The sequence below is a fragment of the Bradyrhizobium sp. WBAH42 genome, from assembly GCF_024585265.1.
Lineage (GTDB): Bacteria > Pseudomonadota > Alphaproteobacteria > Rhizobiales > Xanthobacteraceae > Bradyrhizobium.
The window spans coordinates 5,661,874-5,773,802 of sequence record NZ_CP036533.1 but is presented as its reverse complement, the minus strand read 5'-3'; the positions used below and the strand labels follow the sequence as shown (position 1 = coordinate 5,773,802).

The following is a 111,929-nucleotide window of genomic DNA, read 5'->3' as shown; positions in this document are numbered from 1 at the left end:
CTGCCGCTGGAATTCTTCGCGCGGGTGATCTGGCAGGAGAGCCGCTTCCAGGCCGATGCGGTCGGGCCCATGACGCGCAGCGGCGATCATGCGCGAGGGATCGCGCAGTTCATGCCGGGCACCGCCAGCGAGCGCGGGCTGCTCGATCCCTTCAATCCGGTGCAGGCCTTGCCGAAGTCGGCCGAATTCCTCAAAGAGCTGCGCAACCAGTTTGGCAATCTCGGCCTTGCCGCGGCCGCCTACAATGCCGGCCCCCGGCGCGTACAGGAATGGCTCGCCGGCACCGGGCCGATGCCGGAGCAGACCCGCAACTACGTCTATGCGATCACCGGCACCAGCGTCGATGCCTGGGCCAAGGCGGGGAGCACCGGCAAGGGGCCGCCGAGCTCGCCGCCGACGAGCTGCCGTGACCTGATGGCGTTGCTCAAGCGTGCTCCCAACCCGTTCGTCGCCGAGCTCGAGCAGCATGTCGAGCTTGCCGCGGCAAAGATCTGGGGCGTCCAGCTCGCGGCCGGCTTCGACCGCAACAAGGCGCTGGCGATGTATTCCCGAGCCGTCACGAAACTGAGCACCGTGATCGGCGAGCGTGATCCGAGCCTGCTAAGCTCGGTGATGCGCAGCCGCGGCACACGCGCGTTCTACCAGGTCCGCGTCGGCGCGGACACGCGCGCCGAGGCCGATGATCTGTGCAACCGCATCCGCAAGGCGGGCGGCGCCTGCTTCGTGCTGAAGAACAGGGGTGTGGCGGGGTAGGATCAGCTGTCATTCCGGGGCGCGACGAAGTCGCGAACCCGGAATCCATCGTGCAGCGATTTCTGTGGCCTGATGGATCCCGGGTTCGCGCCAAGTGGCGCGCCCCGGAATGACGACGGTGGGTCTGGGCCTCGCGCATGCCAGCCCCGCCGCGCCCTTCCTTGACGCGCGCCGCTGTCTCGCCCGTTATGCAGCCACGATTCCTCACCAGCCAAAGCTCCCGTGGCGCTTCCTCCGCTCGATTCACCACAATGGCAAAGTCCCTGGCGCGCCTTCGCTTGGGGACTGCGCTCGATCACGCAGACGATCCTCACCATCGTGCTGTTCGTGACCTATCTCGGCATCGGTGCGCTCGCCCACGACACCCATTTCAGCCTGCTCTGGGCGCTGTGCTCGACGCTGTTCGTCTGGGCAGGTCCGGCGCAGATCATCCTGATCACCACGCTCGGCTCGGGCGCCACCATCATCCAGTCGGCGATCGCGGTGACCGTCAGCGCCATCCGCCTGTTTCCGATGGTGGTCTCGGTACTGCCGCTGATGCGCACACCGAAGACCAAGCGGCGCGAGCTGATTTTCGCCGCGCATCTTACCGCAGTGACGCTGTGGGTCGAATGCCACCGCTTCCTGCCGCAGGTGCCGCGCGAACGGCGGATCGCCTTCGTCCACGGGCTCGGCTGCGGGCTCGTCTCGGTGTGCCTCGTCGCCAACACAGTCGGCTATTTCCTCGCCGCCAACCTGACGCAGACCCTTGGCGCGGCGATCCTGCTGCTGACGCCGCTGTCGTTCCTGTTCTCGACGGCACGCAACAGCCGCGAGGTTGCCGACGTCGTCGCGCTCGTGCTGGGCATCGTGCTCTATCCGCTGGCGGCGAAGATGAACTCCGGTCTCGATATCCTCGTCAGCGGCGTGGTCGCCGGGACGATCGCTTATGGCGTGCATTGGTGGCGGGAGGTGCGCGCATGAGCTTTGCGCAAGCGATCGGCGACTGGCACGCGCTGGCGGTGCTGTTCATTGCCGGGGTCGTTCCCAACCAGATCTGGCGCATGCTGGGCCTGTGGTTCGGCGGCGGCATCGACGAGGGCTCAGAGCTGCTGGTCTGGGTGAGGGCGGTCGCCACCGCGATCCTGGCCGGCGTCATCGCCCAGATCGTGGTCCAGCCACCGGGCGCGCTGGCCAGCGTGCCCGATGTGCTGCGCTATGGCGCGGTCGGCGCCGGGCTCGTCGCCTTCCTGCTGACCCGCCGTTCGATCTTCGCGGGCGTGGTCACGGGCGAAGTCTTCATGCTGGCCGGCAAGTGGTGGTTGGGCTAAAACCGCCGGCGAACAGCCAGGGAACAGGAAAATGGTTCGCGAACAGGAGCTCCGCGAGGGCGAGGTCGCCATCGAGCTGCCGCCGACGCAAGATGCCGGTCTCGTCTTCATCGGTCGTATCCGCACGCCCTGGTCATCCCGGCTGGAGACGCCGCGGCAGGGACGTCAGGACGGCCCGATCTGCCGCCTCGAGATCTTCGAGCCCTTCGTGCCGGCGATCAAAGGAGTCGACTTCTACAGCAATCTCGAAGTGCTCTACTGGCTCGACCGGTCGCGCCGCGACATCATCCTGCAGAGCCCGAAGAACAACGAGAAGACCCGCGGCACCTTCTCGCTGCGCTCGCCAGTGCGGCCCAACCCGATCGGCACATCGATCGTGAAGCTGGTCGGCATCGAGGGCAATGCCATCCTGGTGCGTGGCCTCGACTGCATCGACAACACGCCGCTGATCGACATCAAGCCCGACCGCTGCGAGTTCACGCCGCTGGCCGCGCCGCAGAAGGGCGATTTTGAGACGGAGTGAGGTCTCTCCGCCGTCATTGCGAGGAGCTCTTGCGACGAAGCAATCCAGACTGTTTCTGCGGAGGCGGTCTGGATTGCTTCGCTTCGCTCGCAATGACGAGTGGAGAGACCTAGCCCGCCTTCAACGCCGCCATCAGCTTCGCCGCCTGCTCTTGCAGCACCTTGTCGTCCTCCTTGCGGCTCGCCGGCGGCAGCATGGCGACGCCGTCGTGGCGCGGCATCACGTGCATGTGCAGGTGAAACACCACCTGTCCGCCCGCAGGCTCGTTGAATTGCTGCACGGTGATGCCGTCGGCGTCAAACGCCTTCATTGCGGCGGCTGCGATCTTGTGCGCGCCGCGGGCGACATGGGCGTAATCGTCGGGCTTGATATCGAGGATGTTGCGGGCAGGGGCCTTGGGGATCACCAGCGTGTGACCGGGCACGCGCGGCATGATGTCGAGGAAGGCGAAGACGTGCTCGTCCTCGTACACTTTGTAGCAGGGCAGCTCGCCGCGCAGGATTTTTGCGAAGATGTTGTTGCTGTCGTAGGCGGTCATGGCGGCGGCTCCTCGAACGATTTGCGCTTACTGTCACCAGCAATTGCGAGGCGTCAAGGCGCCTCGTCAGCCCCTTTGCGGAACGGGCCGAGCTCGGCGAGCTCTCGTCCCGCTTCCGCAACATAGGCGCGCTCGCGCTTGAGGTAATCGTCGATGGCGCGGCGCAGGCCGGGATCGGCGATAAAGTGAGCGGAATGGGTGGTGCGCGGCAGGTAGCCGCGCGCGATCTTGTGCTCGCCCTGCGCGCCGGCCTCGACGTGCTTGAGGCCGCGTTTGATCGCGAAATCGATCGCCTGGTAGTAGCAGACCTCGAAATGCAGGAAGGGGTGATGCTCGACCGCGCCCCAGTTGCGGCCGAACAGCGTGTCCGAGCCGATGAAGTTGATCGCGCCCGCAATCCAGCGATTGTTGCGGCGGGCCATCACCAGCAGCACGTCCTCGCTCATGGTCTCGCCGATCAGCGAGAAGAACTCGCGCGTCAGATACGGCCGCCCCCATTTGCGCGAGCCGGTCTCCATGTAGAATGTGAAGAAGGCGTCCCACGCATCCTCGGTGATGTCCTTGCCGGTGAGCCAATGGATCGTGATCCCGGACGCCAGCGCATCGCGCCGCTCGCGCTTGATCGATTTGCGGTGGCGTGAGTTCAGCGTCGCCAGGAAGTCGTCGAAGCTTGCAAAGCCCTCATTGTGCCAGTGGAACTGCTGGTCGGTGCGCTGGAGAAAGCCGTGCTCGGCGAGCAGCTTCCATTCTGACTCCCGCGCGAAGGTGACGTGGACGGAGGAGGCCTTGCTGACGCCGCACAGCGCTATGAGGCCACTCGCCAGCGCCTCGGTGATGCGCTCGCGATCGACGCCGTCGCGCACCAGCAGCCGCGGTCCGGTCGCCGGCGTGAAGGGAACCGAGACCTGGAGCTTCGGGTAATACCGCCCGCCGGCGCGCTCATAGGCATCCGCCCAGCCGCGGTCGAACACGTATTCGCCCTGGCTGTGCGATTTGAGATAGCAGGGCACGATTCCGGCAACGCGGCCATCGAGCTTGGCGACCAGATGCCGCGGCGCCCAGCCGGTGCGGATCGTGGCCGAACCCGATTTCTCGGCCGCGGAGAGAAAGGCGTGGGAGACGAACGGGTTATAGGCGGGTCTTGAGAGGCCGAGGGAATCGCCTGGAAGGACGGATGAGGTTCCCGCGCCAGCCCCATTGCACAATCCGCCGGGATTGGCGCAGGCGTCCCAATCCTCCGGTGACACGTCGCCAATCGAAGGTACGGCCTCGAGCGTGATTTCCGATGATGCCATCGTGCCCAAGATCGTGCATTGCAGCAGCGACTTCAAGGGGTGGGGAAGGCTCGCCCTCGTGCCCCGGACGAAGCGCAGCGCTTCTTCAGCGATGCGCTGCAGAGTCGGGGCCCAAGTTGCACCGGATTCCTGGAGAGATGGGTCCCGGCTCTGCGCAGCAACGCTGATGCGTTGCTGCTTGTCCGGGACACGGGCAAGCCCTACGGCACGAACCCCTCGAAGATCATCTGGTCCGCATAGCGCCCGACCCGCGTCCGCTGCTCCGCCGTGCGGACGGTCCAGCCGAGCAGGGCGCAGCCGAACAGGTTGCGGGCGATCCAGGGGGCGGGGGCCGGGAGGTGGTCGACCTTGAAGGCAACGAAATGCGGCTGGGTCTGGAAGCCATGGCGCAGGTACAGCATGCTGTCGCGCTGCTCTTGGGTGAGCTTGGCCCAGTACTCGTCCTCATAGCTCCGCTGCGCGACGATGCCGCGGGGGCGAGAGGGGAGCAATTCACGTAGCGCCAGAACCTGGTCGGGATCGAAGGACATGCCGACGGCGGGGCCATCATAGGACGCCAGCACCTCGGCCATCCGCTTCACCAGCTTGCGGTCGCCGCCGAAATGGCTCTTCACCTCGATCACCAGGGGCACACGTCCGGCGACCAGGGCGCAGAGGTCTGCGAGCGACATCATCCGCTCATCGGTGTCCTTGAACCTGACGGCCTTGAGCTCGGCCGCGGTCTTTGCGACCACATCGCCGGTGGCCTCGGTGAGCCGGCCCAGGGCATGGTCGTGATGGACCATGGCCTCGCCGTCGGCCGAGAGCTGGATATCGACCTCGATCGCGAAATTGCCTGATATCGCGGCCTGCACCGCGCCCGGCATGTTCTCGACGATGCCGCGCGAAATGTCGTGCAGGCCGCGATGGGCGACCGGCCGGGCTGTCAGCCAATCCGGAGCGCGCATTTGGCGTCAGGCGACCTCGAACACGCCTTCGACCTCGACCGCCGCATCCGCGGGCAGCGAGGCGACGCCGACGGTGGTACGGGCGTGGCGGCCCTTGTCGCCGAAGGCGGCGACCATCAGGTCGGAGGCACCATTCAGCACCTTGGGCCCGTCCAGGAAATCCGGGGCCGAGTTGATGAAGCCGCCGAGCCGCACCACGCGTACGACCTTGTCGAGATCGCCGAGCGCCGCCTTGACCTGGGCCAGCAGGTTGACCGCGCAGCCGCGCGCGGCTGCGGCGCCGTCCTCGATCGAGACGCCGGCGCCCAGCTTGCCCTTGGCAATCAGCTTGCCGGCGGGGTCGAAGCAGACCTGGCCGGAGACGAACAGGAGGTTGCCAGTGCGCACGAAGGGCACGTAATTGGCGACGGGGGTGGGGGCCTCGTGCAGCTTGATGCCCTGCTCCGCCAGTTTCTGCTCGACCGTGCCCGCCATGTCCGACCTCGTTGTCCAAAAATCCTTCGCTCCGGCGCGACTGCCGGCCGGGCGCGCCCTGTTTCGCCCATCGTGCCGCCACATGCAAGCAACCGGAGGGGCTGCATTTTGTTGAGGCAGGCCAGCAGGTTCAACGTGAGGGGCAAACTTTTAGTGAAACGGCCTCAGTTGCGGCGCAATGGAACGGTCATTAAAATGTCGAATCTGCGCTTTCCTCAGGGAACAGACATGGTGCACCTTTTCCGGACTTCGCTCGGTGTGATGGCGCTCGCCGCAGCCAGTGTCGGCCTTGGCGGCGGGGCTCAAGCCGCCAACGGTCCGTTTCTCGCGCATCAGGCGCTCTATGACCTCAGCCTGGTCAAATCGCGCAGCAATTCGGTGAACAGCGCCCGCGGCCGGATCCTCTACAATTTCACGGGGAACGCCTGCGAGGGCTATACCTCGGAATTCCGCCAGGTCTCCGAGCTCGACAGCGGCGAGGGCAAGGTCACGCTCAGCGACCTCCGCTCCAATTCGTGGGAGGACGCCTCCGGCAAGAGCTACCGTTTCAAGATCGAGACGCGCATGAACCAGACGGATGCCGGCCGGGTCGACGGCTCAGCCGAGCGCGACGGCGACCACATCAACGTCAAGCTGAAGCTGCCGGCGCCGAAGACGTTCACGCTCGACGGCAAGATCGTGTTCCCGACCGAGCAGATCCAGCGCATCATCGCCGCCGCCAAGGACGGCAAGTCGTTGCTCGAGCTCTCGGTCTATGACGGCTCCGATGACGGCCAGAAGGTCTACAACACGCTGACCGTGATCGGTCAGCCGATCCCCGCCGACCGCGCCACCTCGTCCGATCCGTCGACCGCGGACGAGCACATGAAGTCGCTGAAGCGCTGGCCGGTTACCGTCAGCTATTTCGACCGCGAGGCCCAGCAGAAGGAAGGCGAGCAGACCCCGGTCTACGCGATGGCGTTCGAGCTCTACGAGAACGGCGTCTCGCGCCAGCTCGTGCTCGACTACAATGATTTCGTCATCTCCGGCGCGATGGGCAAGTTCGACGTCAAGGACAGCAAGCCCTGCAATTGAGGGCTTCTCCGTCATTGCGAGCGTAGCGAAGCAATCCAGAATCCCTCCGCGGAAGCAGTCTGGATTGCTTCGTCGCAAGAGCTCCTCGCAATGACGGGGCTAGCTCTCGTCATACTCTCCAGCTACGCTCCTTCCCAACCACAAACTCGGGGAGACAGCCCATGCCCAAGCTCGACCATCTCCGCCCCAGCGGCCTGCATCACAATCCCGCTTATTCCCACGTCGTCACCGCCTCGGGCGCTCGGACCATCTACATCTCCGGGCAGGTCTCCACCGACGAGGAGGGGCGGATCGTCGGCGAGGGCGATATCGCCGCGCAGACCACGCAGGTGATGCAGAATCTTGGGCACGCGCTGAAGGCGGCCGGTGCGAGCTATTCCAACATCGTGAAAATCACGACCTTCGTCGTGAACTACAAGCCGGAGCTGCGCCCCATCATCGGCAAGGCCCGCTCGGCTTTCTTCGAAGGCATGGAGCCGCCGGCCTCGACGCTGGTCGGTGTCACCGCACTCGCCGCGCCGGAATGGCTGATCGAGATCGAGGCGGTGGCGGTCGCCGACTGAGGAGACCTCGCAGGGTAGATTGAGCCTTGCGAGGCGGTTTCGAAGAAAGGAAAGGCCATGTCGCGAGGGCTTCGCATCGGAGAGGTCGCCGGCCGAACGGGCCGCAGCATTCACACCATCCGTTGGTATGAGGCTCAGGGCCTGATCCCCGGCGTCGTCAGGGACCGCGGCGGCCGGCGCGTCTACAGCGATTTTCACGTCGGTTGGCTAGATCTGATGGAACGCCTGCGCGGCACCGGCATGTCGGTCAAGCAGATGCGCGAATATGCGGCGCTTGCGAAACGAGGCGAAGCAGCGCTGACCGAGCGTCACGCGCTGCTCGCAGCGCACCAGCAGCGGGTGCAGGACAACATCCACCGCTGGTCGCAGGCTTTGGCACTCATCGAAGCCAAGGTCGAATTCTATGAGGAGTGGATCGCCAGCGGGGAGAGACCCGCCGTGTCGCCGCATGGACGCCTCAAGGCCGCGCCGGCCTCATTGGTTGCCGGGCGGCCTTAGCACCCGCTCGACCAATGCGGTGTCCATGTATTCGGTCAACTCGCGCAGTTTCCCGTCCGCCATGCGAATGACGAAGCAGTAGGTGTTGGCGTAGAGCTCGCCGGCAAGCGTCGTTGCATTGCCCCGGCACTCGGCGACGACGTAATCGCCTTCGGCGATGATGCGGGATAGCGTGAGGCTGTTGGGGGCAGTGAATTGTCCGCTGAGAGGCTTCATCAGCCGTTCCAGCACGTCGGCCTTGCCGACATAGTCGCCGGACCAGGCCGTCGAGCCGGTGATGCGCCAGACGAAATCATCGGCCATCGCGGCGATGAACGGGCCGGGGTCGCGACGTGCGCGCGCATCCATGATGTCCTGAATGAGCGCCTTGTTGTCGATCACTGTCATAGGCTGTCTCCTTGAATCGAGGCCAGCCATCTCTCTACAGGCTAGAGCATGCTCTAGATCAAGCGCAATCAGCCCTGTTGCGGCTTGAACCTGTCAAGCAGGAGAGCCATCGCCTCATCGGCCTTGTCGACAGGCACAAAGAGATGATCGTGGTGAAAAGCCGACACGGCATTCACGCTAATGCCGGCTTGGGCCAGACGTGCCGTGATGGCTGCCAGAAAGCCCACCGCATCGAGGGCGGAATGAACCGTCAAGGTGATGAGGCGCGAGGGATATTCATGGCGTAGCCCGGCACGTTCGGCCTCCTCCTGTAGCACCACCAGCGTGGTCCCTTCGCGTTCGCGGAACGTCAGGATAGGGCTGATGGTGGCCGGAATGCTCGCGCTCGGCGCAAGCGTGCAAAACGCGAAGATGCCGTCCAGGATCTCCGGCTTCATGTTACTCAGCAGCGCATCGAGATCGCGTTCGCCTGTCACCGTGCCAGCTCCCGAACCGGTAAGATCGGTTGAGCCCCTGCGAAGCTATCGGCGCCAGCGGTTGTTGAAGCGATGGTCAACATACCTTTGTATATCTCCTCCAATCCTTCTCATGCGCTGACCTTACACTGGTACAATTGAGCGACGGCGGGAGATTCTTACAATTTGAGTCCACTCGGGTCACTGCGAAGAGGCTCAAATGAACGTCGTCATTCGAAAGCTCAACGGCTTGTGGCACCTAATCGTCGGGTCTTGTCAGATCCGAACGCCGTTCCTGGAAACTCAGGACCGGCAATTGGTCGTTCAATATGCCAGGCGTGCCTATCCGGGTGCACGAATCTTCGAACGCGACTGAGTTGAGCAGGAATAGATCACTCCTGCGCCTTCTCCGGGCCCTCATAGGCGATGCCGCGGATCACCGCGGCGCTGCCGAACTTCTTGCGCAGGCTGTCCACCGCGCGTTCGGCGTGGGCGGCGCGGCGGTCGAGCATGTCGGTGTCGTCGATCGCCGAGCCCTCGCGCAGCGCGCTGACGCCGGCGCCCATCAGGCGAAAGGCGGTGCCGTCGATTTCCTTGGCCAGCATCTCCCGGCAGATCGAGAAGATCTTCGCCGCGAGCTGCGTCGGGGCGGCGATCGACTGCGAGCGCGTGCGCTGGCGGAAATCGGCGGTCTTCAGCTTCAGCGTCACGGTCGAGCCGGCGAGCTCGCTGCTCTTCAGGCGCGTCGACGTCTTTTCGCAGAGCCGCCACAGGATTCTTTCCAGCGTCGCGAAATCGCGGATGTCGGTCTCGAACGTGGTCTCGCTGGAAATCGTCTTGGCGCCGCGGTCGGGCTCGACGCGGCGGTCGTCGATGCCGCGCGCGAGTCGCCACAGCCGGCGGCCGTCGCTCGGAAACTGCCGCATCATCTCGATCTCGTCGGCTTTCTGCAGGTCGGCGATGATGCGAAAGCCGCGCTGCACCAGACGCTCCTGCGTGGCGGGGCCGACGCCGAAGATGAAGCCGACCGGCTTTTCCGCCAGCATCGCGCGCGCTTCCTCCTGATCGAGCGCGGCAAAGCCTCTGGGCTTGTCGAGGTCGGAGGCGATCTTGGCCAGGAACTTGTTGCAGGACAGGCCGACCGAGACAGTGATGCCGATGTCGCGCTCGACGTCACGGGCAAAGCGCGCCAGCACCTTGGCCGGGATCATGCCGTGCACACGCTCGGTGCCGGAGAGATCGAGGAAGGCCTCGTCAATCGAGAGCGGCTCGATCAGCGGCGTCAGCGCCTGCATGGCCTGGCGGACCTCGCGGCCGACCCGGACATATTTCGCCATGTCGGGGCGGATCACGGTCGCATGCGGGCAGGCCTCCAAAGCCTTGAACATCGGCATCGCCGAGCGAACACCATAGGTGCGCGCGATGTAACAGGCGGCCGACACCACGCCGCGCTTGCCGCCGCCGATGATGACGGGCTTGTCGGCGATCTCAGGGTTGTCCCGCTTCTCGACCGTTGCGTAGAAGGCGTCGCAGTCGATATGGGCGATGGTCAGGCTGGCGAGCGCGCGGTGGCGAACGAGGCGAGGGGAACCGCAGGCCGAGCAGCGCCGCACGCCCAAGTTCTGTACGCCCATGCCGAGGCCGGCCAGACAATCCCGGCAGAAGCAGCGGGGCCCGGCCGCCTCAGGGGTGGTCACGGCACGTCGCGCTCCCAGGAGGGGTCGCCGAGCGCATCGCCGAGGACCTGCCGCGCTGCGGCAACATTGGTCGGATGCAGTTCCGCGGCCTCGGCAAAGGCCTTCACCGTGGCATCGTCCCGCATCACGAAATCGAGCACGCTGAGGAGGAAATTCGGGTCCGCGGCGGCATTGCGCAGGGTCTCCGGACCGACCCCCGTCTCGGCCAGGAACAGGCCCAGCCGCTCAGGCTCGCCCGCGACGAAGGACAGGGCCTGAATCGCAACGATTTCAGCGACTTCGCGGGGGTTGTGAACAGGCTTTTTCACGGGGACGGTTTGCCTTTCCGTTAACTTTCGGTCTCTAATTTGGAATCATCATGCCCGAGTCTCGTCCTCAAGTCTTCCGGCCCCGACAAGCAACTGGAAACCACATCGCAGAAAGTGGGCCGTCGGGTTTAACGAAACTCAAGCGAATCTGCGGCTAGTTTGAATCCAGTTTTCGAAACGCCGGGAAGCGGCGTCTGAGGCGTCACATGGACCGGTCCTTCGGACCAATCAGGAGGGCGGGATGGCTAAGACCGTCCTGATCGTGGAAGACAACGAGCTCAACATGAAGCTCTTCCGCGACCTGTTGGAGGCGCACGGATACCAGACCTCCGGCACCAGCAACGGCTACGAGGCGCTCGACCTCGTGCGCAAGATGCGGCCCGACCTCGTGCTGATGGACATCCAGCTGCCGCAGGTCTCGGGCCTCGAGGTGACGCGCTGGATCAAGGACGATCCGGAATTGCGTGCCATTCCCGTCGTCGCGGTCACGGCGTTCGCGATGAAGGGCGACGAAGAGCGCATCCGCGAGGGCGGCTGCGAAGCCTATTTGTCCAAGCCGATCTCGGTCGGCAAATTCATTGAGACGGTCCGGCGTTTTATCGGATAGGAAGTGAGTTCACAGTGTCCGCGCGTATCCTGGTCGTCGATGACGTCCCTGCCAACGTCAAGCTGCTCGAAGCCCGCCTGTCCGCCGAATATTTCGACGTGATGACCGCCGCGAATGGCGCCGAGGCGCTCGCGATCTCAAGGCGTGCCGAATGCGACATCATCCTGCTCGACGTGATGATGCCCGACATGGACGGCTTCGAGGTCTGCCGCCGCCTCAAGACCGATCCGGCCACGCACCACATTCCTGTCGTGATGGTCACCGCGCTCGACAGCCCCGCCGACCGCAATCGTGGGCTCGAGGCCGGGGCCGATGACTTCCTGACCAAACCCGTCTCCGATGTCGTGCTGATCGCGCGGGTGCGTTCGCTGACGCGGCTGAAGATGATGACCGATGAGCTGCGCATGCGCGCCATCACCTCGCTCGAGATCGGCATGCAGGCGCCCGAGCGCAGTGCGATCGCCGACACCGGCAAGGGTGGCCGCATCCTCCTGGTCGACGACCGCCAGTCCTCCTACGAGCGGCTGGCGACGATCCTCGCCGCCGAGCACACCATCGACGTCGAGCCGAACCCGACGGAGGCGCTGTTCCACGCCGCCGAGGGCAATTACGACCTCCTGATCGTCTCGCTCGACCTCAACAATTTCGACGGCCTGCGCCTGTGCAGCCAGGCGCGCTCGCTGGAGCGCACGCGCCATGTGCCGATCCTGGCGATCGCCGACCCCGAGAACTCGACGCGGCTGCTGCGCGGCCTCGAGATCGGCGTCAACGACTACCTGCTGCGTCCGATCGACAAGACCGAGCTGCTGGCGCGCGCCCGCACCCAGATCCGCCGCCGCCGCTACACCGACCATCTGCGCGACAACGTGCAGAACTCGATCGAGATGGCGATCACCGACGCGCTCACCGGCCTGCACAATCGCCGCTACATGGAGAGCCATCTGGCGACGCTCGCCGAGCAGGCCGCGACCCGCGGCAAGCCGCTGGCGCTGATGATCCTGGACATCGACTACTTCAAGTCGATCAATGACAATTACGGCCACGACGCCGGCGACGACGTGCTGCGCGAGTTCGCGGTGCGCGTGCGCAAATCGATCCGCGGCATTGATCTCGCCTGCCGCTACGGCGGCGAGGAATTCGTCATCGTGATGCCGGAGACCGATCTTCACGTCGCCGGCATGGTCGCCGAGCGCCTGCGCCGCTCGATCGCGGGCGAGCCGTTCGCGATTCACAAGGGGGCGAAGCGCATCGAGGTCACGATCTCGATCGGCCTCACCACGCTGGAGCACAAGGGCGAGGCGGTTGCCGACGTCCTCAAGCGCGCCGACACCGCGCTCTACCGCGCCAAGCACGACGGCCGCAATCGCGTGGTGTCGCAGGCGGCGTGAGGGCCGCCCGCACAAAGTTGCGAAAACAACCCCATGCACAGTAGCCGGCGGTAGTCGGATCAATGGGTTATGCGGGGTGGCGAGATGGCTCGCGCCGGCAGCGGCGTCGTTTGACCCGTCGGGCAAAACAGGAGCATATGGTAGGGTCGCGGCGGCCCTCGAAACTCCGCTGTCATTCCCTGCGAAGGCGGGGAATCCAGTACGCCGCGGCCTCTCGGTTCAATCACAACCGCCTCTGGAATACTGGATCACCCGCCTTCGCGGTTGATGACACCTGACGATACGACGACAGCGGCTATTTCGCGCGCTTGCGTCTCTTCTGCGCATCACCACCCACATCCACGCCCGCATTCCGTAGCAGCACCGTCGCCGCTTCCTTCGCGGCCCTTGCCATCGCCGGATCGTCGCGCACCAAGTCCTGCGCGATGGAGCCGTCGACCAGCAGCACGAGCTGCGTTGCGAGCGCCTCCGCATCGGCAACGCCGAGCTCGGTCAGGCGGTCGCGAAACCAGAGGCGGCGGCTTTCCTTGAAGGCGATCGCGATCTTCTTCACGGCGCGGTCGGCGGGGCCGAGCTCGGCGACCGCGTTGACGAACGGGCAGCCGCGAAAGTCCTTGGCCGCAAAGCGCCGCTCGAGCGAATCGAAGGTGGCGAGGATCTGCTCGGCGGGCGGCTTGTCGGAAGGGCGTGCGCTGACGAAGCGGCGCTCGAGATAGGCCGCGATCAGCGCGTCCTTGGACGGGAAGTGGTTGTAGAGCGTGCGCTTGGAGATGCCGACCTCGGCCGCGATGGTGTCGACGCCGATGGCGCGAATGCCTTGCAGATAGAACAGCTTGTCGGCGGTCTGAAGGATCCGCTCTTTCATCGTCTGTGGGGCAGGCGGGGGAGCCATGCGGAGCTAAGCATCCTGTTCGCTTGACAGCAGCGGATATCTATAGCCTAAGTACACAGGTCTGTGTACCAAAAAACATCGGCAAAAGCAGACGACGGCACCCGTGCCGCGCCCAAAAGGGAGAAGAAGAATGCCCCTGCTGCAAGTCCTGCGCCCGACCTTGCCGATCCTGATCGGCGCCTCGATTATGCTGACGCTGAGCATGGGGCTGCGGCAGTCGCTCGGCATCTTCATGCAGCCGCTGACGCACGACATCCACATTTCGATCTCGGATTTCACGCTGGCGCTGGCCGTGCAGAACCTCGCCTGGGGCTTCCTGCAGCCGCCCGCCGGCGCTCTCACCGTGCGCTACGGCTTTCGCCCGATCATGATCGCCGGCGCACTGATGTACATCGCGGGCCTCGCGCTGATGGCGACGGCGAACGGGCTTCTCAGCATCATGATCGGCGCCGGCGTGCTGATCGGGACCTCGCTGGCCTGCACGGCGGCCGCGATCGCGATGTCGGTGGCGGCGCGCGCGGTGCCCGAAACGGTGCGCTCGACGGTGCTCGGCATCGTCTCCGGCGCGGGCTCGCTCGGTGCGCTGTTGTCGGCGCCGATCGGCCAGATGCTCAACGAGGGCTTTGGCTGGCGCATCGGGCTTGCCGGCTTCGTCATCATGTCGGTGCTGATGATCCCGGCGGCCTGGTATGCCGGGCGCGTCGACAAGATCCCGCTGCCCAAGCCCGCCGCCGACGACATCGACGATGCCACGGCCGCGACGGCTGCGAGGACCGCGTTCGGCAATGCGTCCTTCGTGGTAATGACCTGCGCCTATCTCGTCTGCGGCATGCAGCTCGTGTTCCTCACCACGCACCTGCCGTCGTACCTTGCAATCTGCGGCCTCGATCCGATGCTGAGCGCGCAGACGCTCGGCATGATCGGCGGCTTCAACGTGCTGGGCTCGCTGTTCTTCGGCTGGGCCGGCCAGCGCTGGAACAAGCTGGCGCTCTTGGGCGGGATCTACATCCTGCGCTCGCTGGCGCTCGCCTGGTACTTCATGCTGCCGGCAACATCGTTCTCCACGCTGCTGTTCGGCGCGATCATGGGCTTCCTGTGGATGGGCGTCGGCCCGCTGGTCGCAGGCGCGGTCGCCGAGATGTTCGGCCTACGCTGGCAGGCGATGATCCAGGGCCTCGCCTTCATGAGCCACCAGATCGGCAGCTTCCTCGGCGCCTACGGAGGAGGGCTGCTCTACGACGCACTCGGCTCCTACACCATGGCCTGGCGCATCGGCGTCGCGCTCGGCCTTGCCGGCGGCATCGTGCAGGTCGCATTCGCGCTGATCCGCCCATCGCAGCCGCCAGCGCCGGTGTTGCGGACGGCCTAGCAGGGGCAACTGGTCGCTTTCGTCAGCTTGGGAGCTTACCGCGGACGCCGCGCTGTTTAGCCGTCATGGGTCGATTGTAGACCAGCGCAGACTACAACTCCGTTCAAGCCGGGCAGAGACGGCTTGCCGCCTCCGATCATGGCCAACTGCCGTAGACAAGCAGGACCTGAGATGGACATCGGCAGGAGAGGAGAGCCCGGCGGATCGGCGGCGGCTCCTCACGGGCCTTGTGAGCCCAATAGGGGTCAGGGTCGCACCATTGTCGGCAAGGACAAGCGGATCCGCTGTGAGAAATCGGCTGCGCCATCGGCCGCTTGTGCGGCTTCGTTGATCAAGGACCCCCGCCTCAATTCATCAAACGGCAGCGTCGCATCTATCCGGCCGGAGTGGTAGAGATAGCTATCGATCAGTCCGTTGAACAGATGTCGAATGTCGAAGCGCCCCCGTCGGCCCGCCGCATTTGCATAGCGCACGATGTTGATCGTACAGCTGTTGGTCAACAGATGGTAGAACTCCGGCCGATCGGCTAGCTCGTTGATGCGCGTCAAATAGATCATCAGCAGCCGGCGCGCGTCGTCAACCGATGTATTGAGGCGATACAGGTACACCGGCTCGTGGCGATGGTTGGTGCGCACGCCCACAACATCACGCTCTTCACCGACCACGTAGATGAGCTCGAATTGCTTGAACAGGGAGGCGACGGGCGCAAAGCCCTCGCCGACCTCAGGACGCGTCTCGATGGAGATGGCCAGTGGTGGCGCATTGTCGAAGACAAAACTCACAAACGTGTGCCCGACTAGCCCCTCGGTGAAATAGGAAACGTAGAAATCGAGGGCCATCAAGTGCGACAGCGACAGCTCGCGCTCCTCGTAGCGCACCGTGAAGTCGCTTCGACTTCGGTAGTCGAAGTTACGGACACCGGTCAGGCGCACGCGGTCGCCGTCGATGACCGCCCGCGGCATCACCGCGACTTCCGGTCGCCAATGCCGATCGTGTGATGGAGGGATTGAGATCCACCATGCGACGACACCGAAAAACATGACGAGGAAGAGAGCGGACATGCGCGGTTGGCGCGAACGCCAGAGCGCCCAAATCGCAAAGCCCGCAAACGCTCCGGCCGCAATCGTACGCAGCCAGGACCAAGGCAAGTTCGAGTAGTAGATGGCCAGTACGGCCCATGTGACGAGCAGGACCCGAATGAGAAGGCCAATCGGCTTTCTCGGCCACATGACCAACATTGATACGAATTTGCGCACTGAAGTCACTTGGCTGCTCCTGCCGTGAAGCTGCGGCCATGCCCTTCGACAGCTGCGTTGTGTCAGATCACCTGTCGTTTCATTGTGAGCGGCTACACGCTACAGTAGCTCTTCGCTAACGAGAAGCGATGGCCTCGTTTTTACAGCGCGAAGGCTGCGCGACATCACCTTCGTAGCGCGCGGGTTGCTGCCGATGTCCGTCGGTTCGACTCTTTCTGGGCCTGCGCCACTGGAAGGATGCGGGCTGGGTGATGCTGCTGTCCGGCGCATTCGGAATTCTCCCTGGCCTCGCCATGCTCGCGGGATTCCCGATGACAGGTCCTTTGCTCGGATTTGTGCTCGGCGTCGATCTGATCTCTCGCGGCATAGCCTGGCTGGCTATGCGTGGCGGCCGGCGGCGAGAACGGCATTACGGAACGAATCGATAAATAGTGAATGGGGAGTGCGCTGATGGCGATCGCAGTTGAAAGACCAATCCTCCTGATCAAGAAGTTCGCGGGTATGCTTCTCCTGCTTTTCGGTTTGCTATTCACGGCGCTCGGCTTGAGTAACGAGTCCAGCGGATTCACCGCGATCGGTGTTGCCTTCCTTGTTGCCGGCGCGATCTTTCTGGCGCTCAAGATCATCAGGCGCAACCAGGGCGGTCCGCTCTGACCGAGGTCGCAAGATCGTCGCTGCGAGAGCCATGCACAGCATCGTAATCGCAAAGGTCCGGCAACCGAACGCAGCTGACACGCAACGAGAAGGGCCGTGCGCAGTGATGACAGGAACTCTGTTGAATGCGTTGTACAGCGCGCGGCGGATCCGACCGTCGATGAGCGTAACATTTCGTTCGCTGTCGATCGCGGTGGTGCTCTCGGCCGGGCCCGGTGGAGCGGGCCTGGCGCAGCAAGCGCTTCAGACAGGTGGCGCGGCCACGCTCTTTCAGAACGTCCGCATCTTCGATGGCAAGAGCGCCACGCTATCTGCCTCCTCCAACGTCTTGGTGCGCGGCAACAAGATAGAATCAATCTCGCTACAGCCGATAGCGGTGGATAGCCAGGCGGAGATTCGCATTATCGAAGGCGGCGGACGCACATTGATGCCCGGCCTCATCGACAACCATTGGCATGCGATGCTGATCCGAGTCACGCCGGCACAGTCGCTCGGCGACGTCGGCTACGTCAATCTTGTCGCTGGCGACGAGGCCACGCACACTCTGATGCGCGGTTTTACTAGCGTTCGAGATGTGGGCGGGCCGGTGTTCGGGCTCAAAAGCGCCATCGACGAAGGTATCATCAAGGGTCCGCGCATTTATCCGTCCGGCGCGGTCATTACTGTCACGAGTGGGCATGGGGACTTCCGCCAGCTTACCGATCTGCCGCGGACGATCGGCGGCATGCTCACCCGCATGGAGCAGACCGGCGGGGCAATGGTTGCGGACAGTCCCGACGAGGTCCGCGTCCGTGTCCGCGAACAGCTCATGCAAGGCGCCTCCCAAGTCAAGTTGACGGCTGGCGGCGGAGTGTCGTCGCCTTTCAGTCCAATCGACGTGACCACGTTCACCGAACCCGAAATACGCGCGGCCGTCGAAGCGGCTGAGAACTGGGGCACGTACGTCGCTGCGCATGCCTTTACGGCTGCTGCAATTCGGGGAGCCATTGCGGCTGGGGTGAAGTGTATCGAACACGGCTTCCTGATGGACGACGCAACAGCGAAGCTGATGGCAGAGAAGGGTGTTTGGCTGAGTATGCAGCCTCTCCCCGAGGATTTGAGGCTGGGCTTTCCTGTAGGCTCCATCCAGCGAGCCAAGGCGGATGAGGTCTGGCCCGGCATAGCCAGATCCTACGAGTTGGCGAGGAAGTACAAGATCAAGACGGCGTGGGGCACCGACGTCCTGTTCTCTGCAGCGCTCGCGCGCCAACAGGGGGCCATCCTGGCCTCACTCGCTCGCTGGTACACGCCCGCCGAAGCGCTGACCATGGCGACATCGACGAATGCCGAACTGCTGGCGCTATCGGGCAAGCGGAATCCTTATCCCGGCAAACTTGGCGTCGTGGAACAGGGCGCACTCGCGGATTTGCTGCTCGTCGACGGAAATCCCCTGGACAATATCGGCCTTCTTGCCGACCCCGCCAACAATTTCAAGATCATCATGAAAGATGGAATTATCTACAAAGATACGCTTGCCCGTTAGCAGCAACGTCATCGCCCTTTCGATCGACCAGGTCGCGATCGATCCCAAGGCGAGTACCAACCCGTGCCGGGCAATTCCGCTTGTGGCCCCGAAGGCGAGGAGAGGTTCGGGAAGCCGCATAGGGCTGCTGTAGCAGGTAGAGCGGACGCTAGGGCTTGCGGTCGAGCCGCAATCGCTGCGCCTTCATTCGCTTGATCTCTCGACTGAGATCTTCACTCTTCTCGTCGCGCCGTTCGCTGCTCGATTTGGGCTGATCGTCCTGGCGCAGCTTTTCGAGAGCTTTCTCGACCGAGAGCTTGTCCGTTCCGGCCATAACCGACCTCGCTTTGCGTCCATGCCAGTCGATGAGGATAGGAGGGAATCTGCTGCGGGCAGATCCAATTGCCGCATGTGTCGTACTGACGCGCGATGCGCGAAGACACGGCTGAAGCGCTGCGGCTGCTTCAAACGCGTCTTGCCCGAACACGTCCATCCCTGAGATTTTCTGAAAGGCTGGACCGCTCAGACCGGGGAGTCTTGATCTAGCTCAATGGTATCGCTCCCGGTAGACGACCATGCCGACCGGGCGCTGCGCTGGTTCCGATCGAGCCAGGCCCTGATCGCCCAACCCGGCGTCCAATGACGGTGTGAAGTCATGTGCCGAACGACTCACGATCTCGGCGTCGACTCGGCAGGCGGTCGTTAGTGGGCTGCCTAATTTCGCGTTTGGGTCGTGCCAGGCTGTGGTCAGCCTTCTCAGATTGAAAATGGGCTTGAGTTGCAGAGTGTTAGCCAGTTCATAATCCTAATCGCGCCGGCCAGCTTAAGCTTTTCGAGACAACCGCTCGGGAGGCAACGATGACACCCGGCTGGCTCATTTTCCCTGCGACTATCGCCTGTGTCTGCTTCCTGGCCATTGTGAGTTTGATCATGCTTGGCGCTTGGTAGGCGGCTGACGAAGAGAATCTTGAAAGAGCGCGCTCTGAAGATTCGCCCACAGACCGACGCGAACTCATGTCGGTCGGAATTCGATCGGGTGCGGCCATGGATTGCGCGAATTGCGGCGGAGTCAACCCGGAGGGAACGAAGGTCTGCGGCGATTGCGGCGCGCCGCTGTTCGTTCGCTGCCCTGCGTGCGGGGGCGACAATCCGACGGGCAAGAACTTCTGTGGCGACTGCGGTGCCGCGCTCACGCCGACCGTATCGCCGCAAGTGACGACAGGGGCCGGCGCATCGACGTCCATCGTGGCACCGGTCGCGGAGCGCGCAGGCTTGTTAGCCGCACCAAGTCCTTCCGCCGAGCGTCGTCAGCTCACAGTGATGTTCTGCGATCTCGTCGGCTCGACGGCACTGGCGACAAAGCTCGACCCGGAAGATCTACGGGACATCATTGCTGAGTACCGCGATAGCGTAGCGGCGGTCGTCCGCAAGTACGGTGGCACCGTCAGCCGTTACATCGGCGATGGCATGCTCATCCTATTCGGTCATCCTTCAGCGCATGAGGACGATGCCGAACGCGCAGTGCGCGCTGCGCTTGAGATCGCCGCGACCAGGCACGCGCCGGGAGCCCCACCCGAGCTCGAGCTGCGGGTTCGCCTTGGGCTCGCGACTGGCCTCGTCGTCGTAGGTGACCTTATCGGCAGCGAAGCGGCGGAGGCGCAGGCAGTCCTTGGCGAGACGCCGAACCTTGCCGCTCGACTGCAAGCGCTCGCCGAACCGGATGGGGTCGTCATCGCTGAGGACACGCGGCGGCTCATCGGCGGGCTCTTTGACTACGAGAATCTCGGCGCCGTGACGCTGAAGGGTTTCGCCGCACCGGTGCAAGCCTGGCGGGTGCTTCATGAGGGAACAGCGGAAAGCCGCTTCGAGGCGTTGCACCCTTCGGTCCTCGCCCCGCTGGTTGGGCGTGAGGAAGAACTCGCGCGGTTGGAGCGGAGCTGGAGCCATGCGCGGGCGGGCACCGGTCAAGTCATGCTGCTCGTCGGCGAGGCGGGGATCGGCAAGTCGCGCCTCGTTGCGGCTCTTCAGGAGCGTATCCAGCGGGAGCCGCACACCTGCTTGCGCTACTTCTGCTCGCCTCATCATCAGGAAAGCGCGCTTTACCCCTTCACCGCACAACTCCAGCGGGCGGCAGGCTTCGATCGTGAGGACACACCGATGACCAAGCTCGACAAACTTCGAGCGCTCCTATCGCCTGCATTGCCGCCCGACGAGGACGTGGCGATCCTGGCCGAGTTGCTGTCGATCCCGAACGATAATCTATACTTGCCGGTTACGAGTACGCCGCAACAAAAGAAGGAGAGAAGCTTCGCCGCTCTGGTTCGCCAGCTTGAAGCTCTCGCGCAAAAATGTCCAATCATGATCGTGTTCGAGGACATGCAATGGATCGATCCAAGCTCGCGCGAGCTGCTGGACCGAACCGTCGATCGCGTAGCAAGCCTACCGATTTTGGTCTTGATCACCTACCGCCCCGAGTTCCAGTTGGTATGGACCGGAAAGCCGCATGTCAGCTTGCTCGTGCTGAACCGGCTTGACCAGAAAGCGGGCGCTGCGCTGATCCGGAGCGTGGCAGGTGGCCAGACGCTGCCGACCGAAATCGTCAATGAAATTGCCGAACGAACGGATGGCGTGCCGCTGTTCGTTGAGGAGTTGACCAAAGCGGTGCTCGAAACGAGCCCCGAGGGTATCGCGCGAGCGATCTCCTTCGCGCCGCTGCCCGGACTTGCCGTACCGGCCACGCTACATGCTTCGTTGATGGCGCGGCTCGACCGGATTGGTCCGATCGCCAAGGAGGTGGCACAAATCGGCGCGGCTATCGGCCGCGAGTTCTCCTACGATCTGCTGGCCTCGGTCGCACAGCGGTGCGACAACGAGTTGCGGGCGGCGCTCGACCGGCTGATCAACACCGGCCTCGTGTTTGGGAGTGTCGAGCCGCCCGACGCCAATTTCTTGTTCAAACATGCACTGGTCCAGGATGCGGCATACGGCACAATGTTGCGCGGCCAACGCCGCGAGCTGCACGCGCGGATCGCTGGCGCACTGGAGGAGAAGCTTGCCAGGGGCATCCAAGAGCAGCCGGAAATCCTCGCCCACCACTGCGGACATGCGGGCCTGGCCGAAAAGGCGGTTTCCTATTGGCAGGAGGCTGGTGAGCGTTCAAAGGCTCGATCGGCAATGACAGAAGCAATCGCGCAGATGCGAAAGGCGCTCGATCTGCTATCCCAACTGCCGGATACTCCCGCGCGCCAGCGCACCGAAACTGACCTTCAACTCGCGCTCGGCGGTGCACTGATCGCCGCGAAGGGCCACGCGGCCGAAGAGACCGGCAGGGCCTACGCCCGGGCGCGTTGCCTCTGCGAGGCACTCAACGACACGCCGAACCTGCTCAAGGCACTCTGGGGCGAGTTCGTGCATTATCACGTCCGTGGTGAAACGGACCGATCGCATCGCATCGCCGAGAATCTGCTCGATTTGGCCGGACGACAGAACGATGCGGCCATTCTTGTCGCCGGTCATCGGGCAGTGGGCGATAGCTGGCTTCATCGCGGACAATTGGCCTTGGCGCGCAGCCATCTCGAGCGGGGGCTCGCACTTTACGATCCGGCGCAGCAGCGCTCTCTTACGGCCCTGTTCGCAGAAAACGCCCGCGTGGCGATGCTTTCGTTCCTCTCGCTGACATGTGGCCTTCTTGGCTTCGCCGATCAGGCGCGCGTGCAGAGCAGTGACGCCCTGGCAGAGGCCCGCGATTCGTCGCACCCGATCAGCCTCGCATTCGCGCTGAGCGTTGCCTGCCGATTGCATTTCGTGCTCGAAGACGCGGGCATGGTTGGGCAACGGGCGGACGAGCTGGTTGCGCTCACCACCGAGCAGCGCTTTGCCTTCTTCCTCGCGATGGGGACGGCATATCGCGGCTGGACGCTGGCCGAAGCCGGCGACCCCGAGGCCGGGGTGGACTTGCTGCGGCGCGGCATCGAGGGATTCCAGGCGTCCGGCGCAGCGTGGACTCTTCCGTTCTACCTTGCGCAGCTCGCAGCAGCCGAGGCAAAGGCAGCACGATTTGAAACCGGGCTCGGCCAACTCTCCGACGCCTTGGCACTCACCCAGAAATCGGGGGTGCGGTGGTTCGAGGCCGAGCTGCATCGGCGCCGAGGCGAGTTGATGCTGAGGGCTCGGCCAGGCGCCGAGGCCGATGCGGAGACCGAGTTTCGCCACGCCATTGCGATTGCTCACCAGCAGGAGGCGAAACTCTGGGAACTTCGCTCCGCCGTCAGTCTCGCCCGGCTCTGGCGTGATCAGGACAGGGGTGATGAAGCACGCGGTCTTCTCGCGCCGGTCTACGGTTGGTTCGACGAGGGCTTCGATACCCGCGACTTGAAGGAAAGCAAGGCGCTGCTGGAAGAACTCTGAGTGTGACACGTGGAACTTATCGTCAGCGCGCTCCATTGGAGCTCCGAAGCGCTCTCGGGTTTGGCGACTCCCTGTGCTGCCGACGAGGAAGGCAAACGCCGGAATGTTCAACGGCAATACGGCTGTCCACGGCAGGAGCCGTGAGGTTTCGTGCCGTTCACCCACGCCTTCGGCAATACCACCAGGGATGACCGGCTAAAGATCACGACCGGTGCATCGTCACTCGGTAGCACGCCTCGGCAGCCGTAGCGCCATTGGCCGGCCGTGCCGGGCGAGGTCTTGCCAATAAGGGCGACGGCATTCAAGCCCTGAGGGTCGGCCATCGCGAGAGCTTGCCCTGGCCTCCGCATCCCTTCCGAACCCGGATCAGGTACTCGACCGCAACCACTGCGAAAAGACCCGAATGGTCCGCGCGCGCGGATGGCTTGGCCTGCTGACCACATAGAAGCCATAGCCGGGCAGGCTCAACGAGAATGCCTTCACGAGCGTGCCGGTGGCGAGGTCGTGCGCCACGAGCACATCACTGAAGATCCCGACGCCCTGTCCGCTGATCACCGCCTCGATGGCGTGCAGTTCTTCCCGGAAACTCAAATGCTGCAGGTCCTTGTATGGAGGCACCTCGCCCCACCTGCGCTGGGCCGCACCGAGCCATCTCTGCCACGTCGGTGGCTCGCGATCGGCCGGCGACCAATAGGAGTGGATCAGAACATGCTTTGCGAGGTCGACTGGTCTCTTCAGGCGTCCCGTTGAAAGCAAATCCGGACTGCAGACCGGCCAGAACGTATCGCTGAAGAGCTCATCGACGATCCCGTCTGTCGGCGGTACGCGGCTGGTCGCATAGCGAATGGCAACGTCACTATCTCCGGCCTGCAGATCGAGCACCGTGTCAGTGCCGATCACTTCCAGCGGCACGTCGGGATGCAACTTCCGCCACAGGGGCAGGCGGGGCACGAGCCAGCGGCTGGCGAAGGCATTGGTCGTCGTCACCCGGAGCGGCTGCTGGTCACCTTCCTCCTTGACGGACGCAATGGCAGCGGCAAACGCCTCGAGCCCGCCGCGAATGGCCGGAAACAGCCGCGCGCCGGACTCGGTCAACGAAAGCGGACGTGGTCTGCGCCGGAACAAGGCGCGGCCGCAATACTGCTCGAGCAAGCCGATCTGGTGGCTGATCGCGGTTGGCGTGACGCCGAGTTCTGCCGCGGCTTTCTTGAAGCTCAGATGACGGGCGGCAGCTTCGAAAGCGCGGAGCTCGATCAGGGGAGGCAGCTTGTGCATGCGCGGTCAGTCTAGGTGAAATCAGTTCATCGTCACCTGAATTCTTCGGATTTGCTCTGAGACAGCCCAGGATCGAGGATATGGCGGGTCAAGCTGAGGAGCCCATGTCATGTCCATCGCATCTGTTGCCAGCGCTGCCGCCGAACTTAGCGCCTCCTTCGGAGGAGAACTGCTCAAGCCAGCAGACGAGGGCTACGACGAGGCGCGCAAGGTCCACAACGGGCTGGTCGACAAACGGCCAGCATTGATTGCCAGGTGCCGCAGTGCGGCCGATGTCGTGGACGCGGTGACACTTGCGACCAAGCTCGGCCTCGAGGTCGCGGTTCGCGGCGGCGGCCACAATGTGGCGGGGCGCGCAACCATCGACGGCGGGATCATGATCGACCTCTCACCCATGAAGGGGGTTCGGGTCGACGCCATCGGCAAGACCGTATGGGCGCAGGGCGGGGTCACCTGGGGCGAGCTCAATCGAGAAACGCAGCTTCACGGACTTGCGGTGACCGGCGGCGTGGTCTCGACCACCGGCATCGCGGGCCTGACGCTGGGCGGAGGGCTGGGCTGGCTGATGGGCAAGTACGGCCTCGCATTGGACAATCTGCGGGCTGTCGAACTCGTCACGGCCGATGGCAAGGTTCTGCGGGCCAGCAAGCAAGAGCAGCCCGATCTGTTTTGGGCCGTGCGCGGCGGCGGCGGAAACTTCGGGATTGCCACCAGCCTCGAATACGACCTCCATAAGGTAGGGCCGGTCATCACCGGCGGCCCGATCGTCCACCCAATCGAGCGCTCCCGCGACGTGCTGGAATTTTTCCGGACCAGCACGCGATCGCTCACGGACGAGCACATGCTGTTCGCATCCCTGACCCATGCGCCGGACGGGTCCGGCAGGGAGGTCGCGGCCCTGGTCACCAGCCACTGCGGTGAAGTTGCCGAGGCCGAACGAGCGATACAGCCGCTGAAACAGTTCGGAACTCCGATTCTGGATGCAGTCGGACCGATGACCTATTGCGAGCTCAACCGGATGCTCGACGCCAACTATCCGAAAGGCGCCTTCAACTATTGGAAGTCGAACTTCCTCGTGGAGCTGAGCGATGGTGCGATTGCGACGATGATCGAATGTTTCGCCCGCTGCCCGACTCCCATGGGGCAGCTGCTGCTCGAGCATATCCACGGTGCCGCGGCCCGCGTGGATGCCGGGGATACGGCATTCGTGCATCGGCAGGAGGGCTACAATTTCCTGATCCTCGCGCAATGGACGCAGGCCAGCGATACCAGCCGCTGCATCTCGTGGGCACGCGCAACCTATGAAAAGATGCGGCCCTTCTTTGCGTCCGGACGCTATGTCAATTATCTCGATGATGACGAGACAGGCGATCCCGTTGCCGCTGCCTATGGGCGGAATTACCGCCGCCTGCAGCAGATCAAAGCGAAATACGACCCTACGAACTTCTTCCGGATGAACCAGAACATCCGGCCGCTCGCTTGATTGCCGGCTGACGATTCCTCGCTCTCGTCAGGATGTGAGTAGAAACCAAGCCGCGACCTGATCCAAAGTGGGTGGGGCGAGCAGATGCCCGGGAGGGACTTGAGAATGGCGGTCGTGTGCAGGCCCGCTCGCATCGACGACTTGAAGCAGGCCGATGACCTCGTCGTCGCCAGCATCAACGAGCTCACTGAACGGCGGGGGTTCGGGAAGATGGCATCCTCTCGCCCGCCGAATTTTCAGGCCTTCTCGCTGGCGGATGATCCCGAAGGCTTATGGGTGGCCGATGACGACGGAGAGATTGTCGGCTTCGCGTGGAGTTGGGTCTGTGGCGAGCTTTGGTTCTTGGCTCAATTGTTCGTCGCGCCTGATCGTCAGAGCGATGGCATTGGCAATCAACTCATCAACAAGGCGTTCGCGCATGCAGACATGCGCGGAGCACCCGTCAAGGCACTGATCACCTTCACCTTCAACAACGTATCTCAAGGCCTCTACATCCGCCATGGACTGTTCCCGCGCTTTCCGATCTACATGGTCAGCGTCCCTCGCGACCGCCTGGCGCCACGATTGGCTGCGCCGCGGCTCCGTCTTGAATCTCTCATGGCCGACGCAATCGCATACGACGAGCTGGCGGCGATCGATGTCAGTGCTGTCGGCGTTTCCAGGGAGAAGCATCATCGATTTCTCCTGGGCGACAGCACGATTCGCGGATTCACCATCCACGCCGGCAATGAGTGCGTCGGGTATGTCTATATTTCGGGTGGACACATTGGTCCGCTTGCAGTCCGCAGGCCAGATCTCGTTGACGCCGCTTTTGCCACTGCGTTGTCGTTCGCGGCCCAGACCGATTGTCCAACCATTTCGGCCTTTGTGCCGGGCGCGAGCGAGCCAGCGCTCAAGGCGGCGAGCGACCACGGCATGCGTCTGACGTTCCCGATGCTGCTGATGTCGAACAGACCGTTCGGAGATTGGGGCAGCTACCTCCCGCGCAATCCGGGTTTCATGTAGAGGATTCAACCGAGAAGGCTGGCGTCGCGGGGCAGGCAGGAAGCCACGGAATGATGACTGGATCGGCGCTCGTTCCGGGCCGGGTCATGCTCTAGCCTTATCGGGACCGCGGGCTGCGCTCTGGATGGAGCGGCCGTTGCGCATAAGGGTTATCCATGCACATGGCCGAAAGGCCTGCGGCGCTCGCTCTACACTCGTCCCATGAACGATACTGGCAGGAAATCCAGGTGACGCCGCCCCATTCCCATCTCTGCATGCATACCGGATAGTTGCCGCCGAACCGCTGTGCTGCGGCTGGACTGGGCGCGGACATGGTGCTCAAGACCAAGAGGAGACAGGCAAGCGCGCGCATCATGATCAGCGCGGCCGGGGCGGAGGCGGCTGCTTGAACCTCACGCGCGGGTTCACGTCGCAATAGGTGTTCCATCGCCCGGACGCCGACGCCAGGCATTGTTCTCGCGTCGAATACATGCATTCGCCGGGAAAACCGAGGTGTCCGCCGACCACGCACCAGGGATAGTCGCGCTCAGCGTTTGCTGCGGGAGAAAATCCGATGACCATGAGGACAATCAGTAGAGCGATGCGCATGCGATCTCCATCATGTCAACTGAGCGGCAACGCCAGAGGTTCGCCTTCGAAAAATAGCCGCTTGATGATCGTGGCTCAAGAATAATGGCCTAAGCTGGTTAGAGGCGCAGGCAACAATTCCGTGTCGCACTGCATCGTTCCTGTCAACTTGCGACAGCCTGTCGCCGGTGCTTAGGAACGTCCGCAGGGCTTGGTAGCGGCCCAGGGACACGCGAACACGCGCGCCAAAACAGCAACGGGGCCCGCAAGGGCCCCGCAAAAATCCTTGGCGCTGCGCCGATCTTACTTGATCTTGGCTTCGCGGAATTCGACGTGCTTGCGCGCGACGGGGTCGTACTTCTTCTTGACCAGCTTGTCGGTCATGGTGCGCGAATTCTTCTTGGCGACGTAGTAGAAGCCGGTGTCGGCCGAGGACACGAGCTTGACCTTGATGGTGACCGCTTTGGCCATGTTCTGAACCTCAGAATATCAGGGGGAATCTGGAGCCGGCCAAATGGCCCGCGTTGGCCGGCAACCTAGCCAGAAACGGCGGGAAGTCAAGGTTTCAGGGGACAGAAACCGCTCAAATCGGGCCCATCAGGCCTCGAAGAACCGGTTTTTCGGCCGGGGCAGGCCCAGATTCTCCCTCAAGGTGGGCCCTTCATAGTCTTTGCGGAAAATCCCGCGCCGCTGCAGCTCCGGGACCACCTTGTCGACGAAATCGTCGAGGCCGGCGGGCAGGAACGGGAACATGATGTTGAAGCCGTCGGAGCCGCGCCCGACCAGCCATTCCTCCATCTGGTCGGCGATGGTCTTGGCCGTGCCGACGAAGGACAGCCCGCCATAGCCGCCGACGCGCTGGGCGAGCTGGCGCACGGTGAGCTTCTCGCGGGTGGCGAGGTCGACCAGGCGCTGCCGGCCGCTCTTGCTGGCATTGGTCTCGGGGATCTCGGGCAGGGGGCCATCGGGATCGAAGCCGGAAGCGTCGGTGCCGAGGATGACGGAGAGCGAGGCGATGGCGCTGTCGTAGTGCACGCGGCTGTCGAGCAGAGCGCGCTTCTCCTTGGCTTCATCGACGCTGTCGCCCACGACGACGAAGGCGCCGGGGAGGATCTTCAGGTGCTCGGGGTCGCGGCCGATCTTCTCCATGCGGCCCTTGATGTCGGCATAGAGTTTTTGGCCGTCGGCGAGGCTGCCGCCGCCGGTGAACACGGCTTCCGCGGTCTCGGCGGCGAGCTGCTTGCCGTCTTCGGAGGCGCCGGCCTGCACGATCACCGGCCAGCCCTGCACGGGGCGGGCGATGTTGAGGGGCCCGCGCACTTTGAAGTATTTGCCCTTGTGGTCGAGCGTGTGCATCCGGGCGGGATCGAAGAACAGGCCGCTCTCGACGTCGCGCACGAAGGCATCGTCGGCGAAGGAATCCCAGAGGCCGGTGACGACATCGTAGAATTCGCGGGCACGCTTGTAGCGCTCGGCGTGCTCCATGTGGTCGTCGAGGCCGAAATTCAGCGCCGCATCCGGGTTCGAGGTGGTGACGATATTCCACCCCGCACGGCCGCCGCTGAGATGGTCGAGCGAGGCGAAGCGGCGCGCGACGTGATAGGGCTCGTCGAACGTGGTCGAGCCGGTCGCGATCAGGCCGATGCGCTTGGTCACCGCCGAGAGCGCCGACAGCAGCGTGAACGGCTCGAACGAGGTCACGGTGTGGCTGCGCTTGAGTGCGTTGATCGGCATGTTCAGCACGGCCAAGTGATCGGCCATGAAGAAGGCGTCGAACTTGCCGGCCTCGAGCTTTCGGATCAGCGTCTTGATGTGCGAGAAGTTGAAATTGGCGTCGGGCCAGGCCCCGGGATAGCGCCAGGCGCCGGTGTGGATGCTGATCGGGCGCATGAACGCGCCAAGCTTGAGTTGCCGTTGTACCATCGCCCGGTGTCCTTCTTCATTGTCGTTCGGAAAGACATAGGTGCGGGCGGGAACTCCGCCATTGGGGGAGGCGGGAAGAATTTTTTGTTTTTTGCAGATGTTTCAGCACGTCATTCTGGGGCGCCGCAAAGCGGCGAACCCGGAATCCATTGGGCCGCAAAGACTGCCGAGCGATGGATTCCGGGTTCGCGCTTCGCGCGCCCCGGAATGACGGAGGATAGAACTCGGACTTCGAACTACGCCGCAGCGCGCCAACTAGCTCAAGACATCCTTCTGCATCTTGCCGCCGTAGAAATGGAAAAACGGCACCGGCGCGTCGTGGCGGAGCGGGCCGGTGGCAAGACGGGTGTCGAGCTCGTTGAGGACGTTACGCGTCATCGGATGCAGATCGGCGAGCGGCTTCGAGCCGAGCTCGACCCAGACCAGCTCGACCAGCTCCGCATCGGCATGGATCACGCCCTCGACGCGGTGGGTGATTGCGGAGGCATCGGCGGTGAAGAAGCGCGTATCGAAGCGCTTGACGCGGCCGGGCGGGGTGATCGCGCGCGCGATCAGGAACAGGCCGGAGGGATCGGGCAGCAGGCCGGCATCCGCGAACGGCTTCCAGGGGCCGTCGAGCTTCGGCACCTTGCCTTCGGCCTTGCGGCCGAGGCAGAGGCCGGTCTCCTCGCAGGCTTCGCGGATCGCGGCAATGGCGAGCGATTTCGCGCGCGAGGCCGGCGTTTTCGGGCTGCCCTTGGCGAGATTGGCTTCCAGCTCCGCAGTGATGGGCGCAGCGCACGGCACGCGATAGTCGGCCTTGTCGACGCGCCCGCCGGGGAAGACGAATTTCCCGGGCATGAACACCACCTTGTCGTGGCGCTTGCCGACCAGCACTTTCGGAATGGCGCCGCTGCGATCGACCAGGATCAGCGTCGCCGCATCCCGGGGACGGAAATAGGGATGGTGGTCGGCTTCCTTTTCCTCGTGGACCTTTGCCTTTTCCGCAACCTGCGCAATATCCGTCATGTCCTCACCCGAACTCTTCTTGCTTATTTTGCCTATACCGGCGGAATACCATCCGGAGGGTTGTCGTCAAACCCGTGCATGCGCAGAGCCCATTGCAAGCCGACCACAGCTCCCTTCACCGGCTGCAAGAGCGCGAGCGAGGCGACGAAGGTGAAGGGCAGATAGGCGGCGAAGCTGATCCAGACCGGCGTGGTGTAATTGGTCTCGATCCACAAAACGGCCGGCACGACGATGTGACCGACAATGACGATGACGAGATAGGCCGGCAGATCGTCGGCGCGATGCGGGGTGAAGTCGAGGCCGCATTTGCCGCAATGATCGGCGGTCTTCAGGAAGGCGCGGAACAGCTTGCCTTCGCCGCAGCGCGGGCAGCGGCCGCGAAAGCCGCGCTTCATTGCCGTCATGACATCGCGCTTCTCGACGAGCCCGCTCTCGCGCGTCCAGATCTTTGGGGCCGTCCTCATCGTCACCACGCCTTGCCCTTCTTGCCCTTACCCTTGTTCTTTGCTTTGGCCTTCTTCCCCTTGCCGGACTTTTGCTTCTCCGGCTTGCGTTTTCTCTCCGGGCTGCGTCCGGGATGCGCTTTGGACGACTTGCGCTGCGGACGCAACGGCCTGCGCTGGCGCGTGCCGCTGTCGCTCTCCGACGACAGCAGCTCGAAGCGCAGCGCGCCTGCGATCGGAGCGGCCTCGATCAGGCGGACGTCGACGACGTCGCCGAGCTGGTACATGGTGCCGCTGCGTGTTCCCACCAGCGCATGGCGGCCCTCGTCATAGTTGAAATATTCCGTGCCGAGGGATCGGATCGGGATCAAGCCGTCGGCGCCGGTCTCGGAGAGCTTCACGAACAGGCCGGCGCGGGTGACGCCGGAGACGCGGCCCTGGAAGCTGGCCCCGATGCGGTCGGCGAGGTGATGGGCGATCAGGCGGTCGACGGTCTCGCGCTCCGCCTTCATCGCGCGCCGCTCGGTCAGCGAGATATGCGCGGCGACTTCGCTCAAGCTTTCCGGCGTCTCGCTGTCGGGCAGGGCGCCTTCGCCGAGCCCGAGCGCACGGACCAGCGCGCGGTGCACGACGAGGTCGGCATAGCGGCGGATCGGCGAGGTGAAATGCGCATAGCGGCGCAGGTTCAGGCCGAAATGGCCGTAGTTCTCGGATGAGTACTCGGCCTGCGCCTGGGCGCGCAGCACGACTTCGCTCACCAGCGGATAGTAGTCATGGCCTTCGAGCTGAGCCAGCACGCGGTTGAACGTGGTGGGGCGGAGCGCGCCCGATTTGGCGAAGGGAACGTCCAGCGTCTCCAGGAATTCCGCGAGCGCGTGGACCTTTTCCAATGTCGGCTCGTCGTGCACGCGGTAGATCAGCGGGAGCGATTTCTTCTCCAATGTCTCCGCTGCGGCGACATTGGCGAGGATCATGAACTCCTCGATCAGCTTGTGCGCATCGAGACGCTCGGGGACCACGACGCGATCGACCGTGCCGTCGCTCTTCAAGAGGATCTTGCGCTCGGGCAGATCGAGGTTGAGCGGATCGCGCTCGTCGCGCGCGCGCTTGGCGCAGGCGTAAGCCGCATAGAGCGGCCTCAGGATCGGATCGAGCAGGGGGCCGGTGGTGTCATCAGGCCGACCGTCGATCGCGGCCTGCGCCTGCGCGTAAGCGAGCTTGGCCGCCGAGCGCATCAGGATGCGATGAAAACTGTGCGAGCGCTTGCGGCCGTCGGGGCCGAGCACCATGCGCACCGCCAGCGCGCCGCGCGGCTCGCCCGGCACCAGCGAGCAGAGATTGTTGGAGATGCGCTCGGGCAGCATCGGCACGACGCGGTCGGGGAAATAGACCGAATTGCCGCGGTCGAGCGCGTCGCGGTCGAGCGCCGTGCCAGGGCGCACGTAGAAGCTGACGTCGGCGATGGCGACGTTGACGATGAAGCCGCCCTTGTTGTTGGGATCAGGATCCGGCTCGGCATGCACCGCGTCGTCATGATCCTTGGCGTCGGGCGGATCGATGGTGACGAGCGGGACGTCGCGCCAGTCCTCGCGGCCCTTCAGGTTGGCGGGCTCTGCAGCTTCCGCCTCGCGCTCCGCAGCGGAGGAGAACTGCAAGGGAATGTCGTGGGCGTAGATCGCGATCAGGCTGATCGCCTTCTCGGACTTGACCGAGCCGAGCTTCTCTTTGACCCGGCCGGAGGCGAGGCCGAAGCCGCGGGTGCGGACGATGTCGACGCTGACGAGGTCGCCATCCTCGGCGCCGCCGGTGTCGGTCCTGGCGATGTTCAGCTCGCGGTCGGCGAACTTCTTGTCGACCGGGACCAGCCGCCCGCCGCCCTCGGGCAGGCTGCGGAACACGCCGAGAATGCGGCTCTTGGCCTTGTCGATCACCTTGATGATACGGCCGCGATAGGCGGGGCCTTCGTCATCATCGCTGCGCTCGACGCGCAGCAGCGCGCGGTCGCCGACGCCGGCGGCGGTGCCGGGCTTGGGCCGACGCGGCATCTCGATGAGGATCTTTGGCGGCTCGCCGTTCTCGACCTCGTCCCATTCGGCGGGGGAGGCGATCAGCTCGCCATCGAAGTCTCGGCCGGTGATGTCGGCCAGCAGCGTCGGCGGCAGCGCGTCCGGCTCGGAGACCTTGTGGCGCTTCTTCTTGATGATGCCGTCGTCGGCGAGCTCGCGCAGCATGCGCCTGAGCTCGGCGCGATCGGCGTTCTTCAGGCCGAACTCGCGCGCAATTTCGCGAGTCCCGACCTTTCCTGGATTTGCCTTGATGAAGGCGACGATGGCTTGCCTGTCGGGAAAGCCACGGTCTTTCTTTGGTTTCACTTAACCTCTAATTCTTGCCGGCACTCTTCTTGGCCGGAGCCTTGGTGGCGGCTGCCTTGGTCGGCGACGTCTTTGTAGCAGAAGTCTTGGCGGTCGACGGCACGGGAGCGCGCGCCTTGCTGGTGGATTCGGATTTGGATTTGGCCGCGGCTTTTTTCGCAGCCGGCTTCTTCGGCTTCGGTGCGGCGTTCTCGCCGTCCGCAGCCTTCTTGGTCTTGGCGGGCTTTGCAGCCTTCTTGGCCTTGCCGCCACCTTTGGCCGCGCGCTCGTCGATCAGCGCGATCGCCTGCGGCAGCGTGATCGTGTCCTTCTCGAACTCGGCCGGAATGGTCGCGTTGACGCCGCCGGCCGTGACATAGGCGCCGTAGCGGCCGCTCTTCACGGTGACGGTGCCGAGCGTCGGATGATCGCCGAGCGCCTTGCCGGGATCGGCGCCGAAGCGGCGGCTCGGGCCCTTGGCGACCTTCTCGGCGATCAGCGTCACCGCGCGGTTGAGGCCGATGTCGAACACCTCGTCGCCGGCCTCTAAGCTCGCATAGGTCTTCTCGTGCTTCACGAACGGTCCGAAGCGGCCGAGGCCGGCGATGATCGGCTGGCCGGTTTCCGGATGCTTGCCGATCTCGCGCGGCAGCGACAAGAGTTTCAGCGCAAGCTCGAGGTCGACGTCGCTGGGCGATGTGCCCTTGGGGATGCCCGCGCGCTTGGGCTTCTCGCCTTCCTCGTAATCCTTCTGCTCGCCGAGCTGGATATAGGGGCCGAAGCGGCCGGCCTTGACCCAGACGTCGCGACCCGTCTCGGGGTCCTGGCCGAGCGAGCGGTCCGCGGTCGTTTCGCCGTCGGCGGCGAGCTGACGGGTGTAGCGGCATTCCGGATAGTTCGAGCAGCCGACGAAGGCGCCGAACTTGCCGGCCTTCAGGTTCAGCCGGCCGGTGCCGCAATTCGGGCATTGCCTGATATCGCCGCCATCGGCGCGAGGCGGATAGATGTGCTGGCCCAGCATGTCGTCGAGTACGTCGAGCACCTGCGCGACGCGCAGATCCTTGATGTCGTCGACGGCGCCGATGAAGCCGGTCCAGAAATCCTTCAGCACCTGCTGCCAGGAGATCTCGTTGTTTGAGATGCGGTCGAGCTGCTCTTCGAGGCTGGCCGTGAAATCGTATTCGACGTAGCGGGCAAAGAAGCTTTCCAGGAACGCGACCACGACGCGGCCCTTGTCCTCGCCGTGCAGGCGCTTCTTCTCCAGCTTGACGTAGCCGCGGTCCTTCAGGACCTGCAGGATCGAGGCGTAGGTCGAGGGACGGCCGATGCCGAGCTCTTCCATGCGCTTGACCAGCGAAGCCTCGGAGAAGCGCGGCGGCGGCTCGGTGAAGTGCTGGGTGACCGACAGGCTCTGCCGCTTCACGGCCTCGCCTTGGCTCATCGCGGGCAGGCGGCGGGAATCCTCGTCCTCTTCGTCGTCGCGGCCTTCCTGGTAGAGCGCGAGGAAGCCGTCGAACTTCACGACCTGGCCGGTGGCACGCAGCTCCAGCGTGCGGCCACCTGCCTTCGCCGTGATGTCGACGGTGGTGCGCTCGAGCTCGGCGGATTCCATCTGGCTCGCGATGGTGCGCTTCCAGATCAACTCATAGAGCTTCGCCTGATCGGCATCGAGCTTGCGGCTCATGCTGTCGGGGCGGCGGGAGAGGTCGGTCGGGCGGATCGCTTCGTGCGCTTCCTGGGCGTTCTTGGCCTTGGCCTGGTACTGACGCGGGGTATCCGGCACATAGGCGTTGCCGTAATCCTCGCCGATCACCTTGCGCGCCTGGGTGATCGCTTCGGGGGCGATCTGCACGCCGTCGGTACGCATATAAGTAATGAGTCCGGTGGTCTCGCCGCCGATGTCGATGCCCTCATAAAGACGCTGGGCGATGCGCATGGTGTGCGCCGGCGCAAAGCCGTATTTCCGGCTGGCTTCCTGCTGCAGCGTCGAGGTGGTGAAGGGCGCCTGCGGATTGCGCCGGGCCGGCTTGGCGTCGACCGCGGTGACGGCGTAGGTCGCTGCTTCCAGCGCCTTCTTGAAGTCTTCGGCTTCCGCGCCGGTGCCGATGTCGAGGCGCTGGATCTTCTTGCCGTCGGCGCCAACGAGGCGTGCCTCGAAGGCATCGCCCCGCGGGGTGAGCAGGGTCGCGATCAGCGACCAATATTCGCGCGGCACGAACTTCTCGATCTCGAGCTCGCGGTCGCAGACGAGACGCAGCGCCACCGACTGCACGCGGCCGGCCGAGCGGGCGCCGGGCAGCTTGCGCCACAACACGGGGGAGAGGGTGAAGCCGACGAGGTAATCGAGGGCGCGGCGCGCCATATAGGCGTCGACCAGCGCGCCGTCGATCTCGCGCGGGTGCTTCATGGCCTCGGAGACCGCCTGCTTGGTGATGGCGTTGAACACCACGCGCTCGATCTTCTGATCCTTCAGCGCGCGCTTCTCCTTCATCACCTCCAGCACGTGCCAGGAGATGGCTTCGCCCTCGCGATCGGGGTCGGTCGCGAGAATCAGGCGGTCGGCGCCCTTCAGCGACTTGGCGATATCATTGAGCCGGCCGGCCGCCTTGGGGTCGACCTCCCAGATCATCTTGAAATTGGCGTCGGGATCGACGGAACCGTTCTTCGCCGGGAGATCGCGGACATGGCCGAACGAGGCCAGAACCTCGTAGGACGAGCCCAAATACTTGTTGATCGTCTTGGCTTTCGCCGGCGACTCCACGATAACGATATTCATGTAGTTCCAGTAACTTACGGGAAAATCTTGGGCCGAAAACGAAAGGATTCGGGTCGGCCGTTTCGACCCGAACATGGGTGGTGAGGCGGTCGCTGTCAAATCGTGGGGTGTTGAAAGCCGCCGCGATGGGAAAAGTTTCATATCGAGAAAGTTGCAAAATACCACCTTGGAGTTGCGGTTGATGTGGGCGTAATGTCCTGTCGGGCATGGATTCGGGTGGGGTCTGGTGACTAGGCCAGGAAAGAAACGGGCGCGCGCTGGATCAGGCGCGCCGGGGGGCTCGCGCAACGAGGAACCGGGGGAGGGCGGCGCGGACGAAGCCGTGGCCTTCATCGCCGAGCAGACCGGCGCCCTGCGCAAGCTGGCCGAGCGCCACAAGCTGGACGTGCTGCATTATCTCTTAGGCATGACTCAGCTCGAGGCCGACGAGCATCTGCGGCTACGGACCAGGCGCAAGCTGTCGTGAGGGTGGGGCCTTCGTTCCCGTCATCCTGAGGTGTGAGGCTTGAGATGCGAATGCATCGCAAGCCGAGCCTCGAAGGATGAGCGGCCCCACTGATGCAGCCGGGCCGTCGCCCTTCGAGGGCCGCTGAAGAACGGCCACCTCAGGGTGACGGTGATAGTATCGAGCGCGCTGCTCTAACCCAGTCATTGCGAGCGCAGCGAAGCAATCCAGAGTCTTGCCGCGGGAGGCAGTCTGGATTGCTTCGCTCCGCTCGCAATGACGGGGTGGGACCGCTTGGGACTATTACGCCGACCGCCGTCGCGGCGCCGGCCGCGGCTTCAGCGTGGTGTCGGCAGGGTTGAGCAGGCGGCCGTCCTCGGCGTGCATTTCGAGCTTCTTCACCGGGCGGCCCTTCTCGCGATCGACCAGGATGGTCGCGATCTCCTCAGGGCGGTCATCGAACTCCTCGCTCCATTGCCGCAGCGCGACCAGGATCGGGAAGGTGCCGCGGCCCTTCGGCGTCAGCACATATTCCTGATAGGCGCTGCCGTCGGAGGCGGGGGCGGTTTCCAGAATGCCGTGATCGACCAGCGATCGCAGCCGCGCCGCCAGGATGTTCTTGGCCATGCCGAGCTTGTTCTGAAACTCGCCGAAGCGGCGGACGCCGAACAGCGCCTCGCGGATGATCAACAGCGACCACCAGTCGCCAAGCGCATCCAGCGATCGCGCGATCGGGCAGGCATCGCCGGCAAAGCTCGTCCGTTTCACCATTTCGTCCGTCCCGTCGCGTTCGTACGGCGCCAGCGCCGATCACGCGCTTGTGTGGTTGCATTATAAAACCGAATGCCCTAGATGGCAATGTAGTTTCATAATGCAACTACTGGAGGCGAGCGTGAGACTGAAGGACAAGACGGCCCTGATCACCGGCGGCAATAGCGGCATCGGGCTGGCAACGGCAAAACTGTTCGTGGCCGAGGGCGCCAAGGTGGTGATCACCGGGCGCAACAAGGAGACGCTGGCGGCGGCCGCGAAGGAGCTTGGGCCGAACGCGCTCGCGCTGCCAGCCGACGCGACGGACATCGCGGCGACGGAAGCTGCGATCAAGCAGGGCGCGGAGAAATTCGGCAAGTTCGACATCGTGTTCGCCAATGCCGGCATCGCCGGCGGCACGCCGCTGGGATCGGCGACACCAGAGGTGTTCGAGAAGGTGATCAGCACCAATCTGACCGGCGTGTTCTTCACCGTTCAATCCGCGTTACCCCATCTCAACGACAACGCCTCGATCATCCTCAACGGCTCGGTGATCTCAGTGCTCGGCATTCCCGGCTATTCGGCCTATGGCGCGGCGAAGGCCGGCGTGCGCGCGATGGCGCGGATCATGGCTTCAGAACTGTCGCCGCGCGGCATCCGCGTCAATGTCGTTGCGCCCGGCGCGATCCGCACGCCGATCTGGGGGCCCGCGACCGCGACGCCCGAAGCCGAGAAGGCGTTCGAGAAGCGGATTGCGCTGTCGACGCCGCTCGGCCGCATCGGTGAAACCGATCACGTTGCGAAGACGGTGCTGTTCCTCGCCTCCGATGATGCCGCGCATGTGCAGGGCCAGGAAATCTTCGTCGACGGCGGCGCGGTGGCCTCGCCGAGCGGCGCGCCGATCTATCGCGGCTGATCAAACCAAGCGCAAATTGAATCGGCCGGCGCAGTGCGGCTGCGCCTGCCGGTTCCTGCGTCTTGAGATGCATTGACGAGGCGTTGAACCTTCGCGCAAGCTGCAATGACTTTTTACGGGCAGGGGACAGACTCGCTATCTAAGGAGGGTCGGTCATGACAAAAGCGGCCCGCATTTTCGCGTCGATTTCATCACCGCGCGTCTTCACCGAACGACCCGCCGTTCCGGCCAAGCGTTCCGACACGGCCGAGTTCGTGGCCATCGCGTTGTTCTCCGGGATCGGCCTGTTCGTTTCGCTCGTTGCCGTGATCTTGGGCATGCAGGGCGTCTGGTCTTAGCGTTGCGGATCGTGCCGCCGTCAGCCGCCGCGCAATCCGGCGGCGGCCGATTTCGGCACGTCGTCAGGCCGCGTGCAGGCTGGTGGCTGCCTGAAGCGCGCCCGCAAGTGCTTTCTCGCGGTGATCCGGTCCGACCTGGATGCCGTCGGCGATGATGAACTCGGCATTGTGGATGCCCATGAAGCCGAGCACACCGCGCAGATAGCTTTCGAGGTGCTCCAGCGCTGCGGCGGGTGAGCCCGCGCCGTAATAGCCGCCGCGCGAGATCGCGACGATCACGCGCTTGCCGCCGGCGAGCCCATCCGGCCCGGCCGCGCCATACTTAAAGGTCTTCCCCGCTACAAGGATGCGGTCGATCCATGCCTTGAGCTGGCTCGGGATGGTGAAGTTGTACATGGGCGCGCCGATCACGACGATGTCGGCAGCCAGGAACTCCTCCAGCGCGGCCGCGCTTGCGGCAAGGTCCGGTCCGAGTTCCGCCGGCGCAGGCGCGCCTTGCGCGGCGGCGAGATGCGAGCCGGAAAGGTGGGCTAGCGGCGTCTGGGTCAGGTCGCGGTAGACCATCTCGAGCGAGGGCGTGGCCTGCTTGAGCCGGTCGACGATGGCGGCGGAAACCTGCCGGCTGACGGAGCGGGGGCCGAGCACGCTGGAGTCGATGTGGAGGAGTTTCATGTGGGGTCACCCTGGTATAAGTTTGTAACCAGCGCTACATGAGTGACTGTCGAAATCTCCGCAAGAACGCACTTTTTTGAGCCATGGGCACATCATTGAAACCTGCGAACATCGAAATGCCTGCTCCGCCGCGGCCAAATCCGGGGCCGGATCCAAGGCCCATGCCGGATCCCAACCATGCGGACTGCCGTGGGGTCGCCTCCGTGCTGTCGCGCGTCGGCGACAAGTGGAGCGTGTTCGTCATCATGATGCTGAGCGACGGGCCAAAGCGCTTCAACGAGCTCAAGCGCATGATCAACGGCATCTCGCAGCGGATGTTGACCCTGACGCTGCGCGGCCTCGAGCGCGACGGCCTCGTCACGCGCACGATCTTTCCGACCATCCCGCCACGGGTGGACTATGAGCTGACCGAGCTTGGCCACGGCCTGTCGCGCCCCGTCGAGGCGCTCGGCAAATGGGCGAAGGACCATCTGGATCGGATCGAGGCCGCGCGCACGAAGTTCGACCAGCGCAACGACGGTTAAAGCAGCGACACCAATCCGCCGCCGTGACGCTCGAGCTTTCCGGCGAGCTCGAGCTCCAGCAGCACGGTGCGCACGATCGCAGGCGAGGCGCCGGACATCCGTACGAGGTCGTCGATCGAGATCGGGGCCGGGCCGAGCAGGCCGGTGATCTGGTCGCGATCATGGCTTTGCGGATCGCTTTCGAACGGCTCGCTGTCGGGCTCGCCCGCGGGATGCATCAGCGGCCGCTCCATGATCGGCTGAACCGCGTTGACGATGTCGGCGGCCTCGGTGACGAGCGTTGCGCCCTGCTTGATCAGGTCGTTGGTGCCGGCGGCGCGCGGATCGAGCGGCGAGCCCGGAACGGCGAACACCTCGCGTCCCTGTTCGGCCGCCATGCGTGCTGTGATCAGCGAGCCCGAGCGGTGCGCCGCCTCGACCACGACGACGCCGAGCGAAGCGCCCGAGATCAGCCGGTTGCGACGGGGAAAGTCGCGGGCGCGCGGCTCGTGGCCGAGCGGCATCTCGGAGATCGCTGCGCCCTGGTGGTCGAGGATCGCGGCGAGCAGGTCGCCATGCTCGGGCGGATAGATGCAGTCATGGCCGCCGGCGAGCACGGCGATCGTGCCGCTCTCGATGCTGGTGCGATGCGCGGCCTGGTCGACGCCGCGGGCGAGCCCGGAGATGACGACGAAGCCGGCTTCGCCGAGCTCGCGCGCGAGCTGGCCGGCGAATTTCAGGCCGGCGCCGGAAGCGTTGCGCGAGCCGACGATCGCGATCATCGGCCGCGTCAGGGTCTTGGTGTCGCCGCGCACCGCGAGCAGTGGCGGCGCATCGTCGATCATCGCCAGCCGTGCCGGATAGCCGTCCTCGCCGGGCGCACGCCAGGCGATGCCGAATTTGCGGCTCGCGGCGAGCTCGGCCTTCGCTTCATCCGTACTGCAGATGCGGCCCGATCGCGCCGCGCCGCCGCGGCGGGCGAGATCAGGCAGCCGTTCCAGCGCGGCGCGCGGGCTGCCGAAATGATCGACCAGCGAGCGGAAGGTGCGCGGCCCGACATTGTCGGAACGGATCAGCCGCAGGCGGTCGATCCGCTCAGTCTCGGTCAGCTCTATGCTCGGATTGATGGCGTCCACGGCGTCTCCTTGTAGGGACAGCATGGAACAACCTGAGGGCGTTGCGCAACAGTGACGTGCGCTTGCACGACCTCGCTGCGATGCTAAAAGCGGTCGCAATAAGAAGGATGTTGCCATGCTCTCACTTGCCGACCTCCAGCGCCGCATCGAAGCGGGGGAGCTTTCGCCCGATGACGCCATCGCCCAGTCGCATGCGGCGATCGAAGCCAGGGAGAAGGACGTCCGCGCCTTCGTCCGCCATGACAAATCCGCGAGGGCGCAAGCCTCGGGCCCGCTGCGTGGCATCGCGGTCGGGATCAAGGACATCATCGACACCGCCGATATGCCGACCGAGATGGGCTCGGAGATCTATCGCGGCTGGCAGCCGCGCGCTGATGCACCGGTCGTGATGATGCTGAAGCGGGCCGGGGCCACCATCATCGGCAAGACCACCACGACTGCGTTCGCCTCGAGCGATCCGACCCCGACGCTCAATCCGCACAATCCCGGCCACACGCCCGGCGGCTCGTCCTCGGGTTCGGCGGCGGCCGTCGGCGCCGGCATGATCCCGCTGGCGCTGGGCACCCAGACCGGCGGCTCGGTGATCCGGCCGGCGGCCTATTGCGGCGCTGCCGCGATCAAACCGTCGTTCCGGATGCTGCCGACGATCGGCGTGAAGTGTTATTCGTGGGCACTCGACACGGTCGGCCTGTTCGGCAGCCGCGCGGAAGATCTCGCGCGCGGATTGCTGGCGATCACCGGCCGCACTGAATTCGACGGCATCGGTCCAGCCAAGGCACCGCGCATCGGCGTGGTCAGGCAGGAGTTTGCCGAAGCCGTGGAGCCGGCGGCAGAGGAGGGCTTGCAGGCTGCGATCAAGGCGGCCGAGAAGGCCGGCGCCCGGGTGCAGACCATCGATCTGCCCGAGGCGGTCAAGGAAGCCTGGCGCATCCACCCCGTCATCCAGAACTTCGAGGCGCATCGCGCGCTGGCCTGGGAGTTTTCCGAGCGTCACGACGAGATCGCGCCGCTGCTGCGCGCCAGCCTCGATGAGACGGTCGGACTGACACCGAAGGAATACGACGATGCGCGCCGCATCGCCCGCCGTGGCCGTCGCGAGCTCAGCGAGCTGTTCGAAGGGTTCGACGTGCTGCTGACCTATTCGGCGCCGGGGACAGCGCCGGCCAAGGAACTCGCCTCGACCGGCTCGCCCCGTTACAACCGGCTGTGGACGCTGATGGGCAATCCTTGCGTCAATGTGCCGGTGCTGAAGGTTGGCGGCCTGCCTGTTGGCGTGCAGGTGATCGCGCGGTTCGGCAATGATCCTGTCGCGTTGACATCTGCCTGGTTCCTGGAGGACGCGTTGGCGAAATCAGGCTAGCGCGGGTTCGGAACGAGCAGGGGGCTGAGCGGGCGCTGAGGGCGCTGCGCCGGCTCTTGCACCTTGCCCGAGCCAGCGCTCGGCGGCTTCGCGGCCGCTTCGATGCAAGAGGCGAATGAAGCCGCGGCCGAGATCGGTGGATGAGCGTTGCGCCAGGCCGTCAACGGAGTCTTCCGCCGCGATCCTGGAGAGCCGCAGCGACGGCGCGGCGTGGGCTTTCGTCCATTCGATCGCGGCAATCTCGGCGTTGAGCGCGGCGTTGGCCGCGATCTGGTCGAGCCGGCGGTCGATCGCGGCGAGCGTGATCGGCACGTAGCTGTCGCGCGTCGGCGTGACCTGGACCAGCAGCAGATCCGTTGCCGCCGTGTCCTGCACCAGCCGCAGCAGCGGCGGATTGCCGCCAAAGCCGCCGTCCCAATAGGCTTCGCCGTCGATCTCGACCGCACAATGGACCAGCGGCGGGCAGGTCGAGGCCAGCGCGACGTCGGCGGTGATGGCCTCGTTGCCGAAAATCTGCTGCTGCCCGTCGCGGATCCGCGTCGCCGCGATCAGCAGCTTCGGGCAGCGGGCGTCGCGCAGGACGGAAAAGTTGATGTCGCGGGAGACCGCCTGCCGCAGCGGATCGAGATCGAACGGATCGAACTGGCCGGAGCGCAGGGTCGGGCCAAATGCGACCGAGCTTCCCGCCGGCGAAAAGCCGCCGATCAGCATCAGCGAGCGGAACGAGGCCTCGTGCATCAGCCGGACCCAGAACCGGCTCAGTCGCGACCTCGCGCCTTCGCGGCCGCCTTCGGCCAGGCCGCAAGCAAGCAGCAGCGCGTTGATCGCGCCGGCGCTGGCGCCGCTGATGGTGTCGATCTCGATATCAGTCTCTTCCAGCAGCCGCTCCAGCACGCCCCAGGTGAAGGCGGCAAAGGTGCCGCCGCCCTGCAGCGCCAGCGAGAGTTTTCGCGGCGGCCATAGGTCGGAACGCGCCTGCGCGGGCGCGACCGGTGCAGCCTGGGTGACGACGATGTCGAGCGGAGCGTGGGGTTCAACGGCGATCTCCGGCTGCGGCGCTGGCCGTGAAGTAGGGACAGGAGTGGGCGCGTCGGACCAGATATTGGTCGCCGAGAGCAGCCGGCTTGCCGCAGTGCCGGAAGCACCGAGCGAACCGATCCCGTCATTCGCGCCGACAATCTTCTCGCTCATTCTGAGCAACCGCCTAATGCCGTTTCCCGTGTCAGGATGACAGGCATGGAACCCGTTCGCTACAGCCTGCCGTGACTCGCAGGACAATTGCGAACAGGATTTCGCATATAATGCGGAAGAGGTGCGGCGGTATCCGTACTTTTTCCGGCTTCAGATTCTCGTTTGACGCGTTCTCTTGACGCGAACCGGCATCCACTTCGCTCGAAAACGCTCTAGGCCTTCTCGCCGATCCGGCTTTCCTTGCCTGCTTGCAACCGCTTGATGTTCTCGCGATGCGCGTAGAACAACAGCAGCGTCAGCACCGCTGCCAGCGCCGACAATGCGAGGTGACCGAACCACCACAGGAATATCGGCGTGATGAATGCCGCCACCAGCGCCGACAGCGAGGAATAGCGGGTGGTGAAGGCGGTCGCCAGCCAGAGCAGGCAGAACACGACGGCGCCCGGCCAGAACAGCCCGAGCAGGATGCCGATATAGACCGCCACGCCCTTGCCGCCTTTGAACTTGAGCCAGACCGGGAAGAGATGGCCGAGGAACGCGCCGAGCCCCGCCACCATCGCGGCATTGGGGCCTGCGATGTAGCCGGCGATCACCACCGCCGCGGTGCCCTTGAGCGCGTCGAACAGCAGGGTGCCCGCGGCAAGGCTCTTGCGTCCGGTGCGCAGCACATTGGTGGCGCCGATGCTGCCGGAGCCGATCGAGCGGATGTCCTGGGTGCCCGCGAGCCTGGTCAGGATCAGCCCGAATGGAATCGAGCCGAGGAGATAGCCGATGACGAAAGCCACCGGCAGAAACGGTTCAAGCGCCATGGCGGTATCTCCAAAGGCCCATCCACGTCGAACGAATCCGCTGCTCAGACATGCTCATACACCGTTCGTCCGCCGACAATGGTGCGCACCACCCGGCCTGTAAAGCGGGCCTCGTCGAACGGGGTGTTCTTGCAGGGCGACTTGAGGTCGGCGGGATCGACCACCCATGGCACGTCGGGGTCGATCACGATGACGTCGGCCGGGCTGCCGGCGCGCAGGGTTCCGCCCGACAGCCCGAGCAGCTCGGCGGGGCGGGTCGACATCGCGCGGATCAGCGTCTTCAGCTCGATCTCGCCATTATGCACCAGCCGCAGGCCGGCCGGCAGCATGGTCTCGAGCCCGATGGCGCCGGGGGCGGCTTCCGCGAACGGCAGGCGCTTGCCCTCGACGTCCTGCGGATTGTGGTCGGACATGATGACGTCGAGCAGGCCGGAGCCGATCGCCGCCACCAGGGCGCGGCGGTCGTCCTCGGTGCGCAGCGGCGGCGACAGCTTCAGGAACGAACGGTAAGGACCGATGTCGTTCTCGTTCAGTGCCAGATGGTTGATCGAGACCGAAGCGCTGACGGCGAGCCCGGCATCGCGGGCGCGCTGGAGGATGTCGAGGGAATCGATGCAGGTCAGCGACGCCGCGTGATAGCGGCCGCCCGTGAGGGCGACGAGGCGCAGATCGCGCTCCAGCATCACGGCTTCGGCGGCATTCGGGATGCCCATCAGGCCGAGCCGCGAGGCGAACTCGCCCTCGTTCATGACGCCCTCGCCGACCAGATCGGGGTCCTCGGTGTAATGCACGATCAGCGCGTCGAAATCGCGCGCATAGGTCAGCGCGCGGCGCATCACCTGCGCATTGATCACGCTTCTGGCGCCATCGCTGAAGGCGACGGCGCCCGCGGCCTTGAGCAGGCCGAACTCGGTCATCTCCTGGCCGTGCATGCCCTTGGTGAGGGCGGCCATCGGCTGGATGTTGACGATCGCGGTGTCGCGGGCGCGGCGCATCACGAAATCGACCGTCGCCGAATTGTCGATCACCGGCGAGGTGTCGGGCTGGCAGATGATGGTGGTGATGCCGCCGGTTGCGGCCGCCTGGCTCGCCGAGGCGAAGGTCTCGCGGTGGCTGAAGCCGGGCTCGCCGACAAAGGCGCGCATGTCGATCAGGCCGGGTGCGACGATCTTCCCGGCGCAGTTGACGATGTCGGTGCCCTCGGGGACGCCGGCAGCGCCAATGCCGCGGCGGGTCTCGCGGATGGTGCCGTCGGCGATCAGGACGTCGCCGACCCCGTCGAAATCCCTGGAGGGATCGACGACGCGGGCATTGGCGAGCAGGATGGGGCGGCGATCGGTCAACATCGGCATCACGCGTTCGGCAGGTTACGGGCGAGCGCTTCCAGCACCGCCATGCGCACGGCGACGCCCATCTCCACCTGCTCGCGGATCAGGGATTGCGCACCGTCGGCGACCGCGGTGTCGATTTCGACGCCGCGGTTCATGGGGCCGGGATGCATCACGAGCGCGTCCGGCTTGGCGTAGGCGAGCTTCTTCTGGTCGAGCCCGAAATAGTGGAAGTATTCGCTCGACGACGGCACGAAGGAGCCGTTCATGCGCTCGCGCTGCAGCCGCAGCATCATGACGATGTCGGCGCCGTTGAGACCCTCGCGCATGTCGCGCGCGACCTCGACGCCCATCCGTTCGATGCCGGGCGGCAAGAGCGTGGACGGACCGACGACGCGAACGCGCGCGCCCATCGTGTTGAGCAGGATGATGTTGGAGCGGGCGACGCGCGAATGCAGCACGTCGCCGCAGATCGCGACCACGAGGCCCTCGATCTGGCCCTTGTTGCGCCGGATGGTGAGTGCGTCGAGCAGTGCCTGGGTCGGATGCTCATGCGCGCCGTCGCCGGCATTGATCACGGAACCGTCGACCTTGCGCGCCAGCAGCTCCACCGCGCCGGAGGCGTGATGGCGCATCACCAGGATGTCCGGGTGCATCGCATTGAGCGTCATCGCGGTGTCGATCAGCGTCTCGCCCTTCTTGATGGACGAGGAGGCGACCGACATGTTCATGACGTCGGCACCCAGCCGCTTGCCGGCGAGCTCGAACGAGGATTGGGTCCGGGTGGAGGCCTCGAAGAAGAGGTTCACCTGCGTCCGTCCGCGCAGGACGGTGCGCTTCTTGTCAACCTGGCGGTTGAGCTCGACGTATTCTTCGGACAGGTCGAGGAGGCCGCTGATGTCGGCCGCGGAAAGGCCCTCGATGCCCAGCAAATGCCGGTGGCCGAGGACGAAGGTCGATTTCGATGTCATTAAAAGCAGAGCTATAGGGGCGGACGGCGGGGGGAGCAAGCTTCAAATCCCGCCGCCGGACTTATCCACGGCGCTTTGCCGCCGGGACGGGCGCCGCCCCGCCTGTGTTCGGGGCAGCCGCTTTGCGCTAGACTCGTGCCGTTCGTTGCGTCACGGGCTGGATCATGACGAGCATGCGGTATTTTAATCGACTGGCGCGCAATGTTGCTGCGCTCGCGACCGCGTGCATGGCAGGCCTCGCGACACCGGCTTGGGCCGAAAAACGCGTCGCACTCGTGATCGGCAACGATCTCTATCCGAACCTGCCGGCCGACCGGCAATTGAAGAAGGCCGGCAATGACGCGACGACCGTGGCCGACGCGCTGAGGTCGCTGGGGTTCGACATCGTGCTCGGGACCAATCTCGGCCGCCAGGGCATGATCGACCGGCTCGCGGACTTCACGGCGCGGCTCGAGCCGGGCGATACCGCCGCCGTGTTCTATGCCGGACATGGCGTTGCGATCGCGGGGGTGAACTACCTCGTGCCGAGCGACGTTCCCACTGTCAATGAGGGCGCCGAAGCACGGGTGCGCGGCGCCTCGATCGCCGAGCCCGACGTGATTGCGGAGCTTCAGGCCAAGGCGGTGCGGGTCGCCTTCGTCGTCATCGATGCCTGCCGTGACAATCCGTTTCCGCGCGCCGCGGGGCGTTCGATCGGGAACACGCGCGGGCTCGCTGACGCCCGGCCCGCGCGCGGGATCTTCACGCTTTATTCCGCAGGCATCGGCCAGACCGCGCTCGACCAGCTCAGCAGCAACGATACGGCGCACAACTCGGTGTTCACGCGGATCTTCGTCGAGCAGCTCAAGCGGCCCGAGCTGCATCTCGGCGATCTCGCGGTCGAGGTGCGCGAGCGCGTGGCGGCGCTGGCCCTGACCGCGACGGATGCCGGAGGACAGCCGGCACCGCACGAGCAGACGCCCGCCTATTACGACCAGACGCTCGGCGGGCGCATCTTTCTCTGGAATGCGGGAGCGTCGAACGGGGCGCCGAAAGTGGCGGGCATGCTGGTGAAGCCGCCGGCAAAGCCTGCGGTCGCGGAGCGCGCCACCATACGTCCGCCGCGTCCCTCCGCGGCAGGCGAAAGCTGCGCCCGCAGCGGCTTCGAGACTTATTGCGTCAGCTCGATGCTGAAGCCGCAATTCGGCAATTCATACGGCGCAGCGAATTTGTTCGACGCCTCGACAGGGACGGCCTGGGTCGAGGGCGCCTCGGGCAACGGCATCGGCGAATGGATCACCATCGAGTTCGAAGCCGTGCGGCGGGTCAAGTCGATCCACGTGCAGAACGGCTACCAGAAAAGCCCCGACATCTTCGCCAAGAACAACAGGGTCCGCCAGCTCCGCGTGCTGTTCTCGGGCGGCGAGTCGCGGATATTCATCCTCAACGATGAGCTGTCGGCGCAATTGCTGACATTGCGGACGCCGATCGCAGCCTATTGGATGCAATTCATCATCGACGACGTCTGGGCCGGCAACAAATATACGGACACCGCCATCACGAAGCTTCTGGTCAGCTCGGATCCGGTGCAATGATCGCGAGGACCGGAACCGCGGCGCGCGCAGCGCTTGTCGCGCTGCTCACACTATCGTTTCTCGCCCCCGTGCGGGCGCAGACCTTGCCCGGCGACTTCGTCTTTCTGCGCGACATCGATCCCAGCATCATCCAGGACATCCGCTACGCCACGTCGAACAATTTCGTCGGGCGTCCGCTCGCCGGCTACAATGCCGGCGAATGCGTGGTGAAGCGCGAGGTGGGGGTGCGGTTGAAGGCGGTGCAGCAGGAACTGTCGGCGCAAAATCTCTCGCTCAAGATGTTCGACTGCTACCGGCCGGCGCGGGCCTCGCTCGACATGGTGAAGTGGTCGCAGAACGGCCACGAGACCGCTGCGGAGCGGCGCTACAACCCGAAGATCCCGAAGACCGAGCTGTTCCGTCTCGGCTACATTGCGAGCCGCTCCCAGCATTCGACCGGTGCGGCGCTCGATCTCACGCTGGTCGATCTCAAGGCGGACAATTCCGCCAAGTTTGATCCAGCAAAGGCCTATGCCGATTGCACCGCGCCGGTCGAGGCGCGGGCGCCGGAGGGCAGCGTCGACATGGGCACAGGCTACGACTGTACCGACGCGAAGGGGCATACCGCCGCAACCTCGATCAATGCGGAGCAGCGTACCTGGCGCAAGCGGCTGGTGGCTGCGATGGCAAGGCAAGGCTTTGTGAACTATTCGAAGGAGTGGTGGCATTTTTCCCTGCCGGGGGCGGGCGGGGCGGCCTATGATTTCCCGATCGAGCCGCGAAGAAGGTAGAGTTTGATTGAAGCGGATGCAGCCGCGAGTCGGGTTACCTCTCCCAAGCGGAGAGGTCGGCGCGAAGCGCCGGGTGAGGGGATCAACTCCCTCGGTAGACCGTAACCCCTCACCCGCGCCTGCGGCGCGACCTCTCCCGCCGGGAGAGGTGGCACTGCCCGAGCCGAGATAGATTCGATGGAAGCACAATGACCCAGCCCGCATTTGCCACCCACGAGGTCTTCAACCAGTCGCCACCATTCGAGGACGTTGATCTTTTCGCCGTGGACCGGCCGCTGGTCGAGGCGGTCAGGGCCAATGGCGGCGCGGCGGCGGAGCGTGAGCTCTCCGAGTTCGGCCGGCATTGGGGCTCGGCTGCGATGGCCGATCGCGGGCGCGTGGCGAACGAGAATACGCCGAAGCTGCGCAGCTTCGATGCCAAGGGCAACCGCCGCGACCAGGTCGAGTTTCATCCCGCCTATCACGAGCTGATGGCGCACAGTGCGCATGCCGGCGTGCACAATTCCACCTGGACCGCGGATGGTAAGCCGGCGGGCGCTGGCGCCGAGGTCATTCGCGCCGCAAAGTTCTACATGGCAGCCCAGGTTGAAACCGGCCACCTCTGCCCGATCACGATGACGCGCGCTTCCGTCGGTGCCCTGGCGATGCAGCCCGACTTGCTCGCGGGGGTAATGCCCGTGCTGTCGACGAAGAGCTACGACCCGGGCTTTGCACCGTGGTGGGGCAAGCGCGGCATGACGCTCGGCATGGGGATGACCGAGAAGCAGGGCGGCACGGACGTGCGCGCCAACATGACGCGCGCGGTGCGCGACGGGGACGGCTATCGCATCACCGGACACAAATGGTTCATGTCGGCGCCGATGTGCGATGCGTTCCTCGTGCTGGCGCAGGCCGAGGGCGGGCTGACCTGTTTCTTCATGCCGCGCTTCGCGCCGGATGGTTCGGTCAACGCCATCCAGTTCCAGCGGCTGAAGGACAAGCTTGGCAACCGCTCCAATGCCTCGTCCGAGGTCGAGTTCGTCGGCGCCTACGCCGAAAGGGTCGGCGAGGAGGGCAAGGGCATCCGCACCATCATCCAGATGGTGCAGCTGACGCGACAGGATTGCGCGATCGCCTCCGTCGGCCTGATGCGCTCGGGGCTTGCGCATGCGCTGCACCACGCCCGCCACCGCAGCGTGTTCCAGAAGCATCTGGCCGATCAGCCCTTGATGCAGGCCGTGCTGTCGGACATGGCGCTGCATGTGGAGGCGAGCACGGCGCTGGTGATGCGGCTCTGCCGCGCCTTCGACCTCACGCCGCACGATGCGGCGGAAGCGGCCTATATGCGGCTGCTCACGCCCGCGATCAAATACTGGACCTGCAAGAGCGCGCCGCCGTTCCTTTTTGAGGCGATGGAGTGCCTCGGCGGCAACGGCTATGTCGAGGACGGCATTCTGGCGCGCCATTATCGCGAGTCGCCGGTCAACGCGATCTGGGAAGGTTCGGGCAACGTGATGTGCCTCGACGTGCTCCGCGCGCTCTCGCGCGAGCCGGAGCCCGCGATGGCGGTGCTTCAGGCGCTGGCGGTCGAGACCAAGGGCCTGACCGGGGCGGGGGAGGCGGTCAGCTTCATCGGCAAGACTTTCCGGCGCGCCGACGGCGAGCGCGTCGCGCGGCTTGCCGTCGAGAAGCTTTCGCTGCTGGCTGCGGCTGCGGCGCTCAATGGCGTGTCGCCACACCATGCCGAATTGTTCGCGAGCACCCGTCTTGCGGCCAATCACGCTAGCATGTACGGCGCTGTCGAGCTGGAGAGCGGCGACGTGCGCGCGCTGCTGGAGCGGGCGCTGCCGTGAGTCTCCAAAACGAAAGCCTTCCGATGGACTCCCTCAATCCCGATCATCCGCCGCTGACCGAGACGCCGACGACGCCGCGCGTCTGGAAGTTCTGGGGCACGGCGCTGTGGGGCCTCTTCATCTTCGTCGCGATGTTCGTCGGGCAGATCGGTGCCGTAATTGTGCTGGCAGCGCTACGTGGTCTTCCCATGGACCTTTCTTCGCTTCAGCTTGTCGGCCATGAGCCCCAGACTCTCGCGCTCTCGGTCATCATGGGGCTGCCGGCGACGCTGCTTGCGGTCTGGCTCGCCATTCGCATCAAGAAGGTCTCCTTCGTCGACTATCTCGCGCTGCATTGGCCGTCATGGAAGCAGCTGCTGTTCGGCGCGATCGGCCTCATCCTGATCGTACTGCTCTGGGAAACGATGTCGCGCGCGCTTGGCCGCGAGGCGACGCCGGGCTTCATGACCGATCTGTTGAAATCGGGCCGCGACAAGGGCGCGGCGCTGCTGCTGCTCGCCGCATTCGCAGTGGCGGCGCCGATGTCGGAAGAGGTTCTGGCGCGAGGCTTCCTCTACCGCGGCTGGTCGGCGAGCTTCTTGCGCGCGCCCGGCGCCATCCTGCTGTCGTCGCTGGTCTGGACGGTGGTCCACCTGCAATACGACATGTACTTCCTGGCCGAAGTCTTCTGCATCGGATTATGGTTCGGCTACATGCGCTACCGCTCCGGCTCGCTGTGGCTCACCATCGCGCTGCATGCGTTGAACAATCTCACCGCGGTGGTGCTGACGATGTGGCTGGGGAGCTAGGGCTTCATACTCCGTCATTGCGAGGAGCCCTTGCGACGAAGCAATCCAGAGTGTCTCCGCGGAGGGATTCTGGATTGCTTCGCTTCGCTCGCAATGACGGCGGAGAGAGTTGCGCTCTTAATGACGCATGCTAGGCCACCAGCGCGATGGCGATCGGCATCGTGATCGCCGCCAAAATCGTCTGCAGCGTGATGATCTGTGCGAGCAGCGGCGCGTCGCCGCCCATCTGGCGGGCCAGCACATAGGCGCTCGACGAGGTCGGGACCGCCGAGCAGATCGCAACGATCGCCAGGCTGTCGCCGGTTAGTCCGAACCAGACGGCAAGCGCGAGCGCGAGTGCAGGCATCAGCACTAGCTTGAAACCGACGCCGATCGCCGCGGCAGCGCTCGGGCGCAGCAGGCCTTCCAGATGCAGTCCCGCGCCGGTGACGAGCAGGCCGATGGCGAGCGAGGATCGGCTGAGCGCGTCGGCAACCTCATGCCAGAGCTTTGGCAGCGGCAGGTGAGTGACGTTGATCAAGAGGCCGATAGCGCAAGCCCAGATCAGCGGATTGCGGATCACCGTTATGACGATCGTGCGGGCGGACTTCTTTTCGGGCGAAGCATAGTGCGCGAGCACGGCGACGCTGAACACGTTGACCAGGGGAATGATCGCGACCATCGCCACGGAAGCGAGGGCCAGCCCGAGGTCGCCGAACATGTTGGCGGCGACCGACAGCCCGACGAAGGTCTGCCAGCGCGTCGCGCCCTGAAAGATCGAGGTGAAGGCGGGGCCGTCGATGTCGAGCCGGGACAGGGCCGGGCGCAATGCGAGGCAGAGCAGCGACATCGCCAGCGCCGACAGCAGCAGCGCGCCGCCGACGCCGGCGACCGGAACCTTCGTGAGGTCCGCCTTCACCAGCGTCTGGATCAGCAGCATCGGAAACAGCACGAAATAGGTCAGCCGCTCCAGCCCGTGCCATTGCGTGTCCAGCCGCATCAGGCTGCGCTTCAGCACGACGCCGAGCACGAGGAGGATGAAGACCGGCAGCAGCGCCGCGACGACGACCGCCATGGGATCAGCCGGGTTCCTTGCGCAGGTTTGCCAGGCGATCGAGCGCGCCTTGCAGGATGAAGATCGCGGCGTGCTCGTCGATGACCTCGGCGCGCTTGGCGCGGCTCACGTCCATCCCGACCAGCTCGCGTTCGACTGCCGCGGTCGAGAGGCGCTCGTCCCAGAGACCGATGGGCAGGGCGGTCAGTCCGGCCAGATTGCGCGCGAAGGCGCGGGTCGATTGCGCGCGCGGTCCCTCGCTGCCGTCCATGTTGATGGGCAGGCCGAGCACGAAGCCGACCGCCTTGCGCTCGGCGGCGATGGCAAGCAGCCTGGCGGCGTCCTGCTTGAACTGCTTGCGCTGGATCGTTTCGACGCCAGTGGCCAAGCGGCGGTCGGGGTCGGACACGGCAACGCCGATGGTCTTGGTGCCCAAGTCGAGCCCGACCAGCGCGCCGCGTTCGGGCCAGTGGGTTGCAGCATCGACCAAGGTGAGGATAAGAGCCGGCATGGATTTAGCGCATATCATGCGTCGCGCTGCAGAGTGAACCCGGAACGTGGATGCGCTGACATTATTCGGCCTGTTCGCCGTCACGGCGATGCTGGTCACTTACGCCTTGGAAGCCCGCAGCCATTGGTTCGTGCTGCTGTTTGCGGTGTCCTGCGCCCTCGGCTCGGCCTACGGCTTCCTTCAGGGCGCCTGGCCGTTCGGTCTCGTCGAAGCCATCTGGGCCGTCGTAGCGCTGCGACGGTGGTCGATCAGGCCGCGATGACGTCGTCATTCTTGGTCAGGCAGGCGATGAAACCGTGCAGCGCGCTGTACTGATGTCCGGTGCTGCGCCGGATGAAGAGTGTCTCGACACGTGCGTGTGACGGGCTCAGCGTGTGGATGGCGACCGCGCCATTCATCGCGCTGCGTTCCACGACGGCGCGTGGCAGCAGCGTCACACCCATGTCGGCGGCAACGCAGCCGATCATGCCGTCGAGCGTGCCGAGCTCAAAGCGCGCCGCCGACGGCCAGCCGAATTCGACGAAGATCTGTTCGAGCCGCTGGCGATAGGTGCAGCCGGTGCGGAACACCAGCGCGGTCGGGCCCGACTCCGCCGTGCCGGCGCGCAGCTCGGCGAGCGAAGTCCAGCGCCGCGCGCTGACGAGCACCAGCTCTTCGCGGAATGCGCTCGTCGCGGCGAGATCGTCATGGGTGATGGGTCCTGCGACGAAGGCGCCGTCGAGCGTGCCGTCGAGCACGCTGGCGACGAGGTCGGCGGTCGGCGCGGTGCGCAAGGAAAGGCGCACAGCCGGGAAGCGGCGGTGGAAATCGGCGAGCAGCGGCGGCAGCCGCACCGCGGCCGTGGTCTCCATCGAGCCGATCGCGAGCGGACCCTTCGGCTCGCCATCGTCGCGCGCGGCGAGCAAGGCTTCGCGCGAGAGCGCCGCCATCTTTTGCGCGTAGGGGAGAAGGCGCTTGCCGGCACCCGTCAGCGTCATGCCGCGTGAGTGCCGCTCGAACAGCGGCGTGCCGATCTCCGCCTCCAGTGCCTTCACGCGCTGGGTGACGTTCGACTGCACGGTGTTGAGCTCTTCGGCGGCGCGGGTGATGCCGCCGGTGCGGGCGACCGCGGCGAAGGTCTTGATATCGCTGAGTTCCATGGCGTCGTTTCGCTTTTGAGATTGCAGCGTTCGCAACAATTCATTTTTCGAGAATGCTAGTCGCGCCTAGTCTCGCTGTCCAGACCGGGGAAGGAGCCATGCCGATGACGACGCCGCTGACCACGCTGCTTAGGATCAAGCATCCCATCCTGCTGGCGCCGATGGATGTCATCGCCGGCAGCCGTCTGGTCGCGGCGGTGAGCCGCGCCGGCGGGTTCGGCATTCTCGGCGGCGGCTATGGCGAGCGGGCGTGGCTGGAGCAGGAGACGGCGACGCTCGCCGACCTCAGTGCACCGTTCGGGATCGGCTTCATCACCTGGAGCCTTGCCAAGCGGCCCGAGCTTCTCGATGTCGCGCTCGCTGCAAAACCAGCTGCGATCATGTTGTCGTTCGGCGATCCCGCGCCGTTCGCGCCCAGGATCAAATCCACCGGCGCGCGCCTGATCTGCCAGGTGCAGGATGAAGCGATGGCACAGCAGGCGCTCGATGCCGGTGCCGACATCCTGATCGCGCAGGGAACGGAGGCGGGCGGTCATGGCGCGTCGCGCACCACCGTCGATCTCGTGCCTGCTGTCGTCGATCTCGCCGCGGGGCGCGTTCCCGTGGTGGCGGCCGGCGGCATCGCGGACGGGCGCGGCCTCGCTGCCATGCTGATGCTCGGCGCGAGCGGCGTGCTGCTCGGCACGCGCTTCTATGCCAGCCAAGAGGCCGACGGCGCGGAGGAGGCCAAGCGACGCATCTGCGCGGCGAACTCGGGTTCGACCGTGCGCGGCATCATCTTCGATCTCTCCCGCAACAATGTCTGGCCGGCGCCGTTCACGGGACGGTGCCTGGTCAACGATCATGCGAAGCGCTGGATCGGCCGCGAGGTCGAGCTGATGCAGAATGTTGCCGCAGTCGCGGCCGAGTATGCGGCAGCAAGGGCGGCGGGCAATTTCGACATCGCCGCGGTGATCGCCGGCGAGGCGGTCGGGCTAATCCATGATATTCCACCGGCGGCGGAGATCGTCGAGCGGATTGCAGTGGAGGCGGAGCAGTTGATCGCCGGGCGGAGAAACTCGCTGACAGCGGCGTAGACTTCCTACCCTCCCCTGGAGGGGGAGGGTCGATCGCGCGAAGCGCGAGCGGGGTGGGGTGACAGTCTCTCCATTGAGGCGGTGCCCGTGTTGAGAGATCACCCCACCCCGCTTCGCATTTCGCTTCGCGACATGCGAACCGACCCTCCCCCTCCAGGGGAGGGTAAGAAAGAACGAGAGAGAACAACCATGTGGCCTGACCGTCGACTGATCGACCTGTTCAAGACCGAATTCCCGATCGTGCTGGCGCCGATGGCGGGCGTGATGGATGCGGAGCTGGTGATTGCCGTGGCGCAGGGCGGTGGGCTCGGCTCGCTGCCAAGTGCGATGATCTCGCCGGAGAAGGCGCGCGAGCAGGTCGGTCTGATCCGCCAGCGCGTCAAGGCCCCGGTCAACATGAACTTCTTCTGCCATACGCCGGTCGAGCTGACGCGCGAAGCGGAGGCGCGGTGGAAGCAGCGGCTCGCGGGCTACTACGCCGAGCACGGTCTCGATCCCTCAGCGCCGATCGCGGCTGCGAACCGCGCGCCGTTCGATGCGGCGTTCTGCGAGGTGGTCGAGGAGCTGAAGCCGGAGATCGTCAGCTTCCATTTCGGCCTGCCGGAGCAAGCGCTGCTGAGGCGCGTGAAGGCGGCGGGTTGCCTCGTCATCTCGTCCGCGACGACGGTGAAGGAGGCGGTCTGGCTGGAAGAACGCGGCGTCGATGCCGTGATCGCGCAAGGGGCCGAGGCCGGCGGCCATCGCGGCATGTTCCTGACCGACAAGGCCGCCGAGCAGCCCGGGACCTTCGCGCTGGTGCCGCAGGTCGTCGACGCCGTGAAGGTGCCGGTGATCGCGGCGGGCGGCATCGCGGACGGACGCGGCATTGCCGCAGCCTTCGCGCTCGGCGCCTCGGGCGTGCAGATCGGCAGCGCCTATCTGCGCTGCCCGGAATCCAAGGTCAGCGCAGGCGGCCGCGAGGCGCTCGCCGAGGCGCGGGACGATTCCACCGTCATCACCAACGTCATGACCGGCCGGCCTGCGCGCGGGGTGCAGAACCGGCTGATGCGCGAGGCTGGCCCGATCTCGCCGGATGCGCCGCCGTTTCCCCACGCCGCGACCGCGCTGGGGCCGCTGAAGGCGGCTGCCGAAAAGCAGGGCAGGGTGGATTTCACCAATCTCTGGGCGGGACAGGCCGTTGCGCTGGGCCGCGAGGTCCCCGCCGCCGAATTGACCCGGGATCTCGCCAAATCGGCGCTCGGGCGCCTGAAGGCCCTCGCCGGATAGGGGGAAGCGCCGGTTGCGGCGCAAAAGCGGCCTCTGCTATACGGCACATAGGTTTTGCCGTGAGAGGCCCTATATAATGTCTGTTGACGCCGCTACCGTCCGCCGCATCGCGCATCTGGCGCGCATTGCGGTTTCCGAGGACGAGGTTCCGCATCTGCAGGGCGAGCTCAACGCCATGCTGGCTTTCGTCGAGCAGCTCTCGGAGGTCAATGTCGAGGGCGTGGAGCCGATGACCTCGGTCACCCCGATGCAGATGAAGAAGCGGCAGGACGTGGTCGATGACGGCGAGATCGCCGACGATATCGTTGCCAACGCGCCCGCGACTGAAGGTCACTTCTTCCTGGTGCCGAAGGTCGTTGAATAAACAGGTTAGGTCCGATGTGCCTGCTTTGCGACGATGAGAAGGCCTATCAGGCCTACATGAATTACCTCGACAAGATGGAGCGGCAGGGCAAGGCTGCCGATCCCAACGTCGCCGTCAATGCCGTGCTCGACGAGATCGAGGCGGCCGCGAAAGCCGCCGCCAAAAAAGACGACCCGGCCAACGACAAGACCCTGTCTCCGTTCTTCTGCAGCCCGATCAATAAATGACCGATTTGACATCGCTGACGCTCGCCGAGGCCCGCAAGGGTCTCGCGGCAAAAACTTTCACGTCGCTCGAGCTGACCGACGCGCATCTTTCCGCGATCGAAGCCGCGCGCGTGCTCAACGCCTTCGTGATGGAGACGCCCGATCGCGCGCGCGACATGGCGAAGGCCGTGGACGCGAAGATCGCCAAGGGCGAAGGCGGCCCGCTTGCCGGCATTCCGCTCGGAATCAAGGATCTCTTTGCGACCAAGGGCGTGCGCACCACGGCGTGCTCAAAGATCCTCGGCAATTTCGTGCCGACGTATGAGTCCACCGTCACCTCGCAGCTCTGGCGCGACGGCGCGGTGATGCTCGGCAAGCTCAACAATGACGAGTTCGCGATGGGATCGGCCAACGAGACCTCGTGCTTCGGTCCCGTCGGCAATCCCTGGCGGCGCGAGGGCAGCAACACGACGCTGGTGCCGGGCGGCTCGTCCGGCGGCTCGGCTTCGGCGGTGGCGGCGCTGCTCTGCATGGGTGCGACTGCGACCGACACCGGTGGCTCGATCCGCCAGCCGGCCGCGTTCACCGCGACCGTCGGCATCAAGCCGACCTATGGCCGCTGCTCGCGCTGGGGCATCGTCGCCTTTGCGTCCTCGCTCGACCAGGCAGGTCCGATCGCGCGCAGCGTCCGCGACGCCGCGATGCTGCTGCGCTCGATGGCCGGACACGATCCCAAGGACACGACGTCGGTCGATATCCCTGTGCCGGATTACGAGGCAGCGATCGGCAAGTCCGTGAAGGGCATGAAGATCGGCATTCCCAAGGAGTATCGCCTCGACGGCATGCCGGCCGAGATCGAGAAGCTCTGGAGCGAGGGCGCGGCGTGGCTCAGGAGCGCCGGCGCCGAGCTGGTCGAGGTGTCGCTGCCGCACACCAAATACGCGCTGCCGGCCTATTACATCGTGGCACCGGCGGAGGCGTCCTCAAACCTCGCGCGCTATGACGGCGTGCGCTACGGCCTGCGCGAGCAGGGCAAGAACATCATCGAGCTCTACGAGAACACCCGCGCGGCCGGGTTTGGCGCAGAGGTGCGCCGCCGTGTCATGATCGGCACCTACGTGCTGTCGGCCGGCTATTACGACGCTTATTATTTGCGCGCGCAGAAGGTGCGCACGCTGATCAAGAAGGACTTCGAGGATTGCTTCGCGAGGGGCGTCGACGCGATCCTGACGCCTGCGACGCCGTCGGCGGCCTTCGGCATCGGCGAGAAGGGCGGCGCCGACCCGGTCGAGATGTATCTCAACGACATCTTCACGGTGACCGTGAACATGGCGGGCCTGCCCGGAATCGCGGTGCCAGCCGGCAAGGATGCACAGGGCCTGCCGCTCGGCCTGCAATTGATCGGCCGTCCGTTCGATGAGGAGACGCTGTTCTCGCTCGGCGAGGTGATCGAGCAGGCCGCCGGCCGCTTCACGCCCCCGAGGTGGTGGTGAATGTCGCCGATTTCATCGCGAGCCTCGGCGGCGCGGCGCCCGCGCCGGACTTGAGCGCGCCGCTCGCCGGCCTCTGGTGGGCGGCGAAGGGCGACTGGGACCGCGCGCACACGATCGTTCAGGACGAGAGCAGCCGTGAAGCGGCCTGGGTGCATGCCTATTTGCACCGCGTCGAGGGCGATCTCGGCAATGCCGGCTATTGGTATCGTCAGGCCGGCCAGCCGGCGGCAAAGGATTCATTGGAAGCGGAGTGGGAGCGGATCGCTGCCACGCTGCTCGGGGCTTGACGGGGCCGGCCCGCTCACACGCGCGTGTTGGGAACTGCGCCGGCACGCCAAATCGCGTCATTAACGTGGTCGGGTGCCGTCACGCGCAGGCGCGGTGGGACCTCGACCCGTTGGCCCGCGCGCGCCCGCTGAAGAATGCGCCGGCGTTCGATCTCGGCACCAACCAGCGGCTGGCCGGCAAGCCAGTCGAGATCGACGAGGGAGGGAGCAAAGCAGGAGGAGAACGATGCCATCTGCTCGAGCCGCTCGAGTGCTGCGACCACGAACCAGCCGACGGGATTGGTCCCGGGCTCGAGATGGTCGAATCTCGGGCTTGCGGGCCAGAATGGCTCCAGGATTCGGCCTTTGCCGCCCTTGAGTACATCCGCCACGTACCGCAACGCGTTGACGGCGATGGCGCGGCTGCCGATATCCGAGGCGATGCGGGCAAGCGTTGAAAGGCGCGACAGCGAGGCCTGGTTCTGACACAGCGAGCCGAGTGTATCGCAGGCGAATTTCAGCGCCGCATAACGCCTGGGCAAGGCGAGTTCCTCGGAGCGCCAGGTCGCATAGGCGGCGAGGGCGTCGCGGTAAACCGGGTCCTGCGCCGCGGCGCCGCCCGACAGGGCCGCGAAAATGTGCGCGAAGGGTTGGGCTTCGAACTGGGTGAGTGCCCAGTCCCGCACCGTGTCGTCAGGCTCCCATGACGGGATGGTCTCGATCAAGAAGCCCTCTTGGGCGAGCGCTCTGGCGCGATCGCGCTTGGCTGCGAACAGGTTCAGCTCATAGGGATCGAGCGGCTCGCCGAGCTTCACCGGCACCAGAACCGGCGCTCCGCCGATCAGCCGATAGATGTCGAAGCCCATGCTGGCGAAAGCGGCCGGCAGACGATCGTTCTGTTTGTCACCGGCTTTTATCTCGAACATGACCAGGGGGGAGCGCTCGGAGAAAAAGCCCTTCGCGCCTGCCAGGATTCGCTCCTCCTCGCCTTCCGCGTCCATCTTGACGAAGTCGATCGGGCCCCAATGCCTGGATCTCTGTTCGGCATCGAGCGAGGTGATCTGAATGCTTTCGGTGGGACCGCTGCCTTGCAGCGAGTTGAGCTCGCTGGAGGCGCCGAGCACCAGACGGCCCTCGCGCTCGCCATCCGACAGCGCCGCGGCGATGATATGCAGGTTGGAGGCCTCGTTCTTCGCCTTTCCGAGCGCGAGTAGCCGTCGTGGCTCGCTGGCCGGTTCATAGGCGAACACCTGCCCATGAGGGGCGAGCCGCCGCGCCATTGGCAGGCTGTAGACGCCGAGATTGGCCCCGATGTCGAGCGCGGACATGCCCGGCTTCAGCCAGCTTGCGAGGAACGCCGTCTCCTTCTCGAACCACGTCTCCTGCTCGAGGATGACGTAGGTGGTGATGGCCTCGAGGGAGGCCGTCACGACGATCTGCGTCCCATCGACCATCCGAAGCGTGAGCTCGCCCATCTTCCCTCTGGCATTTGATCCCTTGCGCCTTGTCATGACACGGTTCGGGTGCGATTTCACGCCCAATTCGCCGGAGCTAGAGACGGTGGTGAGGTTGCATCGCCTCCTGCATCGGCTTAATTAGTCGATCGCAGCAGCCCCTCGCACGATCGCAGCCTGATCGGGGCTTGTCCTCCAACGCAGAACGACATCTTCTCCATGAACGCTGACGCGACACCTCACAAGCTTCTCAAGGGTTCAACCGGTGAGTGGGAGATGGTCATCGGCATGGAGATCCATGCCCAGGTGACCTCGAACGCCAAACTGTTCTCGGGCGCGTCCACCGCGTTCGGCGGCGAGCCGAACAGCCACGTCTCGCTGGTCGACGTCGCGATGCCGGGCATGCTTCCCGTGATCAACGAGGAATGCGTCAGGCAGGCTGTCCGGACCGGGCTCGGCCTCAATGCGCAGATCAACCTGCGCTCGGTGTTCGACCGCAAGAACTATTTCTATCCGGACCTGCCGCAGGGCTACCAGATCAGCCAGTACAAATCGCCCGTCGTCGGCGAGGGCGAGGTGATCATCGATCTCGACGGCGGCAAGACCGCCGCCATCGGTATCGAGCGGCTGCATCTGGAGCAGGATCCCGGCAAGATGCTGCACGACCGGTCGCCGTCGCTCTCCTACATCGATTTCAATCGTTCTGGCGTGGCGCTGATGGAGATCGTCTCGAAGCCGGATATCCGCGACGCCGAGCAGGCCAAGGCCTATGTGACCAAGCTGCGCTCGATCATGCGCTATCTCGGCACCTGCGACGGCGACATGGAGAAGGGATCCTTGCGCGCCGACGTCAACGTCTCCGTGCGCAGGCCCGGCGCGCCGCTCGGCACCCGCTGCGAGATCAAGAACATGAATTCGATCGCCTTCATCGGCCAGGCGATCGAGTATGAAGCGCGGCGCCAGATCGAGATCCTCGAGGACGGGGGCGAGATCGAGCAGGAGACGCGCCGGTTCGATCCCAGCAGGGGCGAGACGCGCTCGATGCGGTCGAAGGAAGAGGCGCACGACTATCGCTACTTCCCCGACCCCGACCTGTTGCCGCTGGAGTTCAGCCAGGAATTCGTCGACGAGCTGAAGGCGAAGCTGCCGGAGCTGCCGGACCAGAAGAAGGCGCGCTTCGTCGCCGATTTCGGCCTCTCGGCCTATGATGCGAGCGTGCTGGTCGCCGAGCGCGAGAGCGCGGTGTTCTACGAGACCGTGCTCGACAAGCTCGCCAGCCGTGCCCGCGACGGCAAGATGGCGGCGAACTGGGTGATCAACGAGCTGTTCGGCCGTCTCAACAAGGAAGGCCGGGATATTACGGCCTCGCCCGTCAATGCCGCGCAGCTGGCTGCGATCATCGACCTGATCGGCGACGGCACGATCTCGGGCAAGATCGCCAAGGATCTGTTCGAGATCGTCTGGCAGGAGGGCGGCGATCCCCGCGCGCTGGTCGAAAGCCGCGGCATGAAGCAGGTCACGGATCTTTCCGCGATCGAAAAGGTGGTCGACGACATCATCGCGGCCAATCCCGACAAGGCGGCGCAGGTGAAGGACAAGCCGCAATCGCTCGGCTGGTTCGTCGGCCAGGTGATGAAGGCGTCCGGCGGCAAGGCCAACCCGCAGAGCGTCAACGACCTGCTCAAGTCCAAGCTCGGCGTCTGAGCCTCACGTTCGAACGAGGTGACGGAGACGCGTCGTCACCTCGCTTTCGGTTCTCGCTGCGACGCTCGCGCGCATCCGCGAACGGCAAACTCCATCCCGATCGACGGCGATGCGGCGGCCGAATCGCCGCCGCGCGATTCGCCCGAAACGGCGGCTTGAACGCGCTCCGGCGAGCGCCCGCGCCGTTAAGCATGAAAATATTTTCGTTGCCAAAAATCGCGACTCAGAGTCCGCGAAACGCCTTCGCGAGGCGATCGCGCGATTGCCGATGCGCATCGTGGCGTTAATCGCGCGCGATGCACGCGTGCGAAAAAATACTTGCTGCATAGTGTTTTCGTGCAATCGCATCGTTCGCGAACGTCGATGATGCGAGCGCTCTGCATGATCGCAAGTGCACGTCGAACGAAGCGCCTGCGTCGCGCCCGCCAAGCGCACGCGCCTTGCTGCGTCAACACTTCTTTAAGCGAGAAGCTGTTTTTTTCTTCGTGTTGGTGTATTCGGGGTGAGTGCATTCGATCCCCGAGTGCACGCAGCGATTAAAGCCATCTCACACATCGGAGGGCAACATGGCCAAGAAAGCGAAGAAGGCGAAGAAGGCGAAGAGCGCAGTGAAGAAGACTGCGAAGAAGACCCGCAAGGTCGCGAAGAAGAAGAAGTAACTTCGCTTCTGAAGTTGCCGGCTCCAGATAGCCGGCACGTCATCAGCGCCTCCTAGAGGTTCTGGTCGACGATAGAGGGTGTCGGCGAGACATCAGGTCAACGGTCGGACCGTTCTCTTTCGCGGTTCGGCAGAAGAAACGAGTTTTCTTCGTTCGGTGCGGTTCTCCTCAAACGGGCTCCGCAATTTCACGACAGGCCTTCGGGCCAAAGTGGAATCTGGTCCTGACGTGTTCGCCGACGCCCTCGTTCCCTTGAAGCCGGGGCATTGCCGGCATTCCTTTTCCCCCGACATTGCTGATCTGAAACGCGCGACGTCATCGCGCCCTTGCTCGAACTGCCTTGGGGCACGCCCGGGCTGCGGCCTGATGCACGCTGTTCGCACGCCGCTTCTCCGTTCGCGGTGTCATCGCCCGGCTTGCCGCCTTTGCTGAAGCTTCGGCGCGCCGAGCACCCGTGTAACCCTCGGCGTAGCCTTGGCGGAGCCGGGACCGGGCGATCCAGTACTCCGAGACGGCAGCGATTGAATCGATAAGCTGCGGCGTACTGGATTCCCCGCCTGCGCGAGGAATGACAGCACGGGGTGCGGCAACGACAGTGATCCGCCCTTCACATTCTAGCCACACGGCCACGAGCCACCGCGCGTGATGGTTATCGTTCTCCCAAAATCCCGGGGTAAACAGAGTCTGACGAATCGTAGAAGTGCCTGAAAATCAGTGACTTCTTGAATCCTCCGCGCACGCGCCGCGCGCCCCCGTTTACGTCTGCTTCATCGCGATACTTAAACTGCCATTCAAATTTGCCCGCCATCATCGCCTCCAACAAGCCGGCAAACGGCGATGGGGAAGAGTTGAACAGTGCACGATCCCGGGAAGGGTCATGCACATCAGAATTGGACGGGAGCCGCGCTCGGGGGACGAGGCGGCATAAGAACAAAGGGGATGCGTGATGTTTCAGGGTACATTCGATCTGGAGACGGCAACGCCGGTCGATGCGAGCGCGCTGTCGGACGTGCTGTTCGAGCGCGGGATCTATTGGGCGAGCGGCCGCTCCGGGATCGTCGATCTCGTCGCCGCGCACAAATGGTTCAATCTCGCGGCGCTGAAGGGCCGCAAGGACGCCGTGGCGCTGCGCCAGGAAGTCGCCGGGCAGATGTCGGACGCCGAGATCTCGGTCGCGCAGCGCGAGGCGAGGGCCTGGGTCTGTGCGCACTGAGCGGTTCACTTCGCTTGGGAACCGACCTCGACCGGCCGGCACCATCGCGCCGAGGCGGGCCTCATGGTAAGGTTTGCACGGCAAACGAGGCCGGCGCTTCGCCGGCGCAATGCCTGCGCCAGATTTCGCTCAATGCCTCTTCGATATGTCGCGTCATGCGGACAGTATCGAAAAGCGGCCAAGTGGTCCGGCGCGTCGCCAGCTTGCTCCTGAGCGCGACCCGAAGCTCGGGATCGTGGGCGATCCGCAGTGCCAAGGCCTCGTATTCGTCGAGCGATCGCGTCACCAGCTCGGGAAGGCCGACGGCGTTCAGGAGACTGGCTGCAACGCGTCCGGCAAAGGTGGTGCCAAGGCACGTCAGAACCGGCAAGCCAGCCCAGAGGGCGTCGCTGGCCCCGGTGTGGGCGTTGTAAGGCAATGTGTCCAGGAACAGATCGGCGACCTGGTGGCGCGCCAGATGCTCGTCAGCAGGGACGCGCGGAGCGAACACGATTCTCTCGGCGGCAATCCCCCGCGCAACGGCTTCACGCTTCAGATTCTCCGTGGCGACCGGGTCTCCATCCAGCAGCCAAAGGACGCTTCCGGGGGTCTTGTCGAGCAGCCGCATCCAGACGCCGAACAGCGGGGGGGTGATCTTGGGGTTTCTGTTGAACGCGCAGTAGACCAACGCATCGTCCGCCAATCCGAGCTCGGTGCGGCTTGGTGGATTTGACGGGAGCGCTCGCTTCGCGTCGGTCGCCTGGTAGCTATTCGGAAGATAGATCACCTTCTCGGCGTAATAATGCTGCTCCGTTTCGGGGATGACGATCCGGTCGGCCATGAGGTAGTCGACATAGGGGGCACCCATCGTGCCGGGAAAGCCGAGATAGCTGACCTGGATAGGAGCCGGCCGGCGCGCAATGATGTTCGGACGCGCACCGGCGGTGAAGCCGCCGAGATCGACGAGAACCTCGATCTCGAGCTGGCGGATCAGCTTGACGACGTCCTCGTCGGCGAGATGGCTGACATCTTCAAAGCGTTCGAATGCGGCCTTCAGGCGGTTGCGCATCTGGCTATCGTCGTCGGGCCCGTAGGAGATGGCGGTGATGTCGAAGCGCTCACGGTCGTGCGCCTCGAAGACTCCGGCCATCAAATACGCGGTGGCATGATTGCGAAAATCGGCCGACATGTATGCGACCCGGAGCCGGGACGCCGGGCTCGGCGTTCCTGGCCTGGCGGCGCGTCCGTCGGGGGCCACCTTGGCGACATAGGTCTTCGCGCAGGTCAATTGGCGTGCAGGCGATGAGGAGACATGAAAGAAGGTGAAGGGGTCGATCGGCACGTCCGCCTCGACAGCCTCGTCCATGGCGGCCTGTTCACGTTCGAAACTGCTCCAGTCGGCGCGCTTGCGCCTGCAGGCAACGAGGTTGCTCAGCGCAAACGGGAACGCCTTATCAAGTGCGACCGTTCGTTCCAGCGCCGCGATCGCTTCGTCGTCGCGCCCCAGCTGGCCAAGAACCTCAGACAACGCGAAATGGTTCTGGGGGTCGGCCGGTGCAAGCTCGATGGCGCGGCCGTAGCTGTCACGCGCTTCCTCGAGTCGACCAAGCTGCTGCAACGCGCTGCCTCGGTTGGCGAACGCGGCGCTCGACGGTGCGATCACTATGGCGCGATCAAACTCGGCTATGGCGTCGCGAAGCTGCTGCCGTGCAATGAGAATCGCTCCGCGATTGAGATGCGCGTCCGCGAAGTTCGGGGACAGGGCGATCACTTTCGCAAGCCAGGCGAGCGCATCATCCGGCTTGTTCAGCGCACGCAGCACGTTGGCATAGTTGAAAAGAACGTCGGGATTGCCGGGGTCGACGCGTGCAGCCTTCTTCAGCAAAGGCTCGGCGTCCGCAAATTGGCCGCGCTGGGCGTGCAACAGCCCCAGCATGTGGAGCGCGACGGCATGCGTTCTGCTCGCCTTCAGGATGGCCGTGTAGGCCCGTTCCGCATCCGGCAGATTGCCCGAGCGGTGCGCTGCAATTGCCTGGTCCAGAATAGTGGACGGATGGAGTGAGGAGGGGGCCGAAGCTCCCTTGTTGCGGCCTTGTTGTGGCATGTGATTGGGTATCTCGACCCCGACGTCGGGTCCGTGCTCTGGCGAAGAGGTGCAAAAAACACTAATCGCCTTTGTCGGAGAGAACAACGGCTCGCTGTTTCAGGGCAGATAACGATCAGCTTGTTGCCAGATTGGCGTGCGAAGATGCAGGCCAGCTGGTGGAAATACAGCGGGCGGGACGATGGCGTGACGCGCCTCGGACGTCGCATTCCCGATCCGTCCCTTATATCTGTCGCTCTCAAAGCGTTTCATGTGCAAAGAAACCCGCTCGCCCCAATTCTGCCGCTTGCGGCCCGCCTCCGTGTCGGGCATACCCGGCGTATTGGAGACGTGGCCGAGTGGCTGAAGGCGGCGGTTTGCTAAACCGTTATAGGCTTGTAAAGGCCTATCGAGGGTTCGAATCCCTCCGTCTCCGCCACGTATATCCCATTGAAATAGCAGGTATTTTCCAGTGTGAGGCGCTCGCTTCGGGGTCGGCGGGTCGCCGAAAGCAGGCCGATCATCGCGCCGCTACACAATGGTCCATGGCAACCGGTCTCGCAGCCTGGCGAATCGACACAAGGAAGCCTCTTCACAAGCTCGAATCCGCTGTTCTCGATTGTGGCAAACCCCGGAAGAGGGGCCTATCCGAGTCCTCCCGCTGAAATCATACTGCCGAGCATATGTTCAACCCGGCCGGCGTGGAGTACGTCACATCGTCCTTCGCAGGATTGGCAATGTGCACGGTTCGATGCTGAACGCGGCGCCGGTCCATCGGTGTGAGGGGCGTCGCGAAAGGGTCTATTCCGTCGATGAGGAACATCGCAGCAATATTCAATGAGGCTCTCGCGGCCCTGAATGGGCGCGATCTCAGGAAGGCCGAAGAGGGCTTCAGACGCGTCATCAAGTTCGAGCCGTCGCATGTTCCGGCGCTCAACCTGCTGACCATCGTTCTCATGAACACAAACCGGTTTGCCGAGGCCGAGCCGTTCATCGCGCGCGCCGTCAAGCTCAATCAAGGATCAGATGTCTCCTTCTATAATTACGGGCTGATCGCCAAGCAGCTCGGCAAGCCAGCGCTGGCGCACGAGCAATTCACCAGAGCCCTGCGCCTCAATCCCAATGTGAGAGAGAGCTGGAATAACCGCGGCGCGGTTTGCAACGTGCTCGAGCAATACGAGGCGGCGATATCCGACTTCGACAGAGCGATTGCCCTGGACCCGAACTACGCCGACGCCCATGCGAACAAGGGCAAGTCGCTGCTCGAGATCGGACGGCACGCCGAGGCGTTGACCTTCTACGACCGGGCGCTGTCGGTCAGGCCCGACCTGGCGGAAGCCTGGCTCGGCCGCGGCACGGCACTGGCTCGATCCAGCCGCCGCGATGAGGCTCTTGATGCCTATGACAAGGCGCTCTCCATCAGGGCAGATCTGGCGGAGGCCTGGATAGGCCGGGGCAATGTCCTGTACGGACTGAGGCGTCACGCGGATGCCTTCGCATCCTACGACCGCGCACTCGATATCGCGCCGCGAGCCGCGGCCGCCTGGCTTGGCAGGGGCAATGCGTACGCTGATCTCAAGCGCTATGACGAAGCGCTTGCAGCCTACGACAAGGCACTCACGATCAAGCCGGATTCGATTGAAGCCATGATTGGTCGCGGCAACGTCTTCGCCGGCCTTAAACGCCGCGATGATGCTCTGGCGCTTTATGACGCGGCGCTTTCGATCAAGCCCAATTCGGCCGAAGCCTGGCTCGGCCGCGGCAGTGTCTTTCTGGATCTGCGGCGTCGCGACGAGGCGCTCGCCGCCTTCGACAAGGCGCTCTCCATTGCGCCGGACCTGGCCGAAGCTTGGCTCGGTCGGGGGAACGTGTTCGGAGACGTCAAGCGCCACGCGGAAGCGCTCGAGGCCTACGACACGGCGCTATCCATCAGGTCCGACCTGGCGGAAGCCTGGTTCGGGCGAGGGAATATCTTCGCCGACCTTCGGCGCCATGACGAGGCGTTCGCGGCGTTCGACAGAGCGCTCACACTCGATCGCGACCTGCCCGGAGTAGAGGGCGCGAGGCTCTATTCCAAGCTGAATTGCTGCGACTGGACAGAACTTGAGGCTGAGACAAGGCGCCTTATCGAATCCATTCGTGCGGGTAAGGGGGGCTGCCAGCCGTTCGCGCTGCTGTCGATTGCGGCATTGGCCGAGGACCAGCGACGAAGCGCCGATTTCTGGATCGAAAGGCTGCTTAACCTTGCCGGGCGCAAGGCCATCGACGGCGTCCCGGCGCAGGCTGACAAGATCCGCGTCGGTTACTTGTCGGCGGATTTTCGGACCCACCCGGTGAGCTATCTGGCCGCAGGTCTTTTCGAGGCCCACGATCGCACCAGGTTTGAAACGCACGCCTTCTCGATCGGCCCGGCCGAGGACAGCGAGCTGCGCGCAAGATTGGAGCGAAGTTTCGATCAATTCGTCGATCTCCACGGGCGGAGCGATGATGACATTGTCGGCTGCATCAAGGCGGCCAATATCGACATCCTCGTGGATCTGATGGGGCATACGCTCGGGGCGCGGCTCGGTGTTTTCGCGCAGCGGCCCGCCCCCGTTCTTGCGGGCTATCTCGGCTTCGCCGGCACCGTCGGCGGGGCGTTACTGGACTATGTGATCGCCGACGAGAGCAGCATCCCTGCCGAGCATCGCAAGCACTTTTCGGAGAAGGTCGTCTGGCTGCCGCACTGCTTCATGCCCCACGATGCCAAGGGGCGTGAAATCTCGCGTGTCGGGCTCGACAGGCGAGAGCAGGGATTGCCGGCCGAGGGCTTCGTCTTCTGCGGCTTCAACAACACCTACAAACTGCATCCGCCGACGTTTCAGAGCTGGATGCGAATCCTGAAGGAGGTGGATGGCTCCGTCGTCTGGCTTTCCGATCTCCAGGATGTCGCAAAATCCAATTTGCGAAGAGAGGCCGAGGCGAGCGGCGTCGATCCCCAGCGCCTGGTCTTTGCAACGCGCGTCGCCTCCACTGCGGACCATCTGGCGAGACACCGCCTGGCGGATCTGTTTTTGGACACGGTGCCCTATAACGCCCATACCACCGCAAGCGACGCGCTCTGGGCCGGACTGCCGCTGCTGACGCTGGCCGGAGACGCCTTCGCGGGACGGGTCGCGGCCAGCTTGCTGCATGCCCTCGATCTTCCCGAGCTGATCACGCATTCTCGTGATGAATATGAGGGGCGCGCGATCGAATTGGCTCGCGATCATGAGCGGCTCCGCGGCATTCGAGAAACTCTGGAAGAGCGTCGTCTCACGTCGCCGCTCTTCAATACGCCTTTGCTTACCCGAAGCCTCGAAGAAGCTTTCGAAGCCATGGTCCGGCGGTACCGCGCCGGATTGGCGCCGGGTCACATAGAAGTTCCCGCGGCAGGTTCCGCGCTCATTATCAGCGAATAAGTCAGCGGCCGGACTGACCAGCCGATTGTCCCCAACCCACCGAGCGCGGACCAGATTCGAAAGATTCGCGCGCCCGGTTCGGAGCGAGTCGACGTTGTAGGGACGCCGAGGGGCTGCGTTGTTCGAACCGGGGATTTTTCAAGGCAAACGGAACCCCAAAAAATTCATCTGAGTTTTCAAGTGCTTGCTCGGGCGCTTTGATCACAACTGCGTGTTATTTGTGCAACACCCATCGGAAAACAAGCGTTTGAGGCCCGGTCCGAAGCGTTCTTTTGTTGTGTGTGCAAGGACCTTCAGTAATTGTGACTGAGCGACGGAGGGGGGCATCCCGAGGTCGTCCCGTTCTAGGTGGTTCGCTTAAGTCCCTCGCGTTTCAGCGGGTGTGTCCGAAAACGCGAAGCGGCTAAGCGGTGGTTACAAGGGACAAGGGAACCAACCTTAGGGTGTCGTCACCCAGCGGATCCGGAACCTTCCCTATAGAGCAAACTTGGAGGTTTAACATGAAGTTTAAGAGCCTTTTGCTCGGTTCGGCGGCGGGTCTGCTCGCCGTTGGCGGAGCTCAGGCAGCCGATCTTCCCGTGAAGGCCAAGGCGGTCGAATACGTGAAGATCTGCTCCCTGTACGGTGCCGGATTCTACTATATTCCGGGTACCGACACCTGCATCAAGCTCGGCGGCTATGTTCGCGCCGACGTGCTGGCCAACACCAACAGCGACTACGGCATCGGTCAGGGTGCTCCCGGCGGCGCTAACAACCGTCTGGACAACTACTATCAGACCCGCGCTCGTTTCGACTTCAACGTCGATACCCGCACGGCGACCGAGTATGGCGTGGTCCGCACCTACGCCGATACGATTTTCTCTTGGGATACGACCGCGGTCACCGGCAGCAACCCGTCGACGTTCTCGACCGGTTCGGCTTCGCTCGGCCTCTACCATGCGTTCATTCAGTTCGCTGGTTTCACCTTCGGCCGCACGGTCTCGATCTTCGACACACCGTGGCAGAGCTATCCGGCTGGCGGTCCCGACTTCCTTCCGGGCGGCTCCAACAACGTCACCGGTGTGAACCAGATCGCTTATACGGCTGATTTCGGTCAGGGCATCACCGCTTCGGTGGCGTTGCAGGACCTGACGACCGCCGCTGGTGGCCAGACCAACCTCTATAACGCCAGCATCACTGCTGGTGGTCTCAGTGGCTTCACTTCGGCTTCGGCCGCCGGCGCTGCCTTCATCCAGGGCATCTACGGCACCAACGATTGGGGTGGCACGCGTATGCCCGACATCGTCGGTGCGGTTCGTGTCGACCAGGCTTGGGGTCTCGCCCAGTTCTCGGTAGCGGCGCACGAACTCCACACGGCCTACTACGGCACGACGGAACCCACTGGCCATCCCGACGACAAGTGGGGCTGGGCCGTGCAGGGCGCCTTGTCGATCAAGAACATCCCGACCGGTGCGGGTGACTCGATCAACTTGCAGGCGGTTTACACCGATGGTGCATCGCGCTACAACTTCCAGAGCCTGTTCCCGCAGAACATCTACATCTACGGCGGCAGTGGCATCGGTGCCTATCAGAGCCTCGGCTTTGCTGGTATTGCTGATGGCGTGTTCGGCACCGGTACCGGGATCGACACGGTCAAGACCTGGGGCTTCCGCGGTGGTTACACCCACAACTGGTCGCCGAACTGGGTGTCGGCCATCTACGGTGCCTATGCATCGCTTCGCTACGGCAACACGGGCAAGGCTCTGATCTGCGCGAACTTCGTCGCAGCCTACGGTGCCGCCACTGCCACGTGTAACCCCGACTTCAACCTCGCGGTTATCGGCGGTAACGTGGTCTGGACCCCGGTCAAGAACCTCGCCTTCACGGCGGACCTGAGCTATGTCTGGCTCGACCAGAAGTACTCGGGCACGATCGCGGGCGCTGCCACGGCGAACGCCGCGGTTGCGAAGCCGGCAGCCACCTACGAGCTGAAGGATCAGGGCAACCTGCAGCTTCTGCTTCGCGCTCAGCGCACCTTCTAAGATCGATCTTCGAATTGATCAGCGAACCCCGGCAGGAAACTGCCGGGGTTTTTCTTTGCGTGGATTCTAGAGTGATCTAGAAGCTGCGGTGGGGTGCATCTATTGGAGCTTCAGCGCGTGAAGGTTTTGACCGGACGGATGTTGGCCATGACAGCGCCATCGATGATTGCGACGGTCATCGCACTTGTTGCGCCTGCAGCTGCCGAACCCCTCGATCCCCGTTACCCGGTCTGCCTCCAGAAATGGGAGTGGGGTGGCAGCAGCAGGACTTACTGTAGCTTCCTGTCTTGGGAGGACTGCAGGGCCGCGGCTATGGGACTATCTGCGATGTGCCTGGCAAATCCATATTGGTCGCAGCCGGGCGAATCCGGTCCCTCCGGCGCCCCGCACGGCCGCTCCGCCCCGATGACCAGGACGTGGTGAAATGCGTTGCCCGCGTGTGCCCGGGGCCGGCTTCGGAGCTTCCGGCAGCAGAGATAACCGCACGAGAACGGGCTAGAATACCATCTCGGACCCTTCCACTCCTGGAAGGTGTAGGTTGGGTTCAAGCCGCAGGAAGCGCGGCTATTCCACGCTTCCGGCGCCGCGGCGCAGATCGGCTTCGATCTGCAGGCGGGTGCCGCCGCCGAAGCGGGCGCGGTAGACCTGAAGGTTCTCCATGATTCGCTGCACGTAGTTGCGCGTCTCGGAGAACGGAATCAGCTCGACCCAGTCGACGGCGTCGACCTTGGGGTCGCGCGGATCGCCGTAACGTTCGACCCATTTCTTCACGCTGCCGCGGCCGGCATTGTAAGCGGCGAAGGTCATGATGTAGGAGCCGCGATAATCCTCGAGCAGTCCGCCCAGCTCCGCCGAGCCGAGCGTGGCGTTGTAGACCGAATCGTTCTTCAGCCGTCCCAGGTCATAGGTTGCGCCATGGCGCTTGCAGACGTAGCGGGCGGCGTCGGGCGTCACCTGCATCAGCCCGTAGGCCTGCGCCGGCGACACCACCGACGGGTTGAATGCGCTTTCCTGCCGCGCGATCGCATAGACGATGCTGCGCTCGACCTCGGGGCCGATCGGCGTGAACTGAGGAATGCCGTTGACGGGGTAGGCATAGAAATCGAACGGCAGGCCGCGGTTGAGTGCGGCCTTGCCGAGCAGCAGCATGCCGCGCGCATCGCTATAGCGCTGCGTCAGCTCGCCGAGGCCGGCAAGCGCCTCGGGATCGCCGTTCTCGCCCATGTCGGCGAGCATGGGCACCGCGAGCTCGCGCTCATCGAGCTCGTAGAGCAGTTGCGCCGCGCGCACGATCTCGAGCCGCTCGGCGCCGCGCCCGCGCGGCTGGTTGTTGAGCTCGATCTGCGGCAGGCCGAGCTTTGCGCGCGCGAGCTGGCCGTAATAGCTGGTCGATTGCTCGGCCGCCCGCGCATAGGCGTTGCGCGCCTCCTGCTGGCGGCCCATCGCCTCGGCAGCGCGGCCCTGCCAATAGCCGGCACGCGCCAGCGTGGTCGGATTGACGCTGCCGACGCCGATGCGGGCGAAGTGCTGGGCGGCTGTCGTGGGGTCGTTGAGGAAGCGCAGCGCGATCCACCCGGCGGTGAACTCCTGCTCGGTCTTGTAGATGTCGCGCGAGGGCAGGGCGGCGTCGCGCGCGATCAGATAGGCGCTGCGGAATTCCTCGGTGTCGATCATCTTGCGCGCCAAGAGGCGCCGCTCGATCCACCATTCGTCGAGATTGTGGAGGCGACCCGGATCCTTCGGCGCGGACAGCATCAGCTGGGCGGCTTCAGTGAACTTCTCCTCGCGACGCAGGAGCTGGATCTTGCTGAAGACGAAGCCGGGATCGCTGTGCAGCTCGCGCGGCACCGCATCGAGCAGTGCCCGCGCGTTCGGCGCCTTCTTGACCGCGGCGATGCGCGCCTTGGCGAGCGCGACATAGCCGGCGCCGAGGCGCTTGGCGGCGCGCAGCGCCGCCTCGTTCTCGCTGCCGTAGAGCAGGTTGTCCATCCGCGCCTTCTGGTCGCCCGGCGTGAGCAGGGCGCCGAACTGGTCCAGCGCGTTGTTCTCGGTATCCTCCGACATCGGGTCGCCGCGCCAGGCCTCGCGCACCAGCCGCTCGGCATTGGCGCGGTCGCCGCGGGCGAGCATCGCCTTGGCGAGCGTGAAGCGGCCCTTGGCGGAAATGGGCGACTCGTTCTCGAACCACGACCACGCGACCGTCTCGTCGCGCCTGTCGTCCCACATCGCGGCCTCGAGGCGCCGGCGCAGGAAGGTCTGCGACGGCCAGCTCGGATTGGCGGAGAGGAAGGCGCGATAGCGTTCCACGGTCACGCCATTGTCGTCGCTGCGCAGGATGATCCATTCGGCGAGCTTTCGCGCGACCGGATCGGAGATACCGGCCGCGGCATTGGTGGCGTCGCCGGCCTTGCGCTTGCGCACGAGCTCGATGACGCTCTCCAGCGTGTCCTTGTCGGACTGCGACGTCGACGATGTCGCCGCGACGGCAGCCGGGATGACCGGCTTGCGCGGCGTTGCATGCTGGCGGGTTGCAGGCGCCAGCATGGGAGCTGCGGCCGGCCTCGCGGGGGCTGGCGCAGTCGGTTTGATGGTGGCCGTCACGGCCGGGGCGGGGGCTGCCTTGGGCGGCGCGCCGCTCACAGTCGGCGCCGCCTTTGGCGCGGCTGCAGGGGCTGCGGCCGCAGGCTTGGGTTTGTCGTTGGGCTTGTCCTTCGCCGGTTCCTTGATGGCGTTCTTGCCGGCGTCGGGCTTCTTCGCGGCGTCCTTGGCGGGGGTGCCAGACGCACCCTTGCTCGCGGCTTTCGCGGCGTCCTTGCCGGTTCCCTTGGCTGTGTCCTTCGCTGTTTCCTTGGTAGATCCCTGGGTCGATCCCTTGGTCGCGCCCTTCGCCGCGTCCTTGGCGGCCGGCTTGGCGGGATCCTTGGTTTCCGCGGCCGTCTCGTTGGACTTGGCGAGGGCGGCGCAGCCCATCGACAGCCCAGCCATCAGGCACACGGCCATACCCAGGGATCGCCATGCGGCAGGAGCAAAGGAGGTCACGGCGTTTCGTCGCCCCGAATCAGTGAAGTGGCTCAAGACCTAGCTGAATTTGCTTGAATATGCGGAGAAAATACCAACAGCCGCTTACCTCGGGCCGATTTGCACCAGCACCGCGGCAAAATCGCGGCCTAAACCCAGCCTTGCACAGACCGCGGGCCTTTTACCGGCGGGATAGACCCGATATGAAGGGGGCTTGCTCAAGAAAGCCGCGTACGGAGGAAGTCCATGGCAGCCAAGACGAAATTCCGAGGGTCGTTCACCGCCTTGGTCACCCCGTTCAAGAACGGCGCGCTGGACGAGGCGGCGTTTCGCTCCCTGGTCAACTGGCAGATCTCCGAGGGCACCAATGGCCTCGTTCCGGTCGGCACCACCGGCGAGAGCCCGACGCTCAGCCATGACGAGCACAAGAAGGTCGTGGAATGGTGCATCGCTGAAGCCAAGGGCCGCGTGCCCGTCATCGCGGGGGCCGGCTCCAACTCGACCAAGGAGGCGATCGAGCTCTCGCAGCACGCCGAAAAGGCGGGCGCGGACGCCGTGCTGATCGTCACGCCCTATTACAACAAGCCGACCCAGGAAGGGATGTACCAGCACTTCAAGGCGATCAACGATGCGATCGGGATTCCGATCATCATCTACAACATCCCGCCGCGTTCGGTGATCGACATGTCGGTCGACACCATGAAGCGGCTGTGGGAGCTGAAGAACATCGCCGGCGTCAAGGATGCCACCGCCAGCATGGTCCGTGTGTCGCAGCAGCGCGCGGCAATGGGCGAGGATTTCAACCAACTCTCCGGCGAGGACGCCACCATCATCGGCTACATGGCCCATGGCGGCCATGGCTGCATCTCGGTGACCTCGAACGTCGCGCCGCGCCTGTGCTCGGAGTTCCACGCCGCCTGGCAGAAGGGCGACACCAAGGCGGCGCTCGCGATCCACGACAAGCTGATGCCGCTGCACAACAACCTCTTCATCGAGAGCAATCCGGCGCCGATCAAGTACGCGATGTCGCTGCTCGGCAAGCTGGACGAGACGTTGCGGCTGCCGATGGTTCCGGTGTCCGAGCCGACCCGCGTTGCCGTGAAAAGCGCGATGGTTCACGCCGGCCTGATCAACTGACGCAATAGCCGTTCGGGGGGCCTTTCATGAGCGTGGACGAAAAGGGCGCGCGTATGCTCAAGGAGTTCCGTGAGTTCGCCATGAAGGGCAACGTCGTCGACCTCGCGGTCGGCGTCATCATCGGCGCGGCCTTCGGCGCCATCGTCACCTCGCTGGTCGGTGACGTCATCATGCCGATCATCGGCGCTGCGACAGGCGGCCTCGACTTCTCGAACTACTTCATCCCCTTGTCGAAGGCGGTCACCGCCACCAACTTAGCGGATGCGAAAAAGCAAGGCGCCGTCCTTGCTTACGGCAGCTTCCTGACGCTGACGATCAACTTCATCATCGTCGCCTTCGTGCTGTTCCTGGTGATCCGCGCCATGAACACCTTGAAGCGCAAGGAGGAGGCGGCGCCCGCCGCTCCGCCAAGGCCGTCGGCCGAAGTCGAGCTGCTGACCGAGATCCGCGATCTCCTCAAGAAGTGACGCGCCCACTTCATCCGAACTGTTAGAATCCGAGCGCATCTCGATCAGGTTTGCCCGTCAGGTTTTGTAGGTCATGGCCGATAAGAACGAACGTCCGATCAAGGTGATGGCGGAAAATCGCAAGGCGCGTTTCAACTACGCCATCGAGGACACGATCGAGGCGGGCATTGCGCTGACCGGCACCGAGGTCAAGTCGATCCGCAACGGCAAGAGCACGATCGCGGAATCCTATGCCGATTCCAAGAACGGCGAGATCTGGCTGATCAACGCCACCATTCCCGAATATCTGCAAGGCAACCGCTTCAACCACGAGCCCAAGCGGCCGCGAAAGCTGCTGCTCCACCGCCGGCAGATCAACAAGCTGATCGGCGCGGTCGATCGCGAGGGCATGACACTGATCCCGCTCAAGCTTTACTTCAACGAGCGCGGCCGGGCCAAGCTGCAGCTGGCGGTTGCCAAGGGCAAGAAGCTGCACGACAAGCGCGAATCGGAGAAGAAGCGCGACTGGAGCCGGGAGAAGGGCCGGCTGCTGCGGGCGAGGGGATGACGAGATGAATCAACGGAACCTGCTCGAGGTCGACTGGAGCCAGATTCCCGCTCCTTCCGACGACGGCGCCGCTGCCCATCTAGAGGGCATGACGTTGCCGCCGATCGGCCTGCTCGCGACCGACGATACATCGGTCACGCTGTCGGCGCTGCGCGGCCGCACCGTGGTGTTCGCCTATCCCCGCACCGGAGAGCCCGGCAAGATCGCGCTGGTCGACGATTGGGACATGATCCCGGGAGCGCGCGGCTGCACGCCCCAGACCTGCGCATTCCGCGATCTCTACGCCGAGCTGAAAGCCGCCGGCGCCTCGCACGTGTTCGGCCTCTCGACCCAGAGCAACGACTACCAGATCGAGATGGCTTCGCGCCTGCATCTGCCGTTCCCGGTGCTCTCGGACGAGAAGCTGGCGCTGACGCGCGCCTTGAACTTGCCGACCATGGAGGTCGCGGGCCTGACGCTGATCAAGCGCCTCGCGCTTGTTATCGACGACGCCAGGATCACACACGTGTTCTATCCCGTGTTTCCGCCCGATCGGAACGCCGGCGACGTGCTGGCCTGGCTCAAGGCGAATCCCGCCAATAGCTAGTCGAGATCCGCCTTCACCTTCGCGAACACCGATCTGAACATGTCCGGGGTCAGCACGCCGGTATTCGTGTTGTAGCGGGAGCAGTGATAGCTGTCGTAGAGCCTGAACGCGCCGGCCTGATGCACCGCGCCATGACCGAAGGGGGCTTGTGAGGCCTTCAGGTTCAGCGGCTTGAGCACGCTGTCGTGCGCAATCCGCCCGAGCGCGACGATCGCGCGCAGGTTCGGCATCGTCGCTAGATTGGCCACGAGGAACTGGCGGCAGGTGTTGATCTCGATCGGCAGCGGCTTGTTCTGCGGCGGCACGCAATGCACTGCATTGGCGATCCGGCAATCGACGAGTTTCAGGCCGTCGTCCGGGCGCGCCTGATAGGTGCCCCTGGCAAAGCCGTATTCGATCAGCGTGGCGTAGAGCAGGTCGCCGGCATAGTCGCCCGTGAACGGCCGCCCCGTGCGGTTGGCGCCCTGCATTCCCGGCGCGAGGCCCACGATCAGGAGGCGGGCCTTGATGTCGCCGAAGGGCGCAACAGGCGCATTGTGCCACGATGGCTCGCGCGCGCGGTTCGCCTCGCGAAAGGCGACCAGGCGCGGACAGAGCGGGCAGTCACGGTCGGGAACGACGGTGAGAGGCTGGCGGCTGGACCGTGCCGCCTCACTCCTCGAAGTCGTCATCGCCCCTCGGCGCCATCGTGGTCGCGCGCTGGAGGAATTGCGGGGCGTGATGACGTTCGCCACGCTCGCCGCGGTCACGCGGGGCGGGGCGCTCGGACGGATCGCGGCCGAGCTTGGATTGCAGCTCGACGAGATCGGTGAAGACGTCGGCCTGGCGGCGCAGCTCGTCGGCGATCATCGGCGGCTGGCTGGCAATGGTGGAGACCACCGTGACCCGCACGCCGCGGCGCTGGACGGCCTCGACCAGCGAGCGGAAGTCGCCGTCACCCGAGAACAGCACCATCTGGTCGATGTGCTCGGCGAGCTCCATGGCGTCCACGGCGAGCTCGATGTCCATGTTGCCCTTCACCTTGCGGCGGCCGGAGGCGTCGATGAATTCCTTGGTCGCCTTGGTGACGACGGTGTAGCCGTTATAGTCCAGCCAGTCGATCAGCGGGCGGATCGAGGAGTATTCCTGGTCTTCGATGATGGCGGTGTAATAGAACGCCCGCAACAACGTACCGCGGCTCTGAAACTCCTTCAGCAGGCGCTTGTAGTCGATGTCGAAGCCGAGGGTTTTCGCCGTCGCGTAGAGATTGGCCCCGTCGATGAAGAGCGCGATCTTGTTGGTAGGAGAAGGTGACATTCAGTTTGCTCGCGTAGCGTTCGTGATTGATCGTTTTTTGTTGGCGCGGCGACAGTGGGCCGCGCAGTTCTAGAGTGCCGCAGAGATCCGTCGAAACCGCAAATCCGGAGAAGTCGGGGCAATCAAGGTATAGTTATGGCGGACTTGCATGCACCCGGCGCCGCCCCCAACGGCAGCCCGGAAAACCACCCGTCCCAGCCCCAATGTGGGGGTAGCAGAGCGGTTTGGCGAGGCCAAATCACAAAATGGCCTTGCGAAACCGTCCCGGCCCCTATAACTAGCCCCAATCATCCACATATTTCGTCCCACCCACAACGGAGCGACAGTCCATGGCTCGCGTCACCGTAGAAGATTGTATCGACAAGGTCGACAACCGGTTTGACTTGGTCCTGCTGGCCGCCCACCGTGCCCGCATGATCTCGTCCGGTTCACAACTAACGGTTGACCGCGATAACGACAAGAACCCTGTTGTGTCTTTGCGTGAAATTGCCGAGACGACGATCTCGCCGGAGGACCTCCGCGAGGAGCTGGTCCACTCGCTCCAGAAGTTCGTCGAGGTGGATGAGCCCGAGCCGGATACGGTGCCGCTGATCGGTTCCGCGGGCGCAAGCGTCGATGCCGACGACACCGAGGTCGCGGTGGAGCGCATGACCGAAGAGGAGCTGCTGAAGGGCCTGGAAGGCCTCGCGCCCCCCGAGGAGCAGCCCGAGGAAGACGAGTAATTCCTCCATCGCGATCATCTTCTTCTTGTGATCATATCAAAGGCCCGAACCGCTGTTCGGGCCTTTGCTTTTGTTGACCTTTTCGTGGTTACCATAGCGCTGCGGTTGGCGCTTTGCCCTGTCACTGAATTGATCGGACACGAGCGCGATCGGAGTTAGGATGTATGCAGCGGGCCGGTTCGAGCCCGTTTGAAGGCAGGACGGCATGGTATATCGGCGCCGCAGATCCACGCAGATGCAGGCCGCAACCGAATCGGTTGCCGTGGCCCCGACTGCGCCGGTCGCGCGCCCGGCCAGGCCCCGCGCCCGCATGATGCGTCAATATGACCTCGTCGAGCGCGTCAGGTCCTACAATCCCAACACCAACGAAGACCTGCTGAACCGGGCCTACGTCTACGCCATGAAGGCGCACGGCTCGCAGACCCGCGCCTCGGGCGATCCGTATTTCTCGCACCCGCTCGAAGTGGCGGCGATTCTCACCGACCTCAAGCTCGACGACGCCACCATCGTGGCCGCGCTGCTGCACGACACGATCGAGGACACCGAGGCGACGCGGGCCGAGATCGACCAGATCTTCGGATCCGAAATCGGGGCGCTGGTCGAGGGGCTGACCAAGCTGAAGCGGCTCGAGCTGGTCTCGCGCGAAGCCAAGCAGGCCGAGAACCTGCGCAAATTGTTGCTGGCCATTGCCGACGATGTCCGCGTGCTTCTGGTCAAGCTCGCCGACCGCCTGCACAACATGCGCACGCTGGATTTCGTGCCCACGGAATCGCGCCGGCGCATCGCCGAGGAGACGCTCGACATCTACGCGCCGCTGGCGGGCCGCATGGGCATGCAGGAGATGCGCGAGGAGCTGGAGGACCTGTCCTTCCGCACCCTCGATCCCGAAGCCTATTCGGTGGTGATGCAGCGGCTCGATGCGCTCGCCGAGCGCAACCGCAACCTGATCGGCGAGATCGAGGACCAGCTCTCCAACAATCTGCGCCACCGGGGTCTGGGGGCGCGGGTCTATGGCCGGCGCAAGAAGCCGTTCTCGATCTGGACCAAGATGGAGCGCAAGTCGGTCGGCTTCGAGCAATTGTCCGACATCTTCGGCTTCCGCCTCGTCGTCAGCGACATCGAGGCCTGCTATCGCGCGCTCGGGATCGTCCACACCACCTGGCCGGTCGTGCCGGGGCGCTTCAAGGACTACATCTCGACGCCGAAGCAGAACGACTACCGCTCGATCCACACCACCGTGATCGGCCCCGGCAATCAGCGCGTCGAGCTCCAGATCCGCACCGAGGCGATGGACCAGATCGCCGAGCGCGGCATCGCCGCGCACGTCTTCTACAAGGAGGGTGTGGGTTCGCCGACCGAATTCCTCAAGCGCGAGTCCAACGCCTTCGCCTGGTTGCGCCACACCATCGGCATCCTCTCGGAAAGCGCGAACCCGGAGGAATTCCTCGAGCACACCAAGCTCGAGCTGTTCCACGACCAGGTGTTCTGCTTCACCCCCAAGGGCAAGCTGATCGCGCTGCCGCGCCATGCCAACGTGATCGACTTTGCCTATGCCGTGCATACCGACGTCGGCAACAGCGCGGTCGGCTGCAAGATCAACGGCAAGTTCGCGCCGCTGTCCTCGGAGCTTCAGAACGGCGACGAGGTCGAGGTGCTGACCTCGGAGGCGCAGTCGGCGCCGCCCTCGGCCTGGGAGACGCTGGCCGTCACCGGCAAGGCGCGCGCCGCGATCCGCCGCGCCACCCGTACCGCGGTGCGCGATCAATATGTCGGGCTCGGCCGGCGCATCGTCGAGCGCCTGTTCGAGCGCGCCAAGATCGAATACGCCGACGACAAGCTCAAAGGCGCGCTGCCGCGGCTCGCGCGCACTTCGATCGAGGACGTCATGGCGGCGGTGGGGCGAGGGGAGATCAAGGCCTCCCATGTCGCACGAGCGATGTACCCTGATTACAAGGAGGAGCGCATCGCGCGCTACGGCGTCAAGAAGGGGCTTGCCGCCAAGCTCAAGGAGAAGGGGGTCTCCGAACCGGCGCGCAGCCCGGTTGCGATCCCCATCCGCGGCATCAATTCCGACCTTCCGGTGAAGTTCGCGCCGAACGGCGGCGCGGTCCCCGGCGATCGCATCGTCGGCATCGTCACCCCGGGCGAGGGCATCACGATCTATCCGATCCAGGCACCGGCCCTGAAGGATTTCGAGGAGGAGCCGGAGCGCTGGCTCGACGTCCGCTGGGACATCGAGGACTCCGCGCCGCAGCGCTTCCCCGCCCGCATCAAGGTCGAGAACGTCAACGAGCCCGGCGCGCTGGCGCAGATCGCGACCGTGATCGCCGAGCACGACGGCAACATCGACAACATCAGCATGCAGCGCCGCTCGCCCGATTTCACGGAGACGACGATCGATCTCGAAGTCTACGATTTGAAGCACCTGAGCGCGATCCTGGCCCAGCTGCGCGCGAAGGCGGTGGTCGCCAAAGTCGAACGTGTTAATGGATAGGCGCATCTCGCATGCCCCGTTCCCTCTGATTTCGCGAGTCCTGAAATGCCCGCTTCGAAGCTCCGCCTCGGCGTCAACATCGATCACGTTGCAACCGTGCGCAACGCGCGCGGCGGCCGCCATCCCGATCCGGTGCGCGCGGCGCTGCTCGCGATCGAGGCCGGCGCCGACGGCATCACCGCACATTTGCGCGAGGACCGCCGGCACATCCGCGACGAGGACATGGCGCGCCTGAAGGCGGAGATACCCAAGCCGCTCAATTTCGAGATGGCCGCAACGGACGACATGATGCGGATCTCGCTCGCCACCAAGCCGCACGCGGTGTGCCTCGTGCCGGAGCGGCGCCAGGAGGTTACGACCGAAGGCGGGTTGGATTTGGTCGGCCAGCGCGACGCGCTCGCGCCCTATATCGCGCGGTTGAACGAGGCCGGCATCCGCGTGTCGCTGTTCATTGCGGCCGACCCCGCCCAGATCGAGATGGCGGCGCGGCTACGCGCGCCCGTGATCGAGATCCACACCGGCGCCTGGTGCGATGCCGTCACCGACGGCCACAGCGACAAGGCCGAGGCCGAATGGCGGCGGATCGTGGCGGGGGTGAAGCTGGCCAAGGACGCGGGGCTTGAGGTTCACGCCGGTCACGGGCTGGACTATGCGACGGCGGAGAAGATCGCCGGCTTGCGGGAAATCATGGAGCTGAACATCGGCTATTACATGATCGGCGAGGCGCTGTTCGTGGGGCTGGCCGAGACCGTGCGCAGCATGCGCGCGGCGATGGACCGGGGCCGGAGCCGGGCATGATCATCGGCATCGGCTCCGACTTGATCGACATCACCCGCGTGGCCAGGGTGATCGAGCGCCATGGTGAGCGGTTCCTCGACCGCATTTTCACCGCTGCCGAGCGGGCCAAGGCGGAGCGGCGGGCCAAGAACGAGAAGATGGTGGTGGCGACCTACGCCAAGCGCTTCGCCGCCAAGGAGGCCTGCTCCAAGGCGCTCGGCACCGGCATCAGGCGCGGCGTCTGGTGGCGCGACATGGGGGTGGTCAACCTGCCCAGCGGGCGGCCGACCATGCAGCTGACCGGCGGGGCCCTGGCCCGGCTCCAGGCCCTGACGCCGGAGGGATTCGAGGCGCGGATCGACCTTTCGATCACAGACGACTGGCCGCTGGCTCAGGCTTTCGTCATCATTTCGGCCGTGCCCTTGGCGAAGCCCTGACGCGATCCGGTCGATTTTATAATTCGTATTTGGAATCAATGCCTTATTCAGTTTTGATGCGATCCTTGATTGCGTGGCCTCCGACAACCGTCTAAAAGTCCGCCGACGCAAACCAGCTTGGGCGAATTCGGCTTTACGCCGGAATTGGCCCCCACTATCAGAATCAGGACAATCTCCATGGGCCGCGAAGCGATGGGCTGTTCGCGCCAGGAGGGCGCTCTGTGACCGCCGGCCGGAATTGAGAGAGCAATGAGCGTGACTTCAGGAACGAAAACTGAGAGCGGCGTCGGCGAAACGATCCGGGTCGTCATTCATGCTCTCCTGATCGCGCTCGTGATCCGCACCTTCCTGTTTCAGCCCTTCAACATCCCGTCCGGCTCGATGAAGGCGACGTTGCTGGTCGGCGACTATCTGTTCGTCTCGAAATATTCCTACGGCTACAGCCATTTTTCGATTCCGTTCTCGCCGCCGCTGTTCTCGGGACGGATCTGGGGCTCGGACCCGGCCCGCGGCGACATCGTCGTGTTCCGCCTGCCGAAGGACGATTCCACCGACTACATCAAGCGCGTGATCGGGCTTCCCGGCGACCGCATCCAGATGCGGGACGGGCTGCTCTACATCAACGATGTGCCTGTCGAGCGGCAGCGCATGAGCGAATATGTCGGCGAGGATCCCTGCGGCTCGGAGGGCGGCGGCATCTCCCGGGTGAAGCGCTGGAAGGAGACGCTGCCGAACGGCGTGTCCTATGAGACGCTGGACTGCGCCGACAACGGCTACATGGACAACACCAACGTCTACACCGTGCCGGCCGGCCGCTTCTTCATGATGGGTGACAACCGCGACAATTCCACCGATAGCCGCTTTCTCGGCCAGGTCGGCTATGTCCCGCAGGAGAACTTGATCGGCCGCGCCCAGATGATCTTCTTCTCGATCGCTGAAGGCGAGCATGCCTGGATGTTCTGGCGCTGGCCGTGGGCGGTGCGCTGGAATCGCTTCTTCAAAATCGTCCGATGAAAGACGAAGCAAAGGACATCGCGACCCAACCAATCGAGGCGCAGGCGGGCCCCGAAGGGGAAGCCGCGACCAAGTCGCCCGCAAACAAAACACCGGCCGACAAGGCATCTGCAGACAAGGCGCCTGCGAAGAAGAAGCGGGCGCGGAGCAGCAAGGCCAAGGGCACGGACGCGAATGCGGCGGTCGAAGCGCGCATCGGCCACAGCTTCACTGACCCGAACCTCTTGATGCAGGCGATCACGCATGTCTCGGCCCTGAAGTCCGGGCGCAAGCGCGGCGACAGTTATCAGCGGCTGGAATTCCTCGGCGACCACGTGCTCGGCCTCGTCGTCTCGGACATGCTCTATCACGCCTTCCCGAACGCCGACGAAGGCGAGCTGTCGAAGCGTCTTGCCGAGCTCGTGCGCAAGGAGAGCTGCGCGGACGTCGCCAAGTCGCTCGGTCTCGTCGACGACATCAAGCTGGGCTCGGTCGGCTCCAGTGCCGATGCCCGCCTGCGCAAATCCATTCTCGGCGACATCTGCGAGGCCGTGATCGGCGCCGTCTACCTCGACGGCGGCCATGCGGCGGCGGCCGAATTCGTCAAGCGTAACTGGACCGAGCGTATGCACAAGCCGCGCCGTCCGTTGCGCGATCCCAAGACCGTGCTGCAGGAATGGGCGCAAGGCAAGGGGCTGCCGACGCCTGTCTATCGCGAGGTCGAGCGTACCGGCCCGCATCACGATCCGCAGTTCCGTGTCGCCGTCGATCTGCCGGGCCTGGCGCCTGCCGAGGGCATCGGCGGCAGCAAGCGCGCGGCAGAGAAGGTGGCAGCCTCAGTGATGATCGAACGCGAAGGCGTCGGCGGCGGCAATGATGGTTGAAGCAAGCGGCGAGGCACCCAGCGCGACGCGCTGTGGTTTCGTCGCGCTGATCGGCGCGCCGAATGTCGGCAAGTCCACGCTCGTCAACGCGCTGGTCGGGGCCAAGGTCACGATCGTCTCGCGCAAGGTGCAGACCACGCGCGCGCTGATCCGCGGCATCGTCATCGAGAACAACGCGCAAATCATCCTGGTCGACACGCCCGGCATCTTCTCGCCCAAGCGCCGGCTCGACCGCGCCATGGTCTCGACCGCCTGGAGCGGGGCCCACGATGCCGATCTCGTCTGCGTGCTGCTCGATGCCAAGACCGGGATCGACGAGGAGGCGGAGGCGATCCTCGCCAAGGCGGCCAGCGTCAATCACGACAAGATCCTCGTCATCAACAAGGTCGATCTGGTCCAGCGCGAGAAGCTGTTGGCCCTGGCGCAGGCCGCGAACGAGCGCATGAGCTTCGTGCGGACGTTCATGATATCGGCGATCTCGGGCGACGGCGTCGACGACATCCGCAAGACGCTCGCGGACATGGTGCCGCCGGGCCCGTTCCTCTATCCTGAGGACCAGATGTCGGACGCGCCGATGCGGCAGCTGGCGGCGGAGATCACGCGCGAGAAGATCTATCAGAAGCTGCACCAGGAATTGCCGTACCAGTCCACGGTCGAGACCGACAAGTGGGAGGAGCGCAAGGACAAGTCGGTGCGGATCGAGCAGACGATCTATGTCGAGCGCGAAAGCCAGCGCAAGATCGTGCTCGGCAAGGGCGGCGCCACCATCAAGTCGATCGGCGCCGACTCGCGCAAGGAGCTGATGCAGATCCTGGACGTGCCGGTGCACCTGTTCCTGTTCGTCAAGGTGCGCGAGAACTGGGGCGACGATCCCGATCGCTACCGCGAGATGGGTCTGGACTTCCCGAAAGAATAACCAAGAAAAGATCGGCATTCGATGAGCCTACCCGTCAACGTCCAGCGCTTCGAAGCGCTGCTCTATGCATCGTTGATGCTGGATGCCGTCTCGGTGGCCGTGCAGGACCGCACGCCTAGTGCCGAGGTGAGCGAGCAGATGATCATGACCGGGACGTTGCTCGCCGGGGGCATGATCCTCCTGCTGCTCTATTTCGTCCGGCTGGCTGCGCATCATCGCAAGAACTGGCCGCGCTGGGTGCTGGCGGCGGCCCTCGTGCTGTCGGTGATCTCGCTCGGCCAGATCATCGGCGCGAAGGGACTGGAGCTCGACAGCGCCATCGAGATCGTCTCCTGCGCGCTGACGACGATCGGCCTCTATTTCTCCTTCAGCGGCGACGCGCAGGGCTGGTTCAACGCCTGAGATTTTGTGCGGTGCTGTAGGGTGGGCAAAGGCGCGCCTTGCGCGCCGTGCCCACCGCAATGTTCGGTCGCAGAAAATTGGTGGGCACGCTTCGCTTTGCCCACCCTACGACAGCTCGAAATGCGATAAGATTCCCACATGGAATGGTCCGATGAAGGCATCGTGCTGGGGGTTCGGCGGCATGGCGAGTCTAGCGCCATCGTCGAACTCTTGACGCGCGCGCATGGCCGGCATCTCGGGCTGGTCCGCGGCGGGGCCGGCGCGCGGATGCGGCCGCTGCTGCAGCCGGGGAACAGCGTCAGTGCGGTGTGGCGGGCGCGGCTCGACGAGCATCTGGGCACTTATACGATCGAGGGACTGAAGCTGCGCGCGGCGACGCTGCTGGGGTCATCCCATGGCGTCTATGGCGTCACCCATCTCGCCTCGATCGCGCGGCTCTTGCCGGAGCGCGATCCGCATGAAGACATCTTTGCGCTGCTCGAACATTCGCTCGACGATTTCGACGACATCGGCAGCGCGGCCGTGCACCTGATCCATTTCGAGCTGGCGATGCTCGCCGAGCTGGGTTTCGGTCTGGCGCTGGACAATTGTACGGTGACCGGCGAGACCACGGACCTGATCTATGTCTCGCCGAAATCCGGCGGTGCGGTATCGCGCGGCGCGGGCGAGCCGTGGCGCGACCGGCTGTTGCGCCTGCCGCCGTTCCTGCGCCAGGGTGAAACCGCGAGCGATCTTACCGAGCAGGATCTCCAGGACGGCTTTCGGCTCACGGGCCTGTTTCTGCTCCGCCACGTGCTGGAGCCGCGCGGCCAGGGCCATTCAGATGCGCGGGCCGGCTTCATCAACGCCTTGATGCGGCAGCAGGCGAGGGCGGCGATCCCGGCGCCATGACGTAACGGCTGCCCAGCTTTGCGCTGGGGCATGCAGTTCCCGGGAACCAAATCGGCCCGAGCTGAATTGGGCCCGAGGTTCCACATCGGGGGACAGCCCAAATGTTGATCAAGGGATTCGCCTTGTCCGCGACGCTGCTTGCCTTCGCGCCCGACGCCATGGCCGGCGAGCCGCAGCCCGGGGTATTTCGCCGGGCCTCGTGCACGGTGGTGCGATACTACGTCGCGAAATATTCCGCTGCCGCGGCAGAGACATGGGCGCGGTCCCATGGCGCCACCGAGGCCGAGATCGAGGCCGCCCGCCGTTGCCTGGTCAATGTGCCGGCGCCCGCTCAAGCGCCGGGTGCGGCCAAAACCCAGACGGTCACCGCCGGCTGGGCGGGCCAGTAGGCCGCCCACAGGGAACCATTCGATCCTTGCCCGATTCGCTTCCACGGTTTAACCGGGCGGCATGGGAAAACGAATCGTTCCGCCGGAAGAACCGGCTGAAATCCACGAGGTGCCGCTGCGTGAGGCGCTGGAAGAGCGCTATCTCGCTTATGCCCTCTCCACCATCATGCACCGTGCGCTGCCGGACGCGCGCGACGGCCTGAAGCCGGTGCACCGGCGCATCCTCTACGGCATGCGCCTGCTCAGGCTCGACCCCGGCACGCCCTTCAAGAAGTCGGCCAAGATCGTCGGCGACGTGATGGGCTCGTTCCATCCGCATGGCGACCAGGCGATCTACGACGCCATGGTCCGTCTCGCGCAGGATTTCTCCTCGCGCTATCCGCTGGTCGACGGCCAAGGCAATTTCGGCAATATCGACGGCGATAACCCCGCCGCCTACCGCTACACCGAAGCGCGCATGACCGACGTCGCGCGGCTTCTGCTCGAGGGCATCGACGAGGACGGCGTCGAGTTCCGCGCCAATTACGACGGCCAGTCGAAAGAACCCGTCGTGCTGCCGGGCGGTTTCCCGAACCTGCTCGCCAACGGCGCACAGGGCATCGCCGTCGGCATGGCGACCTCGATCCCGCCGCACAATGCCGCCGAGCTGTGCGATGCCGCGCTGCATCTGATCGAGAAGCCCGACGCGAAGTCGAAGGCGCTGCTGAAGTGGGTGAAGGGCCCGGATTTTCCGACCGGCGGCATCATCGTCGATTCCAAGCAGGCGATTGCGGAGGCCTACACCACCGGCCGCGGCTCGTTTCGCGTCCGTGCGCGGTGGACGCAGGAGGAGGGTGCGCGCGGCACCTGGGTCGTCGTCGTCACCGAGATTCCGTTCCTGGTGCAGAAGTCGCGCCTGATCGAGAAGGTCGCCGAGCTGCTGGACCAGAAGAAGCTGCCGCTGGTCGGCGACATCAGGGACGAATCGGCCGAAGACGTCCGCATCGTGATCGAGCCGAAGTCGAAGAACGTCGATCCGGCGCTGATGATGGAATCGCTGTTCCGGCTCACCGAGCTCGAAAACAAGATTCCGCTGAACCTCAACGTGCTGATCAAGGGCCGCATTCCCAAGGTCGTGGGGCTCGCGGAGTGCTTGCGCGAATGGCTCGATCATCTGCGCGACGTCCTGATCCGTCGCACCAATTACCGCAAGGGCGAGATCGAGCACCGGCTCGAAATCCTCGGCGGTCTGCTGATCGCCTATCTCAACATCGACGAGGTGATCCGGATCATCCGCAACGAGGACGAGCCGAAGCCGGCCTTGATGAAGGCGTTCAAGCTCACCGACCTGCAGGCCGACTCCATTCTCAACATGCGGCTGCGCAATCTGCGCAAGCTCGAGGAAATGGAGATCCGCACCGAGGACAAGGATCTGCGCAAGGAGCTGAAGGGCATCCAGGCCCTGCTGGCCTCCGAGTCCGAGCAGTGGAAGAAGGTCGGCGAGCAGGTCGGCAAGGTCCGCGACATGTTCGGGCCGAAGACGCCGCTCGGCAAGCGCCGCACCACCTTTGCGGATGCGCCGGAGCACGACCTCGCCGCGATCGAGGAGGCCTTCGTCGAGCGCGAGCCGGTCACTGTCGTCGTCTCCGACAAGGGCTGGATCCGCACCATGAAGGGCCATGTCGAGGATCTCTCGGGCCTCGCCTTCAAGCAGGATGACAAGCTCGGCTTCGCGTTCTTTGCCGAGACGACCTCGAAGCTGCTGCTGTTCGCCACCAACGGCAAGTTCTACTCGCTCGACGTTGCGAAGCTGCCGGGCGGCCGCGGCCATGGCGAGCCGATCCGACTGTTCATCGATCTGGAGCAGGAGGCCGCGCCCGTCGCGCTGTTCGTCAACAAGGGTGGCCGCAAATTCCTGGTCGCGAGCCACGAGGGCCAGGGCTTTGTGGTCAACGAGGACGATTGCGTCGGCACCACCAAGAAGGGCAAGCAGGTCCTCAACGTCGACATGCCGAACGAGGCGCGCGCGATCACCGAGGTGACGGGCGACACCGTCGCCGTCATCGGCGAGAACCGCAAGATGCTGGTCTTCCCGCTCGACCAGGTGCCGGAAATGGCGCGCGGCCGCGGCGTGCGGCTGCAGAAGTACAAGGACGGCGGTCTGTCCGACGTTGCGGTATTCGACTCCAAGGCGGGCCTGACCTGGAAGGACTCCGCAGGACGCGAATTCTCCGCGACCATGAAGGAGCTCGCGGAGTGGCAAGGCACCCGCGCCGACGCCGGCCGCCTGCCGCCCAAGGGTTTTCCGAAGTCGAACAAGTTCGGCCGGGTGATCGGGTAGGATGATCTGGTGTCCCGGACGCGCTGCAACGCATCTTGCGTTGCTGCGCAGGGCCGGGACCCACGCTGCACGGATTGCTGGGAGACATGGGCCCCGGCTCAGCAGCGCACCGTCGAAGTGACGCTGCGCTGCGTCCGGGGCACCAGAGAGTGTAGCGCACCTATCTCCCCAGCGTCATTGCGAGCGCAGCGAAGCAATCCAGAATCCCACCGCGGAAAGACACTGGATTGCTTCGCTGCGCTCGCAATGACGAGAGGCGATAGCGCTGTTCTCCAACTGACATTGAGTACCCCGCAAACGCGTGGCAGCTAGCCGCGAGCGCATACGTGCGGGCACGAACATTGCTTTTTCCTGGCGACCGCAAACGGCTGGTCGAAAGGCAAAAACATCCCAATGCTCAAACTGAAGGCTTTCATTCCGGCGCTGTTCGGCCTCGCGCTGGTGGCGGCGCCTGCGCATGCGGCGGGCAATCTCGTCGCGGTGCTCGAGGCGGAGATCGTCACGCTCGATCCGCATTTCTCCACGGCCTATATTTCGCGCACGTTCGGCTACATGGTGTTCGACACGCTGTTTGCGAAGGATTCCAAGGGCGACATCAAGCCGCAAATGGTGCAGGACTGGAAGGTCTCGCCCGACGGGTTGACCTATACGTTCACGCTGCGCGACGGCCTGAAATGGCATGACGGCCAGCCGGTCACATCAGCCGATTGCGTGGCCTCGCTGCGTCGCTGGGGCACGCGCAGCGCGCTCGGCCGCCGCATCTTCGCGATCACGACCTCGCTCGAGCCAGCTGATGCGAAGACCTTCGTGCTGACGCTGAAGGAGCCGTCCGGCCTTGTCATCGACGCACTCGGTAATCCCGTCAGCCCGGTCGCGTTCATGATGCCCGAGCGCATCGCGAAGACGCCGGGCGACGAGCGTATCGCCGAGATCATCGGCTCCGGACCGTTCGTCTACAGCAAGGCCGAGCACCGCACCGGCGACCGCATGATCCTGAAGAAGTTCGGCGACTATGTGCCGCGCCCCGAGCCCGCGGACTTCCTGGCCGGCGGCAAGCGCGTCAATGTCGACACGCTGGAGATCCGCGTCATTCCCGATGGTGCGACCGCCGCCTCTGCGCTGCAGGCCGGCGAAGTCGATTTCATGCAGTACGCGCCGTTCGATCTGTTGCCGCAGCTTGAGAAGAACACGCGCGTCAAGCTCGTCAACTTCACCGGCGGCAACATGTTCGCCGGTGCCTATCGTCTCAACGCCGCCTCGAAGCCGTTCGATGATCCAGAAATCCGCCGCGTGCTGTGGAAGCTGGTCGACCAGCGCGAAGTGCTGGATGCGCTCGGGCTCGACGCCAAGTACGCCACGCCTTGCGCGACCTACTTCACCTGCGGCACCACCTACGAGAGCAAGGCCGGCACGGAAGCGGCGGCCAAGCCCTCGATCGAAGCAGCGAAGGCTGCGCTGAAGGCGACCAAATATGCCGGCGAGCCCGTCGTCGTGATGCAGGCCAACGACCTCGAAGCCCCGCGCGTTTCGGCGCAGGTGCTCGCCGAGCGGCTGAAGGCTGCCGGCTTCAACGTCGATCTGCAAGTGATGGACTGGGCGAGCGTGCTGGCGCGCCGCGCCAAGAAGGAGGGCTGGAGCGTCTATGGCGTCCACGCCGGCGGCTTCGATCTGGGCTCGCCGCTGACCAATGTCATGGTCGCCTTCAACTGCGCCGACTTCACCGGCTGGCAATGCGATGCGCGCATCACCCCGCTGATGGAAGCCTTCGCCAAAGCGCCGGCCGAGGAGGACCGGAAGAAGATCGCGGGCGAGATCCAGGCCGTCATGTACGACCAGGCGCCCGGAATCCCGTGGGGGCAGTTCGCCCAGCCGGCCGCCTATCGCGCGACTTTGCGCGGTCTGATACCGTCCGCCATCCCGGTGTTCTGGAACGTTGAGAAGTAAGGCGATGTACGATGTCATTGTTGTCGGCGGCGGCTCTGCTGGCGCCGCGGTTGCCGCGCGGCTCTCCGAGGATCCGGCACGGCGCGTGCTGCTGCTAGAGGCGGGGCGCGACTGGCGCGCTGACGAGGCACCCTGGGAGGTGAGGACGCCGAATCCGATCCCGATCATCCACAAGCGCGAGTACCAGGAGAAATGGCAGTGGCCCGATCTGCTGACGCGCCGCGTCGCGGGGCAGGAGCCGCGCTTCTACTGGCGCGGCAAGGGGCTCGGCGGTTCGTCGATGATGAACGGCCAGATCGCGATCCGCGGTGTTGCCGATGCCTTCGACGAATGGGCGGCCAATGGCTGCACCGGCTGGTCGGCGAAAGAGGTGATGCCGCTGTTCTCGGTGATCGAGGACGATCTGCAGTTCGGTGACGCCGAGGGACACGGACGCGGCGGGCCGTTGCCGGTCTATCGCGCGCCGCCGGAGACATGGGGCCCGATCGACCGGGGCTTGCGCGATGCGGCGCTGGCGAGCGGCTATCCCTGGTGCGCCGACGTCAATGGTCCGGATGGCGAGGGCGTTGCGTGCTATCCCATCAACAGCCGCAACTTGCGCCGCATCACCACCAACGAGGGCTATCTCGAGCCGGCGCGCGGGCGCGCCAATCTGGAGATCCGCGGGCATGCGCTGGTCGATCGCGTGCTGATCAGCGACGGACGGGCGACCGGCGTCCGCGTTCATATCGAGGGGCAGGGCACCCACGAGATCAGCGCACGCCAGATCGTGCTGTGTGCCGGCGCCATCCACAGTCCGGCGATCCTGCTGCGCTCGGGCATCGGCCCGGCCGAGGAATTGAAGGCGATGGGGATTAAGGTCGAACGCGATCTGCCGGTCGGCCGCCATTTCTTCGACCATCCGCTGTTTCGTGCCACGATCCAGCTACGGGAGGAGATTCGTCCCACCGATGCAGATACGCGCCACACCAATTGCTGCGTGACCTATTCCTCGGGCCTCGCCAACGGCGGCAAGCGCGACATGATTCTGATTGCGTTCAATCATCGCGGCATCGGCGTGCCCGGCGCGATCGGCGCCGGGCTGTTCAACGCATATTCGCGTGGAACGCTCAAGCTGGCCTCGACCGATCCTGCAATCGATCCCGTCGTCGAGGAGAACATGCTGGCCGATCCCAGCGACATGCTGCGCATGATGGATGCGGTGAAACGCCTCGCCGTCATCACCTCGCAGCCGGCGCTGTCAGGCATTGCCGACTGGATCAGACTCGCCGACACGGATTTGACGCTGCCGCAGGCCGCCAGCCTGCCCGATCACGAGCTCGACGCCGTGCTGCGCCGTGAGACCGGCGACATCCAGCATGCTGCCGGCAGCTGCCGCATGAGCGGCGTGGGCGACGCGGATGGCGTGGTCAACCCCGACGGCAACGTGAAAGGAATCAGCAGCCTGCGCGTCGCCGATGCCTCGATCATGCCGTCCGATTGCCGCGCCAACACGCACTTCACCACGGTGGTGATCGGGGAAGCAATCGCGCGGATGATGATGCGGTAGTCGGCGGTCAGAATTCAAGCCGCATTGGGATGAGTCACGCGCGCTTCGCGGAAGGGTGCGTGGAGTGGCCGCGGGACTGGAATTAATTCAACGTTGCGCAACATCGTTCCTACGAATGTCGAAAGCTTGCGACGAAGGTCCTCAGGAACGTTTGCGCGCCGCTTTGATTGGCATGTCATCGTCAATCGGAGTTTTGAACAATGCGAAAGACAATCTTCTCAGTGGCCATGTGTGCGTTGCTTGCCGGCGCGTCGATCGGGTTCGCTCATGCGCAGGCAGGAGGAGGCGCGGGAGGCGCAGGTGGAGCGGGCGGCGCAGGTGCGGGCGCCAGCGCCGGAGCTGGAGGAACCAGCGGCGGCTCGGGGAGCGGAACGAGCGGCGCGGCGGGTGGAACAGGGGCGGGCAGTGTTGGCGCCGGCACTGGGACGGGATCCAGCGCAGGTACCAGCAGTGGCAATGGCGCGGGTACCGGCCAGGGCGGCCCTCAGACCATCCGTCCCGGCGGCTCCAACGATCCAACCCGAAAATAACAACATCCTCGCCGTGTGACTTCAAGAACGGGAAGCTGCGGGTTCAACTCTCAGCTTTCCCACGGCGTCCGTCGCACAACGGGCCCGCCCAAGGTGGTACGGCCTCTTTATGGACTGAACACGCTGTGGAGAAACCGCTCCTTTTCGCCGGGCGCGTAACCTTGAGAGGCGCCAAAATACGGCTCAGTGGCGCCGTGGGGCGCCGACGGAGGCGGCGCGTAGGCAAAACCTGAAGCGGCACCTGGCGGGATCATGCCCTGACCGGAATGGACAGTCACGTGCCGCCGGTGTGTGTGATGCACCTGTGCCGCGTCGGCAACGCCACCCAAGGTGATCAGAAGACTTAAAGCCAGAATGAAACGCATCGCTGTGTCTCCAAACGCCCCGCCTGCTTAGCTGGCGTTCGGCCGCGGCGTTCCAACCCATTCTGGCGTCACGATTGGTCACATCCCTGGCATCAGATCACCCCAGCCAGCCGCAGCGCCACGCCCGCCGCGCAGCTGCCCGCGAGCACCGTCAGCATGCCGAGCTTGAAGCGGAAGATCGCGGTGGCCGCCGCAATCGCCAGCACCAGCGCCGGCACATCGACGCTTCTCAGCACCGGCATGTCGAAGTTCAGCGGAAACGCATGCACCGGCACAGTCTCGCGGAACAGGGTGTGCAGCGCGAACCAGATCGAGAGGTTGAGAATCACGCCGACCACGGCGGCGGTGATCGCGCTGAGCGCGCCGGCAAGGCCGGTGTTGCCGCGCAGGCGCTCGATATAGGGCGCGCCGACGAAGATCCAGAGGAAGCAGGGCGTGAAGGTGACCCAGGTCGCGAGCAGGCCGCCGTAGGTTGCCGCCAGCATCGGCGACAGTCCGCCCGGGTCGCGATAGGCCGCCATGAAGCCCACGAATTGCAGCACCATGATCAGCGGGCCGGGGGTGGTCTCGGCCATGCCGAGACCGTCGAGCATCTCGTGCGGCTTCAGCCAATGATAATGCTCGACCGCCTGCTGGGCGACATAGGCCAGCACGGCGTAGGCGCCGCCGAACGTCACCAGCGCCATTTTCGAGAAGAACAGCGCGATCTGGCTGAACACGTTGGCCTGGCCGAAGGCGACGAGCAGCGCGATAACCGGCACCAGCCAAAGCGCCAGCCATACTGCACCGACGCGGATCGTGCGCGCGGTGTTGGGGCGGATGTGATCGGGCGCGGCCTCGCCGAGCATGCTGTCGATCGCGGCGCCGCTGCCGCCATGACCGTGACCGGCCGGCGCGAATTCCGGTCGGCCGCTTCGGGCGCCGGCATAGCCGATGAGGCCGGCGGCGATGATGATGATCGGGAAGGGCACCGCGAAGAAGAAGATCGCGACGAAGGCCGCGGCCGCGAGCGCGACCATGATGCGGTTCTTCAGCGCGCGCTTGCCGACGCGGACCACGGCCTCGACGACGATGGCGAGCACGGCGGCCTTGAGCCCGAAGAACAGCGCCTCGACGAAGCTGACATTGCCGAAGGCGGCATAGATGTAGCTGAGGCCCATGATGGCGATGATGCCGGGCAGGATGAACAGTCCGCCCGCCATCAGCCCGCCGGCGGTACGATGCATCAGCCAGCCGACATAGGTCGCGAGCTGCTGTGCCTCAGGTCCCGGCAGCAGCATGCAGTAGTTCAGCGCGTGCAGGAACCTGCCCTCGGAGATCCATTTCTTCTCCTCGACCAGGATGCGGTGCATCACCGCGATCTGGCCCGCGGGCCCGCCAAAGCTCAGGCAGGCGACACGAAGCCAGACGCGAAACGCTTCGTTGAAGCTGATGCCGTGACCGGCATCAGCTCCCGTTTGATCGGCGCGAACGTCCATTACGCCTTCACCTTGTTGGTCGGCCAGTTGTGCGTCTCGGTGGTGGCGTCGCGGCACCAGCGGTAGAAGGCATCATAGAGCAGCATGCCGGCCTCGAGCTGCTCGAGGTCGTCGTCATACATGCGCGACAGCCCGAGCGAGGCTGCGAGCAGGCCGGGCGCCTCTGGCGCCAGGTCGGGTCGCGCGGTGTCGGCGCCGCGCACCAGCGTCGCGAGGCGCAGCAGGGGCGGCGTCGCGATGCCGAACTCCTCGATCATCACGTCGAAGGTGCAGAGCTCGCCGCGGTGGCTCCAGAACACGTTCTCGATGTCGAAGGGCGCTGCGCCAAAGCGCTCGCCGACGGCGACCACCTCGGACGGCGCGACATAGAGGAACACTGCGCCCGGATCGACGAAGCGGCGGATCAGCCACGGGCAGGCGATGCGGTCGACTTTCGGCCGCGCCCGCGTCACCCAGACGGTGCGCCCCTTGGCATCGCGCGGCGGCAGCTTGCGGGCGTCGACCAGCGGCAGCTTGGCGGCCTTCCAGCCCTCGAAGCCGCCCTCCAGCGTCTCGGCCTGCGCGCCGAGCTGGCGCAACCAGGCCGCGGTGCCTTGCGCGAGCTTCTCGCCGCGGAGGCAGGAGACCACGGCGCGGCGGCCGGCGAAGGCGCCGCCCCAGTCCGTCACGTTGTCGTGGCTGAGCTTGAGGGAGCCGGGAATCAGCCGCCGGTCGGCGGCAAAATCCTGCTCGGTGCGCACATCGATCAGAACAGGCGCGTTCGCCGTGCCGATCAGGCGTGCCATTTTGTCGGATGATATGGTCGTGAATGTAGACATGATGCGTCCTCGCAAGAACTAAACGGGACGCGATGCTTGGGCCTGTCGCCTCGTGGGGAGATCGCTCAAATCCCCATGGCACAGATTACAGCGAAACTAAGAAGCACTGTCAATCCGCGGGACGATTGGACCTTAGAAAATTGCTGCCTGCCGTCTATATTGCAGGCCAACGGACCTGAATTTTCTGGAGAATTCGATGCATTCCCATTCCATCGAACAATGGACCCATGACCACGCCTTCCTGGGCGAGAAGCACGACGAGAACGAGCGGCGCACCTGGTTCGTGGTGGTGCTGACGTTGGTCATGATGGTCGGCGAGATCGTCGCCGGCTCGCTGTTCGGTTCGATGGCGCTGCTCGCCGACGGCTGGCACATGGGCACGCATGCGGCGGCGCTCGGCATTGCCGCCTTCGCCTATCGCTTCGCGCGGCGGCATCTGGGCAATGCGCATTTCACCTTCGGCACCGGCAAGTTCGGCGATCTTGCCGCCTTCGCCAGCGCGATCATCCTGGGCCTGATCGCGGTCGAGATCGCCTACGAGAGCGTGCTGCGGCTGATCAACCCGGTGCCGATCGTCTATGGTGAGGCGATCGCGGTGGCCGCTCTCGGGCTGTGCGTCAACCTCGCCAGTGTTTGGCTGCTGCGCGACAGCCACGATCATCACCATCACGGTCATGGCCATGCGCATGATGACCACGACGATCATGGCCACGACCATGATCACCACCATCATCATCATCACCACGACAACAATCTCCGCGCGGCTTACGTCCATGTCATGACGGATGCCGCAACGTCCGTGCTGGCGATCGCTGCGCTTGCCGTCGCCATGTATTCGGGCTGGGTCTGGGCCGATCCGGCGGTGGGCCTGATCGGCAGCATTGTGATCGGAAGCTGGGCATTCGGCCTGATCAAGTCATCCGGTGCGGTGCTGCTCGACGCGCGCGCCGACGAGAAGCTGGAGCGGGTGATCCGCGCCCGCATGGAGGTCGGCGAGGATCGCGTCACCGACCTGCATCTCTGGCAGGTCGGACCCGGCCACTGCGCCGTGCTGCTCTCGGTCGTGTCGGACAAGCCGAAGCAGCCGGCCATCTACAAGCGGCGGCTGGCGGGGTTGAAGGGACTCAGCCACGTCACGGTCGAGGTCGAGACCTGTCCGCATTGACAGGGGCCGGAATTCTGCTGCGCAGCCGGGGTTGATACTCGATCGCAGCCAGCATGGCAGTATGGGAGGACCGATGATGCGCATGACCAGGCTCGCTCTTGCCATGGCTGCACTGGCGCTATCAAACCCTGCGGCGCTGGCGCAATCGGACAAGACCGGCGTCGAGAAACTCTACGTGCTCAATTGCGGGGAGGGCACCGCGGGTGACATCTCGCGCTGGACGCCCGGCCTGAACGAAGGCAAGGCGATGGACTTCGTCGACACCTGCTATCTGATCAAGCACGCCAAGGGCTGGTTCCTGTGGGACACCGGCATCGCCGATGCCGTCGCGGCCATGCCGAACGGCCTGGTACCGGCCGATCCCAAGGCCGTCACCTGGCGCCGGCCGAAGACCCTTGCAGCCCAGCTCGAGCAGCTCGGCATCAAGCCCGACGACGTCAAGGCCATGGCGGTCTCGCACACGCATCCCGACCATACCGGCAATGTCGAGCTGTTCCCGCAGGCTGTGCTCTACGTACAGAAGGCGGAATATGATTGGCCCGGCGCCAACAACACGCCGCGCTTCAAGCCCTCGCACCCGGCCGAGCTGCTCACGGGCGACAAGGATGTCTTTGGCGACGGCAGCGTGACCATCCTGTCGACGCCCGGCCACACTCCCGGGCACCAGTCGCTATTGGTGAAATTGCCGAAGACCGGCGCGGTGGTGCTGTCGGGCGATGCCGTGCATTTCAGGGATAATTGGGACAACCGCCGCGTGCCCAGCATGAACGTCGACAAGGACCAGAGCGCGGCCTCGATGCAGAAGATCGCCGACACGCTGGCCAAGGAGAAGGCGCAGCTCTGGATCAACCACGACAAGGCCCAGCGCGACAGCCAGAAGATGGCGCCGGAGTTTTACGACTAGCGCTCGGGCGCTGCTGTTGCCGCATCGGTGGCAGCAGGGGTGTGTTAACTGCCCGCAAAAGCTCCGGAATGGGAGACGATGCGTGGGGGAGTGGCTCGGGGTTGCGATCGCGCTTGTCTCGAGCAGCTTAGGGGGCACCGCGGCGGCGATCACCCGCTATCTCGTCGGCGGGGCCGATCCGGTTCTGCTGGCGATCCTGCGCTGGGGGATCGGCTTCCTCTGCCTGCTGCCATGCGCGCTGCTGCTTCGCGTGCGCTGGCCGCAGCGATCCGACTGGCCGGCAGTCATGCTGCTCGGCATCTGCTTCTTCGGCCTGTTCTTCATCCTCTACAATATCGCGGTGTCCTACACGACGGCGGCGCGCGCAAGTCTCGCGCTGGCGACGCTGCCGCTCCACACCATGGTGGTTGGCGCAATCCTCGGCGTGGAGCAATTGACGGTGCGGAAGATGACGGGCGTGGGCATCGCCGTGCTCGGCGTCGCGGCGGCGCTCGCCGCGGGCCTCGCGCAAAGTCCGCCGGGCGCGTGGCGCGGCGAGCTGATCATGACCGCGGCCGTGTTCTGCATGGCGTTCTACAATGTACTGTCGCGCCCTTTGATGCAGCGTTCCAGCGCGCTCGGCTTCCTCACGGTCGGCATGGGCTCGGGCGCTGCGGTGCTGGTGCTAGCGGGTTTCGTGAAGGGCAGCTTTGCGGCGCTCGATCATTTCACCACGGGGCAGTGGATGGCCGGCATCTATCTCGGCGCCGGCGGCGGCGCGCTCGCCTTCATCCTCTGGGTCATGGCGCTGGCGCGGGCGACGCCGACCCGGGTCGCCAACACCATGACGGTCAATCCGATCGCCGCCACAGTGCTGGCCGCGCTGCTGATCGGCGAGCCGATCACGGCAAACCTCTTGATCGGGCTGGTTGCGGTGTTCGCGGGGATCTGGATTGCGACCAGCGAAGCGAAGCCGGCCTAGCTCTTCGGCGCGGTCGCCATCGGCGGGCTCGTCTCCGGCGTCTTCTTCGGCTTCAGCGTGCCGGCGTAGAACGAGAGCAGCCAGACCAGCAGGACGGCGAGCAGATAGACGCCCCAGGCCTGTGGCGGCGTGGTCGCCCAGCGCAAGGTGCGTGGCGGGCTGTTGTCGTCGCTCATGGACCGCTTGTGCGCGAAACCATTGGTGCGGTCAATCCGGCCGCCGGCCGGCGCGGATCAGGAACAGCGCTGCCAGTGCTGAGAGGCTGAGCGCGGATGAGACGATCAGCACCTTGGCGCCCATGAGGTCGATGAGCAGGCCGAAGGCGAGCGGCGCCACCGCCTGCGCCATCCGTGCCGGTGCGCCGATGATGCCGAGGCGGTAGCCGAAATCCTTCGGGCCGAAGATCGACAGCGGCAGCGTGCCGCGCGCGATGGTCAGAATGCCGTTGCCGGAGCCGTGGAACAACGCGAACGCGCTCGCCGCAGCGCCGCCGAAGATCGCGACGATCACGGCACCGACCGGGTGGGTGAGGCAGGCGAGCCGCGTCGACCACAGCGGATGGAAGCGGCTGAGAAAGCCGGCTTCCAGCATGCGGGCACCGACTTGCGCCGGGCCGATCAATGCGCCGGCCGCGATCGCCTCGGCCGGCGTGGCCCCCGTCGTCTCCAGGATGCGCGGGAAATGCGCGGCCATCGCGCCGGTGACGGTCCAGACCGCCGCGAAGATGAAGGCAAGCAAGATCATGGTGCGGTCGAGCGGCACATGCGGCTTCTCGGCCGTGGCCGCCGCCTGCTTGGCGCCCTTGATCGCCGGCAGCATGAAGAAGTTGAGCGGCAGGCCGATCAGAATGTTGGCAGCGGCCCAGGCAAAACAGGTCTCGCGCCAGCCGATATGGGCGAGGCCCCAGGCGGTGAGCGGCCAGCCGACGGTGGAGGCGAAGCCCGCCATCAGCGTGATGCCGGTGATCGACCGGCGCGCCTCGGTGCCGTAGATGCGCCCCAGAGCGGCGAAGGCGGCATCGTAGAGGCCCATCGCCATGCCGATGCCGAGCACCAGCCAGGCGATCGCCATCACCGTCACGGACTGCGAGAGGCCGAGCAGCACGAGGCCGGCGGCAATGGTCAGGTTGGAGGCCGACAGCACCTGACGGCCGCCGACGAGATCGATCTGCCGTCCGATGCGCGGGCCGAGCATCGCGGAGATCACCAGCGCGGCCGAGAACGCGCCGAAGATCCAGTTGGAGGAGACACCGAGATCGCGCCCCATGGGGTCGGCGAGCAGCGCCGGCAGATAATAGCTGGAGGCCCAGGCCAGGGTCTGCGTGGTGCCGAGCGCCAGGATGATCGGAAGCTGGCGCTGGCTCATCTGCGCATGCTTCCGATTCTGGCCGGCAACGTCATCATCATGAGCATTTGCCGCCCGCGCGGCGAGTGCGTCAACCGGGGCTGCGGCATATTCGACCTGCGCGGGAGGGGGAACCTCGCGCTCGGCTTACGCGTGGCTTGCGCCTTTCGCCCGTCACGAATGCACGCCATAATGGCGCATGCAATTGACCTCGCGCCTTTCGCTGATGAACTGGCTGACCGGCCAGGGGCTCACGGGCCTGCCTGAAAATGAACTGCTCCGCGGCTTCTGCGAGCGCTGCTGCGCCGAGGGGCTGGAACTGTCGCGTGGCCTCGTCGTCATCGACACGCTGCATCCGATCTATGAGGGCCGCGGCTTCCGCTGGAGCGATCGTCCCAGCAACGAGAGCGATGCCTTCGAATACGGCTCGACCGCAGACGGCGACGCCGCCAAGAGCTGGCGCCGCTCGGTGTTCTTCCACATGCTCGAGAATGGCGACGACGAGATGGTGATCGATCTCGCCGATGCGCCGTCGATGGATTTCTCGCAGATCGGCGAGCTCGCCGAGAAGGGCCACAAGCACTATCTCGCCTTCGTCCACCGCTTCGGCGAGAACGGCGCGCTCGGCCTGATGGATTGCCTCTATTCCTGCTGGACCACCCGCCGCGAGAGCGGTTTCTCCGGACTGGAGCTGGAAGCGCTGCGCGATCTGGTTCCGGTGCTGGGGCTTGCGATCAAGTCAGCGCAGCAGGTCGACATCGCGCGCACGCTCGGCCGGGTCTATCTCGGCCGTGACGCCTCCGAGCAGGTGCTGCGCGGGCGCATCTCGCGCGGCGTCACCGAGCGCATCAACGCCGTGCTGTGGTATTCGGATTTGCGCGGCTCGACGGGGATCAGCGAGAGCATCGGGCCCGACGAGATCATTCCATTCCTCAACGACTATGCGCAGGCCGTGATCGATCCGATTCACGAAGCCGGCGGCGACGTGCTGAAGCTGATCGGCGACGGCGTGCTCGCGATGTTCTGGGGCGAGGACATGGCGGATGCGCGGCGTGCGGCGCTCCGCGCCGAGCACCTGTTCCGCAAGAACGTCGCCGCGCTGAACGAGCGGCGGGCAGCGGAGGGCCGTCCGACCACGTCGGCCTATATCGGCCTGCATGTCGGCGAGGTCTTCTACGGCAATATCGGCAGCGAGGACCGGCTTGATTTCACCGTGGTCGGCCCGACCGTCAACGAGGTCAGCCGCATCGCTTCGATGAGCCGCTCTGTCGATCGCGAGCTGCTGGCTTCGTCGGAGTTCTACAAGGGCCTCGACGCCGCCGGTCGCCGCTACCTCGTCTCCACCGGCCGCTACGCGCTGCGCGGCATCGGCCGCGCGCAGGATCTCTATACGCTTGATCCGGAAGTCGATGCGAGCGAGCCGGTGAGGGGAAGTTACGAGCGCTATCTGGCGGGTTAGTCTCCGCGGTCTCAACATACGCCGTCATTCCGAGCGCAGCGAAGCAATCCAGATTCGTCCGACGGAGGACCCTGCATTGCTTCGTCGCTACGCTCTTCGCAACGACGGCTGTGGCTAACACCGCGCCGCCGCTTCATCTCCCACCATGGCCGGCTGCCGGTCCAGTCCCACCGCCGGTGACAGCAGGATCACCAGCGCCTGCACGCCGAACACGGCGGCGGCGAGATAGAGGCACGCTTCCGCGCTCCAGAAGCCGCCGACGATCGCGCCCAGCGCCGAGCCGAGCGGGCGGGCGCCGTAGCTCATGATGTTGATGGCGGAGACGCGGCCGAGCAGGCGCGGCGGCGTCACGGACTGGCGCAGCGTCGTGGTCGAGATCACCCACAGGATCGGGCCGACGCCGAGCAGGAAGAAGCTCAAGCCCGCGAGCCAGGGCGAGGGGAACAGCACCGTCGATGCCATCACCAGGGCGGCGACGAAGCCGGTGACGGGGCCGAGCCCGACCACGGTGCCAAAGGCGATGCGCTGCATCACGCGCGTGGCAAGGAGCGCGCCGATCACCATGCCGACGCCGTACATCGTCAGCACCGTGCCGACACCAGCAGCGCTCAGGCCGAGATGGCGCACGGCGTAGGGCACGAACACCGCGATCTGCAGGAACCAGCCGGTGTTGAAGATGAACTGGGTGATGAACACCGGTCGCAGCAGCGGATGGTGAAACACGAAGGCCGCGCCTTCGCGGACGTCCTGGAGCGGATGCCGCCGCGGCGCCGGCGCACGCGCGGGCTCGTAGATGCCGGACAGCAGCACGACGGCAATGGCCGAGAGCGCCGCGGCAAAGCCGAACGCCGGGCTCGCGCCCCACCATCCCACCAGCGCACCGCCGAGTGCGGGGCCGCTGGCGAAGGCGATGGTGCGCGCCAGCTCGATGCGCGCATTCGCTGCCGGCAGCAGGTCGGAGCTCACCAGCGACGGCACCAGCGCCGGCGCCGCCACGCTGTAGACGACGGTGCCGCACACGGCGGCGAAGCCGAGCAGGGCCAGCAGCGGCAGATTGAGCGCCCCCAGCGCGAGCAGGAGTACGACGGTTGCGAGCGCCACGGCCCGCAGCGCCTCGGCGCTCGCCATCAGCCTGCGGCGGGAGATGCGGTCGGCGAGCACGCCGGCGGGGATGGCGAACAGGACGAAGGGCAGGGTGAGCGCGGTCTGGAGCAGGCCGGTCTGCCCTTCGGCTACTCCCAGCGTCAGCACGGCCACGATGGGCGCCGCCGCGAGCGCAATCTGCTCGGCCGACTGCGCCGCGAGATTGGACCAGGCAAGGCGGTTGAAGGTGTCAGGGAGGCGAGGCGGCGTTGACATGGCGCATATCCTGCTAGGGCGAATTTGCGCCAATGTTGGCCCCCGACGACCACCAAACCCACCCGCTTCCCGACAAGAGGCGATTTCCCCATGCTCCGCGGCGGGAACACTTGCCGCTAGATGCAGTTGCAAATGAGTTGCAATAAGAACGAAGTTGGGTATTCTGCCGATATGGATGCCCGATCACCCCACATGACGCCTGACGTCGCCGGCTGGCGCACTGATGCGCCCACCACCAAGAGCCTCGCTGAGGTCAATTCCACGGTCGCCATTCCCGCCGCGGGCCGATGGTGGCGGCGGCTGCTGGCCTTCGTCGGGCCGGGCTACCTCGTCTCGGTCGGCTACATGGACCCCGGCAATTGGGCGACCGACCTCGCCGGCGGGTCGAAGTTCGGCTACACGCTGCTCTCCGTCATCCTGCTCTCGAATTTGATGGCGATCCTGCTCCAGTCGCTGGCGGCGCGGCTCGGCATTGTCACCGACCGCGATCTCGCCCAGGCCTGCCGCGCCACCTATTCGCCGGCGGTGAACTTCCTGCTCTGGCTCGCCTGTGAGGCGGCGATCATCGCCTGCGATCTCGCCGAGGTGATCGGCACGGCGATCGCATTGAAACTTCTATTCGGCATTCCCCTGATCGGCGGCGCATTGCTCGCCGCGCTCGATGCGTTCCTGCTTCTGATTCTGATGAACCGTGGTTTCCGCTTCCTGGAGGCTTTCGTCATCGCGCTGCTGGCGGTGATCGCGGTCTGCTTCGTGGTTCAGATCGCGGCGGCCGCTCCGCCGGTGGCGGAGGTCTTGCGCGGCTTCGTGCCGAAGAGCGAGATCTTCACCAATTCCGACATGCTCTACATCGCGATCGGCATCATCGGCGCCACCGTGATGCCGCATAACCTCTACCTGCACTCCTCGATCGTGCAGACGCGCGCCTATGAGCGCAACGACACCGGCCGGCGCGAAGCGATCAAATGGGCGACGACGGACTCGACCATCGCACTGATGCTGGCGCTGTTCATCAATGCAGCGATCCTCGTCGTGGCCGCCGCGACCTTCCACAAAAGCGGTCATTCCGACGTCGCCGAGATCGGACAGGCCTTCGAGCTGTTGTCGCCGTTGCTCGGGCTCGGCGTCGCCTCGACGCTGTTCGCGGTGGCGCTGCTCGCCTCGGGCCTCAATTCGACGGTCACCGCGACGCTCGCCGGCCAGATCGTGATGGAGGGCTTTCTCAACCTGCGCCTGCCCAGCTGGGCGCGCCGCCTGCTCACGCGCGGCATTGCCATTGTCCCCGTGATCATCGTCACGGCGATCTATGGCGAGCGCGGCACGGCGGATTTGCTGGTGTTCAGCCAGGTCGTGCTGTCAATGCAGCTGCCTTTTGCGGTGATCCCGCTGGTCCGCTTCGTCTCCGACCGCCGCAAGATGGGCCAGTTTGCGATACCGACATCGGTCGCCGCGGTCGCCTGGATCGTCGCCGGCGTTATCGTGATTTTGAACGTGAAGCTGCTGGCCGATACGCTGTTCGGCTGAGTGGCGCCGCCACGTTGCTGTCATCGCCCGCGAAGGCGGGCGATCCAGTACTTCGTGAGGCCTGCGATAGAACCGCGAAGCTGCGGCGTGCTGGATGCCCCGCCTTCGCGGGGCATGACGGAGAGCGAGTGCGCGTTAGCTGAGCTTAGTCCTGCGGCTCGGATGCCGTATCGCCCTGAGCATCGACCCGAAGCCAGCCTGACGGGGCAAGGCGCTGCTGCGGCAGGAAGCGGGCCTTGTAGTCCATCTTCTTGGAGCCCTCGATCCAGTAGCCGAGATAGACGTAAGGCAGGCCCTGACGTCGCGCGCGCGCGATGTGGTCGAGGATCATGAAGGTGCCCATCGAGCGGCTGACCTGGCCAGGATCGAAGAACGAATAGACCATCGACAGGCCGTCGCTGAGGACGTCCGTGAGCGCTACCGCGATCAGCTCCTCGCCGCGGCCGGTGATGCCGCTGTCGGGACCGCGCTTGCGGTATTCGATGATGCGGGTCTCGACATGGCTGTCCTCGACCATCATGGCGTAGTCGAGCACGGTCATGTCGGCCATGCCCCCGTGGCGGTGGCGGGCGTCGAGATAGGCGCGGAACACCGAATATTGCTCGGAGGTCGGCACTGCGCTGCGCTGCTCGCCGATGATGTCGGCGTTGCGGGCCATCACCTTGCGGAAGTTGCGCGAGGGGCGGAACTCGTTGGCGATGACCCGGACCGAGACGCAGGCCCGGCACTGGTCGCAGGCCGGCCGGTAGGCGATCGACTGGCTGCGGCGGAAGCCGCCATGGGTCAGCAGGTCGTTGAGATCACCGGCGCGGTCCCCCACGAGGTGCGTAAACACCTTGCGCTCATGCCGGCCCGGCAGATACGGGCAGGGCGAGGGCGCCGTGAGGTAAAACTGGGGGGTGTCGCGCGAGTGCTGGGTCAAGGGACGTCGTGGGCCTCCAAAACAGGCATCAGCATCGCGCTCCAGAAGCCCCCGGTCAATCGATTAGCTCACCACGTCCGCGCCGCCTGGGGTGCGGGTATGCGAACCGAATTGTTGATTACGACCGTTCCCAGCACGAAGTCGTGCAGCAGGCGACGGCGGCCGTTGAACAGGCCGACCAGCACCACGAATGGCGACAGGAACGAGACCGTCACCCAGAACAGCACGGCATGGGTGGCGCCGAGCACGAAATAGCCAGGCGCGCCGTACCAGGTGCGCAGCTCCAGGTCCATCAGGCGCATGCCGACCGTGGCGGAGGACGGACCGCCGATGCTGGCGCCGTAATAGACGATGGCCCAGATCACGGAGGCCGGCCAGGCGATCCAGAACAGCGCCCAGCCGATGCCGAGGGTGACCACGCCGAACAAGGCGATGAAGATGTAGCCGAGGATCACCGGGACCGAGATCACGACCATGTCGATCAGGAAGGCGAACACCCGCCGCGTCGCGACGCCCCGGAACAGGTCCGGATGCAGGTCGGGGTCGTAGGCGTGCGGTTGCATGGCGCCGTCATTGCGCCAGGCGCCGCCGTCATTTGGCGAACCAGAATATGACACGAGCTTCCCCTTCCGCTTTTGGATATCTCACCGCAGCACATGGGAACAGCCAGGCCGCACGCCAAGGCTGTCGGCCCAGTACCACCGCAAAATATTCCGGCGATTCGGCGGCCGTGGCCGCTTGCGCGGTCCGTGATTTGCACCATGCTGGGGCGGGGTGATCCCTCACAGGAACGATTTTCAATGGATCGTCAGATCGAATTGCGTTGCCGCTGTGGCGGGGTCTGCGCCGTCGTCACGGGCGTGTCGCGGCAGACCGTCAATCGCGTGGTCTGCTACTGCGACGACTGCCAGGCCTTTGCACACCAGCTCGGTCGCGCCGATCTGTTGAATGCGAAAGGCGGCAGCGACATTGTCCAGGTCGCGCCATCGACGCTTACATTCGTGCAGGGGCAGGACCGGATCGCGGGGGTGCGGCTGACCCCGAAAGGCCTTTATCGATGGTATGCAAGCTGCTGCAACACACCGGTCGGCAACACCCTTTCGCCGAGCATTCCCTTCGTCGGCATCATCGCGCAGGCGTTCGAGGGTGGCACGCCGGCGGTCGACGAAGTCGCGGGAGCGCCGATCGGCGCCATTCTCGGCAAGTACGCGGTCGGCGAGCCACCAGCGGGCGCGACGGGACTTAATCTTTCTCTCATCCTGCGCGCCATCGGCAAGGTGCTGGCATGGAAGCTGCGGGGGAAGGCATCGCCGCATCCGTTCTTCAAGCGGGCGACGCGCGAGCCGATCTATCCAATCACCGTGCTGTCGCGCGAGCAGCGCGAGGCGCTGCGTCCGTTGTGCGGGCCTCAGCCGAACGCGCAAGCGGCGGGTTGAGTGTTGCAGCGGTAAGGTGCGGGCAACTCTGCCCTCGCGTCCCGACAAGCGCCGCGCAGAGCCGGGACCCGGACGCCCGCAAGTGGGATCAAGCCTGGGCCCGCAGCTTCTCCGCGGCCTTCGGCGCAAAATAGCTCAGCACGCCGTCGGCGCCGGCGCGCTTGAAGGCGAGCAGGCTTTCCATCATGGCGCGGTCGCCGTCGAGCCAGCCGTTGTTCGCGGCCGCGGCGATCATCGCGTATTCGCCGGAGACCTGATAGGCGAAGGTCGGCATCGCGAACGTGTCCTTCACGCGGCGGACCACGTCGAGATAAGGCATGCCGGGCTTCACCATCACCATGTCGGCGCCCTCGGCGATGTCGAGCTCGACCTCGCGCAGCGCTTCATCGGTGTTGGCGCTGTCCATCTGATAGGTACGCTTGTCGCCGGTGAGCGTCTTGGCCGAGCCGATGGCGTCGCGGAACGGGCCATAAAAGGCGGAGGCGTATTTGGCCGCATAGGCCATGATCTGCACGTCGAGCAGGCCGGCGCGGTCCAGCCCCTCGCGGATCGCGGCGACGCGGCCGTCCATCATGTCGGAGGGCGCGATGATGTCGCAGCCGGCTTCGGCCTGCACCAGCGCCTGGCGCACCAGCACGGCGACCGTCTCGTCGTTCAAAATCTTGCCGTCGGAGATCAGGCCGTCATGGCCGTGGCTGGTGAAGGGATCGAGCGCGACGTCGCAGAGGATTCCGATCTCCGGAAACTCCTTCTTGATCGCGCGCACGGCCTGGCAGACCAGGTTGTTCGGGTTGGTGGCTTCGGAGCCTTCCTCGTCGCGCAGGGAGGGATCGGTGTAGGGAAACAGCGCGATGCAGGGGATGGTCAGCTTCATGGCGCGCTCGGCCTCGCGCACGGCCTGGTCGACGCTGAGGCGGTCGACGCCGGGCATCGAGGCGACCTGCTCGCGCTTGTTGGTGCCGTCGATCAGGAACAGCGGCCAGATCAGATCGTCGGTGGTGAGGACGTTCTCGCGCACCATTCGCCGGGCCCACTCGGCCTTGCGGTTGCGGCGCGGACGGACGGTCAGGTCGAGGGCATGCGGCACCGCCGTGCTGTCCCGGCGCGAAACGTCGCGCAATTCGATCGGACGTCCGTATTTGATCGCCATTACTCTTCCTCCGGCTGGAATTATTCTTATACCAGCTCGCACGGTTCCCGTCACCGCGGCTTGACCTGCCGCAAGGGATGGCAGGCGATTGATTTTGCGGGCCGAAGCAGCCAGAAGGGGCCATGTCCGAGATCTCCACCCGCGATACGGCCCAGGGCGGCGTCAATGCCAGGGACGCTGCCCGAGAGAGTGCACTCTCAGTCGAGGCGATCTCCTCGGAGCGCTCGGAGTCCGACGACAATGTCTGGACCCGCCGGCTGGTGCTTTTCCTGCGGGTGATGGCGCTGCTCTCGATCCTCAAAGGCCTCTATCACTGGGCGCAGGTCACGGGCTTCGTCGGCGGCGAGGATGAGGCGTTCGAGAACCAGTCGATGGCCTGGCAGGCCGCGACCGTCTACTTCGCCGTGATCGAGCTCGTCGCCGCCGTCGGCCTCTGGCTGGCAACGCCATGGGGCGCGGTGGTGTGGCTGACGACCGTGGTGTCGATGGCCGTGATCGAGCTGATGTTCCCGGGGATCTACGGCGGCAGCCTCGTCGTGGTCGGCGTCGAGGTCTTCATGCTCGCCGCATATCTCGCGCTCGCCTGGATGGCCGCGCGCGAGCGACCGCCGTAGCGCGGCAACGGCTTGGATAGATGCTCTCGTGCCCCGGACGCAGCGCGCCGCGCTTGCGGCGTGATGCGTTGCAGAGCCGGGGCCCATCTCTCCGACATCTCGTTTGTGGCTTTGGGTCCCGGATCTTCGCTTCGCTCGTCCGGGACACGAGCGGAGTTGTGCGCGTTTGGTTGACCGCTGGTTGCCTAAAATTCGCGGTAAGTTTTCATTGACCAGCCGGTTCCGCCACAGCTCTTACGCATGCGTTTCGAAACAGGGCGGGGCTGTTCTGGAATGCGACAACAGGGGCGGACGGAGGGTGAACAGGACCTTGCGAAGGTCAACAGAGGCTTTCGAAAAGTGCTTGTGGCACAGGCTTAATGCGCAATTCACTGTCTTAAATTCATGATCTCTTTATTCTCTTATTTAAGCCGATCTTCAAACGCGCCCCTTAAGTTGCAGCTATCAGACGGGACACAAGTTTCGTCGAATAAGTGTCGATAAAAACGACAACAGGGGAAGTGTCATGATGAAAGCCGTCGCAACTGCGGCAGATACCGCAGAGCGCGTCTCCGGCCAGCAGGGTTCGGTGCAGTCGCTCTATCTGGAAGCTTTGACTCTGGTGGAGCGGCTGCATCGCCGGCTCCTCGACGTGATCAAGGACGAATTCGATCGCCGCGGCCGTGCGGACATCAACTCGGTCCAGGCGCTCTTGCTCTACAACATCGGCGACAAGGAGCTGACCGCGGGCGAATTGCGCACGCGCGGTTACTATCTCGGCTCCAACGTCTCCTACAATCTGAAGAAGCTCGTCGAGCTCGGCTTCCTCGATCATCAGCGCTCGCGCGTCGATCGCCGCTCGGTGCGCATCCGCCTGACCCCGCAGGGCCAGGAAGTCCGTCGCATCGTCGACGCGCTCTACCAGAAGCACGTCAAGACGGTGGAGCAGGTCGGCGGCATCTCCGGCGACGAGTTCGCGACCCTCAACAAGTCGCTGCACCGTCTCGAGCGGTTCTGGACCGACCAGATCCTCTATCGCCTCTGAGTTTTAATGGGATCAGGGCGAAGCCGGCCCGCAACAAGACCGGCAGCCCTCCCGAACGTGCCTGACTTCCCCAAGCGCGCCGGTCCGGAGTTGCCCCCGGACCGGTGCGTTGATGTTTTTGCACCTGCGAAAAAATCCCTGGCTGCCAGGAACCAGTTCCCGGCTCGGCGCTTATCTCCTTCGGATCGGAGAAACGTCGATGCTGGTCGAGCGCGGGCTTCAGGTGATGAACGTGGAACTCGTCAGCGAGGCCTATGCCATCGCCGCAAACTACCTTCGCCGCTCCGGGGCGATCCCGGACACTCTCGTCACCGATGAACGCCTGCTCGGCCTGGTCGTCAAGCTGCTTCAACAGGGCGAATTCAACAAGATCAGGCTGGCCAACAAGGCCATCGCCCGGTTCCAGGCGCAGACCGAGGCTAGAGCGGTTGCCTGATCAAAACCCCCAAGATCCCGACGAACCAGAGGATGCCATGGAAGCCGCCATCGACCGCATCATGCAGACCTATGACCTGCTCGCCAACCGCACCGCGGCGGCCAGCGCCGAGGCGCGTGAAAAGGTCACGAATTACCTCAATATCCTGATGGAGGCCGGCGAGACCGACACCCACAGGTTGACCGTCTGCGGCCTGACCTATCTGCGCCAGCTCGACGGCAGCGTCGACCCGGTGAAAGCGGGGTATACGGGGCTGTGAGGAGGGGCGCCGGCTGCGCCCGATGGCAGCTGGCAAAGGATGAGGCCCAAAGCGGCCCCACCCGAATATTGATGGGCAGGGGTCTTGCAAAACCGCTCCCGGGCTGACCCCCCCAATCCCACCATATCTTGCATAAATATCAGGCCCGACCCGCAAATGCTTGGCCTGTTGCGGGCGATGTGGTAGATCGCGCGTGCTTCCGACCGCCACACCAGACCCGCCCGTAGCCCGCCAAAAGGCTGCGGCGGTGGAGATATTCGCAAGATGACCCTCGCAAAAACCGCCTCCGCGCCCGATTCGTTTTTCACCGCCCCGCTCGAGCAGGCCGATCCGGAAATCGCCGCCGCCATCAAGGGCGAGCTCGGCCGGCAGCGCCACGAGGTCGAGTTGATCGCCTCCGAGAACATCGTCAGTCGGGCCGTGCTGGAAGCGCAGGGTTCGGTCATGACCAACAAATACGCGGAAGGTTATCCAGGCGCGCGCTACTATGGCGGTTGTGAGTGGGTCGACGTCGCCGAGAACCTTGCGATCGATCGCGCCAAGAAGCTGTTCGGCGCCAATTTCGCCAACGTGCAGCCGAACTCCGGCAGCCAGATGAACCAGGCGGTGTTCCTGGCGCTGCTGCAGCCAGGCGACACCTTCATGGGTCTCGATCTCGCCGCCGGCGGCCATCTCACCCATGGCTCGCCCGTCAACATGAGCGGCAAATGGTTCAAGGCCGCGCACTACACGGTGCGCCGCGAGGACCAGATCATCGACATGGACGCAGTGGCCAAGCAGGCCGAGCAGGTCAAGCCGAAGCTGATCATCGCCGGCGGCTCCGCCTATTCGCGCGCCTGGGATTTCAAGCGCTTCCGCGAGATCGCCGACAGCGTCGGCGCCTACCTCCTGGTCGACATGGCGCATTTCGCCGGGCTCGTCGCCGGCGGCGTGCATGCCTCGCCCGTGCCGTATGCGCATGTCACCACCACCACGACGCACAAGTCGCTGCGCGGTCCGCGCGGCGGCCTCATGCTGTGGAATGACGAGACGCTGACCAAGAAGCTCAACTCGGCGATCTTCCCGGGGCTGCAGGGCGGTCCCCTGATGCACGTGATTGCGGCGAAGGCGGTCGCCTTCGGCGAGGCGCTGCGTCCGGACTTCAAGGTCTACGCCAAGAACATCGTCGAGAACGCCAAGGCCTTGGCCGAGACCCTGAAGGGTCATGGTCTCGACATCGTCTCCGGCGGCACCGACAATCATCTGATGCTGGTCGATCTCAGGCCGAAGGGCCTGAAGGGCAACGTCTCGGAGAAGGCGCTGGTCCGCGCGGCCATCACCTGCAACAAGAACGGCATTCCGTTCGATCCGGAATCGCCCTTCGTCACGTCGGGCATTCGGCTTGGCACGCCGGCT

108 protein-coding genes and 1 tRNA gene (2 of these 109 only partly in view) are annotated in these 111,929 nt (G+C 64.9%); 65 read left to right on the top strand and 44 right to left on the bottom strand.

Annotated features, from left to right (window positions below; all coding sequences use genetic code 11):
* From DCG74_RS27050 to tsaA, 4 genes are all read left to right on the top strand, one after another.
* Window positions 1-753, top strand: partial view of a lytic transglycosylase domain-containing protein gene (locus tag DCG74_RS27050; protein ID WP_172783361.1) — the 3' portion only. 201 nt of this gene lie to the left of the window's left edge; the window shows 753 of its 954 coding nt (coding positions 202-954); the start codon falls outside the window, past its left edge; its stop codon occupies window positions 751-753.
* Between the two features lie 222 nt (window positions 754-975).
* On the top strand, window positions 976-1,716 hold the full coding sequence (locus DCG74_RS27045; protein WP_172783362.1) for an AzlC family ABC transporter permease: 741 nt from the start codon (window positions 976-978) through the stop codon (window positions 1,714-1,716).
* Entirely contained in the window at window positions 1,713-2,063 is a 351-nt protein-coding gene (locus tag DCG74_RS27040; RefSeq protein ID WP_172783363.1) for an AzlD domain-containing protein, read from the top strand. The genes DCG74_RS27045 and DCG74_RS27040 overlap by 4 nt, the downstream gene beginning before the upstream one ends.
* 31 nt (window positions 2,064-2,094) lie before the next feature.
* Window positions 2,095-2,586: a tRNA (N6-threonylcarbamoyladenosine(37)-N6)-methyltransferase TrmO gene (gene tsaA, locus DCG74_RS27035; RefSeq protein WP_172783364.1), complete on the top strand. Its 492-nt coding sequence runs from the start codon at window positions 2,095-2,097 to the stop codon at window positions 2,584-2,586.
* 109 nt (window positions 2,587-2,695) lie between these two features.
* On the opposite strand, the gene DCG74_RS27030 is transcribed toward tsaA, so the two are convergent.
* From DCG74_RS27030 to DCG74_RS27015, 4 genes are all read right to left on the bottom strand, one after another.
* On the bottom strand, window positions 2,696-3,124 hold the full coding sequence (locus tag DCG74_RS27030; RefSeq protein ID WP_172783365.1) for an HIT family protein: 429 nt from the start codon (window positions 3,122-3,124) through the stop codon (window positions 2,696-2,698).
* Window positions 3,125-3,177: 53 nt separating this feature from the next.
* On the bottom strand, window positions 3,178-4,419 hold the full coding sequence (locus DCG74_RS27025; RefSeq protein ID WP_172783366.1) for a GNAT family N-acetyltransferase: 1,242 nt from the start codon (window positions 4,417-4,419) through the stop codon (window positions 3,178-3,180).
* A 200-nt stretch (window positions 4,420-4,619) separates the two neighbouring features.
* The gene (locus DCG74_RS27020; RefSeq protein ID WP_172783367.1) at window positions 4,620-5,366 is read right to left on the bottom strand and encodes a glycerophosphodiester phosphodiesterase; all 747 of its coding nucleotides are present in this window, start codon (window positions 5,364-5,366) and stop codon (window positions 4,620-4,622) included.
* Between the two features lie 6 nt (window positions 5,367-5,372).
* Window positions 5,373-5,840: a RidA family protein gene (locus DCG74_RS27015; protein ID WP_014494672.1), complete on the bottom strand. Its 468-nt coding sequence runs from the start codon at window positions 5,838-5,840 to the stop codon at window positions 5,373-5,375.
* Between the two features lie 228 nt (window positions 5,841-6,068).
* On the opposite strand from DCG74_RS27015, the gene DCG74_RS27010 reads away from it, so the two are divergent.
* From DCG74_RS27010 to DCG74_RS27000, 3 genes are all read left to right on the top strand, one after another.
* The gene (locus tag DCG74_RS27010; RefSeq protein ID WP_172783368.1) at window positions 6,069-6,914 is read left to right on the top strand and encodes a cell envelope integrity EipB family protein; all 846 of its coding nucleotides are present in this window, start codon (window positions 6,069-6,071) and stop codon (window positions 6,912-6,914) included.
* 161 nt (window positions 6,915-7,075) lie between these two features.
* Complete coding sequence (locus DCG74_RS27005) at window positions 7,076-7,477, top strand: RidA family protein (RefSeq protein ID WP_172783369.1); 402 nt, start codon at window positions 7,076-7,078, stop codon at window positions 7,475-7,477.
* Window positions 7,478-7,534: 57 nt separating this feature from the next.
* Window positions 7,535-7,975, top strand: coding sequence for a MerR family transcriptional regulator (locus DCG74_RS27000; RefSeq protein WP_172783370.1), 441 nt, complete (start codon window positions 7,535-7,537; stop codon window positions 7,973-7,975).
* Here DCG74_RS27000 and DCG74_RS26995 read toward each other — a convergent pair.
* From DCG74_RS26995 to DCG74_RS26980, 4 genes are all read right to left on the bottom strand, one after another.
* Window positions 7,952-8,362, bottom strand: a complete 411-nt coding sequence (locus DCG74_RS26995; RefSeq protein WP_172783371.1) for a nuclear transport factor 2 family protein — start codon at window positions 8,360-8,362, stop codon at window positions 7,952-7,954. The two genes, DCG74_RS27000 and DCG74_RS26995, sit on opposite strands and share 24 nt — an antisense overlap.
* A 68-nt stretch (window positions 8,363-8,430) precedes the next feature.
* Window positions 8,431-8,838: an ACT domain-containing protein gene (locus DCG74_RS26990; RefSeq protein ID WP_172783372.1), complete on the bottom strand. Its 408-nt coding sequence runs from the start codon at window positions 8,836-8,838 to the stop codon at window positions 8,431-8,433.
* Window positions 8,839-9,209: 371 nt separating this feature from the next.
* Window positions 9,210-10,514 (bottom strand): DNA polymerase IV, encoded by a 1,305-nt coding sequence (locus tag DCG74_RS26985; protein ID WP_172783373.1) that lies wholly within the window; start codon window positions 10,512-10,514, stop codon window positions 9,210-9,212.
* Window positions 10,511-10,822 carry a DUF3572 domain-containing protein gene (locus DCG74_RS26980; RefSeq protein WP_172783374.1) on the bottom strand — a complete coding sequence of 104 codons (312 nt, stop codon included), beginning with the start codon at window positions 10,820-10,822 and terminating at the stop codon, window positions 10,511-10,513. Before DCG74_RS26980 ends, DCG74_RS26985 begins: the two co-directional genes overlap by 4 nt.
* A 241-nt stretch (window positions 10,823-11,063) precedes the next feature.
* On the opposite strand from DCG74_RS26980, the gene DCG74_RS26975 reads away from it, so the two are divergent.
* Together DCG74_RS26975 and DCG74_RS26970 are read left to right on the top strand one after the other, a co-directional pair.
* Entirely contained in the window at window positions 11,064-11,429 is a 366-nt protein-coding gene (locus DCG74_RS26975; protein WP_008566616.1) for a response regulator, read from the top strand.
* Window positions 11,430-11,443: 14 nt separating this feature from the next.
* Complete coding sequence (locus tag DCG74_RS26970; protein WP_172783375.1) at window positions 11,444-12,817, top strand: PleD family two-component system response regulator; 1,374 nt, start codon at window positions 11,444-11,446, stop codon at window positions 12,815-12,817.
* A 295-nt stretch (window positions 12,818-13,112) separates the two neighbouring features.
* Here the strand turns inward: DCG74_RS26970 and DCG74_RS26965 are convergent, their stop codons facing one another.
* Window positions 13,113-13,709, bottom strand: coding sequence for a TetR/AcrR family transcriptional regulator (locus DCG74_RS26965; protein ID WP_172783376.1), 597 nt, complete (start codon window positions 13,707-13,709; stop codon window positions 13,113-13,115).
* A 130-nt stretch (window positions 13,710-13,839) separates the two neighbouring features.
* Here DCG74_RS26965 and DCG74_RS26960 point away from each other — a divergent pair, with 130 nt between their 5' ends.
* The gene (locus DCG74_RS26960; protein WP_172783377.1) at window positions 13,840-15,078 is read left to right on the top strand and encodes an MFS transporter; all 1,239 of its coding nucleotides are present in this window, start codon (window positions 13,840-13,842) and stop codon (window positions 15,076-15,078) included.
* Window positions 15,079-15,323: 245 nt separating this feature from the next.
* On the opposite strand, the gene DCG74_RS26955 is transcribed toward DCG74_RS26960, so the two are convergent.
* Entirely contained in the window at window positions 15,324-16,343 is a 1,020-nt protein-coding gene (locus DCG74_RS26955) for a DUF4105 domain-containing protein (RefSeq protein ID WP_257187440.1), read from the bottom strand.
* A 441-nt stretch (window positions 16,344-16,784) separates the two neighbouring features.
* Between DCG74_RS26955 and DCG74_RS26950 the strand changes: the two genes are divergently transcribed.
* Entirely contained in the window at window positions 16,785-16,988 is a 204-nt protein-coding gene (locus tag DCG74_RS26950) for a hypothetical protein (protein ID WP_172783378.1), read from the top strand.
* A 160-nt stretch (window positions 16,989-17,148) separates the two neighbouring features.
* Window positions 17,149-18,510 (top strand): amidohydrolase family protein, encoded by a 1,362-nt coding sequence (locus DCG74_RS26945; RefSeq protein WP_172783379.1) that lies wholly within the window; start codon window positions 17,149-17,151, stop codon window positions 18,508-18,510.
* Window positions 18,511-18,658: 148 nt separating this feature from the next.
* Here the strand turns inward: DCG74_RS26945 and DCG74_RS26940 are convergent, their stop codons facing one another.
* Window positions 18,659-18,823, bottom strand: coding sequence for a hypothetical protein (locus tag DCG74_RS26940; RefSeq protein WP_172783380.1), 165 nt, complete (start codon window positions 18,821-18,823; stop codon window positions 18,659-18,661).
* 680 nt (window positions 18,824-19,503) lie between these two features.
* Here DCG74_RS26940 and DCG74_RS26935 point away from each other — a divergent pair.
* A complete protein-coding gene (locus tag DCG74_RS26935) occupies window positions 19,504-22,896 on the top strand; it encodes an adenylate/guanylate cyclase domain-containing protein (RefSeq protein WP_172783381.1) in 3,393 nt (1,130 codons plus the stop codon).
* A gap of 366 nt (window positions 22,897-23,262) precedes the next feature.
* Here the strand turns inward: DCG74_RS26935 and DCG74_RS26930 are convergent, their stop codons facing one another.
* A complete protein-coding gene (locus DCG74_RS26930; RefSeq protein WP_172783382.1) occupies window positions 23,263-24,171 on the bottom strand; it encodes a LysR substrate-binding domain-containing protein in 909 nt (302 codons plus the stop codon).
* A 109-nt stretch (window positions 24,172-24,280) separates the two neighbouring features.
* On the opposite strand from DCG74_RS26930, the gene DCG74_RS26925 reads away from it, so the two are divergent.
* Entirely contained in the window at window positions 24,281-25,654 is a 1,374-nt protein-coding gene (locus DCG74_RS26925; RefSeq protein ID WP_172783383.1) for an FAD-binding oxidoreductase, read from the top strand.
* A gap of 105 nt (window positions 25,655-25,759) precedes the next feature.
* A complete protein-coding gene (locus DCG74_RS26920; protein WP_172783384.1) occupies window positions 25,760-26,659 on the top strand; it encodes a GNAT family N-acetyltransferase in 900 nt (299 codons plus the stop codon).
* A gap of 97 nt (window positions 26,660-26,756) precedes the next feature.
* Here the strand turns inward: DCG74_RS26920 and DCG74_RS26915 are convergent, their stop codons facing one another.
* From DCG74_RS26915 to topA, 8 genes are all read right to left on the bottom strand, one after another.
* Window positions 26,757-27,011, bottom strand: coding sequence for a DUF3551 domain-containing protein (locus DCG74_RS26915; protein ID WP_172783809.1), 255 nt, complete (start codon window positions 27,009-27,011; stop codon window positions 26,757-26,759).
* 5 nt (window positions 27,012-27,016) lie between these two features.
* The gene (locus tag DCG74_RS26910; protein ID WP_172783385.1) at window positions 27,017-27,247 is read right to left on the bottom strand and encodes a DUF3551 domain-containing protein; all 231 of its coding nucleotides are present in this window, start codon (window positions 27,245-27,247) and stop codon (window positions 27,017-27,019) included.
* Between the two features lie 282 nt (window positions 27,248-27,529).
* A complete protein-coding gene (gene rpmG / locus DCG74_RS26905) occupies window positions 27,530-27,697 on the bottom strand; it encodes a 50S ribosomal protein L33 (RefSeq protein ID WP_007603295.1) in 168 nt (55 codons plus the stop codon).
* A gap of 126 nt (window positions 27,698-27,823) precedes the next feature.
* A complete protein-coding gene (locus DCG74_RS26900; RefSeq protein ID WP_172783386.1) occupies window positions 27,824-29,149 on the bottom strand; it encodes an LLM class flavin-dependent oxidoreductase in 1,326 nt (441 codons plus the stop codon).
* A 255-nt stretch (window positions 29,150-29,404) separates the two neighbouring features.
* Complete coding sequence (locus tag DCG74_RS26895; RefSeq protein WP_172783387.1) at window positions 29,405-30,157, bottom strand: NUDIX domain-containing protein; 753 nt, start codon at window positions 30,155-30,157, stop codon at window positions 29,405-29,407.
* Between the two features lie 32 nt (window positions 30,158-30,189).
* Window positions 30,190-30,630 (bottom strand): DUF983 domain-containing protein, encoded by a 441-nt coding sequence (locus DCG74_RS26890; RefSeq protein WP_172783388.1) that lies wholly within the window; start codon window positions 30,628-30,630, stop codon window positions 30,190-30,192.
* Complete coding sequence (rnr, locus tag DCG74_RS26885) at window positions 30,624-32,972, bottom strand: ribonuclease R (protein WP_172783389.1); 2,349 nt, start codon at window positions 32,970-32,972, stop codon at window positions 30,624-30,626. Before rnr ends, DCG74_RS26890 begins: the two co-directional genes overlap by 7 nt.
* Window positions 32,973-32,979: 7 nt before the next feature.
* The gene (gene topA / locus DCG74_RS26880) at window positions 32,980-35,727 is read right to left on the bottom strand and encodes a type I DNA topoisomerase (protein WP_172783390.1); all 2,748 of its coding nucleotides are present in this window, start codon (window positions 35,725-35,727) and stop codon (window positions 32,980-32,982) included.
* A gap of 322 nt (window positions 35,728-36,049) precedes the next feature.
* On the opposite strand from topA, the gene DCG74_RS26875 reads away from it, so the two are divergent.
* A complete protein-coding gene (locus DCG74_RS26875) occupies window positions 36,050-36,193 on the top strand; it encodes a hypothetical protein (protein WP_257187439.1) in 144 nt (47 codons plus the stop codon).
* A 282-nt stretch (window positions 36,194-36,475) separates the two neighbouring features.
* Here the strand turns inward: DCG74_RS26875 and DCG74_RS26870 are convergent, their stop codons facing one another.
* The gene (locus DCG74_RS26870; RefSeq protein WP_172783392.1) at window positions 36,476-36,943 is read right to left on the bottom strand and encodes a helix-turn-helix domain-containing protein; all 468 of its coding nucleotides are present in this window, start codon (window positions 36,941-36,943) and stop codon (window positions 36,476-36,478) included.
* 121 nt (window positions 36,944-37,064) lie between these two features.
* Here DCG74_RS26870 and DCG74_RS26865 point away from each other — a divergent pair, with 121 nt between their 5' ends.
* Window positions 37,065-37,838: an SDR family oxidoreductase gene (locus DCG74_RS26865; RefSeq protein WP_172783393.1), complete on the top strand. Its 774-nt coding sequence runs from the start codon at window positions 37,065-37,067 to the stop codon at window positions 37,836-37,838.
* A gap of 155 nt (window positions 37,839-37,993) precedes the next feature.
* Complete coding sequence (locus DCG74_RS26860; protein WP_172783394.1) at window positions 37,994-38,176, top strand: hypothetical protein; 183 nt, start codon at window positions 37,994-37,996, stop codon at window positions 38,174-38,176.
* 63 nt (window positions 38,177-38,239) lie between these two features.
* On the opposite strand, the gene DCG74_RS26855 is transcribed toward DCG74_RS26860, so the two are convergent.
* On the bottom strand, window positions 38,240-38,848 hold the full coding sequence (locus DCG74_RS26855; protein ID WP_172783395.1) for an FMN-dependent NADH-azoreductase: 609 nt from the start codon (window positions 38,846-38,848) through the stop codon (window positions 38,240-38,242).
* A gap of 83 nt (window positions 38,849-38,931) precedes the next feature.
* Between DCG74_RS26855 and DCG74_RS26850 the strand changes: the two genes are divergently transcribed.
* The gene (locus tag DCG74_RS26850; RefSeq protein WP_172783396.1) at window positions 38,932-39,372 is read left to right on the top strand and encodes a helix-turn-helix domain-containing protein; all 441 of its coding nucleotides are present in this window, start codon (window positions 38,932-38,934) and stop codon (window positions 39,370-39,372) included.
* Here the strand turns inward: DCG74_RS26850 and dprA are convergent.
* Window positions 39,369-40,511, bottom strand: coding sequence for a DNA-processing protein DprA (gene dprA, locus DCG74_RS26845; protein WP_172783397.1), 1,143 nt, complete (start codon window positions 40,509-40,511; stop codon window positions 39,369-39,371). The genes DCG74_RS26850 and dprA overlap by 4 nt on opposite strands.
* 91 nt (window positions 40,512-40,602) lie before the next feature.
* Here dprA and DCG74_RS26840 point away from each other — a divergent pair, with 91 nt between their 5' ends.
* Window positions 40,603-41,847, top strand: coding sequence for an amidase (locus DCG74_RS26840; RefSeq protein ID WP_172783398.1), 1,245 nt, complete (start codon window positions 40,603-40,605; stop codon window positions 41,845-41,847).
* On the opposite strand, the gene DCG74_RS26835 is transcribed toward DCG74_RS26840, so the two are convergent.
* The 4 genes from DCG74_RS26835 to DCG74_RS26820 form a co-directional block, all read right to left on the bottom strand.
* Window positions 41,839-43,038, bottom strand: a complete 1,200-nt coding sequence (locus tag DCG74_RS26835; RefSeq protein ID WP_172783399.1) for a patatin-like phospholipase family protein — start codon at window positions 43,036-43,038, stop codon at window positions 41,839-41,841. The two genes, DCG74_RS26840 and DCG74_RS26835, sit on opposite strands and share 9 nt — an antisense overlap.
* A gap of 212 nt (window positions 43,039-43,250) precedes the next feature.
* Entirely contained in the window at window positions 43,251-43,847 is a 597-nt protein-coding gene (gene plsY / locus DCG74_RS26830) for a glycerol-3-phosphate 1-O-acyltransferase PlsY (RefSeq protein WP_172783400.1), read from the bottom strand.
* Between the two features lie 44 nt (window positions 43,848-43,891).
* A complete protein-coding gene (locus tag DCG74_RS26825; RefSeq protein ID WP_172783810.1) occupies window positions 43,892-45,193 on the bottom strand; it encodes a dihydroorotase in 1,302 nt (433 codons plus the stop codon).
* 5 nt (window positions 45,194-45,198) lie between these two features.
* Window positions 45,199-46,146: an aspartate carbamoyltransferase catalytic subunit gene (locus tag DCG74_RS26820; RefSeq protein ID WP_172783401.1), complete on the bottom strand. Its 948-nt coding sequence runs from the start codon at window positions 46,144-46,146 to the stop codon at window positions 45,199-45,201.
* Between the two features lie 227 nt (window positions 46,147-46,373).
* Here DCG74_RS26820 and DCG74_RS26815 point away from each other — a divergent pair, with 227 nt between their 5' ends.
* From DCG74_RS26815 to DCG74_RS26800, 4 genes are all read left to right on the top strand, one after another.
* The gene (locus DCG74_RS26815; RefSeq protein ID WP_172783402.1) at window positions 46,374-47,720 is read left to right on the top strand and encodes a caspase family protein; all 1,347 of its coding nucleotides are present in this window, start codon (window positions 46,374-46,376) and stop codon (window positions 47,718-47,720) included.
* Window positions 47,717-48,490, top strand: a complete 774-nt coding sequence (locus tag DCG74_RS26810; RefSeq protein WP_172783403.1) for a M15 family metallopeptidase — start codon at window positions 47,717-47,719, stop codon at window positions 48,488-48,490. The genes DCG74_RS26815 and DCG74_RS26810 overlap by 4 nt, the downstream gene beginning before the upstream one ends.
* 188 nt (window positions 48,491-48,678) lie before the next feature.
* Complete coding sequence (locus tag DCG74_RS26805) at window positions 48,679-50,322, top strand: acyl-CoA dehydrogenase family protein (RefSeq protein ID WP_172783404.1); 1,644 nt, start codon at window positions 48,679-48,681, stop codon at window positions 50,320-50,322.
* A 23-nt stretch (window positions 50,323-50,345) separates the two neighbouring features.
* Complete coding sequence (locus DCG74_RS26800) at window positions 50,346-51,110, top strand: CPBP family intramembrane glutamic endopeptidase (protein ID WP_172783405.1); 765 nt, start codon at window positions 50,346-50,348, stop codon at window positions 51,108-51,110.
* Between the two features lie 130 nt (window positions 51,111-51,240).
* Here DCG74_RS26800 and DCG74_RS26795 read toward each other — a convergent pair whose 3' ends face one another.
* Both DCG74_RS26795 and ruvX read right to left on the bottom strand, forming a co-directional pair.
* Entirely contained in the window at window positions 51,241-52,164 is a 924-nt protein-coding gene (locus tag DCG74_RS26795; RefSeq protein ID WP_172783406.1) for an AEC family transporter, read from the bottom strand.
* 4 nt (window positions 52,165-52,168) lie between these two features.
* Window positions 52,169-52,654, bottom strand: a complete 486-nt coding sequence (gene ruvX / locus DCG74_RS26790; protein ID WP_172783407.1) for a Holliday junction resolvase RuvX — start codon at window positions 52,652-52,654, stop codon at window positions 52,169-52,171.
* 46 nt (window positions 52,655-52,700) lie between these two features.
* Between ruvX and DCG74_RS26785 the strand changes: the two genes are divergently transcribed.
* Window positions 52,701-52,916, top strand: a complete 216-nt coding sequence (locus tag DCG74_RS26785; protein WP_172783408.1) for a hypothetical protein — start codon at window positions 52,701-52,703, stop codon at window positions 52,914-52,916.
* On the opposite strand, the gene DCG74_RS26780 is transcribed toward DCG74_RS26785, so the two are convergent.
* Window positions 52,903-53,793 (bottom strand): LysR family transcriptional regulator, encoded by an 891-nt coding sequence (locus DCG74_RS26780; RefSeq protein ID WP_172783409.1) that lies wholly within the window; start codon window positions 53,791-53,793, stop codon window positions 52,903-52,905. The two genes, DCG74_RS26785 and DCG74_RS26780, sit on opposite strands and share 14 nt — an antisense overlap.
* A 98-nt stretch (window positions 53,794-53,891) precedes the next feature.
* Between DCG74_RS26780 and DCG74_RS26775 the strand changes: the two genes are divergently transcribed.
* The 6 genes from DCG74_RS26775 to DCG74_RS26750 all read left to right on the top strand — a co-directional run bounded on the left by DCG74_RS26775 (window position 53,892) and on the right by DCG74_RS26750 (window position 58,485).
* Window positions 53,892-54,869 (top strand): nitronate monooxygenase family protein, encoded by a 978-nt coding sequence (locus tag DCG74_RS26775; RefSeq protein WP_172783410.1) that lies wholly within the window; start codon window positions 53,892-53,894, stop codon window positions 54,867-54,869.
* Between the two features lie 189 nt (window positions 54,870-55,058).
* Window positions 55,059-56,135: a nitronate monooxygenase family protein gene (locus DCG74_RS26770; RefSeq protein ID WP_172783411.1), complete on the top strand. Its 1,077-nt coding sequence runs from the start codon at window positions 55,059-55,061 to the stop codon at window positions 56,133-56,135.
* A 76-nt stretch (window positions 56,136-56,211) separates the two neighbouring features.
* Window positions 56,212-56,499 carry an Asp-tRNA(Asn)/Glu-tRNA(Gln) amidotransferase subunit GatC gene (gatC, locus tag DCG74_RS26765; protein ID WP_128265297.1) on the top strand — a complete coding sequence of 96 codons (288 nt, stop codon included), beginning with the start codon at window positions 56,212-56,214 and terminating at the stop codon, window positions 56,497-56,499.
* Window positions 56,500-56,513: 14 nt separating this feature from the next.
* Window positions 56,514-56,726, top strand: coding sequence for a hypothetical protein (locus DCG74_RS26760; protein ID WP_027547180.1), 213 nt, complete (start codon window positions 56,514-56,516; stop codon window positions 56,724-56,726).
* Window positions 56,723-58,198 (top strand): Asp-tRNA(Asn)/Glu-tRNA(Gln) amidotransferase subunit GatA, encoded by a 1,476-nt coding sequence (gene gatA, locus DCG74_RS26755; protein WP_172783412.1) that lies wholly within the window; start codon window positions 56,723-56,725, stop codon window positions 58,196-58,198. The genes DCG74_RS26760 and gatA overlap by 4 nt, the downstream gene beginning before the upstream one ends.
* Window positions 58,189-58,485 (top strand): hypothetical protein, encoded by a 297-nt coding sequence (locus DCG74_RS26750; protein WP_172783413.1) that lies wholly within the window; start codon window positions 58,189-58,191, stop codon window positions 58,483-58,485. Before gatA ends, DCG74_RS26750 begins: the two co-directional genes overlap by 10 nt.
* A gap of 14 nt (window positions 58,486-58,499) precedes the next feature.
* Here the strand turns inward: DCG74_RS26750 and DCG74_RS26745 are convergent, their stop codons facing one another.
* Entirely contained in the window at window positions 58,500-59,939 is a 1,440-nt protein-coding gene (locus DCG74_RS26745; RefSeq protein WP_172783414.1) for an FkbM family methyltransferase, read from the bottom strand.
* Window positions 59,940-60,137: 198 nt separating this feature from the next.
* Between DCG74_RS26745 and gatB the strand changes: the two genes are divergently transcribed.
* The gene (gatB, locus tag DCG74_RS26740) at window positions 60,138-61,622 is read left to right on the top strand and encodes an Asp-tRNA(Asn)/Glu-tRNA(Gln) amidotransferase subunit GatB (protein WP_172783415.1); all 1,485 of its coding nucleotides are present in this window, start codon (window positions 60,138-60,140) and stop codon (window positions 61,620-61,622) included.
* Between the two features lie 1,605 nt (window positions 61,623-63,227).
* A complete protein-coding gene (locus DCG74_RS26735) occupies window positions 63,228-63,494 on the top strand; it encodes a hypothetical protein (protein ID WP_122402900.1) in 267 nt (88 codons plus the stop codon).
* 61 nt (window positions 63,495-63,555) lie between these two features.
* Here the strand turns inward: DCG74_RS26735 and DCG74_RS26730 are convergent, their stop codons facing one another.
* Entirely contained in the window at window positions 63,556-65,577 is a 2,022-nt protein-coding gene (locus tag DCG74_RS26730; RefSeq protein ID WP_172783416.1) for a tetratricopeptide repeat protein, read from the bottom strand.
* A gap of 324 nt (window positions 65,578-65,901) precedes the next feature.
* Here DCG74_RS26730 and DCG74_RS26725 point away from each other — a divergent pair.
* From DCG74_RS26725 to DCG74_RS26710, 4 genes are all read left to right on the top strand, one after another.
* Window positions 65,902-65,995 (top strand) — tRNA-Ser (locus tag DCG74_RS26725).
* A 373-nt stretch (window positions 65,996-66,368) separates the two neighbouring features.
* Complete coding sequence (locus DCG74_RS26720) at window positions 66,369-68,996, top strand: tetratricopeptide repeat protein (RefSeq protein ID WP_172783417.1); 2,628 nt, start codon at window positions 66,369-66,371, stop codon at window positions 68,994-68,996.
* Window positions 68,997-69,496: 500 nt separating this feature from the next.
* Window positions 69,497-71,017, top strand: coding sequence for a porin (locus DCG74_RS26715; RefSeq protein WP_172783418.1), 1,521 nt, complete (start codon window positions 69,497-69,499; stop codon window positions 71,015-71,017).
* A 138-nt stretch (window positions 71,018-71,155) separates the two neighbouring features.
* Window positions 71,156-71,440 (top strand): DUF3551 domain-containing protein, encoded by a 285-nt coding sequence (locus DCG74_RS26710; RefSeq protein ID WP_306558285.1) that lies wholly within the window; start codon window positions 71,156-71,158, stop codon window positions 71,438-71,440.
* 141 nt (window positions 71,441-71,581) lie between these two features.
* On the opposite strand, the gene DCG74_RS26705 is transcribed toward DCG74_RS26710, so the two are convergent.
* Window positions 71,582-74,002: a lytic transglycosylase domain-containing protein gene (locus DCG74_RS26705; RefSeq protein ID WP_172783420.1), complete on the bottom strand. Its 2,421-nt coding sequence runs from the start codon at window positions 74,000-74,002 to the stop codon at window positions 71,582-71,584.
* Window positions 74,003-74,281: 279 nt separating this feature from the next.
* Between DCG74_RS26705 and dapA the strand changes: the two genes are divergently transcribed.
* The 4 genes from dapA (at window position 74,282) to DCG74_RS26685 (ending at window position 76,772) form a co-directional block, all read left to right on the top strand.
* Window positions 74,282-75,172, top strand: a complete 891-nt coding sequence (dapA, locus tag DCG74_RS26700; protein ID WP_172783421.1) for a 4-hydroxy-tetrahydrodipicolinate synthase — start codon at window positions 74,282-74,284, stop codon at window positions 75,170-75,172.
* A gap of 53 nt (window positions 75,173-75,225) precedes the next feature.
* Window positions 75,226-75,639 carry a large conductance mechanosensitive channel protein MscL gene (mscL, locus tag DCG74_RS26695; protein WP_172783811.1) on the top strand — a complete coding sequence of 138 codons (414 nt, stop codon included), beginning with the start codon at window positions 75,226-75,228 and terminating at the stop codon, window positions 75,637-75,639.
* A gap of 73 nt (window positions 75,640-75,712) precedes the next feature.
* Complete coding sequence (gene smpB, locus DCG74_RS26690; protein WP_025036727.1) at window positions 75,713-76,186, top strand: SsrA-binding protein SmpB; 474 nt, start codon at window positions 75,713-75,715, stop codon at window positions 76,184-76,186.
* Window positions 76,187-76,190: 4 nt separating this feature from the next.
* On the top strand, window positions 76,191-76,772 hold the full coding sequence (locus DCG74_RS26685) for a peroxiredoxin (RefSeq protein WP_172783422.1): 582 nt from the start codon (window positions 76,191-76,193) through the stop codon (window positions 76,770-76,772).
* On the opposite strand, the gene DCG74_RS26680 is transcribed toward DCG74_RS26685, so the two are convergent.
* Both DCG74_RS26680 and DCG74_RS26675 read right to left on the bottom strand, forming a co-directional pair.
* The gene (locus DCG74_RS26680) at window positions 76,769-77,443 is read right to left on the bottom strand and encodes a uracil-DNA glycosylase (protein ID WP_172783423.1); all 675 of its coding nucleotides are present in this window, start codon (window positions 77,441-77,443) and stop codon (window positions 76,769-76,771) included. The two genes, DCG74_RS26685 and DCG74_RS26680, sit on opposite strands and share 4 nt — an antisense overlap.
* Complete coding sequence (locus DCG74_RS26675; RefSeq protein WP_025036724.1) at window positions 77,424-78,068, bottom strand: NYN domain-containing protein; 645 nt, start codon at window positions 78,066-78,068, stop codon at window positions 77,424-77,426. Before DCG74_RS26675 ends, DCG74_RS26680 begins: the two co-directional genes overlap by 20 nt.
* Window positions 78,069-78,397: 329 nt before the next feature.
* On the opposite strand from DCG74_RS26675, the gene rpoZ reads away from it, so the two are divergent.
* From rpoZ to DCG74_RS26610, 13 genes are all read left to right on the top strand, one after another.
* Window positions 78,398-78,790, top strand: a complete 393-nt coding sequence (gene rpoZ, locus DCG74_RS26670; RefSeq protein WP_007603391.1) for a DNA-directed RNA polymerase subunit omega — start codon at window positions 78,398-78,400, stop codon at window positions 78,788-78,790.
* A gap of 205 nt (window positions 78,791-78,995) precedes the next feature.
* On the top strand, window positions 78,996-81,284 hold the full coding sequence (locus DCG74_RS26665) for a bifunctional (p)ppGpp synthetase/guanosine-3',5'-bis(diphosphate) 3'-pyrophosphohydrolase (protein WP_172783424.1): 2,289 nt from the start codon (window positions 78,996-78,998) through the stop codon (window positions 81,282-81,284).
* Window positions 81,285-81,329: 45 nt separating this feature from the next.
* Window positions 81,330-82,082, top strand: coding sequence for a pyridoxine 5'-phosphate synthase (locus DCG74_RS26660; RefSeq protein ID WP_172783425.1), 753 nt, complete (start codon window positions 81,330-81,332; stop codon window positions 82,080-82,082).
* Window positions 82,079-82,498, top strand: a complete 420-nt coding sequence (acpS, locus tag DCG74_RS26655) for a holo-ACP synthase (protein ID WP_172783426.1) — start codon at window positions 82,079-82,081, stop codon at window positions 82,496-82,498. The genes DCG74_RS26660 and acpS overlap by 4 nt, the downstream gene beginning before the upstream one ends.
* A gap of 249 nt (window positions 82,499-82,747) precedes the next feature.
* Complete coding sequence (gene lepB, locus DCG74_RS26650; protein WP_172783427.1) at window positions 82,748-83,512, top strand: signal peptidase I; 765 nt, start codon at window positions 82,748-82,750, stop codon at window positions 83,510-83,512.
* Window positions 83,509-84,375: a ribonuclease III gene (gene rnc / locus DCG74_RS26645; protein ID WP_172783428.1), complete on the top strand. Its 867-nt coding sequence runs from the start codon at window positions 83,509-83,511 to the stop codon at window positions 84,373-84,375. The genes lepB and rnc overlap by 4 nt, the downstream gene beginning before the upstream one ends.
* Window positions 84,365-85,291, top strand: a complete 927-nt coding sequence (era, locus tag DCG74_RS26640; RefSeq protein ID WP_172783429.1) for a GTPase Era — start codon at window positions 84,365-84,367, stop codon at window positions 85,289-85,291. Before rnc ends, era begins: the two co-directional genes overlap by 11 nt.
* Before the next feature lie 21 nt (window positions 85,292-85,312).
* Window positions 85,313-85,693 (top strand): hypothetical protein, encoded by a 381-nt coding sequence (locus DCG74_RS26635; RefSeq protein WP_172783430.1) that lies wholly within the window; start codon window positions 85,313-85,315, stop codon window positions 85,691-85,693.
* A gap of 138 nt (window positions 85,694-85,831) precedes the next feature.
* Complete coding sequence (gene recO, locus DCG74_RS26630) at window positions 85,832-86,584, top strand: DNA repair protein RecO (RefSeq protein ID WP_172783431.1); 753 nt, start codon at window positions 85,832-85,834, stop codon at window positions 86,582-86,584.
* Window positions 86,585-86,685: 101 nt separating this feature from the next.
* Window positions 86,686-86,973 (top strand): hypothetical protein, encoded by a 288-nt coding sequence (locus DCG74_RS26625; protein ID WP_172783432.1) that lies wholly within the window; start codon window positions 86,686-86,688, stop codon window positions 86,971-86,973.
* Between the two features lie 61 nt (window positions 86,974-87,034).
* Window positions 87,035-89,293: a DNA topoisomerase IV subunit A gene (parC, locus tag DCG74_RS26620; protein WP_172783433.1), complete on the top strand. Its 2,259-nt coding sequence runs from the start codon at window positions 87,035-87,037 to the stop codon at window positions 89,291-89,293.
* Between the two features lie 393 nt (window positions 89,294-89,686).
* A complete protein-coding gene (locus DCG74_RS26615; protein ID WP_172783434.1) occupies window positions 89,687-91,237 on the top strand; it encodes an ABC transporter substrate-binding protein in 1,551 nt (516 codons plus the stop codon).
* Between the two features lie 4 nt (window positions 91,238-91,241).
* On the top strand, window positions 91,242-92,786 hold the full coding sequence (locus tag DCG74_RS26610; protein WP_172783435.1) for a GMC family oxidoreductase: 1,545 nt from the start codon (window positions 91,242-91,244) through the stop codon (window positions 92,784-92,786).
* A 637-nt stretch (window positions 92,787-93,423) separates the two neighbouring features.
* On the opposite strand, the gene DCG74_RS26605 is transcribed toward DCG74_RS26610, so the two are convergent.
* From DCG74_RS26605 to DCG74_RS26595, 3 genes are all read right to left on the bottom strand, one after another.
* Window positions 93,424-93,681 carry a hypothetical protein gene (locus tag DCG74_RS26605; protein ID WP_172783436.1) on the bottom strand — a complete coding sequence of 86 codons (258 nt, stop codon included), beginning with the start codon at window positions 93,679-93,681 and terminating at the stop codon, window positions 93,424-93,426.
* A gap of 92 nt (window positions 93,682-93,773) precedes the next feature.
* Window positions 93,774-95,159, bottom strand: coding sequence for a chromate efflux transporter (chrA, locus tag DCG74_RS26600; RefSeq protein WP_172783437.1), 1,386 nt, complete (start codon window positions 95,157-95,159; stop codon window positions 93,774-93,776).
* Complete coding sequence (locus tag DCG74_RS26595) at window positions 95,159-95,977, bottom strand: chromate resistance protein ChrB domain-containing protein (RefSeq protein WP_172783438.1); 819 nt, start codon at window positions 95,975-95,977, stop codon at window positions 95,159-95,161. Before DCG74_RS26595 ends, chrA begins: the two co-directional genes overlap by 1 nt.
* A gap of 196 nt (window positions 95,978-96,173) precedes the next feature.
* Between DCG74_RS26595 and dmeF the strand changes: the two genes are divergently transcribed.
* The 3 genes from dmeF to DCG74_RS26580 all read left to right on the top strand — a co-directional run bounded on the left by dmeF (window position 96,174) and on the right by DCG74_RS26580 (window position 99,007).
* The gene (gene dmeF / locus DCG74_RS26590) at window positions 96,174-97,142 is read left to right on the top strand and encodes a CDF family Co(II)/Ni(II) efflux transporter DmeF (RefSeq protein ID WP_172783439.1); all 969 of its coding nucleotides are present in this window, start codon (window positions 96,174-96,176) and stop codon (window positions 97,140-97,142) included.
* Window positions 97,143-97,215: 73 nt separating this feature from the next.
* Entirely contained in the window at window positions 97,216-98,046 is an 831-nt protein-coding gene (locus DCG74_RS26585; protein ID WP_172783440.1) for an N-acyl homoserine lactonase family protein, read from the top strand.
* A gap of 82 nt (window positions 98,047-98,128) precedes the next feature.
* Complete coding sequence (locus DCG74_RS26580; RefSeq protein ID WP_172783441.1) at window positions 98,129-99,007, top strand: DMT family transporter; 879 nt, start codon at window positions 98,129-98,131, stop codon at window positions 99,005-99,007.
* Here DCG74_RS26580 and DCG74_RS26575 read toward each other — a convergent pair.
* Together DCG74_RS26575 and DCG74_RS26570 are read right to left on the bottom strand one after the other, a co-directional pair.
* Window positions 99,004-99,183, bottom strand: a complete 180-nt coding sequence (locus DCG74_RS26575) for a hypothetical protein (protein ID WP_172783442.1) — start codon at window positions 99,181-99,183, stop codon at window positions 99,004-99,006. The genes DCG74_RS26580 and DCG74_RS26575 overlap by 4 nt on opposite strands.
* Window positions 99,184-99,214: 31 nt before the next feature.
* Window positions 99,215-100,372, bottom strand: a complete 1,158-nt coding sequence (locus DCG74_RS26570) for an MFS transporter (protein WP_172783443.1) — start codon at window positions 100,370-100,372, stop codon at window positions 99,215-99,217.
* A gap of 178 nt (window positions 100,373-100,550) precedes the next feature.
* Between DCG74_RS26570 and DCG74_RS26565 the strand changes: the two genes are divergently transcribed.
* A complete protein-coding gene (locus DCG74_RS26565) occupies window positions 100,551-101,810 on the top strand; it encodes an adenylate/guanylate cyclase domain-containing protein (protein ID WP_172783444.1) in 1,260 nt (419 codons plus the stop codon).
* 114 nt (window positions 101,811-101,924) lie between these two features.
* Here the strand turns inward: DCG74_RS26565 and DCG74_RS26560 are convergent, their stop codons facing one another.
* Window positions 101,925-103,169, bottom strand: a complete 1,245-nt coding sequence (locus tag DCG74_RS26560) for an MFS transporter (RefSeq protein ID WP_172783445.1) — start codon at window positions 103,167-103,169, stop codon at window positions 101,925-101,927.
* 171 nt (window positions 103,170-103,340) lie between these two features.
* On the opposite strand from DCG74_RS26560, the gene DCG74_RS26555 reads away from it, so the two are divergent.
* Window positions 103,341-104,693: an Nramp family divalent metal transporter gene (locus tag DCG74_RS26555; protein ID WP_172783446.1), complete on the top strand. Its 1,353-nt coding sequence runs from the start codon at window positions 103,341-103,343 to the stop codon at window positions 104,691-104,693.
* Between the two features lie 145 nt (window positions 104,694-104,838).
* Here DCG74_RS26555 and DCG74_RS26550 read toward each other — a convergent pair whose 3' ends face one another.
* Together DCG74_RS26550 and DCG74_RS26545 are read right to left on the bottom strand one after the other, a co-directional pair.
* Window positions 104,839-105,615 carry an arginyltransferase gene (locus tag DCG74_RS26550; protein ID WP_172783447.1) on the bottom strand — a complete coding sequence of 259 codons (777 nt, stop codon included), beginning with the start codon at window positions 105,613-105,615 and terminating at the stop codon, window positions 104,839-104,841.
* Window positions 105,616-105,683: 68 nt separating this feature from the next.
* Window positions 105,684-106,232 carry an RDD family protein gene (locus DCG74_RS26545; RefSeq protein ID WP_172783448.1) on the bottom strand — a complete coding sequence of 183 codons (549 nt, stop codon included), beginning with the start codon at window positions 106,230-106,232 and terminating at the stop codon, window positions 105,684-105,686.
* A gap of 183 nt (window positions 106,233-106,415) precedes the next feature.
* Between DCG74_RS26545 and DCG74_RS26540 the strand changes: the two genes are divergently transcribed.
* Window positions 106,416-107,051: a DUF6151 family protein gene (locus tag DCG74_RS26540; protein ID WP_172783449.1), complete on the top strand. Its 636-nt coding sequence runs from the start codon at window positions 106,416-106,418 to the stop codon at window positions 107,049-107,051.
* 88 nt (window positions 107,052-107,139) lie between these two features.
* On the opposite strand, the gene hemB is transcribed toward DCG74_RS26540, so the two are convergent.
* Complete coding sequence (gene hemB / locus DCG74_RS26535) at window positions 107,140-108,201, bottom strand: porphobilinogen synthase (RefSeq protein ID WP_172783450.1); 1,062 nt, start codon at window positions 108,199-108,201, stop codon at window positions 107,140-107,142.
* A 122-nt stretch (window positions 108,202-108,323) separates the two neighbouring features.
* On the opposite strand from hemB, the gene DCG74_RS26530 reads away from it, so the two are divergent.
* The 5 genes from DCG74_RS26530 to glyA form a co-directional block, all read left to right on the top strand.
* A complete protein-coding gene (locus DCG74_RS26530) occupies window positions 108,324-108,815 on the top strand; it encodes a DUF6163 family protein (protein WP_172783451.1) in 492 nt (163 codons plus the stop codon).
* Window positions 108,816-109,320: 505 nt separating this feature from the next.
* Window positions 109,321-109,839, top strand: a complete 519-nt coding sequence (gene ldtR / locus DCG74_RS26525) for a transcriptional regulator LdtR (protein WP_025036696.1) — start codon at window positions 109,321-109,323, stop codon at window positions 109,837-109,839.
* 199 nt (window positions 109,840-110,038) lie between these two features.
* A complete protein-coding gene (locus DCG74_RS26520) occupies window positions 110,039-110,275 on the top strand; it encodes a hypothetical protein (RefSeq protein ID WP_172783452.1) in 237 nt (78 codons plus the stop codon).
* 37 nt (window positions 110,276-110,312) lie between these two features.
* A complete protein-coding gene (locus DCG74_RS26515; RefSeq protein WP_025036694.1) occupies window positions 110,313-110,534 on the top strand; it encodes a hypothetical protein in 222 nt (73 codons plus the stop codon).
* Between the two features lie 264 nt (window positions 110,535-110,798).
* Window positions 110,799-111,929, top strand: the 5' portion of a protein-coding gene (glyA, locus tag DCG74_RS26510; RefSeq protein ID WP_172783453.1) for a serine hydroxymethyltransferase. It continues 168 nt past the right edge of the window; the window shows 1,131 of its 1,299 coding nt (coding positions 1-1,131); the start codon lies at window positions 110,799-110,801; the stop codon falls past the right edge of the window.

Excerpts from the sequence above, each read along its gene's own strand:
- DCG74_RS27040 (WP_172783363.1), top strand. The coding sequence starts at position 1,713 with ATGAGCTTTGCGCAAGCGATCGGCGACTGGCACGCGCTGGCGGTGCTG.
- tsaA (WP_172783364.1), top strand. The coding sequence starts at position 2,095 with ATGGTTCGCGAACAGGAGCTCCGCGAGGGCGAGGTCGCCATCGAGCTG.
- DCG74_RS27030 (WP_172783365.1), bottom strand. The coding sequence starts at position 3,124 with ATGACCGCCTACGACAGCAACAACATCTTCGCAAAAATCCTGCGCGGC.
- DCG74_RS27025 (WP_172783366.1), bottom strand. The coding sequence starts at position 4,419 with ATGGCATCATCGGAAATCACGCTCGAGGCCGTACCTTCGATTGGCGAC.
- DCG74_RS27020 (WP_172783367.1), bottom strand. The coding sequence starts at position 5,366 with ATGCGCGCTCCGGATTGGCTGACAGCCCGGCCGGTCGCCCATCGCGGC.
- DCG74_RS27015 (WP_014494672.1), bottom strand. The coding sequence starts at position 5,840 with ATGGCGGGCACGGTCGAGCAGAAACTGGCGGAGCAGGGCATCAAGCTG.
- DCG74_RS27010 (WP_172783368.1), top strand. The coding sequence starts at position 6,069 with ATGGTGCACCTTTTCCGGACTTCGCTCGGTGTGATGGCGCTCGCCGCA.
- DCG74_RS27005 (WP_172783369.1), top strand. The coding sequence starts at position 7,076 with ATGCCCAAGCTCGACCATCTCCGCCCCAGCGGCCTGCATCACAATCCC.
- DCG74_RS27000 (WP_172783370.1), top strand. The coding sequence starts at position 7,535 with ATGTCGCGAGGGCTTCGCATCGGAGAGGTCGCCGGCCGAACGGGCCGC.
- DCG74_RS26995 (WP_172783371.1), bottom strand. The coding sequence starts at position 8,362 with ATGACAGTGATCGACAACAAGGCGCTCATTCAGGACATCATGGATGCG.
- DCG74_RS26975 (WP_008566616.1), top strand. The coding sequence starts at position 11,064 with ATGGCTAAGACCGTCCTGATCGTGGAAGACAACGAGCTCAACATGAAG.
- DCG74_RS26965 (WP_172783376.1), bottom strand. The coding sequence starts at position 13,709 with ATGGCTCCCCCGCCTGCCCCACAGACGATGAAAGAGCGGATCCTTCAG.
- DCG74_RS26960 (WP_172783377.1), top strand. The coding sequence starts at position 13,840 with ATGCCCCTGCTGCAAGTCCTGCGCCCGACCTTGCCGATCCTGATCGGC.
- DCG74_RS26950 (WP_172783378.1), top strand. The coding sequence starts at position 16,785 with ATGGCGATCGCAGTTGAAAGACCAATCCTCCTGATCAAGAAGTTCGCG.
- DCG74_RS26945 (WP_172783379.1), top strand. The coding sequence starts at position 17,149 with ATGAGCGTAACATTTCGTTCGCTGTCGATCGCGGTGGTGCTCTCGGCC.
- DCG74_RS26940 (WP_172783380.1), bottom strand. The coding sequence starts at position 18,823 with ATGGCCGGAACGGACAAGCTCTCGGTCGAGAAAGCTCTCGAAAAGCTG.
- DCG74_RS26935 (WP_172783381.1), top strand. The coding sequence starts at position 19,504 with ATGTCGGTCGGAATTCGATCGGGTGCGGCCATGGATTGCGCGAATTGC.
- DCG74_RS26930 (WP_172783382.1), bottom strand. The coding sequence starts at position 24,171 with ATGCACAAGCTGCCTCCCCTGATCGAGCTCCGCGCTTTCGAAGCTGCC.
- DCG74_RS26925 (WP_172783383.1), top strand. The coding sequence starts at position 24,281 with ATGTCCATCGCATCTGTTGCCAGCGCTGCCGCCGAACTTAGCGCCTCC.
- DCG74_RS26920 (WP_172783384.1), top strand. The coding sequence starts at position 25,760 with ATGGCGGTCGTGTGCAGGCCCGCTCGCATCGACGACTTGAAGCAGGCC.
- DCG74_RS26915 (WP_172783809.1), bottom strand. The coding sequence starts at position 27,011 with ATGCGCGCGCTTGCCTGTCTCCTCTTGGTCTTGAGCACCATGTCCGCG.
- DCG74_RS26910 (WP_172783385.1), bottom strand. The coding sequence starts at position 27,247 with ATGCGCATCGCTCTACTGATTGTCCTCATGGTCATCGGATTTTCTCCC.
- rpmG (WP_007603295.1), bottom strand. The coding sequence starts at position 27,697 with ATGGCCAAAGCGGTCACCATCAAGGTCAAGCTCGTGTCCTCGGCCGAC.
- DCG74_RS26900 (WP_172783386.1), bottom strand. The coding sequence starts at position 29,149 with ATGGTACAACGGCAACTCAAGCTTGGCGCGTTCATGCGCCCGATCAGC.
- DCG74_RS26895 (WP_172783387.1), bottom strand. The coding sequence starts at position 30,157 with ATGACGGATATTGCGCAGGTTGCGGAAAAGGCAAAGGTCCACGAGGAA.
- topA (WP_172783390.1), bottom strand. The coding sequence starts at position 35,727 with ATGAATATCGTTATCGTGGAGTCGCCGGCGAAAGCCAAGACGATCAAC.
- DCG74_RS26870 (WP_172783392.1), bottom strand. The coding sequence starts at position 36,943 with ATGGTGAAACGGACGAGCTTTGCCGGCGATGCCTGCCCGATCGCGCGA.
- DCG74_RS26860 (WP_172783394.1), top strand. The coding sequence starts at position 37,994 with ATGACAAAAGCGGCCCGCATTTTCGCGTCGATTTCATCACCGCGCGTC.
- DCG74_RS26855 (WP_172783395.1), bottom strand. The coding sequence starts at position 38,848 with ATGAAACTCCTCCACATCGACTCCAGCGTGCTCGGCCCCCGCTCCGTC.
- DCG74_RS26850 (WP_172783396.1), top strand. The coding sequence starts at position 38,932 with ATGGGCACATCATTGAAACCTGCGAACATCGAAATGCCTGCTCCGCCG.
- dprA (WP_172783397.1), bottom strand. The coding sequence starts at position 40,511 with ATGCTGTCCCTACAAGGAGACGCCGTGGACGCCATCAATCCGAGCATA.
- DCG74_RS26840 (WP_172783398.1), top strand. The coding sequence starts at position 40,603 with ATGCTCTCACTTGCCGACCTCCAGCGCCGCATCGAAGCGGGGGAGCTT.
- DCG74_RS26835 (WP_172783399.1), bottom strand. The coding sequence starts at position 43,038 with ATGAGCGAGAAGATTGTCGGCGCGAATGACGGGATCGGTTCGCTCGGT.
- plsY (WP_172783400.1), bottom strand. The coding sequence starts at position 43,847 with ATGGCGCTTGAACCGTTTCTGCCGGTGGCTTTCGTCATCGGCTATCTC.
- DCG74_RS26825 (WP_172783810.1), bottom strand. The coding sequence starts at position 45,193 with ATGTTGACCGATCGCCGCCCCATCCTGCTCGCCAATGCCCGCGTCGTC.
- DCG74_RS26820 (WP_172783401.1), bottom strand. The coding sequence starts at position 46,146 with ATGACATCGAAATCGACCTTCGTCCTCGGCCACCGGCATTTGCTGGGC.
- DCG74_RS26815 (WP_172783402.1), top strand. The coding sequence starts at position 46,374 with ATGGCAGGCCTCGCGACACCGGCTTGGGCCGAAAAACGCGTCGCACTC.
- DCG74_RS26810 (WP_172783403.1), top strand. The coding sequence starts at position 47,717 with ATGATCGCGAGGACCGGAACCGCGGCGCGCGCAGCGCTTGTCGCGCTG.
- DCG74_RS26805 (WP_172783404.1), top strand. The coding sequence starts at position 48,679 with ATGACCCAGCCCGCATTTGCCACCCACGAGGTCTTCAACCAGTCGCCA.
- DCG74_RS26800 (WP_172783405.1), top strand. The coding sequence starts at position 50,346 with ATGGACTCCCTCAATCCCGATCATCCGCCGCTGACCGAGACGCCGACG.
- DCG74_RS26795 (WP_172783406.1), bottom strand. The coding sequence starts at position 52,164 with ATGGCGGTCGTCGTCGCGGCGCTGCTGCCGGTCTTCATCCTCCTCGTG.
- ruvX (WP_172783407.1), bottom strand. The coding sequence starts at position 52,654 with ATGCCGGCTCTTATCCTCACCTTGGTCGATGCTGCAACCCACTGGCCC.
- DCG74_RS26780 (WP_172783409.1), bottom strand. The coding sequence starts at position 53,793 with ATGGAACTCAGCGATATCAAGACCTTCGCCGCGGTCGCCCGCACCGGC.
- DCG74_RS26775 (WP_172783410.1), top strand. The coding sequence starts at position 53,892 with ATGCCGATGACGACGCCGCTGACCACGCTGCTTAGGATCAAGCATCCC.
- DCG74_RS26770 (WP_172783411.1), top strand. The coding sequence starts at position 55,059 with ATGTGGCCTGACCGTCGACTGATCGACCTGTTCAAGACCGAATTCCCG.
- gatC (WP_128265297.1), top strand. The coding sequence starts at position 56,212 with ATGTCTGTTGACGCCGCTACCGTCCGCCGCATCGCGCATCTGGCGCGC.
- DCG74_RS26760 (WP_027547180.1), top strand. The coding sequence starts at position 56,514 with ATGTGCCTGCTTTGCGACGATGAGAAGGCCTATCAGGCCTACATGAAT.
- gatA (WP_172783412.1), top strand. The coding sequence starts at position 56,723 with ATGACCGATTTGACATCGCTGACGCTCGCCGAGGCCCGCAAGGGTCTC.
- DCG74_RS26745 (WP_172783414.1), bottom strand. The coding sequence starts at position 59,939 with ATGGGCGAGCTCACGCTTCGGATGGTCGATGGGACGCAGATCGTCGTG.
- gatB (WP_172783415.1), top strand. The coding sequence starts at position 60,138 with ATGAACGCTGACGCGACACCTCACAAGCTTCTCAAGGGTTCAACCGGT.
- DCG74_RS26735 (WP_122402900.1), top strand. The coding sequence starts at position 63,228 with ATGTTTCAGGGTACATTCGATCTGGAGACGGCAACGCCGGTCGATGCG.
- DCG74_RS26730 (WP_172783416.1), bottom strand. The coding sequence starts at position 65,577 with ATGCCACAACAAGGCCGCAACAAGGGAGCTTCGGCCCCCTCCTCACTC.
- DCG74_RS26720 (WP_172783417.1), top strand. The coding sequence starts at position 66,369 with ATGAGGAACATCGCAGCAATATTCAATGAGGCTCTCGCGGCCCTGAAT.
- DCG74_RS26715 (WP_172783418.1), top strand. The coding sequence starts at position 69,497 with ATGAAGTTTAAGAGCCTTTTGCTCGGTTCGGCGGCGGGTCTGCTCGCC.
- DCG74_RS26710 (WP_306558285.1), top strand. The coding sequence starts at position 71,156 with ATGTTGGCCATGACAGCGCCATCGATGATTGCGACGGTCATCGCACTT.
- DCG74_RS26705 (WP_172783420.1), bottom strand. The coding sequence starts at position 74,002 with ATGGCTGGGCTGTCGATGGGCTGCGCCGCCCTCGCCAAGTCCAACGAG.
- dapA (WP_172783421.1), top strand. The coding sequence starts at position 74,282 with ATGGCAGCCAAGACGAAATTCCGAGGGTCGTTCACCGCCTTGGTCACC.
- mscL (WP_172783811.1), top strand. The coding sequence starts at position 75,226 with ATGCTCAAGGAGTTCCGTGAGTTCGCCATGAAGGGCAACGTCGTCGAC.
- smpB (WP_025036727.1), top strand. The coding sequence starts at position 75,713 with ATGGCCGATAAGAACGAACGTCCGATCAAGGTGATGGCGGAAAATCGC.
- DCG74_RS26685 (WP_172783422.1), top strand. The coding sequence starts at position 76,191 with ATGAATCAACGGAACCTGCTCGAGGTCGACTGGAGCCAGATTCCCGCT.
- DCG74_RS26680 (WP_172783423.1), bottom strand. The coding sequence starts at position 77,443 with ATGACGACTTCGAGGAGTGAGGCGGCACGGTCCAGCCGCCAGCCTCTC.
- DCG74_RS26675 (WP_025036724.1), bottom strand. The coding sequence starts at position 78,068 with ATGTCACCTTCTCCTACCAACAAGATCGCGCTCTTCATCGACGGGGCC.
- rpoZ (WP_007603391.1), top strand. The coding sequence starts at position 78,398 with ATGGCTCGCGTCACCGTAGAAGATTGTATCGACAAGGTCGACAACCGG.
- DCG74_RS26665 (WP_172783424.1), top strand. The coding sequence starts at position 78,996 with ATGGTATATCGGCGCCGCAGATCCACGCAGATGCAGGCCGCAACCGAA.
- DCG74_RS26660 (WP_172783425.1), top strand. The coding sequence starts at position 81,330 with ATGCCCGCTTCGAAGCTCCGCCTCGGCGTCAACATCGATCACGTTGCA.
- acpS (WP_172783426.1), top strand. The coding sequence starts at position 82,079 with ATGATCATCGGCATCGGCTCCGACTTGATCGACATCACCCGCGTGGCC.
- lepB (WP_172783427.1), top strand. The coding sequence starts at position 82,748 with ATGAGCGTGACTTCAGGAACGAAAACTGAGAGCGGCGTCGGCGAAACG.
- rnc (WP_172783428.1), top strand. The coding sequence starts at position 83,509 with ATGAAAGACGAAGCAAAGGACATCGCGACCCAACCAATCGAGGCGCAG.
- era (WP_172783429.1), top strand. The coding sequence starts at position 84,365 with ATGATGGTTGAAGCAAGCGGCGAGGCACCCAGCGCGACGCGCTGTGGT.
- DCG74_RS26635 (WP_172783430.1), top strand. The coding sequence starts at position 85,313 with ATGAGCCTACCCGTCAACGTCCAGCGCTTCGAAGCGCTGCTCTATGCA.
- recO (WP_172783431.1), top strand. The coding sequence starts at position 85,832 with ATGGAATGGTCCGATGAAGGCATCGTGCTGGGGGTTCGGCGGCATGGC.
- DCG74_RS26625 (WP_172783432.1), top strand. The coding sequence starts at position 86,686 with ATGTTGATCAAGGGATTCGCCTTGTCCGCGACGCTGCTTGCCTTCGCG.
- parC (WP_172783433.1), top strand. The coding sequence starts at position 87,035 with ATGGGAAAACGAATCGTTCCGCCGGAAGAACCGGCTGAAATCCACGAG.
- DCG74_RS26615 (WP_172783434.1), top strand. The coding sequence starts at position 89,687 with ATGCTCAAACTGAAGGCTTTCATTCCGGCGCTGTTCGGCCTCGCGCTG.
- DCG74_RS26610 (WP_172783435.1), top strand. The coding sequence starts at position 91,242 with ATGTACGATGTCATTGTTGTCGGCGGCGGCTCTGCTGGCGCCGCGGTT.
- DCG74_RS26605 (WP_172783436.1), bottom strand. The coding sequence starts at position 93,681 with ATGCGTTTCATTCTGGCTTTAAGTCTTCTGATCACCTTGGGTGGCGTT.
- chrA (WP_172783437.1), bottom strand. The coding sequence starts at position 95,159 with ATGGACGTTCGCGCCGATCAAACGGGAGCTGATGCCGGTCACGGCATC.
- DCG74_RS26595 (WP_172783438.1), bottom strand. The coding sequence starts at position 95,977 with ATGTCTACATTCACGACCATATCATCCGACAAAATGGCACGCCTGATC.
- dmeF (WP_172783439.1), top strand. The coding sequence starts at position 96,174 with ATGCATTCCCATTCCATCGAACAATGGACCCATGACCACGCCTTCCTG.
- DCG74_RS26585 (WP_172783440.1), top strand. The coding sequence starts at position 97,216 with ATGATGCGCATGACCAGGCTCGCTCTTGCCATGGCTGCACTGGCGCTA.
- DCG74_RS26575 (WP_172783442.1), bottom strand. The coding sequence starts at position 99,183 with ATGAGCGACGACAACAGCCCGCCACGCACCTTGCGCTGGGCGACCACG.
- DCG74_RS26570 (WP_172783443.1), bottom strand. The coding sequence starts at position 100,372 with ATGAGCCAGCGCCAGCTTCCGATCATCCTGGCGCTCGGCACCACGCAG.
- DCG74_RS26565 (WP_172783444.1), top strand. The coding sequence starts at position 100,551 with ATGCAATTGACCTCGCGCCTTTCGCTGATGAACTGGCTGACCGGCCAG.
- DCG74_RS26560 (WP_172783445.1), bottom strand. The coding sequence starts at position 103,169 with ATGTCAACGCCGCCTCGCCTCCCTGACACCTTCAACCGCCTTGCCTGG.
- DCG74_RS26555 (WP_172783446.1), top strand. The coding sequence starts at position 103,341 with ATGGATGCCCGATCACCCCACATGACGCCTGACGTCGCCGGCTGGCGC.
- DCG74_RS26540 (WP_172783449.1), top strand. The coding sequence starts at position 106,416 with ATGGATCGTCAGATCGAATTGCGTTGCCGCTGTGGCGGGGTCTGCGCC.
- hemB (WP_172783450.1), bottom strand. The coding sequence starts at position 108,201 with ATGGCGATCAAATACGGACGTCCGATCGAATTGCGCGACGTTTCGCGC.
- DCG74_RS26530 (WP_172783451.1), top strand. The coding sequence starts at position 108,324 with ATGTCCGAGATCTCCACCCGCGATACGGCCCAGGGCGGCGTCAATGCC.
- ldtR (WP_025036696.1), top strand. The coding sequence starts at position 109,321 with ATGATGAAAGCCGTCGCAACTGCGGCAGATACCGCAGAGCGCGTCTCC.
- DCG74_RS26520 (WP_172783452.1), top strand. The coding sequence starts at position 110,039 with ATGCTGGTCGAGCGCGGGCTTCAGGTGATGAACGTGGAACTCGTCAGC.
- DCG74_RS26515 (WP_025036694.1), top strand. The coding sequence starts at position 110,313 with ATGGAAGCCGCCATCGACCGCATCATGCAGACCTATGACCTGCTCGCC.